We start from the raw sequence: 108598 nt of genomic DNA, 5'->3' as shown, positions 1-108598 counted from the left end.
GATGTATAGCCGAGGAGTCACCGGCGCTACTCAGGTGCAGGAGCGGCTCGGTACTTTCAAACAAATGGCGGCCAAGGTCACAGCCCAGGCCGGCCGGGTGGCGGGGCTGGTCAGCCCGTCACTGTCCAACGTGCTACCGACCGGCGGGCTGCTGGGTTCGGCCACTCCGTTACCTGAGGCGGTCGCGCCTTACCCGCACTTGCTGATCATCCAGCCGCACGATCCGAAGAAACAGCCGTATTACTTCAACCTGGGCACCGCCGCCTTTGATGAGTTGCGGCGTCAGACGTCGTTCCGTTGGGCTGGCCAAGAGCGTCTGCGGCGGAGCGTCGCCCAGCAGGCGGTGGGCTTGGGCGAGGACAAGATAACGCTCAAGGGTGCGATCTTCCCCCACCACAAAAGTGGCATCAAGCAACTGGGCGTGCTGCGTAGCATCGGTCGCAATCTGCAAGCGCTGAAGCTGGTCACGGGGTACGGCGAGGTGCTGGGCGATTGGTGCCTGGTCAATATCGAAGAGGAGCAAAGCCACCTGCTGGCTGGTGGCATCCCCCGTAAACAGGGCTTCAACCTGGAATTTGTGAGCTATGGCAACGACCTGCAGAACGTCTGACGGAGATCTGCTCGATGTGATCTGTCAGCACCATTACGGAAATCTCAATGGCACGGTCGAGGCAGTGCTCGATGCCAACCCTGATTTAGCCAGGGAGGCACAGCCTTACCGCGCCGGTCTGCTGATAATGCTGCCCGATCTGTCGGCACCGGCGGTCGAGCTACTGCAGCTGTTCGACTGATCCCGCGCTATGCGTAACGAAGCCCCGCCCCGTGCGGGGCTTCCTGTTTCTGGAGTAAGCATGAAACCAACGTATCGAATCATCGCGGACCGCAAGGACATCACCGCGCTGATCAATGACCGCTTGCTGTTGCTGCGGATCTCGGACAAGCCTGGCATGGAGTCGGATGAGTTTGAGCTGCGCATTGACGATCGCGACCAGGTAGTTGCGTTGCCTGCCCGGGGTGGTGTGGTGGAGGTTCTACTGGGCTACGAGGGGCAACCGCTAAAGCGCATGGGCGCCTATACGGTCGACGAAGTGCAGTTATCTGGTCCGCCTGATGAGCTGACCATTCGCGGCAAGGCCAGCGACATGCGTGGCAGCGGTAAGACCACCCGTAGCGGCAGCTGGGAGAATGTGCCGCTGTCCGAGATCGTCACCGTAATCGCCAAGCGCAACGGCTGGGAAGTGGTGTGCCCGGTCACGACGAAGGTCGAGCGTATCGATCAGCGTAATGAGTCGGACTTTAACTTTGTCACGCGCTTGGCGCGGCAGTACGACAGCACCGCCAAGGTTGCCCAGGGCAAGCTGTTGGTCATGCCCCGGCAGGGCGGGAAGAGCACTTCGGGCAAGTCACTGCAGGTTGTCACCGTCAACAAGACGGACGTCTCCCGCTACCAGTTCCGGCTAAGCGACCGCAGCACGCAGAAAGCGGTGAAAACCCAGCACCAGGATCAGAAAACCGGCGCTTTGAAAGTGGTCCAGCTGGACAACAACGAATCGCCGGACGGCCTGCCCCCGGTTCACACCGACCGCCATATCTACCCCAACGAGACTGCTGCCACACAGGCCGCCAAGGCGCGGCTGGCCGCGTTCAACCGCAGCACCGCCGGCGTGCGCTTGGAGATGGCCGGCCGGCACGACCTGTTCGCGGAGTGCACGGTGAATGCCCAGGGCTTCAAGGTGGGGCTCGATGGCGAGTACCTGGTGGAAAGCGTGGAGCAAGTGTTCACGGCCAGCGGGTGGACGACGACCGTGGAGTGTAACGGCGGCAAGAAGGGCAAGGCCAAGGCCTCAGGCAAGAAACAGAAAGACGATAAGCCGCTCAAGGTTGAGCAGCTCTAACCCTCATGGCCGTACACGGCCATCACTGGAGAAACCAATGGCTATCTCAGTTCAACAGCTGCAACAGATCCTCCCCATCGCCGGACGCAAAGCCGGCGTTTTTGTTCCCGGCCTCAACGCAACCATGGGCAAGTATTCGATCATCACCCCTCGGCGTATGGCTGCGTTCCTTGCGCAAGTCGGCCATGAGTCGGGCCAGCTGCAGTATGTGCGAGAGCTCGGTAACGATGCCTACCTGGCCAAGTACGACACGGGGCGGCTGGCGGAGCGCCTCGGCAACACCCCGGCGGCTGACGGCGACGGTCAGCGGTACCGTGGCCGCGGGCTTATTCAGATCACCGGCCGCGACAACTACGGGGCCTGCAGTGAAGCACTGTTCGGTGACAGCCGCTTGCTCAACACCCCCGAGCTGCTCGAGCAGCCCGTATACGCCTCGCTTTCGGCCGGCTGGTACTGGCAGCGTGCGGGGCTCAATAGCCTCGCGGACAAGGTGCTGCAGGCCGATGACTCGATGTTCGAGCTGATCACGCGCCGTATCAATGGTGGCCTGAACGGGTTGAAGGATCGCCAGGCGCTCTATAAGCGTGCGCTTGAGGTGCTGCAGTAATGCCGCTGAATTGGCGTATCGCACTCCTAGCCGTGGCGGTCGGGCTCTATACCGGCGGGCGTGGGGCCTGGGTGTGGCAGGCCAGCGAGTACGGAAAGCAGTTGGCTGACCAGGCTGCAGACTATGTCCAGCAGTTGGCAGATAAGGATCGGGCTTACGGTCGTGATCGTGAGGAAGCTGCAGCTGCAGCCCTGGAGCAGTTGGCTGAACAGAAAAGTCAGCGCAAAGACCTGGAGGATCGCCTGCAGGAGCAGGACAAAACACATTGGAAGGAGATGAGCGATGCACAACAGATTCAAGCTCGCCTGCGTGACAGGCTGGCTACTGCTGACTTGCGGCTGTCAGTCCTTGTCGACGCCGGAGCCTTTGCCACCCCGGGTTGTGACGCTGGGATGCGAGAAGCCGCCAGTACCGGAGGCGTGGTTCATGGAGCCGTTCGCGCCCGACTTGACCCAGCGCATGCTCAACGAATTATCAGCATCACCGACACTGGTGATCGAGGACTGATCGCACTGAAGGCCTGCCAGGCCTACGTCCACGAAGTCACTAAATGAAAAGAGGCGAGCCGGGTAGATGCGCCAACATCTAGCCCGGCCCGCCGAACCCGCAGACCCTTCCTGCAAGTCCAGCCGTGGCCTCTGCCTTGTGCACAAAGCGCGGCGAGCCTAACACCTGTTTATCCATACAGTAAAGACTTGCATACCTATGACCTCTCCAATTATTCCCTGGATGGGTGGAAAACGCCGCCTGGCCGACCGCTTGATCCCCCTCTTTCCCCCTCATGAGTGCTACGTTGAAGTCTTCGCCGGCGGTGCCGCGTTGTTCTTCATGCGTCCCCAGCCCGCCCCCGTGGAGGTGCTGAACGATCTCAACGGTGACCTGGTCACCCTCTACCGAGTTGTGCAGAACCACCTGGAGGAGTTCGTGCGCCAATTCAAATGGGCGCTTAGCTCCAGGCAGATCTTTGAATGGCAGAAGATGACGCGCCCTGAAACTCTGACCGATATTCAGCGTGCAGCTCGGTTCTTCTACCTGCAGCAGCACGCCTTCGGAGGTAAAGTCACCGGGCAAACGTTCGGTACCGCTACCACGGGGCCGGCCATCAACCTGCTGCGTATCGAAGAGAACCTATCGGCCGCTTGGCAGCGTCTCGCCGGGACCTACGTCGAGAACCTGTCCTGGCTCGCCTGCGCCGAGCGATACGATCGAGCGCACACGTTCTTCTACATGGACCCGCCATATTGGCAGACCGCCGGCTACGGCGTGGATTTCCCCTTCGAGGAGTACGAGCGAATGGCCGACTTCATGCGCCAGTGCAAGGGCAGAGTGATGGTCAGCATCAATGACCACGCAGACATTCGTCGAGCCTTCGACGGATTCCATTTCGAGTACCTGGATATCCGCTATAGCAACACGAACCAGCGGCAGGGCAAGGCGGAGGTGACCGGCGAACTGGTGATCATGAATTGGCAACCCGCAGGCTTGGGGCAATTATTCTAACTTAAAAAGATCTGTGTCGGCCTGTTTGTATAATTAAATAGCTCAGGCCGACATGTTGTTGTCTTACTTTCCGCGATAGTAATCAATTTCATTTTGAATGTGAGAGTCTAGTTGGAAAACTGCTTCGCGAATTTCCATTCTGATCTGCTCAGTCTGAGTATGGAAGTCACAATATTTTTTCAGCGCGCGGTGCGGATTTTTTTCGTTCCTCAGAGACTGAAGTCGATTTCTCCAACTAGGTATAGGGTCACTTTTGAGAGGCCAGTTGTAGTTTGCTCTAAGGTAGTCGATCTTTTCCCTATCGCTTAGGGTTGTATGGCCAGCTCTTTCAAGAAAGTCATCGGTAGCGGCTGTGTGGAAGGCAGGCCATAACTGAACCTCAATAAGCACTGTCTTACGGTCTTCATTGTGGTGCGTAGAGTTTTCCAGCAGGAAATTGATGTCCTTATCTGTTTTTTCGATCGTGGAGCTCATGTCTGTATGAAGATCGGAAATTAGACTATCCTCCATCGACTCAGCGATTTCCAACATCCTCTTCCATGCTAAGCCGAAACCTTCCTGGCTGGCCATGAATTCAATCTTCCCTAAGTATTTCATCGCTCTCAATGACACTTTGTCAGAATCACCGTATGACCAGACAAATGGGCGAAATTTTTGCAGTACGGTGCAAGCATTTTTGAAATAGAATATCGCGAGGGCGTGCAGAATCCCCTCATGGCGACGGCCGCTGTGATATGCGGTGTTTCTAAAACTATGTAAGTAGTTAATGCTCTCGCAGATCTCTGATTGCACCATTTCGGATGCTTTCGCCAATTTCACCTTTCGGTCAAACTGTTGTCCCAGAGCATCCCGAATGAGCTTTTGGTCGTAGGGGCGTTTATCTGGATTTAGGTAAGAGTAGGAAGTGTATGATAAGTTTTCAGCGTGTGTGTGAAGCGTTAACTCGACGACGTTATCTATTAGCATTATCGCAAATCGGTCTAGATTGCGATCTCGCATCGCAAGCTGATCTATGGCGAGGTCCATTTGATCTATTTGATCTGCTAAGAACTGTATCATTCAATCTGTCCAGGCGAGGTCGTGTTCCACTGGTGGGATGCGTTAAGGTACCAATGAGTTAGAGGTGGCTCTGCGCATCAATGATGTTGTCTTGATCACGCTCATCGCCTATAACTCAAGAGCACTACTATCGGCAACCCTTTGCTCGGTTTGATGCATGCGTGGCCTGGTCAGCTAAGACTGCGCGTCTCCAGTTCGGCTAGTCGTTGGTTTGCCACATTGTCGACAAGGATCTCTATCTGTTCGATATCGGGACTGGCCGTCATCGTTCCCATGCCAGGCCTGAGACAGAACCCTCGTAGGTAGTAGTCACCTAGGCTACGCGGATCTCTTGTAGATCCGCAACAGTTCTCGCCCCTCAGCGGGGGGGCCTGGAAAGAACAATAGATCCTAAGCCTCAAGCGCAAATGCCAGTGCTAGCATGCTGACTGGGTTGAGGTATGCCCCACGTTCAAGCCGCTGGATGGCCTTTGTGGAAACGCCGGATTTTGCACCTAGGTCATCTATGCCCCAGCCCAGCAGCTCTCGAGCTGGGCCGCAATGACTTCCAGTGAAGCTGAGCGGCAAGTGATCCATGAGCGATGCGATTACTTCAATCTGGTCGGCGTCTAGGTTGAGGCGAAGCGGCTGCCGATCAAGAACGTGAGAGGTCATGGCGATTGCACTCGTATCTGTACATATAGCCAGTATATGCGAAGCGATTGCGTTGGCAAAGGCGAGCAGGGTTTAGGGCAGATTTAGGGCAGAATCGGGGCCGTATCAGGCCGCCTTGAGCCTCTATGAGTCGTGTAGAGTTCAATGTTTTCGGGCCTAAAGCGGCCTGCCGCGCAACGCGGGCGGGTTCAAATTCCTATGAATAAAACTAGAAGGAACCTTGCACTATTCTAGAAGAATGTATGCTGTTCCTACACAAGTACTAAATGCAGAAAGACGCCCAAGCACCGATATTGTGGGTTGGGCATCTACCTTGATTTTGTACAGTTCTTAGGGAAAGTGATTGGTGATTTACGCTCGTTCAGGACCCCTGAAACTCAATACATGTTCAAATTCAAATTCTCCGCTTCTGTTGCGAACATGTATGGGGCCGCCGAATTTTTTTGAGAAACACTGAAGCGCGCGCTGAATCTTCGTGGTGGCTCCAGGATGCTGGGTACATAAAACTAAGCCTGCTGTTTTCCCTTGGAGTAGCAGGTTGGATTTAGCGAATTCAGTAGCAGCAATAACTTGAATCATCGCTTTTTCAACATCGCAACCTTTAAGCTCAATTATGATGTCCCCGACATCGGGCTTGGAAATCATCCAGTCTGCAGCTGTCTCATTTTTTACCAGTCCACCGTCGATTTTTCTAACAGTATGAGGTTTGCGCTCCTTGTTGTTAATGACAGCAAAACGTATGCTTCCTTTGTCGGTGACCTTGATTTTTGATACTTTAGTCACTTCTGTGTAGGGGCAGCAAACCTTGGTTTTAGTTTTGCATTCCTTTGCTTTGCCGGTCATAAGTTGCGCTCAAAATTTAGAAGCTCGGAAAATTCATCGATGATATCAGAGGAAACGTTGTCAAGGTAATCGGCAGCAATCAAGCCGTCTGGGTCGGTGATGCACTGAACCTTTCCATCAATAATAGCGTAGGCAAGCGCTGCCCTTGGCGGGATCCAGGCGGACTCAGGAATGATCTGATCCAATGACTTGTGGTCTTTGCTTGTTTTGGAGAGTTGTCCAGCTTTGATAAGGTTATTGAATTTTGATAGGACGTAAGGGCTGTGTGTGGTGATAACTAGATCGCGCACTCTTCGTTTGCTAATCAGAGACGCTAAAATTTCGACCAAGTCACTCTGGGCTTTAGGGAAAAGGTGAGCCTCAGGTTCTTCAATGTAAACGCTTCGTTTTGTTATTCGTTGAGTAAAGGGATTCATCGTGCCGCCGCTTCTGACCGAGAACAGCGTATGAAGTGTCATCGCAAGGGGTATCAGTTCCTGTTGGCCAGAGGACAGCGCGGCAAAAGGTATCAAACGGCCATCCTTCGCTTGGAGATAGTCTTTTCCTCCATCGTTCTTGGGGGTGCCACCAAGAAGATCGGAAAACAAGTTAATGAATATTTGATTTCTAGCTGCTGAGCTGCGTCGAGAATAAAATTCTCGAACCGATGAAAATCTACGACCAAACGAGAGCGTCAGTGGCTCCAGAATGCCACTGTGTTCAAATGCTATAAGCGCTTTTCCAATGCTTGTGAAGAAGGATCGGCCGGCGGGAATAAATAGCTGGTTGAAAATTGCATGTCTTCCGAGCCACTTAGTTACATGCTCCGTGACAAGTTGCTCGGAGCGATATTCAAGCTCAAAAAAATCATCTTCCTCGTCTGCAGTAGTATTGCCTCTTTTGCGTGCGGGTAGTTTTTTCAGTATGTCAATTTGTGACCTGTAGAAGCTGGCGTATTCTTCGGAGAAGTTAACGCGAATTTTATCAGATGTGGAGATTCTGCTGATTTTCAAGCTGTACAGAGGTGTTGTGAATTCAATGTTAAATCTGCGTTCGCCCCATGCTGAAGCTGGAAACCATTCGCAGAATTGAGCGCTTAAAAACTTTGTCAAAGCTTCAAAGTCATACTTTAATTCTACAAGATATCTGGATATCTCAGCACTAGTTGCATTGCAAAAATAAATTAGCTTGCATATCACACTTTTTCCGCTGGCTTGAGGTCCAATGATCAATGTTAATGGTGATATTTCAAGATTGGCGGTTTTTATGCAAGAAAAGTCCTTGACTTTCAGGCTGAACATCTGGCTTCCCTTCTAGAACAGTTTTCTACGCGCGATCTTAGCTTCGGATCGGCTCTCTGCATAGGCGTTAGAGGTAAGATTCTGTCAGCGGTGGGCTTGAAACCGGCGTTAGCTGGGGGGGCTCACTTCCGCAGGCGCTCTACCCCGGATGAGATCGCCTCAGCATGGATATCGAGGGTCGCTAACGCAGCCATAACGTTTTCATGTACGTGGAGTGAACCGCGATGGCTTACCCATAGTGAGAGCTCTTCAAGGGCTGCTCTGATTGCGACCTGGTTCAGATACAACAGCTCAAGGGTGTCGGCTGTGGTCGAGGCTTGATCATCCATGCGCATGCTCCGGGGTACGAGAATTTTTAGGGCAAATTCTAGGGCGCCTTAGGCCTAAACGGGCCAGCAGGTGACGCCAGAGTAGCCGTCTTTTCAGGTCTATGGCGGGCTATTGAGAGAGGCGGGCGGGTTCAAATCCCTATCTATGACTACTAATGTGCCTATAGTAGTAACGGAGGCGATAGATGATGAGAACGCTGGAAACCATGATCATGCTGGGCGATCCGTCTATGTTTGAGGTTGCTGACGCGTTACGTCGGTATCAGGGGACTCAAGCAGCTGGCAGTCCGGCCCAGGAAGTGGAGCGTTGTCGCCTCTTGGGTCGGTGGCGGAAAGTCGCGATCGGCAGCTATCGACCCATTGCTGCCTCTCGCGACGGGTAGCAATAGTGGACTCCTGTCATCTAGCTATGGTCTCGGTCCCGCATGATAAAGTTCTCGTGGAAATTTTTTTTTGGAGTCCAGGAATGCTCAGCGCGTTGCGATGTTCCATAGCCTCTGAGATTGAACGAGCAGAGCGTGCGGTGAGTGACTGGCCTGTGTACGGCTAAGCCTTAGTCTCATTTTCTAGATATTCCGGATGGCAACATTCTGCTAGCGTCCGTCGATGGTAAAAACAAGCCACCCGTGCTAAACAGGCCATCGATAGATGGCTTGTCGCCATCAGGCGCTAGGTGGAGCAGGGATGCAATTTGTAACGAACGGTCCGGATATCCCAGACGAGTTGCTTCAGGCCCATGAAGAGGGAAGGGTAGTTTTCTTTTGCGGAGCAGGTATCTCCTATCCAGCTGGGCTCCTGGATTTCAAAGGATTAGTACAGCTCATTTACAAAGAGGCGCTGACCAATTTCGACAGCGCAGAGCAGAAGGCCTTCGAGAACTATCAGTTCGATGCCACCCTGGATCTTCTTGAGCGGCGCTTGCCGAACGGGCGGGCCGCCGTTCGAGAGGCGTTGGCACGGGCACTAAAGCCCAATCTTCGGCGCAAAGGGGCAACAGACACGCACGCAGCGTTACTGAGTTTGGGGAGATGTCGGACCGGTGCGCTGCGTCTTGTCACAACAAATTTCGATCGAGTCTTCGATGCCGCAGCCCGGCGCACAAAGCAGCCCTTCAGTTCCTACTCTGCGCCGATGCTTCCGCTTCCTAAAAATAGTCGCTGGGATGGGGTGGTTTACCTGCACGGATTGCTGCCGAGTAAACCTAACGTGTACGAACTCAACCGACTCGTTATCACAAGCGGTGACTTCGGGCTTGCGTACCTGACTGAGCGTTGGGCCGCCCGATTCGTAAGTGAGCTATTCCGCAATTACGTGGTTTGCTTCGTCGGATACAGTGTCAGTGATCCCGTTCTGCGCTACATGATGGATGCGTTGGCGGCTGATCGTATGCTTGGCGAAATCACTCCCCAAGCATGGGCATTCGGCTCCTGTAGTCCTGGGGATGAAAGCCAGAAGACTGCCGAGTGGAAGGCCAAAGGGGTAGCTCCCATTCTGTATCACACCCAACCTGGGGCTAACTCACATAGAGGGTTGCATCAGACTCTGAAAGCTTGGGCTGAGACGTACAAGGATGGGACGACTGGAAAGGAGCGGATCGTAACCACCCACGCTCTTTCCAAGCCCTCAGCTAGCACTCGGCAGGATGATTTTGTCGGACGTATGATGTGGGCACTCTCCGATAGGTCAGGGATACCGGCGCGTAGGTTTGCAGATTTCAACCCCGCCCCGTCCTTAGAGTGGCTGTTGGACGCGTTCAGTGATCCACGTTACAGCCACTCAGATCTTGGGCGCTTTGGGATTCCTGCCCACCCGGAGCCTGATACGAAGCTCAACTTCAGTCTGGTTCAAAGGCCAACTCCGTATCATTTGGCAGCGCCGATGACGCTCCTGGGAGGGCGTTCGGGTTACTGGGATGATGTGATGTTCCATATAGCTCGATGGCTTGTGAGGCATCTCGATGATCCGGACCTCTTACTTTGGCTCTCTGCCCGAGGGGGCTGCGTCCATGAGCGTCTTGCATTTCTCATCCAGGATAATTTGGGGCAGCTGGCCAAGCTTGAGAACCAAGGAAACACCTCTGAGTTAAATGCCATCCGGAAAAGCTCCCCGAGGGCGGTGCCAAGACCTCTCATGCGCAAGCTGTGGGGGCTGTTCCTAGCTGAGCGGATCAAATCGCCTTGGAGAGAGCTGGATCTTTACAGCTGGGCCGAGCGATTAAAACGGGATGGATTGACCGCAAGCCTTCGACTACAACTGCGGATGTTGCTTTCACCCGTGGTTGCCATATCCAAGCCATTTCGATTGTCGGACGATGTGGACGTCTCACCAACGAATTTGCGCCACCTAGTGAATTGGGAGTTGGTATTAAGCTCTGATCATGTGAGATCCACGCTCTTCGAGTCTTCTGCTAGAGAGTGGTCGTCGGCCTTGCCATTGCTTCTTGAAGATTTCCAAGTATTGCTTCGTGATGCCTTGGACCTTTTGCAGGAATTAGGGAGTGCTGACTCCTCTGAGGATCGTTCATTCTGGGACCTGCCTTCGGTTAGCCATCATTGGCAGAACCGCGGCTTCCGCGAATGGGTGGTCCTCATTGAGCTGCTCCGGGATTCGTGGTTGGCTAATTTCGGAGAGCATCCTGAATCTGCCGCGAAGACCGCGCGCGGTTGGTTTGAGATTCCGTACCCTACTTTCAAGCGTTTGGCGTTCTTTGCAGCGAGTCAGGATGGCGCTATTCCCTCGGAAGAGTGGGCCGAATGGCTACTGATAGAGAATGGGCGGTGGTTGTGGTCAATCTCCACGAAACGAGAGGTGTATCGCCTGCTTGTGTTGCAAGGACAAAGGCTACCCTTGGCGGCTCAAGAAATGCTGGAGGCGGTGGTTATGCTCGGGCCTCCAAGAGAAAATTTCTTAGAGGACATTACTGATGAGCACTACCAACAGCGTGTAGACCATGCGGTTTGGAGGACCTTGGCGAAGCTCCGATTGGGTGGAGTTATCCTCGGTATTCGTGCTCAGCAACGGTTTGATGAGTTATCTGCGGCTTACCCGCATCTGCGCTTGGCGGAAAACGAGAGTGATGAGTTTTCTCATTGGATGAGCGGCACCGGAGACCCCGATTATGAGGATAAGCGAGTCATCAGGCTTGCGCCTTATAAGCGTGAAGCGCTCGTTCAATGGCTGCGGAATCCCCCAGCCGAAAATGAATTTTTCGACCAGGACACCTGGCGGGAAGTCTGTAAAAAACATCTTCTCAACAGCCTCTATGCTCTGGCGGACCTAGCGAAGGAGGGACAGTGGCTTACGAGGCGTTGGCGGGAGGCTCTCCAGGCATGGAGTGAGTCAGGTGTTGCTCGGAAATCATGGCGTCACGTCGCGCCATGGATTGAAGCCATGCCGGATGAGGTTCTTTCCGAAGCCATCTACGATGTCACACGTTGGCTTGATGAGGTGTCCAAATCCAGTTTTCAAGGCCTCGCAGTATTCTTGAGGATTTGCCGCAGAGTCATGGGGCTGCCTCTTGATGCGGATACGGGCATGACCAGTAATGGTGAACCGATCAATCAGCCGGTTACCGAAGCTATCAACCATCCGATTGGCCACGTAACCGAAGCACTGCTGAATATATGGCAGAAATCTGAGCTTAGCGATGACGATAGACTCCCAGAGGAGATCAGTCTTTTATTCACGGAGCTATGTGACACACGAGTGGAGAGATACCGTCATGGCAGGGTTTTGCTCGCGTCCAGACTCATCTCCCTGTTCAGAGTTGATGAGACCTGGACAAGAGCTAATCTACTTCCACTTTTCAGCTGGGTTAACCATTCAGCCGAAGCTAGAAGGGCGTGGGAGGGGTTCCTTTGGTCGCCGCGTCTATATCGCCCGCTTCTCTTGGCTTTCAAGGATGATTTCCTCGATACCGCTGGCCATTATGAGGATTTAGGGGAGCACGATGAACAGTTCGCTGCGATTTTCACCTATGCAGCCCTAGGCCCCCTTGAAGGATATAGCTCTGAGGAGTTCCGTCTCGCTTTTGCCGCTTTTCCTTTGAAGGCTTTACAAGATTCTGCTCAATCCCTTTCGCAAGCGCTGGAGGGGGCAGGGGAGCAGCGGGAGGAGTACTGGCAGAATCGGATTCTGCCCTTCTGGCAACATGTTTGGCCAAAATCTCAAGAGCTAGTGACACCTATCATCGCTGAGTCATTGATCCGAATGTCCATTGCGGCTGGGAACGAATTCCCTGCCGCTTTGGAAGCCGTCTACGATTGGCTGGTCCCCACAGAGCATATGCATTATGCCGTGCATAGGCTACGCGAGTCGGGACTATGCACAGCGTTCCCGGCGGATGCATTGCGTCTGCTGGCGGCGGTGGTGGACGATCAAGCTTGGCTATCTCCTGATCTTCGCCCATGTTTGGAAGAAATTATTCAGGCGGAGGCGCGCTTAGCTGACAGTGCGGAGTACCGCAGGCTGGCTGAGTATGCGCGTCGTCATGGAATGCTTTGACCGAGGAACGTCTCTGACCGGCGGGCTGTGTGAACTGATAATGTGAGAACGGTGGATTGCCTCGAGCTTGGTGGACAGGCGCCACGACCGCTTGTGGCCGAAAGCTGACTGCCGTCACTGGCTGCAGTGGGTCGATATGTAGTCATTGAAAGACCGTCTATCAGCTCGCTACCAGCTGTTCGCATCCTATACTTGCTTTTTTTCTGCTCTGGACTGGGTTGTGCACAAGCGGACTTTCATTGGGATGGTTGAGGCTGGCGAGCCGCTCATTCAGCAAGCTGTCGACGCCTTGCGCGAGTATCATCAGGCGCAAGATAGAGGCGCGCCGGCCGATGAAGTGGAGCGTCTGCACCTGCTTGCCGAGTCGCTTTTCCAGGCTGTGAGTGATTACCAGCTTCGGGTGATAGCCAAGGTTCGGGGAACCGAATTGCCGAAGCTCCATTAGGTAACTCGCGGCGATGGCTGCTTCTTGGGGGCAGGGAAGTATGCTGGTTCTGTCGAGGGAGGCAGCTCAGTGTTCTGCGCCACAATCGGAGGCTATTCGGCAGGTCGCCAAGGTGGGTATATAGCGGTGTAAAGCTACGATATCTGGTGAAAAATCAGTTCCGCACCTCCCTATAACTCTGTCGATTTCAAGGGGTTGCAGAGCTACTAGAAGTGATTTGTTGCGGAACTAGAGTCGTCCTAACCTATTGAAAATAAAGAAAATATCTTTCGGATTGCAAATCCGTCTACGCCGGTTCGATTCCGACCTCGGCCTCCACCATTCGAAAGCCCCGCAGATTAACGTCTGCGGGGTTTTTCTTTGTGCGCCAGAAAATGCCGAAGTCCCAAAACAAATTGCAACCAGTCCCAAAACTTCCTCATTTTGAAGGCTTGGCAATGGCCCCGACGCGCCGGTAAACGCGCTCGGTGATTCCCTCTTTCGAGTGCCCCAGCAGCACGCTCGCATCGCTCAGGTCGTTGATTTCCGAGGCAGCCTTCGGTCGGATATCGCGGAACTGAAACTGGGCGATTCGGTTGGCGAGGTCTGGCTTTTTCTCGACTTCAGCTTTTACCCTTGCGCTCTCGCGGGCGTCTGCCCACCGGTTGCGTAACATTGGCCAACTCATGCGTTTGCCGTGCTCGTTGAGGATGAAGAACGGCGACAGGTGCTCGCTGGTCCTGCGCATGATTCGCTCGAGCAGCTGGCCCAGACTGTTCTTCACCCCGTCCACTTCCAAGACGATCCTCAATCTCTTGCCGGTCTTGCCTTGGCTGACCATCAGGTAGATCCCCTCCACATCGTCCTTTCGCATGGACAGCACATCTGACGGTCGCTGGCCAGTCAGGTACGCCAGGTCCATCGCATCCTTGAGCTCCGGTGGAGCTTCCTCATATACCGCCTGCCACACCGTCTCGTTGGCATAGAAGTCGCGCGGCTTTTCCTTGTTCTTCCTCACGCCCAGGCACGGGTTGTCCCTGGTAGTGAGGCCCCATTCCCTTGCTGTGTTGAACACATGGGAGAGCAGGGCGATCTCCCTGTTTGCCCTGGTCTTGGCCGACCGCGAATCGCGGTACTGCGCGATCATCGCCGGCGTGATGGCATCGATTGGCGCCGAGTCGAACACGGTTCGCAGCTGCTTGAGCTCGTAGATGTTGTCCTTTTGGGTTCTGGCGGCCTTGCCCGGGATGATCTTCAGCAAGTACTCGTCGAAGATTCCCTTCATTGTGGTCAGCTCTTTCGGTACCGACTTGGCCTCCAGTTCCGCCCACTTCAGTTTGGCCTTCACCAAGTCATTGCCGAGGAAAATGTCCTTGCCTGACTTGTCTCTGTAGTACAGCGCCTCCCACACCTTGCCGTTGGCTTTTTGTCTCTTGCGGCGATACATACCTGGTGGCAGGTCGCGATTCTCGGTCTTCCGTGGGCGCATTTCACTTCACTCGGGAAAAATCAGGGGTCCACGCTGGCGCCGGTGGCGGGGCTGCAGTAACTGGAACGGTGTCGATCACTACGCCGCTGAGCTTCTGGCGGGCGTATTGGCGGCCTACTAGTGGCCTGCCGCCGCGGCTCTCGACAAAACCGTCCTCCTGCTGGTGAAGCTCGAAGCTGCTATCAGCGCTCCGCATGCTGGGCTTGATCTCGCGCCGCGTGACAGTCTTCTGGCCGTTTAGGATGGCGCGGACCATATGCCCGCTGAACAGGATCGGGCGTTCCTTTGCTTGAGACATAGCTTCGCCTTGGCCGCCATATCGCGGCAGTGAATAGAGGGGAGAGGGGTTATAGCTTCTAGATATTCAATGTATGTTGGCGCGAATAATTGAAGGCAAGGCAGGGCGCTGATGAAGGAGTTGTTTTTGTTTCCTAGCACCGAGGAGCTTATGTCCGAATCGGATAGAGGCTCCGTTATAGTTGGTGCAGCAATTTTAGAAAAGGCGCTTACTCGTATTATTGAGTTTGAATTCAAGAAAAACGGACTCTCTAATAGATATATTGTAAAAGCATTTGACGGGAACGGCCCATTATGAACCCTGTCTTCTCGTATCCAAATCGCTAGAGGATTTGGTCTGATTTCTGATGATGCTTTTAGAGATCTGATGATGGTCAGAAAACTTAGGAACGAGTTTGCACACTCGGATAGTCACTGTTCGTTTGGTGACGAACTTGTCAGGAAGCAAATTGATTCTCTGAGCTTTTCGAAGGGGGCTCGCTCTCAGATGATGAACATGCCAGTCTATTCGGCTCTGCTTGCGATGGGGGTGAAAGAGTTGGCCAGGTTCTATAAATATTTGTTCTGTCTGACTGTGAAGGATATCGAAGTGAGCATTGCATCGACCTGGGTCGACCGAAACAGAACCGAACTTACCCGTTGAGATCAGCATTTTTCCACAGAACTGCTGATGGTTATAGTTCCCTGAGGAGGCGTGCCACAGAGCAATTCCTAGCGTCAGGCGGCAGCGGCTTTGTGATTTGAACGTATCCAAGGATCGTTAGCGCGGGCGATGGCGGCCATCGGGGGCGGGCTGACGCTGTTGCCGCACATGTGCACCTGCTCGGTCTTGGTGAACGGCTTGCCGTCGGCTCCCTTGTCGATGATGTAGCTGGCTGGGAAGCCTTGGGCCCGGTAGAGCTCGTGCGGCTGCAGCATGCGCAGGCAGATGTCGACGATGACGTACGGGGTGCCCTTCACGAAGACGGTGACCAGGCCTAGGCGGTCCTTGGTGGTAACCGTCGGCGCTGGGGCGTCGCAGGCGCTGATGTTCTCTGTGCCGTAGTAGCTGATCAGGAATGCCGCGACGCGCAGGGCGCCTTCCTCGTGCTCTGGCGACAGCTTGTACTCGACCAGGGCGTGATGCTCTGCGCCTGCGGTCATTGTCGGCACCAGGTCATCTACGGGACGGCCTACGCAGTTGCGCCGGAGCGTGGCTAGGCTGGCGGTCACGAGGCGCTGCTGGCTGCCGGTGTTGGTGACTGTGGTCAGTGGCTCGTCCGCGCCCTTGGCTGGCGTGGTGTTGAATCCGCCGTTGGCCTGCTCGATGAAGGCTGTGCACACGCCCATGGCATGGGCCGCACCCGCGGGCCTCTTGTAGTTGCCGCCGCTCGTGATGGTCGGCACCGGATCGGTGATGGCTGCACCTTCACTGTTGAACCTGAATTTGACCAGGTGCGCCGATGCCAGCGCCCGGTGGCTTTGGGTCATCAGCGTTCCCATGGGCTGGTCAGCGGCTACTGGCTTACCGGCATACACCGGGCCACCGGCCCCGACCATCACGGGGCTGGCCATCATCAGCTCGCCACGGTTGGCCGCAGTAACTGTTGGTAGTGGATCGCCCGGATCGTTCACTCGGTCGGCGCCCTGGTGTGTTGCTGGAAGAATCACCGGGCTTGCCATGGCAAACGACCCGCCGCGCGGCCAGGAGGTCACCGTGCGAAGTGGCTCATGCGCCGACTGGGCCAGTTCGCCCGACCAGTTGGCTATCGGCACGATGAAAGGCTGCGGGTTGTCCAGCACGAACTTCTTCATGCCCTTGGCCACGCGTCGCAGCGTTGCGGCTGCCAGCTCCTTCTTGCGACCAAAGATGCTCTTGCTCGGCACGCTCCAGTCAATGCAGTCGGCGGCGGTGCGCCACTTGTGCTGGCCCTTGGTTGGATGTTTGGCGTGGGTCGGCTCTGGCCACACGATGGGTTGCCCGTCGCAGCGAGCGATCATGAACAGCCGCTCCCGGCTGGTGGGAGCGCCGAAGTCGCATGCCTTGATGATCCGCCACTCCATCTGGTAGCCCATGCCTTCGAGCAGGTGCACGAAGCGGCGCCAGGTGATGCCGCGGCGCTTCGGGTCTGGCACGAGGAACTGCTGTTGCACCGGCACACGCTCTCCGACAGCAGCGACCGTGCCGTCCAGCTTCATCACCCGCCCGGTGTTCTTGTCGCGCTTGGCCATCAGCGGACCCCACTGAAGGATCTGCTTAACGTTCTCTAGGCTGATCACCCGAGGCTTCTTCTTGCCGGCCCACTTGAGGCCAATCCACGAGAGGTTGCGGATCTCGCGCTTGCGCGGTTGGCCGCCGGCAGCCTGGCTGTGGTGGGTGCAGTCAGGGCTCATGTGGAACCAGCCAACCGGCCGCCCCTGGCATTCCTCATCCGGGTCACCCTCGAAAACGTCGGTGGTGAAGTGGCGCGCTGCAGGGTGGTTGGCGGTGTGCATGCTGATGGCCGCCGGGCTGTGGTTCTTTGCCACCGTCACCGGCCGGCCCAGGCCCATCTCCAGCCCGGTACCGGCGCCGCCGCCACCGCAGAAGAAGTCCACCACGATCTCATCGTCTTGCGGATCGAAGCCAAGGCCGTACTGGGTTTTGAAGTCGAGCGGGTTCTTTTTCTGGAATGCAGACATGGGCGGTCCTCGCCAGGGTGGCGTGATTTGGTGAAGTCGGGTATTAGTGCGCGGCGTAGTGCTGAGCTAAAGAGGCGATGAATGAGCTGTGAAGGGGTTTTGTTTTGGATTGAGCATCATCCGGGTCTTGCATCTTGGGTGCAGGCGGTTGGATCTATTGGTGCGATTGTTGGAGCTTTTGCAATCAGCAGTGGGCAAAACAGGCGTCAGGGTAGGCTTGCAAAACGAACTGCTATAGATCGTTTCGACGCCTACTGTGCTGTCATAAAAAATGCGGTTGAAAGCGCAGAGTCGGTTTCCGGCTTGGCACGCGATAAGGCTGCTTATTTCGAGTTTCGCTCGGTTTGGGAAAAGTATTTGGGTGAATCGTTTAAGACCTCTTTGGAGGCAGCCAAAGCGATATTGGTGCACGATCTCGCCGACTATAAACTTGTTGTCTACTACAGCGGTTTGATGGGATCAATTTATAAAATGCACTATGAAGTTGAGAAGTACATGGCCGCGACCCCGAGTCCGGACGCGACATCCAAGGCTTACGATGATTTGAAGCAACTGTCATCGCTCATCAATTTCGACTGGATTCAATTTCAAGAGCGCGCTGAGCTGAAGCGGATCCGGATGAAAAGGTAGCGTTCCCATTGCAGGCGCCGCCCTCGCCGGGGAGGCGTTATCGATGAATAGGGGAAGGCACTGGCGGGCAGCGCCGAGTGATATGCTTCGCCGCTCACCAAACAAGGATGGTGGTAATGGGGTTGCGAGATCGAGGAAGATCGCCAAGATCAGGAGCTGCCGCGATGAAGACCCGAACGGCATCATTCATAGGGCTCGCGATTTGGATAGCGTTTCTTTGGCTGGGAAAGCCATCTGCGTCGTTGATCAGCTATTCTGTGCCGTTTGGAATTGCTCTGATCGCCACAGGCCCCCTCGAACTGATCCCAGATCGTTGGCACAGGCTTAATTTCCTCGTCAATGCCCTGGCGACTGGATTCTTCTTCGTCAGCATCATGTTTGCGATAGTGGCAATCTCTTTCGCCCTGTCATTGAGCACAAGCGAGCGTTCGATTTTCTGCCTTGCTGGATGGGCAACGCTGTTGATTGTTTACCATTTCGCAATCCCTCGGCTGAAGCGGTCGCCTTTTCACCGACTCAGCGAGGATAGGGGGATGTACAGCCCTCCAACGGATGACGATAAACGGAACTGAGATCAGATAGGCCAATGCCGGAGCAGATTAGTCGCTGGCGGGCAGCGCCGGATGGTCAGGCTCGGCGCACCTTGAAGCCGAACATGCATTCGATATCGTGGTACTCGCACCGCTCGTAGGCTTTGTACTTGGCCTGCGATGGCGTGCAGGCGAACACATCGACGATGGTGCGATTGGTGATGTCCCACCAATCCCAGCCACTGACCAGAACCTGGTAGCGCTTCAGCGGAAGCTTCTCGGCCATCTCGCCGTACTGCATCTCCCAGGTGGGGTGGTAGTTACGGATGCGCTTCTTCGGGTCGCTGTCGAGGATTACGCCGATGTACTGACCGCGGTCGGCCATGATCACGCCAGGCTCGCCGTTGGCGATGACGCGCCGGCCTATCTCAGCTGGTACGCCGTAATGGCGTCGGACGTAGTCGCAGTTGTAGTTGCTCATGGCTTTCTCCATGCATACGCCGCCCTCCGTGGCCGGATGCGGCATGGTGTCAAAATGGGGCGATAGGGTAGGATTGCAGGGTCTTTTCAAGGATGAATCGCAGTGAAGAAGCTCAAAGACCTAGAGGCCGCAGCAACCCGCTACCTGAGCAGATATTCCCGCAAGCAGTTTTTCTCAGTGTTCGTTGTTATCACTGCGGCCAACTACTGGCTTGCCTACAACGTCGACGGGTACAAGTCGATATGGCTGGCAATGATCGGAGGTTGGTTTTTCGGCATGACCTTTGCGCCGTTCCACTCCCAAAACAACTCGCCAAACTGACCCTTTGCCATGGTGGCAATTTGGTTTGGGATGGGGTATTACGGGTGACCGGCATGGGATCGGGATAAGGATCAGTAATGAAGAAATGGCGCGTGTATCTTGATGGGAAAAAGCTCGGGACGGTTTTTGCTGACACTGAATCAGAGGCAAAGATCGCAGCAGAAGATGAATTCGGATTGACCGACGATGAAGGGGATTCGCTCGATGTCGATGAGGATAATTGATATCAGCGAGTGACTGCGATTGGACTGATAACTTCGTCGCCAGGATCCTGCTGAATCATCAGCATGCTCTTCCGGTCGAAGGCCAGGGCCAGGCGCGGCGAGATGCTGATCTCGTGCCGCGGCGAGGTTAGAAACTTCGCCGCGTGCACCCTGCCCAGTGCGTGGATGCCGTGGATCAGCGCCTCAATCATTTGGCTGTATGTGGCGTCAGCCCAGCCGCAGATCGCCCGCAGGTGCTGGCCAGTCCGCTTCCTTGCTGATAGCCGCAGCGGCTCAGTACGCGCCACAAAACGGTGAGCTTCGATTTCGTGGCGCGCAATCCTGAACAAGGCGTGATGCCCGAGCGCCTCGACGTGATGAATCATCAGCGTCATCGCCTCGCCTTGTTCCTCGATCCCGGCCCATTCCATCAGTTCCAGCAGGGCCTGTTTAGTCCCTGGTCGAGCCTTCAAGCGCAGGTCTTCTTCCTGCAGGCGCTCGGCCTTGGCCCTGCGCTTCTCGTCACGCTGCTGCTGCGTCAGAGCCATCATCGCCTCCATTGCGCACGAAGGTGGCGCCCGGCCCGATGTCGAGCAGGTCGCAGACCCGATTGATGATCTTGAGCGCGGCGTCGAACACCTTGGCGTCGTCAGCCTCACGAGCCAGGCGCTTCATGTTCGGCTGGTGCTCCAGGCAGACTTTGTCGACCAGGCGCCGTGCCAGCCTGCGCAGGTGATCGGCGCTGTCGTGCATGCGCAGGCTCAGCGCGAAGGCCAGGGCCACATCATCAGGCCGGTACTGGCCGCCGCTGCGGGTGATGTACAGCTTCTTGATCGGCCGATTCATCCAGGCCGGCAGGGTTACCACTCCAGAGGGTGCTTGCTGCATGTCTGTGCTCCGTGAGGCCGCTGGGCGGCAGGTGGAACTGTTCTTGCCGCCGGCGCTGGCGGACCAGGCTGTTGAGTCTTTTCATTTCCTGATGCGTACCCGCGGGAAGTCGATACTGTTGCGCTCAATGATCTTCACCAGCGTTCCGTAATTCAGGTCGAGCTGCTCGGCCACCTGGGCGCGGTGCAGGCCGGTATCGCGCAGGGCGCATATTTTCTGGACCACTTTCAGCTCCTCGATCCGCTTCAGGTTCCGCTGGATCTGGCGCTGGGCATCCCGCTTGCTGTTGGCTGACTTCTTCCGCTCGGCTCGTCGGAAAACAAAGTTGCCTTCGCGGGCGGCCCGGAATAGGGCCTGTTTGGAAATGCCGGTGGCCTCGTGAACCTGCTGGCAGGTCATGATCTTCGCCATCTCGGCCACCGTTGCAACTCGGGCCTTCACCTTCTCCTTTCGCGGGGCTGGGTTAGGTTTCTTGGGCCTCGCCTTAGCGGCTGGCTTTGGCTGCGTATCGGGATGCTTGCGCGGCGGCAGCGGTCGATGGGTGAAGCCTTCAAGGACAACGAGCTGGCCACCAGAGGCAAAGAAGGCCGCTTTGGCGGCCTCCAGGTCGATTGATGGGTTCATGCTGCCTGGCTCCTCAGCTGCTTTTCGTAGCCGTCCACGAGCAGCTTGAATTCCCACAGGTCCTGCTCAAGCTGTTCGATATAGTCGTCATCGCGCTTGAACTCACGCCACCAGAGCTGGCGGCCTACGGGCTTGAGGAGGGGGCAGTACATCCCGATGTGCCACCATTTCCGGCCAGTGATCCACATGCAGCCTTGCACCTGGTCGATGACGTCGCTGGCATCGTTGTCGATGTGGAACGCGCGGAGCTTGTCCGGGGCCAGGAAGCACTTGTATTCGCTTCCGCCGTCTTCGCCGATGAAGCCGTCCGCGCTGGCGCCGAACGAGCCGTCGTCTGTTTTAACCAGGCCGACCTGCGTGACGATAAGGCCAGTCTGGATTTCATGCTCCATGCGCGCCTCCGGCTCCAGTTCATGGCCGCGGCGCATCTGCCAGGTCTCGAACCCTCCATCGAGCGGGGCGCCGCCTATGCGTTCGACGGCCAGCTCGAAGGCGTAGGTGAGGGCGGCATTCGATGGCTCGCCGACCGTTTCGCCATCTAGGGCGCGCTGCACGACCTCGGCCTTTGGACCGGCCTTGTAGCCTGCCAGCTCCATAGCCTTGGATTCGCCAAGGCCCGCAAGCATGGCGTCAACGTATTTCTTCTGCTGGGCGTTCAGTCCGTTCACCCGTGAGCGTGCGGTGCTAAACATATTGGCGGTGATCACTCCAGCGCGGGCCTGCAGCCACTCTGGCGAGCCCTGAGTACAATTGACGATGATCATTGGCTTGCTCCCACTTGTGGTGCTGCGCTGAGCTGAGAGCCGCGAGCGCTAACCGCTACCTTCAATGCCTCGTAGAGCTCGTCGGCCGTTTTCTTGTCGGTGGCCTTTAGGTCCTGGGCGAACTTGACGCCCGCCTGCCATACCGCTGTGAGCGAGTCTTTGGAGTCAGCGGCGTAGGCCTTCGGGATCCACTCATTCATAAGCTCCCCAAGGCTTTGGGGTTGCTCACCGCCGCCGTTCCCGTCGTTGTCTTCGTTCGTCAGCACGACGTTGAAGATCATCATCGTCAGGTAGCGCCGGGCATAGCTGTAGGTAGAGCCATTGGCGTGCACGCCGGTCTTGTTGACGCTGCCCTTGATGCCGGTCGAGTCGATTGGCAGGTCGACGTAGTAGCGCTTGGTGTGCCCGGCCTCGTGCATGCAGTCGCAGACGGTGCGGATGTGCCCGGCCAGCGGACTGTCATCGGTACCGAACGAGAGGGAAAAACCGTGCAGCGTGTAGGTTGGGGCGATCTTCTTGTCGATCGACTCAAGGGCAGCATAAGAGCTGTTGGTCTGGCTGTTGTACTTGTCGCGGAACACCGGTCCGATCTCGGCCTGAGCGCGCACCATCGCGGCGTTGAATGCGGCGGAGGCAGAGCGATCAGACCTCCGACATGATCTACAACACCATGGAGTCGGTGACCCAAGGGATTGGCGACAACACGGCGGAAGCAATCGTCCAAGGGAAAAGCCTCGAAGACTCCATGGCCAGTCTGGGGCGATCTATTGTCACGGACGTTCTGAGCTCGCTCATCCAGGTGGGTACCCGGTACGGCATAAACACCGCCCTGGAACTGGCCGGGATCGCCACCACCACGAGTGCCAAGGTAGCGTCCGAGGGCGTCAAGACCGCGGCCGAGGTTACCGGGATTGGCGTCGTCACTGGCGCCTCCCTCGCGGCTACCGCAACAACTACTACTGCACAGGTTGCAGCGGCAGGGACCACCTTGTCCGCCTGGCTGCCGGCGGCATTGGTTGCCTCGGTCGGTACGCTTGATGGATGGCATCAACGAGCGCTGGGGGAGGGGGACAGTGCGGGCCGCCAGCGTGCCGGCGATACCGGACTGGGGTATGAGGAGGGAGATGATGAGCCAATCCTATACGACACGGATCGACCAGCTATGGACGGTCAAATGTTAAGCCTGCCGTCCGCCTGGCTGGCCGAGCTGAATGACCAGCCGGCCTTGTTGACCGATCCCGATGGCAGGGCCGCGGTGCTCGTTGAGCTAGCGTTTTCCGCGCACCGACGCAGCGACGTTGACGAAGACCAGCTGGCAGACATGCTGTAGTTCACCTAGGCAGCTAGGCTGTGGGCGCTGATCGAGCATGAGGAGGTCGCTTGAGCCTCCTTGTGTGAACAACGGCTATGGGGAGAAAGCCCAGGGTAGCCAGTGACAGCTATCGACCCATTGCGGCCGTTCGCGAAGGGCGGATATCGGCCAAAATCGGATAGTGATAGAAAAATAAATCTGTCGCCTTTCGATCGTCTTTTTTGGCTGTGGGTTGTCAGCAGTGGCAATTGCGGGCAACGTTGTATCGCTCGGTTATCACGACTTTGAAAATAAGGATGGATAATGAAACTCAAGGAATGGGCTCAACTCGAGGCCCTTTATAAAATCAGTCGCAAACAACCCAATAAACACATATTTAAACTCCACAATGCTCGCAAGTTATGGCCAATGTGGTCAGCGATAGGGTCAACCGCATTGCTTTTTGTGTTCGCAATGTTCGGCATCAAGAACCCTACGCTGATTCCTTACACCTACATGGCACTGGCTCCTTGGGCTCTTCTGCTCTATGTCACGCGCCTTAAAGCATTGCGCATGGTTTACCCGCAGCAGTTTGCAGATCACGCGATTGACCACCAGCCGAGCCTAGAAAGGGAAAACACCCTTTGTTATGCCTTCTTTCTGGAGGGATTGCGCAAGGAAGGCTACACGGTTGAGAAACTACGCGAGTTGTCAGCTTATGCTGGCCTGACCGGAAAACCCGCCAGGCCTGCTTTATCCCAGAACCTGAGTTTCGCCTCTCTGATCGCGCTGATGATCGCGTTGTGCACGGAAATTATTAAAGCCACGCCTTTGTTCACATGGGGCAAGGGCTCGGTGATCGTGGTGCTGGGTATGGGCGCACTGTTCTTGAACTGGCTGGTACTGGACGGTATTCGCAGCGTTTCCTATGAGCGGATGTGCATAAAACGCTATGTCGAAATGGCCGTTTTCGACTTGGATGAACTTCTTGATAAGACCGCCGAGTTACCTGTCGAGCAGCAGCTACCGGCGGTGTTGAGCATCGCAGAACGAGACAGTAGCGTCAGCCCTGTCGCTGATTTGTCCTAGCTTTTTGGCTGCGAGTTAGATGCAGCCCTTTCAAGGTATTTAGGTAGAACAGGCAACAAGTAACCTGTGGCGAGCGGGCTTGTCCCGCGTTGGGTTGCGAAGCAGCCCCAAAACCAGCAGTCGAAGAGTGCCTGACTCACCGCATTCTTTCTTTTGGGTTCGCTTCGCAAAACCAACGAAAAGGGGCCGCGAAAAGGGGAAGATTTATTTACCGCTCCTCAGTCCGCTTGTGGCCGATAGCTGCCCTTCACGAAGGGCAGCTATCGGCCACAAGCGGACCTCAATGCTCGATACTTCAATCAGCCTTCACCCTCACAGCGCTCACTTGCCAACCCGGTAAAGTGCAGCTACTGTCAGCTCTATGAGTCAACTACGAATTGCCTTGACCACGACCGTCACGACCGCCAGAGGCTGGTCGTGAGGGGTTTCGTGAGCCAATAACGCACGAACTTCAAAGGCCCGCCAGTGATGGAAAGGGCCTTTTCTTTTGCCCTTGTGTCGCTGGCCAATATGCAAGGGAAAGCATTATGTATGCACTGTTGATTCTTGATATGCAGGCTGGATTGTTTTATGGCCCGGATAAGCCATGGGCTGGCGAAGCGCTGCTAGACACATTGAATAATTTATTGAGTAAAGCCCGAAGTGCAGGAGCACCCATTTTTCTCGCCCGCCATATTGGTCCACCTGGGTCGCCAATCGAGCCTGGAAGCCCGTTGACGCAACTGGTGCAGGCGCTGGTGTTACAAGGCGACGAAGTGATTTTCGATAAAAGCCGACCTAACGCGTTCTACAAGACCGCCTTGGCCGATCGGTTACGGGATTGTGGAACTCAGGGTGTGGTCATTACCGGAATGAAAACCCAATACTGTGTCGATAGCACCTGCCGCGCCGCACGAGATCTTGGATTCGATGCAGTGCTGATCGCCGATGGCCATACCTGCACCGACACCCCTGCCCTGAAGGCCGAAGAGATTGTCGCTCATCACAATGCGACCCTCGCGGGACCATTCTGTCGTGTCGTACACGCCGAGGACTGGTGTTTCTAACTGCCATCGCCAGACGGTTCGATTCCGACCTCGGCCTCCACCATTCGAACGCCCCGCAGATTAACGTCTGCGGGGTTTTCTGTATGGGTCCAAAAACGCCACGAGTTCGGTAACTTTTGGCATGGAGTTCCGAAATCTCATAGCCAACCTTGAGTCGCGGTACTGCGCGATCAGGGCCGGCGTGCTGGGGGCCATTGATGTCTAGTCAAACACTGAGCGCAGCTGCTTGAGCCCGTAGATGTTGGCGGAAGACCCGGTCCAGCTTGCGCTCGTCGTGCTGTTGTTGGGTCATGTCGTGGTTCTTGCGTGCAGGCGCCGCCCTTGCCGGGGACGCGTTATCGTTGAACTAGAGGTGATATGCTTCGCCGCTTACCAAACAGGGAGGGTGGTAATGAAACTGCGGGAGAGGCACAAGGCGTTTCAGGAATGGTTCACGCCGAGGCGGCGTAGGCGAGCGGGCGGAACCTTACTCGCCATCTGGGCTGTCGGCATCTTCATCTACCCTGGCCAGCACTGGATCTATGTATTGGTGCCAGGAATTATGTGGTTCTTTAGCGCATGGCCCCCGGAGCTTCACGACAAGCGTTGAGTCTTTGGCGGGGCTGCTGAATAGCCGATTGTCCGATTCAGCTCACAGATGAGTCAGACGAATTTGCGTAAAACTGCACGTTCGCTATGGTGGCAATAAACCACCTGACTACAACTAAAGTCGTAGGAGCGTCTCATGAGAATACGCGGTGATGTTTTCTGGGCCTGGGCTGACCCGACGCTTCATCACCGAACTCACGACGAGACACTCGACGATGGGACATACATTGATGTTCAGACGCGGCTGTCGCGGACAGGCAAAACGCAGATGTTCATCGGGGTGTACGCCCCTGGTGGCATGGCTATCCTTGAAGAGGCCTTCGATTCTCGCCCTGGCGAGTCGATGACCAGGGCGCTGGCGTGGGGCGTTGGCCGGGCCCGACGGGTCGCCACTGAAGGTGCACCTGCCGCAGGCTTTATGGCTGCCTCGAAATAGCGGCTAGGCGCGCAGCGCCGGAGGTCAAGCGGCGACCTATTGTCATCAGCGAAGACACCGTGCATGAAACCTCTGCGTCTCCAGACTTCCAGCAATCCGGCAGGGAGGCTTCATCGGCCTGGCCCGTTATCCTCGCTGGCCAGCGCCTTCTCTTTTGGACTTTTTCATCAAGTAGTCGCTGACATAGCGCACCGTGTTTTCCAAGGCCTGCGTCATGTCGGGATGGGTAAACGCGTACTTGCGCTCCAATTGCCTGCTGTTTCCCATGTCGAAGCGCTGCGTCTGAATAAAGTTCAAGGACTCGGCGCTGATCGCCAAGCGGGTCGCCAGTCCCGGAATCGTCAATATCGACCTGAGCAACCCTATAGGTATATGGCGGCGGGGTGCCTTGACCTTTAGCGTGTCTGCGATCTGCACAAGCATTCCCTGCAAGTTCGGTGTTCGCTCATACAGCGCCAGAACTTGCCGGTTGGCCATGGCGGGGTCGAAGGCCACGCAAGTTATCATGTTTACCAGATAATCGACGCTGACCAATGGCAACCAGTGACTGGCGGAACCGGGAACAGCTTTGAACCGGCCTTGTGCCAGATTGCGAATGAGTTCGGCAAGCGGTTGTCCGTCCAGGATATGCCCGTTCTCGCTGTGGCCGCACACCGTAGCAGGGTGAACAATCGTGTAATCCGCATCCGCGTCTTGCATATAGCGGATGACTGCAAAATGGGACTCGAGTTTGCTGCCTTCGTAGCCTCCTACACGGGCGTAGACCGCGGGCCAGTTTGTGTTTTCAGGGCACTGAACATCAATCCCGATACGGGCAAGGTGGTTGAGGTTTTGCAGCATGAAGCCGCCTACCATGAGCAATCGGATGCGCTGGCTGGCCGCAAGCCTGGCCACGCTCAGAGCACCTTGGACATTGACTGTGCGGGCGCGCTCCGGTGTCAGCCCCCAGGAAAATTGCGCCGCGAGATGGAAAAATACAGCGGCCGAAGTGACGCGTTCTTTGTCTGCTTCGCTGAGGCCAAGCCCCTCCTGGCTGATATCGCCTTCAACGGCATGGAGATACTCCGGGTTACCCCCCAGTTGGCCTACCTGCTCCTTGAGGCGTTCGATGTTACCGGGGCTGCGCATCAGCACCCAGGTCTTGTGCCCTTGCGCAGTAAGAGCGGCCAGCAAATGTTGCCCCACAAAGCCGCTGCCGCCGGTGACAAAGCATTCCACACTCATGTTTGAACCCTTGTTTGGATAATGGGCGCAGGCTAAGGTGTAGAGCCTGCTCTACAGTCAAGGATTTTTAACGTGAATATTGGAGAGTTGGAGCGCCGGAGTGGGCTCAGCCGCCATGCATTGCGCTATTACGAACAGCTCGGGCTGATCGAGCCACACCGACAAGCCAACAACTATCGCAGTTACAGTGAACAGACCGTAGCTGACTTGGCCTTCATACAGAGCGCCCAGGGCGGTGGCTTTTCACTTGCTGAGATTAGGGACATTCTTGTGGCCAGGCGGGGTAACACGATCGATTGCGCGCAAGGCGCCGTCTTGGTCGCCGCCAAGATGGCCGAGATTCAAACGAAGATCACCACGCTACAGGCCGCTTATGTTTTTCTGGACGCGGAGCGCGCCAAGCTTGAAGCCAGTGCTATTGCCAACGGGCAGATAATGCCTTGAAGTCCTGTCCATGACCCTTTTCGATCGAGCGTCAGCCTTCAGGTAGGGTGACACCGCAGATAAATTCATGCGTCCCCAAGCGGTGTGAGCCGAATTCCACCACGTAGCCGTCTCCTCTGCGCTGCGCCTCTGCCATGGCCGTTTTCTGGTCGGCATAAACGTCGACAAAATGCCATGGATGTCGGTCTCTCAGGACCCCCCATCCGATGACCCAGCCTTCCCGCGAAGGGTCTGGCGGCAGGTGCTTCGCCAAGCTTCGAATGGACATGCCGATCTCCTCATATGCACAGGCTCGCCATTGCAGGTCGAGCACTTTTCTTGAACCACACCTCGCGGGCGCCGGTCTTCAGCATGAAGGATGAGTGATAATTCCAGGTTTCCTCATCAAATATTGAAATGTTTGCAGTCTAGGGTTGAACTCAAGCCAATTCCACCATCGAGGGAGTCAGGAAATGGATTATTCCAGCATGGTTGAATCGTTGGACAAGATGCTGAAAGCAACGGCTGCAGCCAAGGCCTGCCTCCAGCCGTCAGATACAGAGCGTCAACCATACCTCCGCAGCCATTCGTCCGCGACGTCACCCATGGTTGATGGGGTGCCACTCTTGATCCAAAGCATGAATCCTCGGTCGAACTTGAATGCCGCGCCGCACTCGCTGAGCAGAAACTGACGAACCTTCTGCGTGTTGCGGTAATGCTTGTCCAATGGAGTCGTACGGGTGATCGGCCCGGCGTGCCAGTCTACGGTCATGGTCTGTTCCTTTGACAATTGAGAAAGCAGAAAGCCCGAAGATGTTCATCTACGGGCTTTGCTGTGGTTCCAAATGGCCTGGCTCGGCCTGTCAGCCTTCGAACTGTATCACCATCCGGCCTTTGATCTTGCCCTCCAGCATCTCGTCAAAGATCTGGTTGATATCCTCGATCGGTCGCAGCGTTACCTTGGGCACCACTTTGCCTTCAGCGGCAAACTGGAAGGCTTCCTGCAGGTCCTGGCGTGTACCTACCAGCGAGCCCACCACTTCGATCCCATCAAGCACCAGGCGAGGAATATTCAGGTCCATGGACTCCGACGGAAGCCCGACGGCCACCAGTCGCCCGCCAGCGCGCAAGGCATCGACGGCTGAGTTGAACGCGCCTTTGGCCACAGCAGTAACGACGGCAGCATGTGCACCGCCGGTTTTAGCCTGGATGACCTTCGCGGCATCTTCGTTGAGCGGGTTGACCACCAGGTCCGCGCCCATCTCGCTGGCGAAGCGCAGTTGCTCTTCGTTGACGTCGATGGCGATGACTTTGGCGTTGAACACGTTCTTGGCATATTGCAGGGCCAGGTTGCCCAGGCCGCCGAGCCCGTAGATGGCGATCCATTGGCCGGGGCGGACGTTGGAGATTTTCACTGCCTTGTAGGTCGTGACGCCGGCGCAGGTGATGCTGCTGGCGGCAGCGGAGTCGAGGCCGTCGGGCACTTTAACCGAGTAGTCGGCCTTGACGATGCAGGCCTCGGCCATGCCGCCGTCCACGGTGTAACCGGAATTCTTCACGTCGCGGCACAGGGTCTCGTTGCCGCTGTTGCAGTATTCGCAATGTCCGCAACCCTGGTAGAACCAGGCGACGCTGGCACGGTCGCCTGGCTTGAGCGAGGTGACGCCCGGGCCAACTTCCTGAACCACGCCAATACCTTCGTGGCCCAGTACTACACCGGTCTTGTCACCAAAGTCGCCATTTTTCACGTGCAGGTCGGTGTGGCACACACCGCAGCACTGCATCTTCAGCAGCGCTTCGCCGTATTCGAGAGGGCGCAGGGTTTTCTCTACCACGTCCACGCGACGGCCTGGTGCAACGACAGCAGCTTTCATGAGAGCCTCCGTGTCTATCCGATATGAGCTTGGTTTATCGCTGGGACAGCATAGACCTCGTCTGGGCAGGCAAAACTGCTTCAGGTCATGGTCATGGTGGGCGCTTCCACAAAATACCTGCGTATGCCTGACTGGCCTTTGCGGAAAAAAGAAAAGCCCGCGGCAAGGATGCGGCGGGCTGCAAGAACATACGGAGCAGGGCCAGTGTGCCCATCCGGATGTCGACATTTCGTGAAGGTCAGGTCATGAGGCTGTCATCATCTGCAACGAAGTGCGCAGGGTCATAAAAAAGCCCGCCATGGAAGGCGGGCAAAAGACGTTTGAAGGGAGAGCCTGCAGGTTGCGCCGGTCCGGTTAACCCAGGATTAAGCGACCACGCATTGACCCCGCACCCTGATCAGCCTATACAGGCCTGCCATTATCCCAGGAGCCAGCATGCGCGACGAAGACGACCTGCACGAACCCGAGCACGATCACCTGCTTGACCACGAATTTCTCTACGACGACGTGGAGCACGAGGCAGATGCCCAAGGCGCCGAGGATGAAGTGGAGGAAGACGAGGAAACACTGGATGACCTCGATGACGAAGAGCGCGATCACCCAGCCTGGTTCGACGACTGCGACGACTGACTCAGCGACCATCCACCGAGAACCGCCCGGGCCCGCTTACCGCCAGCAACAGCAGGCCGCCCATGATGCTGAGGTTTTTCAGAAACTGAGTCATGTTGGCGCTGCGCTCGGGGTCGACCATGTTCCAGAACGGGTGGCCCAGCAGCGCCGTGCCCAGTACGAACAGCGCAAAAAGAAAGGCCAATGGCCGCGTGTAGAAACCGAGGATCAACAGGATTGCGACGACGAACTCCATGATGACGGCAATCCCTGCTGCCAGCATCGGGGCAGGGGCGCCGAGCGAGGTCATGTAGCCTACCGTGCCATCGAAGCCGGTCAGCTTGGCCCAGCCAGACAAGACGAAGAGGACCATCAGCAGTACGCGGGCGAACAGGATAATGATGTCGCGTTGACCATCGAACAGGGAGTAGCGCATGGCGGCGTTCCAGTGGACGGGGACAAGCTCCACTTTAGCAGCTACGCCAGACATTGCTGCCAGGCAGCAAAAAGGCGCCGCAGGGGCGCCTTTTCAACGAAGTTTGGTGCGAGTGGCGGGACTCGAACCCGCAAGGCTCACGCCGACAGATTTTAAGTCATTCTGCCCCTCATTCCGCTTAGGAGAGCTGTTGAGAGCTTACGAGAGCTGAGCTTGGCTTACTTGAGCTTAAAAGCTTTGAGATTCAAGGCTTTGAGGTGAGTATTGCACCGCTGCCGAGGGCTTGTGAGAGCTGAGCAGAGCTGTTGAGAGCTGAGTTGAGCTGCTGGCGCAGCTACCAAGCCAGCTACCAAGAGCTACCAAGCTATCGAGTCGGATGCATTGATCGTTATTTAGGCAGCCTCAAGGCATGTGAAGGCCCACATAGCTTAGGCACGAGAGACAGATCAGTGGGAAAGCGGCGCTGACGGCTTGGTATTGCGAGGGAAGGGGTGTTTCGTGGTGCCCCGAGCCGGACTCGAACCGGCACACCTTTCGGCGGCGCATTTTAAGTGCGATGTGTCTACCAATTTCACCATCGGGGCGCGATGTGAAGCAGGCGATTAGACACGAAAATCATGCGGAAATCAACGGTTTAGACGCTGGAAAGGAGTGTGGGCGTGGCATTGAAGATCAATTTTACTAAGGATGCGCTTAGAGACCTGGCTTGCCCGGAGGGTAAGTCTGAGATTTATGTGTATGACACTCATACAAAGGGCCTAGCTGTACGCGTCACTAAAGCCGGTGGGAAAACGTTTTATGTCATCCGAAAGGTTAATGGCAAAGATCAGCGGCGCAAGATTGACGTCTTCGACTACAAGTCTACGAAACTTCCAGTTATCAGGGAGGTTGCGGAAAAGACCTACGCTAACCTCGATGTGATTTTGGTTGAGGAACATAAAAAATGTCTGAGGGAAAGCATTACTGTTAATGAGGCGTTTGAATCGATGATTGCTAATAAGGCTAAGCTTGCTAAAAGCACAATTGGCGATTATACGAAAACCTACGATAACTACATCAGACCCATGTATGGTGATCTAGCGTTGATCGCAGTGACGAATGACGTTGTCCTTGAATTACATGCTAAAACAACTGCCCCGGTTATCAGGGCCAGTGGGAAAATGAGTCCGCCGCGCAACCGTTCGGCTAATAAGGCGGTTTCGTTATTGGGCGCAGTTTTCTCATATGCAATCGTTTTTTATAAGGATGAAGCAGGGGCGCGTATTTACACTTACAATCCAGTGGATATCATGACTGCTCTTGGCAATTGGCATGACAACAAGCGTGACAAGATTCGGGTAAATCCAAACGAGCTTGGAGCTGTTATCTCAAATACAATCGAGATTGGTGATGCTCAGCCACAGCGCGAAGTCCCAACCTCATTTAAAACTGCATCAGCAGCTGTTCTCTTTATGCTTTTTTCGGGTGTTCGCCCTGGTGAAATCGAGAAGATTAGGAAGGACTACGTTTGTCATAAAACCAGGTCTATTGTATTCCCTCCTCGCGACAAAGCTGATGAATCTGATGCGCTAAAAAACTCCGAGGAATTCCACTTGGTACTTAATGACTCTGCATATTGTCAATTGCTATATGCGATGAGGCAAGCTAGCGGTGATTACGTATTTGCTGGAGTCGACCAGCCTAAGATTAGTGAGTCGAATGTCAGGGATTTTTTGTCTAAAGTTTCTAAAAGTCTTATCGATAGGAAGCATCTCCCACGGAAAATTCTTCGTGCCAGTTTCATTTCTATTGCTGAGCGTGCTGAGGTTGGAGCGTTTTACATCAAAGTCCTCTGCAATCATGATGGTAAGGGACAGTCCGTGGACGTTACCGACGGCTATAAAACTGCATATCTCTCAGAGATTCGGCGAGCTACAAGTAGGGTCGAGGATGAGATTTATTCCAACGCCAAAGTTAATAAAGAATACGTTTGTCGTGGCCTTCTGCAAACCTTGAGACCACTCGACACTAAAATACTTGACGCAAAGTCAGTATCGCTCTAGCGCCGGTTCGCACTACCTGTAAGCGAAATCGCAATAGTTGCTTGCGACGCCGCAGTATTGTCTTGTGATTTCGCACTTGGTTGCTGTGATTCCGCTTTGTGCTCTTGCAGTTTTGCACTCTTGCACTGCGATTTCGCATTCACACCTTGCGAAGGTTTGGTTATACATGAAGCTTTCTTGAGTTAATTGTTGAGACACCAAAATCTCCAATTGCACAATAAGTCTAGAGCTTTTTTTAGCCAGTTGTGTCTATGTCAGACAATAGGCGACTGGATACTCACATCCCTCCGGGTGTTGCGTAAAAGGCTTGATAACTAGAATAATAAAGGTGAGTCAAGATGAAGAGCATTGAGAAGCAGAGCAAAGAGACCAGAATCACATTTAGGCTTAATAAGTCTGAGCTCGAAACTCTGAATGCAAAGATGGCTGAAGCTGGCTACAAGTCTGCAAGCGCGTTTATAAGAGACTTCGTTGCCAGTGGCCAGGTTAAGCCAAAAGTCACCCAAGACGTTGTGCAGATCGCCCGCGAGCTGATGAACCTTGCATCCATGATCAACGCCGACCGCCCAAGCTGCGAACTTTTAATGAAGGTGAAGTACATAGCCCAGATAAATCTTGGGGGTATGCAATGATTGGCAAGATATTTCCCAAGTCTGCTGGCTCATTTAAGGGGCGCATAAGGTACATATTCGGATGCACAAAGCACGACCACGAGATCAGCGGCATCCGAACGATCAGCTTTAACACAATGAGCAAAGACCCTCTGCCAGGCGTCCTCCAAGGCAACGAGTCGGAGTTGTCAGAGATGATCAGGGAGTTCGATCAGGTCGAGACCTTGAGGCGCCTCTCGATAGACTCGGGCAAGCTCATTAAACCGGTATTTCACGCGATGCTGTCTCTGCGCCCCGGTGAGTCCCTAACAACCGCTCAGTGGCGCACAGCAGTCCAGACCTACCTGTCAGATCTTGGGTTTGATGAGTGCTGTCAGTACGTCGCAGTAATGCATCAGGACAAGGATCACCAGCATGTCCACATCGTCGCCAACAGGATCAGGCTCAACGATGAGTTCTCCATGGTAAAGGACAGCAATGAGCGCTCAACGAGCCTTGACTCTGTATCTAGGATCGAAGATCGATTCAACCTGCAGAAAGCGCCAAAGCCAAAGGACACATGGGGCGTATCGATTACCCATGCAGAACTGCAGGCATCAATCCGCGACGATGATCTACCGCTGAAGCACAAGATGATCGCCAAGATCGCCGGAGCAATCGAAGCAACCAACGCCCAGGACGGCGACATTTTCCACTTCGTGAGAGCCCTGAGAAAGCAAAAAGTCTACATCCACCTCACGCTCAACGATGAAGGACAGCCCAAAGGCATCTCGTTTGAATTTGATGGCAAACACATTAGTGGCAGGCAGCTCAAGCGCTCAAGACTTACATGGCACAAGCTAACGACACAGGAAGGAATACATTATGACCCAAAAACAATTCGCGAACTTCAGGTTGAAATTGCAAAAAGAGATAGAGAAAAGCAAGAAACAGCTCGATTCTACTACTACGAGTTCTCAAGTAGAGGGAGAGGTAAAAGGCTCTACATTAGATACACCGCTAAGCAGGTCGAAATCTTCAAGCTGATTGAGGATATGCTTCGGCTGCTTAATTTGTTCTTCGGTGAGGATTTTAAGGCGAGGTTGAGACAGCCTGCTAGCTATTTCGTTGAGTATTCCCCTGGGCGTGGCAAGCAATATTATGAAGGGCTAATGTCGAGTTTTTCGTCTCACTTATAAGGTCGAGCTGTATATGAAGATGAACTTAGGTTTTGATGTGGTCAGTTGCATGAGGTTGAATGTATTGCTTTGTTGTGTTGCGTCATTGCTTGCTTGTATCACGGCTGTGTCGGTAAGTATTGGGTTGTATACGTTAGTTGAGAATAAAGGGTTTGCATTGTTGTTTGCGTTCGCTGCTGTGTTGCTTGACTTATTTAAGTGTCTTGCGTGGTCAGTTCTTCCCAGACTTCGCAGCATCTTGACGAAGGGCGGAATCGCGATCTCAGCGGTCATCTTGAGCGTGGTTAGTGGGTGGGCTACATACGACCGTCTGATGTCATCGATTCTGGATAGTCAGAGTCAGGTTAAGGCGTTGTCTATACAACGAGCCAGTTTTTTGGAGGGTAGGGTGGCAAGTGATACAGCACTTATCACTCGCTTAGACTCAGAAGCCGAAAGCGTCCGCAAGCAAGCCGCTGGACTTAGGTCTACAGGGGTTGTCTCCAAAGCGCTGTTTTATGAAGAGTCTTCCCATGCTCGAATTTCCAAGGAGCGAGATAGCGCTATTGAGAGAATGAATCAGGATTCATCAGAAATTGCGCGAATCCAATCTGTTAATGGCAAAGCATCATCTATTAGCCCTGAGTTTTCTACGTTGCTATGCTTGGGTTTCTCCCTGGCATTGGAAATTGTGCCTGCTTTGATTTTGATTTCTCTTCGTGACCTCTCGAAATCCAGAGTTTCTGACAGTTTCCCACCAGCTCAATTTATGCAAAGTTCACAGCCAGAGCAATCTATGGAAACGCCAGCCTTTCCGCAGTCGGACGACCTTCGAGAAACGCAAAAAACTGTAGGAACTGCACCGTTGACCAATGATGATTTTTTGGTTTCTCTGCTTAAGGATTTGAGCGTAATGGAAACTGGCACGCCGGTTCCGTTGAAGGAGTTCGCAAAAAATAACAGGATCGGAAATGTTAGAGCTGGGGCTGTTTTTAAGGCCGCAGTTGCTGAGGGTAGACTGCGAAAAACAACCGTCGGTTATGTTGTATCCTGATTTTAAGTGGGCGGGCGATACTTTATGTTATCGCTCTCAATCTACAGCTTATCAAGCTGAGCGATTTATGGTTCTCCGCTACTTTTTTGGCCGGCTTCCGATGCCCGCTGTGGATCATTGGAAAAATTGCCGCCCGACACTTGGCCACCTTAATGGCCCGCCTCCGAAGCCTTCTCCCGGTCGTTTACGAAATTACCAGGTTTGTTTTGTGCGGTGCCGCTTCGCTGGCCAGCCTTGTCTTGATCGTTTGCCATGATTCCGCACCTCGTCTGTTCACACAGAGAGCCTGTGTTTTTCTTCGGATGCCGGATAAGGACGGGCGCTTTCTTAACTTCGTACTAGCCAACCAGGTGCGCGAAAGATCGTAACGCGCGACCTATCGCGTGATAAAGGTCGTGACAATCTGAATGAATACCGATGATGCAGGGATCTGCACCATTGCAAGCGGAGCGCGCCGGCCTACGGATGGGCCAGAGGCGTGAGGATGGAAGCCGGATAGGGCCGTAACCTTGCGGTTTACGACAGCCGTCCCTAGAGCATAGGTACCTGCCTTTGCCCCAAATGCTATTGGCTGAAACGGCTGTTGGAATTCACCGGAGGCGATGTAGCAGGGCCGGGCAGATGCGCGCAGGTTGGAACGGTGATATGAATCGCTTTGCGGTGCCGCCAGCCATCCGCCTGATCAGTTGCAGGGATTTGAATTTCAGCCTTTTGCAGCATCTACACCCAGGCGCCGATTGCGCTGTTCTACCATCGCCGGGTCAGATTGCCCATCTGCGGTAAAGCCGATCATCAACTTCGGCAGAACTAAAAGTAGCGCTTTGTCTTGATCGGTGTGTCAGGTATGCCAGGTTTTCCCATAGGTATGCGCCAGGCGTTCCATCAGGGCATGCTCAGCAGGTGCAGGAATGCCTAGGGCGATCAACTACCCAGAGGAGACCTCATAGCCATGGCCAATGAAGCTGACAGCCCAACGAACGAGTGGGTCGAGTCGATGAGGATTGCCGGCAAAAGAAAGCCCGCTGCTAGGCGGGCGAGGTCTATCACACGTAGGGATAGCTAAAGTTCCCACACCGCATGTGAAAAGGACGTGAATATGCGGCATCAGGCGACAAGGACAGTGACTAGCCCTGCGCGACGTTTAAGGTTAGTCGTCCAATACATGATGCCACAACCGACGCAACGTCGACTCTGGCATCCCCAGCTGCCTTGCAGCCTCAACCTGAGTGAGTCCTTTTGCTTTTAGCTTTTGGACTGCTTCCAGCTTTTCCCTTGCTCCTGAGATGTTCATGGGAGTCAGCCGTTCTGGCTCGGCAGGGACAGCGACATCAGCTAGATCCAGGCCCTCAACCTCAGCTAGCGATGCAAGAAGAATATCTCTAACCGTGCGACGGTCGTGAGAAGCAATGGTCAGGGCGACAAGGGTCACAGTCTCAATCTCGAGCCCGGCAGCGAGTTTATAGCTGGTTTCCAAGGAAACGGAACTCCTAGCCAGCTCCAACTTACTCACTGTCTGCTGATTCACATGCTTGGTCATGGCAGGCTGAGTTATCCCTTTACGCAGGCGCAACAACTGAAGCACTGCAGCGAAGGAGTACCGGAGCGACATTACGAATCCCCAAAAACCAAGAGGTATGCCCCGATTGCCCGCCGCCAAACAAACGTCTATAGTTGTTCTTTTGGCGATTCGCTGGCCAAGCTGGCAATTTATGGTTGATGAAATGCGGGGACATGCTTGATGGAAGGCCCACTCAGCCACGTGTTATTGGGGGAGGGAGGCGTTGACTTGGTCGGCTCTGACCTGACCCTTGAGGGTGTGCTTCTCGCCGCGCGGGGGCACTACAAGCGGATGCCTCTTTGCGTTGTAGAAGAGTGGGTGGTCATGGATGCCATTCTCACGGAGGATGAACTGGCCAAGGTGGCTGCAGCTGGATGTCAGCCCATGTTCCTGTTTGCCCACAAGGTTGTTCACGACGAGCAGCGGCGCTTCGAGCCAGGCAATTGGGTCAGGTCAACCATTGCTCGAGCATTCAAGGATGGGTACCTCTTCGAGACAAGGAACACGGTCTACGTGTTGAAGGGCCCTGGGTACCGTAAGTCCTCAACCCTGCAAGGCATCTTCTCAATTTTCTAGGTCTCACGGCATCGCTCGTGACGACTCGACTGTTTTAGAGATCAAGATATGTTTCGTTCCCACCAAGCCGACATGGCTGGCATCCCCGGCATGTTTGGCGACGGGCTCATGCATTGGCATGGCGTTTCCCGAGCGCTTGCTACCCACTGGTATCACGTAAGTGTGAAGCGGCGGATAGATGGCCGTTTCGTTTCAAGTCAAGAAATGTTGAATGACGAGCCCAAGTTACATGAGCTTGTCAGTGCCCAAGGCGATGATTTGCAGATTGATGATGTTCAGGTCGTTACGCCTGCGCGGCTGAATGGCACTGCGACGTGGCGTATGGAGCGACTGAAGTCAGTGTCTATGGGGTTTGACAGGAACGACTGCCCGGTGTGCCTGCTCGAGGTCGAGAGTGGTCAGATCTACAACGACTCCCATGAGGGTGGGTTTGATCATGACTCTCTGCGACAGGTGAGAGAGCTGTACCGGGCTCCGGTGTAATTCCATTTCGTGATCAGTATTTGGCTGGGCTCAGCCATCCAAGGAGCTTTACGTGGCAGCATCAAATACCTACTCCATCGATTTGCACAGCAGGCGGTACACGGATTTTGATCTTCTGCGCATTGCGCGCGCCGCAGGCCAAGGTTATGGAGAGCCTGTCACCGCATACCTGGTGAACGCGCAGATCATTGCTGCTAGTGCTGTTGGTGTTGTTTTCGGCCATGTAAATGCTAGCCCGGATGGGCGATTTGCTGACGGGCACTACCTACGCAGCTCTGACATCCAGTCGTTGCGTAAGGAGGGGCGCTTCTGGGTAGCGACTACTCAACATTCCCGTTACGTGATTGCTACTTTCCGGAAGGACGGTGGGCGTGCGGGACTGCGGGAGTTTTTAAAGGGCGGGGCTAAAACCTTTTTCACAATCCCGAACCGGCTCCACTAAGCCCTGGTTTTTAACTAGGTAGCTCTACTTAGAGCTGCCTGCGGTTTCCCTTTGCCTATCGCTAGGTATCGGATATTTTTGACAGGAGTTGTACTGTGGCAGGCACTGATTACATCAAGGTCTCTGGCAAGCTTGAAGATATTCGTGTTTTTGAGCATCGAGAGGGAAGTGTCCAGGTCATCATGAAAATTGATGGTGTGCTGGTTCCAAACACTGTCATTCCCACTCAACTCTATGAAGAGATTGAAGCTGGTAAGCACTACGACTTTTATTGTGTTTACAAGAGGTCGAAAAATAAACTCAAAAATCACGGGGCGGTATATGCGTATAAGGAGGAGGGCGGGCGGATTCGCAGCCTGACCAAGCTTCGGCTGGCTACGCCTGTATACATGATGTTCCATGGAGCGATTTGGTTTGCTGTGGCTTACGTGGCTGTGTTCCTCCTTGCGCTTCTTCCAGTCCTCGCAGACCACCCTACGTCGGGAGCTATACCCGTTCTGCACAGCTATTCGATGATGGGTGGGGCAATTCCTGGAATGTACTTCCTTTGGCGCGCTATTGATTTCTGGCGCAAGTCGGCGGATTTGGAAGCCTGGCCAAGCGTTGCTCCGAGTGTTGTGGTTGAGCGGTTCAGTAAGCTCCACCGGTAAACCATTAGCGGGCCGCTGCGCGGACGGCTGGCGTAAACCAAACCCCGCCCTGTGGCGGGTTTTGGCCCTGCGGGCTTTCATCCTCCCGCCTGCGCGCTCCGCTTGCCTGTGAGCGCGGTACAGGCGCGTTCAGAGCCACGCTTTCTCGGACTGTTAGTCGTCTAGGCCCAGCGCGATATGCCGCATCAAGTCTCGCGGGTTTTTGCTCTCGGCTATGTCTTGCATGAGGCCACGCTTGCTGCGGGGGAGTCGCTTGGCCATATTCTTTGCCGCCCTACGTATGGCCTCTTCTGTGCCGTGAATTTTTTCGGCCAGGAGGACAATGATCGCATCTGTAAGCGTCATGATCTGTTCAAGGTAAACGTTGTCGGATCGAAGTATCGCATGCCTGGCACGTACCTGCTTGACCAGGACGCCGGCTTTGCATCTGACGCAGTGAGCTGGTAGTCGGGGAGCGAAAGCGATAGCTTAGCGGACAAACACAGCCTAGTGTCGTCCTGCCATTATACGGTTCGAGGCGCATAGGGCTTCAGCATTCAAATGGAGCTTTGAAATGCCGTTGACCGCTTTCTCCGTTTCCCGCCAGCAGGAGCTGGATGTAGATCAACTGCTCCAGCTTTTTGCTGACCAACACCAGCGACCTAAGCTGAAGCGCTCTGAGCCCATTCCAGAAATCTGGAAGCAGGTCATTCACGCTGATGTCGAGTGCCCTGCGTGCTTTGCGAAGGGGGCCGAGGTGGTTCGTGCCACCAGTTCCAAGGTCACTGGGGAGGCCATCAAGCAAGCCTACTTCCGGTTTCCAGGTGGTCATCATGACTTCTGCGACTTTGCCGCTCTGCCACCTGGGGAGGCTCCGGAAGGCTTGGTGCAGTTCAGCTCAACTGCTCGTGATGGTTTGTCTCGGGCAGTTCGGGATCTGGTATGCAAAGGTATCCACCTCGGACTTCTCGACCAGGCCAGGATCAGGAGCATGCGTGAATGGTTCCACAATAAGAAAGTCAGCGCCGTATTTCAGGTGACTCTAGATCACCGAGTTTTTCAGTGGGTAGCAGCCGTGCAAGCGGCAGCTTGGCCTGTGAGATATCAGCCGCAGTGGCTGACTATCAACAGGGAGCTTCTGGGAGTACCTGGTTTCCAGATGAAGACGGCGATGGAGGTGATGCTAGCCCGTCGTCACGAATCGCTGCTGACTTTCCTGAGCGACCGGACAGTGATGCTGAGGCCTCTGGTGGGTCGAATTGAAAAGCTCCTGAATGCCAATAGCTCAAGGCTCGTGTTCGACCCAACCATCCTGAAGGTAGAGTACGACGCCACCTTTGAGCTCGCTCGCTTTATGTCCCACCACTATCATCCGGTTCAGAAGGCACTTGGCAGGGGCTACGTCGATGTCAAGGCGAGTAAGCCGCTAATGGCGTTTACCGCGCTTCTCCTTTTCTTGAGCGACTGGGATCTGAATAAAGCGGCTTCGCTTTTTGCTCGAATCGCCAGTTACCGAGGCGATGTCGACCAAAATCTGGGCAATGTCATGGGGCTCAATCCATTCCATGATTACGACGCTTGGGCGGCGCTTAAGGTGCTCCAGGAAATCCCTGTTCGTGAGTATGAGGCCTACGATCTCGAGCACCGCACGAGGGAGTGGATGATTGAGGCGGACGCCGCATTAGCGATGGGTCAGTCGTTCTAAAGAATACAGATTTAGTAAAGTTGCTTGGCGCGGGTCGGGAAATAAACTGTGGAAATGCTGCTGGTAGTTTTCAAAATTGTCGGGATCCTGATGTCTGGGGTTCTCGGCGTCTTGAGTAGTGTTTTGAAAATCAGGGATGCCTCTGGGCAGTTTACGGTTAAAGGTAAGGTCTTTATTGCTGGTAGTGTGGCTGGCTTGTGTATTGCTCTGATTTCGCAAATCCTGGAGACGTATATTCAACGTCAGTCACAGGCAGCCTCGCAGGCGGAAAGTTTGGAGTCGACGCGAAAGCTACAACAGATTATGTTGGATCTAAACAGAACTCTTCAGCCGCTTGGTAAATTTAGTGTTTTTGTATATCGTGCCAATGTTTCTCTAGAAGATCCCCGTTTTGATAGTTATAAGAAGCGTCTAGATAAGCTCGTTTTCACCCATCTCAAGAAGAGCGAGCGGGAGCGAATGATCGATAAAGATATTTCCACGATTACAGGCTATATGAGTGGAGGGGGAATAAAACCGACCGCCCTTCAAATCAGGCCTGACGGGAAATACTATCCTAGCCATAAGGATGATAAAGACATAGGGCTTTTGTCCCCTATTTGCTACAAATTTGTGTTCTTTAGAGAGCCTATTGATCCTTCTAAGTATCAGCCAATGCATCATTACGGTGATGGGTTGGGCGACCTTCGGGCGGACGCGTTCATGCCAAAACCGCTCGCGCTGATTAAGGACTTAAGTGATGGAAGCTTTTCTCTCGGGGGGATGATCGAGTTTCGGGACTGGGAGGACGTAAGTGGGAAAGTCGTGTCCATTCCTGATTTGGTTGGTTCCCAGCTCTTCATTTCTGCATGCAGCAAACCAATGAGGGGTTGGACTTGGGTTGGAAAGAAAAAAATTTATCACGAGCCCATAGATACGAAATTTGAAATGGGGACGATGATGCTGCACTTTGAGAAGCGCAAAATGTGGGTAAAAAAGTCAGAGTTGAATCGGTTTGAGAGGAAAGGGGAGGTGTACTGGGAATATCGTTTTCCTGATACTCAGGAAGCGCTAGGCAGGCGCTTAGCCGGCTCAGATCCGCAATGAGCAACTTTCCCTATTGAGCGACCTTGCTTGACTCTTCTGAGGAGCCACGATGTCACCGACACCACAATCACGTTCACAGCGCGATTCAGAACAAGACTTCGCCACCCTTACTGAGCTGTTCGCAGCGATGATCGAATCACAGCGCGGCCAACCCCTGACGCCAGATGATGCTTGGATCAACCATGCCCAGATCTTGGCGGTGAAGCTGTTCAAGCAGGCGTGTGCTCATTAACACGACTCAACTGAGTTTCCAGGACGGTAAAGAGATCGTCTTCGTGGATCATTCCTCCGCTACGATCCTTGCCCGGGCCTGCCTCGAAACCTTCATCGTGTTCCATTGGATTTTCCGGAGTCAGGATCCTGGCCTGAGAAAATTTAGGCACGGGGTCTGGCGGTTGGGTGGTCTCAGAGATCGGCTCAGGCTGCACCCGTCCACTGAGCAGGCCAGGAAAACGATCGATGCCACACGACTACAGGTTGCACAGCAAGTCGCTGAGATCGAGGGGGCACCTTACCTTGGAGACTACAACGCTGAACAAGCAAAGCGGCTGCTCAAGGGGGAGTGGAGGGTAGGGTGGTCGTGGACGGACGAGGCGGTGAGGGCGGGCTTCAATAAGAAGTATTTCCAGAACGTCTACTCACATTTTTGCGGGTATGCCCATAGCTCCTACATCAGCTCTATGCAGATGGGGGAGGCTCAGTCGATGGAGGATCAGCGCATGCTGGCCCTGGTAGCTTTGCAGACCTCCGTGCACGTCATGGCGAGAACGGTGGCGTTCTATGCGGAGCTGTTCCCAAGAGGCCGGGCTGTCTTGGAATCGGCGCCGGCAGAGGCTCAGAAGGTGGCCTATTTCTGGGGCTTCACGAGTGAAGATATGGATCACCTTTTTGACGAGTGACAGGAGGTGAGGGCATGCCGCTTCGCGGCCAGGCTGTCGTAAACCGAGCCTCTGCGTTCCGCATCGTCTCGGCCCTTTCGGGCTGACATCCTTCATGCCTTCGCCCCTCCTGGCCTGCGCGCTCCGCTTGCCTAAGTAAGCCGTTCAAGGCGTACCGAGTCGCTCTCTTCGAATAGGTCTTGATGCGATTTCTGGGGGCTACTTGGTGCGGTTAATCGCCTAAGCCGAAAGCTTCTATCCCTGAGCGTGTGCGACGGTCTGCGGTTGATCCCAGCCTTTCACGAACCAACTCTCCTCTAAGGGTTCGACCCTAAGCACTTTAACAGTGGCGCATGGGAACGTTACCTCGTTATGGTTGGTCTGGTAATTTCTCAGGCGCTCAAATCGTGCTTCGATGTCACTGATGGTTGCGCAGTCTGCATACGCAGGATTCTCTAAAGGCGATACGATTTGGTACTCGGGATACCCAATGGTATCAGTAGTGCCAAGCAATTTATAATCGACCGAAGTATCGAAGCAGATGTATGTCACGAAATATCTCATGGTGCCCTACGCTTACCCGGAAATTTCGAATATTTTTGGGTTATTTGGATGATTCGTCAAGGCACGATTAGAACAGTCTCCCCAGAGCGTACTTATAAATCAGGCATCTGTCGTATCCATACGTCGCCGCTCAGTGTCTGATTGGCATGCCGCTAGCTGGCGGTAAGATTTGCTATTCATTGAAGGCTGTTAGAGACGAGCAGCAAATAAATCAAAATTGCACTCAAGGTTTCTCGAAAATTATCCGTTTATACAGTTGTGAGAAAATTTCGAGAGTATTATGACTTCCAGCAAGCCTCGCAAATCCAGTTTTTCGTTCAAGGCTGAGAAGTTTTTCACTTTCACTGGCGGGCTTGAAGAATACGAAGCGGCTGTGAAACTGGAAGCCTCAGGCCTCATCAATACATGGTTACATGATTTCAGAGTGGGGTATACACTCCCTCAAGCTGTACAGGTGGCTACAGACTTGAGCTATTCACTGGTTCATCTGGCTGATCAGCGGCATTCTGTCGACGCTGAGCGCAAGCTTTAACATCGAATCGCATGCTGGAATGGTCTTATAGCATTCTACCTGCCAATGCCCAAACCAGGTGTTGATGAAATGTATTCGGACATGTCTGGAGAAAAAATTATCGGGTATGGAACCTTCCATGACCCTGATCCGCTATTCGAATTCGAGGGTGCCAAAGACGCTGTCTTCGATTTGGCAATTATGCTCGAAGACGGAGTGGTTATAATGAAGTTCGGCTGGGTTGCGTGGATGCTTTATCCCTCTGAAGCTGAGTGGCTGGCCGATTAGCTATGGACTGCGGCGTTTTTGGCAGCAAAGCAAGCTGAAGGTGTCAGCTGATTTGGATTATCCATGCGATCCGGAGAAGGGCGATCCGCTCCGGAACGCATTAGGTAGACGGCACGAACCTGTAATTACTGAGCTTTACCAACGTTGCTCACAGCTGGCCCCAGTACGCTGACACGTATGCCATCTCTGCATTGACCATTGAAAGCAGTTTCGGATCTGCGTGGCCCGGGCCCGCGAATAGCTTGCTATTTTTTACGTCCAGTATGGCCATGCAGCAGCCATCTGGAGCGTCTGGTCTCAGAGAGTGCTCCATCAGGGCGAGCACTACATCAATCCTGAGCTTCTGCAGTTTTTCGTCTTTAAGGTACAGCTTGACGAAGTGAGGCACCCCGTCGACCATCAGGCCAAGCTCTGGTTTAACCGAAATGTCGATGTCACCTACCTGGTAGGTCACAGCGTAAGGTGCGTGCCATTCGATCTGCTTTCGCCCCCACCATCTCTCATACCCTTTAATCGCTCGAGGATAATTGCTTAGCTTCTTCTGGTCGCTGATCCGAGTGAGGATCGACTTGAGCTCCCCTTTATCTCCTCCCTTCTCATGGACAGCAACAATGCCCTCTCGAAGAGCCTTGTAGAAATCAGTAACCGGGCTGTAGGGCGGCCTGTTCTTGATCTCTGAAACCTTGTTGGCTTTTGGCGCTCCGGCTCTGGAAACAACCTCAACCACATCACCTAGTGTCAGCCTTGGCATTATCCCCTCCCATGAGAAAACGTCGGCGCAAGAGAGCGCAACGAATGACCTTACAATGCTAAAACGTAGCTCAAAAGGTACTGAGCGTTGCTAGATTCCGAAGGTTAGGGTGGGCCTGCCCCGTGATTCAGCTATCGAGTCTCAATGCCTGAGCTCGTCCAGACATAGGTCTTGGGAATGACCTGGCTCGGGGGAGATGAGGGCACAACCTGATTTACGTTCCGCAACGAGCGGATGATTGTACTGGTGCATCGAAATCGCTATGGTGAAGTGGTGACAACAACCGAGACTCCCTATGGACGATCAATCATCAGTACCTCAAGACGCCGTCGATTTGATGGATGAGCCTATGTCGCTAGATGCGATGACGGCTGAGCTCAAAGCCGAATTTGCCAGGCTGGAGCTAGCAGCGCAGGAGGAAGATAGCGAGGCCGTGCGCCGGGCCAAGTCAGCCTTGGATATGCTGGACGTTTCCCATCTTTCGGGCCGCAGTGCACGCTGCACTCTCACCGGCGCAATTGATCGAGCAATGCTCGCCCTAACCGCTCTCAGTGAGGTAGAGGGGCTTACTTCTGGCAGCTTGTTCAATCGCCACTCCCGCTACTGGTCAGCTGTTCTCGCCTACTGCCTCAGCGCCTTGGCAAAACTCAACTCCCTTCTTGCTCGTTCGCAACGAGCGTTCCTCCGCGCCCCCCTTCTCGCGGACGGCCCTGAGCTCAGCGGGTACAAACACCGCCTTCGTTGATTCCTTTCGAAAAATTTCTCCAATTTCGAACGGGATGACCATCATGAGCACCAACCATCGTTGCATTTGCGCTACCTGCTCCAGGGAAATGAAGCCGGGTCAGGATGTCGCGTCTATCGAGTCATACTACAAGCTGGCGATTGAACGTAATCAATCGCCTGGTAAACCGCCGAATGTTTCTCGCGCCTGGGGTGATCGGTTGCTCGAATGGGCCAAGGTCATAGTGAAGTTCGGCTACTTGCTGCTCGCATTTTTCAAGCTGTAGTCACTCTTCACCGCTCTCAGTCGTGGTCTTGATCCTAAGGGAGAAAAGGGCTGCCTCATCAGGGCCATTGCCAGCAGTACGACAATGGCCCTTTTTTCCTTTTGCCGGTGACTGGAGTGGCGTTGGCTCACCGCAGAAATTGGCCAGGCTGTCGCAAATCGAGCCTTGGCTCCGCCCAGTCTCGCCCCTCCGGGCTTCCATCCTTTTCGCCTGCCGCCCTAAAGGGCCTGCGAGCTCCGCTCGCTTAGGTAGGTGTTAGGAGCTGAGACAGCAAGGCTCAAGTTTGAGGTGTGGGCGTGGCGGAAACTGACACAGACGGCATCCGTTGAACAGGTTCTACAAACCGCGAATGTCCTATAGGAATGATGCGCGGTGAAAGCGTTCTGGCCATGGATTGGGAGCTCACCATTGGTCTGCTCGGGTATTCACGCCAGGCTTGAATTGGTTGACAGAGCGGGCTCAAATCCAAATACTGACCGAGGGGTATGCAAAACAGTCTTTCGGGTATGTTCCGTTTTGGAGCTCCGCGAAGCCGATTGCGGGACATACCAGCACTGGCAACCACGAGGTACGCGCTGTGGATAAGTACGTTGGACTGGATGTGATCATCATCGGAGGGGGAGCCGTTGGGATTTGCTCCGCCTACTTCCTGCAAAAGGCCGGAATGAGGGTCACCCTGATTGAGCAATCGAAGGTAGGCACTAAAGGGCCGCGTACCCCCTTCGTTGATTGCATCGGCAGCGGTGATAAGAGCTCAGAGCTGGCCAAGCGCGGGAAAGAGCTACTGTTCCCCCTCTTCGAGGATCTTGGTTACAACATGCGCCTGGTGAGCCGGTTCTGCTTCACCTCCCAGTCCACGATCACTGCCAACAGTGTGCGTCGAGGAACCTTGGGTGATGAGCTATCCATGCATGAGATGCTTATGGACTTGAGGAGTATCGTGAACGATCGAGGCGGGCGGATTTTTGAAGACCTCGAAGTAACGGAGCTTCTCGTGACTGGCGATAGGGTGGTCGGTGTGTCGACCTCCGCTGGGCAGTTCCTGGCAGATGAGACCGTCGTAGCTGCTGGTGCGCTCAGCTGCAGATTCGAGGGCTGTTTGAACCTTGATTTGGGGCTCAAGGAGGAGCGTGTGGCTGCAGGTGATGATCTGGTTGATGTTCCCGTTACACCTTTTGGTAAACCCTACGTGGGGCGGCCTGAGGGGGTACTCGGCGCAATCGTGGCCGTAGGGCATGACGTGAACGCGATCTGCGCTGTAGGTGTGGGGCAGGTCGTCGCGGAACTGGTATCCACGCCTGGTGCTGGAGTTGGCTACGAGCTGCGGCAAAAGATGCCAGCACAGGAAATACCCTGGGCTGGTGTTTGATTCCCAACAAAAAGGGCGCTGAGCGCCCTTTTTTGTTATGCCGTTTTCATGAGTCCGTTGGATCTTGTCTCAGGTGCCATGAGCACGGTAGCTATCAGGCCGATCAGCGATATTGCCGCAGCGGCATACATCGTTGGAGAAATGCCGAACGACGCTACGGACATTGGCACCAGGTAAATCCCGATAGCGGCACCCAGTTTGGAAAATGAAGTTCCGACGCCCAGGGCAGAGGCCCTGATAGAGGTCGGGAACAATTCCGTCGGGTAAACGAAGAGCAGAACCTGGGTGCCACCAATGCAGATGGCGTACACGCTGAACAGAATCAAAACGGCGACGGGGGAGGCCTCTGGGAAGGCCCCAAGCAGCAGCAGGGGGATTGTCGAGCCTATGAAGCTCTGGGTCAGCAATTGGCGCCTGCCCATCATGTTGAGCATCTTGGATGCCAGCATCGATCCGACAACGAAGAGCAGCATGATCATGATTGAGCCAAGGCTCGCCCAGCGCCCGGAGAGTGCCAGGGCCTGCATGACTTTAGGCGCAAAGATGTTGACCGCGTACAGAGGGATGATCGAGCAAGTCCAGAAGAGCGTCACGAACAGCATGTTGCGGCCATGGCCAGCGCTGAAAAGGGAGCGAAGTGACAGTTTTTTCTCTTCTTCCTCAGGCATGTCGCTGATTGAGTATTGCTGGCCGTAGACGCTTTTAACGATGTGATCTGCTGCCGCCAGGTTTCCGCGATCTGCCATCCAGCGAGGGGATTCTGGACTGCCCAGGCGCATGAAGAAGAACAGGGCGCATGGGATTCCTGCCGCCGCTAGCACTATCCTCCAGCTCTCATCACCCCAGGTGCTCATGATCAGCTCACCGCTGATGTAGGCAGTAGCCGAGCCCGCAAACCACATGATCACGAGCCCGCCGATCATGGGGGCGCGATGTTTCTTGGGCATGAACTCAGAGAGAATTGTGGAGGCCACTGGGTAATCCGCGCCTACTGCTACCCCGATGATGAAACGCAGCAGACACAGCGTCAGCGCTGTCTCGGCGAACATGTGCGCTACCGAGAAGACGAAAATCAGCACCGGATTAAGAAGGTACAGAAACTTTCTGCCGAAATTGTCGGTAATCCATCCCCCGAGCGTGCCGCCAAAGAACACTCCCAGAAGTGCAGCCGCAGCGATCAGGCCTTCCCACATTGTCGAGAGCTGCAGCTCGCCTGTGATCTGAGCAATAACGACACCAATCAAGCTCAGGACGTAGCCGGCAATGAAAGGACTACCTAGGGCTGAAAGGAAAATACGTTTGTGGGTACGCGTGAGCACCGCGTCATCAAGCGAGTGTGAACGAGCCATGAAAATATCCGAATTGTCTCTATGTACTGCTGCAGCGACAGCGGTAGAAATTTTTAGTCTTGTAAGAGAGAGCGTTCCGTTGGCCTGCAACGGATGGAGTCAACTGTGCATCGATTCTGACTGGGAGAGGGGGCGTAATTCATCCGCTGTACCTTTAGATTTATTTGGGCAGATGTATCAAAGGCTCAGGTAGCCAAGCTACGGCACCACCATTTTTTCGATGGTTGCTCGCGGGTTTCGAGCTCGTCCTGAGGAGAGGCACGATACCTGAAAAAACCCATTGGTCAAACATTCTGAATATCGGGTACGTTCATTTTGCTGGCTTCCACTGATCCTCGACGCCCCCCTTCCTGACCCACCTACGGCAGCTTCGCTCCTACTGCATTCACCACCTTTTGGGCACCACCTGGATGGCCTTCCGGATGCGATCAAGACCCATGAATCATTTTTACGTACCCGCTGGACAAAAAAATATACCTGGAATACAGTCGAACCATGCGATCGTCCAAGTGGGCGATGCAGGCACTCTCGATAGGAACCAGCAATGACTACAGAAAAGCGGTATTGGAGCACCTCGGTAAGCGATGTTGAGGAGTCCGCTGTCTACATCCGGGGTTACGACCTGGGCGACTTGATCGGCAAGCTGAGCTTCGCTTCGGCCACCTACTTGGTGATCCGTGGGCGCCTGCCGAATGCCGGCGAGTCCAAGATGATCGACGGCATCCTGTGCTCGGTTTTGGATTACGCGTTGAAGAAGCCAGGCACTGCAGCTGCCCGTTTCTGCGTTTCCAGCAACCCATCCATGGTCGCTGGCCTGGCCACTGCTGTGCTGTCCGCTGGTGAGTATTCGCTGGCCCCTGATCAGACTGGCAACTTCCTGAACGCCACCTTCTCGGCAGACACAAGCGACTTCGAAGCTTCTGCCAACGCCTTGGTGGAAGGGATGCGTGCTCGCAAGGAACGCGTGCCAGGCCTGGGTCACCCAGTCTTCCGTTACACCGACCCGCGTGCTCAGCAACTGAAGGCCCTGGCAGTCGATACGGGCGTATGGGGTGATATCTGTGAGTGGTATGAGGCGGTGCATAAGGCCTTCACCACCCAGGCCAACAAGCCCGAGATCGTGATCAACGAGGTCGGCATGATGGGGGCGATCCTGGCCCAGATGGGCTTTACCCCTGCAGAGATGACTGGCCTGGCTGTCATCTCCACCATGCCAGGTGTGGTCGCACACATTTCTGAGGAGCTGCAGAGCAAGGTGCGCATCCGCGCAATCAGCGACAGTGAGGTCGACTACGCTCGCGACCGTCGTAACTTTGCTGAAGATCTGGCGAAAAGCGGCCTTTAAGCGGTACTGCTGCCGCTCCTTGAGGCGGCAGCATTTTCATTGAAACTCTTTCGTTATGTACAACGGCATCATGTTGTACGAGATTGGTGGTATCAATATGGGAAGTCTTGCCAGTTCGTTTGCCACCAATGCCAATATTGAAAGCGGCTCATGCAAGTCGCTTGTTGTGCGTCGCACTGCGTTGGAATTATTCGTTACCAAGGGGTTTCAGTCAGTCAGCCTTCGGCAATTGGCCGATGCTGTGGGAATTCAGGCTGGCTCTTTGTACAACCACATTGAGAGCAAACAAACGCTTTTGTTTGACTTCATTGAGGAGCTTGACTCGCTGTTATTGCATGCGGTCATGAAGGAACTCAAAGGTCGCAGTAATGCGATTGATGCGCTCGGTGCCTTCGTCAAAACCTACATGAGCATAGCGCTTGAAAACCGCTCGCTTTATGTCCTGTCGCGACGTGAAACCTGCAACCTGATGGTTGATCAGCAGGCGGATATCAACAGAATCCGAGTTCGAGTTGAAGAGGTGTTGTCTGGTGTTATCGCTTCAGGTCGAAAAAAGGGCGTCTTTCATATCCAGGATGACCGTCTGACTGCAGGGACGATTTGCGCCACCTTGGATGGCGCGCTCACCAAGGAGTGGGGAAGCGACCTTTGTGTCGACTCTCTGGTGAGGCAGATCCAGAAATTCGTGCTTCAAGCTGTGACGAGTAAGTAGTAGTTGGCGCGAGCTACGCTTCATTTGCCGAAGCTCGCGTTCCCTCGGTTAATCCAAAAAGCTAGGTGAGACGATGAAAAAAAATAGCATTAAAGGTCTGCTGGGCATGGGCGCTTCGGTTTTGGCTCTGGCCATTTCGGCTTCTGCGGTGGCGGAGGATTGCAAGCCTCTGCACACCTTCAAGACCATCCAACCAGGCGAACTGACTGTTACTTCTGTAGTGTTGCCACCGTTTGCATATGATGACCAGGCTCGTCGCTTCAGCGGCGTGGACGGGGAAATCATTCAGCAGATTGCCAAGGACAACTGCCTGAAGGTCAATCACATCGTCACCGACTCCGCAGCTTCGATTCAGTACGTCGTGGCATCCCGTTCGGACATCTCCGTGGGCGCCTGGTACCGCACCTTCGAGCGCTCGAAGGTTATGGGCATCTCCGATCCTGTCTACCTGGAGCAGACCGCCATCTACTCGCGTGACGGCGCCGACACCTTCGATCAGCTTAAAGATCGCAAGGTCGGTACCGTAACTGGCTACCTCTGGGTACCGGAGCTGAAAAAACTCTACGGTGGCAAGCTGTCGCTGTATCCGAACGCTGTGGCGCTTTCTCAGGATCTGAACAGCGGGCGTATCGACGCTGCGGTCAACACCTATGCAATCGGCGCTGAAAGCCAGAAGAAAGGCGGTATCGGCAACGACATCCAGATCAAGGTCGCCAAGCCGGACGAGAAGGTGAAGTCCTCGGTCTATCCAGCCCAAACGGCGTTTATTTACAGCAAGGGCAACCCCGAGCTGGGCGCGGCCATCAACGCTACCATCAAAGGCATGCGTGAGTCGGGCAAGCTGGGCAGCCTGCTCACCGACCAGGGCCTGCGTGCTGATGGCGCGGACGTCGGCGAGCCTCGTTACGCTGACCAGTAATTGAGCTGAAACAAAAAGCGCCTCCTGTGAGGCGCTTTTTTTATTTCCGGTAACCGCCGGCCATCATGTCCACGTAGGTTTCGGCGATCTGCTCTGCTGTCATCTTGCCGTTCTCGTCGAACCAGGTGTGGAGCCAGTTACACATTCCCATGAAGCCGCTTACCGCGATGTGTGTGGGCACTGGCTTAAAGAAGCCTTCGTCCACGCCACGCTGGTAAACGCCTTCGATCATCTTGTCGTACTCACGCTTACGCTTGCGAATCAGCAGGCGCTGCGCTTCTTCAAGCTCGCTTTCGTCCCGGAAGTAGATCGCCGTCCAGTCCTTGCGCTGCATCACGTTGAGGGCGTGCTGGCACAGGATCTTCTTAAGGGTCTCATCAGTCGGCAGGTCTTCCTGCAGGATCCCTACGATCGTGTCTTCGTAGCACTGGTGCATGCGATTGAAGATTTGCCACAAGATCTCGTTCTTGTTCTTGAAGTAGTAGTAAACGACCGATTTCGTGTAGCCCAGGCTGGCCGCAACATCATTGATGGTGATGGCACGGAACCCTTTGTCAGCGAAAAGGGTAGCGGCGGAAGAGAGGATCTCGTCCTGGACGTAGGCTTGTTTTTTTTGTTTGAGTTGGTCGCGCATATCGACAGTATTCAAGGTAACCACCTGGATTAAGGTTAAAGATCGCTAGGCAGTTGAATTCTGCTCATGGCTGCTTCTTTGATGGCGTTCGGTATGGCCTTGGAAGTCCGCTGCTCGAGATCGAAATAGACAGAGGTCATTTGGATTTCTGCGCAGAGCTCATCGTTGGCGCTGAACATCTGATGGTGAGTGACAATAGAGGCATTACCCACTTTCTTAACCGTGCTCGCCACTTTGAACAGGTCACCGACCTTCAGTTCGGCCCTGTAGTCGATTTCGTAGCGAACATCTGCCCAGCCTTCCTTGCGCTCGAAGCGCCAATCAGCGTTATAGCCCAGCGAGTGGATCAGATGCCAGAAGGCCTGGTCGAAGGCTGCCACATAATACTGCACAGTCATGTGCCCCATTGCATCCGTTTGCGCAGGGTAAACAACACCTCGGTACGTGATTTCCATTCAGTCATCCACTCGATACTGGCATGCAATTGAGAGCGAATGAAGTGGTTCTTCACGCTCCTTGAATGTCCATTGTCAGTTTTATAGACCGATACGTCAATTTTTTTATCTTGTTAGTCTGTCTCGGTTTAGTGGCATTTAGGTGCCTATGAGAGCATGCAGGATCGTATGTAAGTGGCCAGAGAAACCGAGAGAGAGGGAGGAGGTAGAGGTTGAGCGGGGAGGGGGACGGGGGAAGAAAAAGGCCCCCTCTGACGAGCAGAGGGGGAAGCTGACACAACAAGAACTAGATTTCGCTGAGGATGACCTGGGCAGCATTGTGGCCAGGAACACCCGTTACACCACCGCCAGGGTGAGTCGATGCACCGCACTGATACAGACCGGCGATCGGCGACCGATAGTCGGCGTAGTGGGCAATAGGGCGACGGAAGAAGATCTGGTCGATGCTCAGTTCACCGTGGTGAACATGGCCGTCTGGGAGGTCGAACATCGCCTCGAGGTCAGACGGTACCAACACCTGTTTATGCAGTACCAGCTCACGGAAACCAGGTGCGTAGCGCTCGATCTGATTGACCACGATGTTGAAGAGCTCCTCCTTCGTGGTCTCGTCCCATGGCCGGCCATCCCGAAGGGCGTAAGGCACGTGACCGCCCAGCAGGCTCAGCGTGTGTTTGCCTTCAGGGGCTGCAGTCGGATCGAACACGCTTGGGGTCAGAATCCACATATAGGGATGCTTCGCCATCTCACCGTGCTGAGCCGATTCATACGCGGTCTGCAGCTCTTCCAGGTTCTCGGCGATCGTGATCGAGCCAGGAGTCTGATTGTCCGAAGCCTTCAGGCCTTGCCATTTGGGCAGACCGGACAGTGCCATGTTGATCTTGAAGGTGCTCGCCTTGGTGCGAATGCGCTTCACGGCATCAATGACTGCCGGCGGCAGATCCTGAGGTTTAAGCAGTCGCAAGAACAAGGTCTTCGCGTTCGCGTTGCTGACGACAGACTTGGCGTGGATGATCTCACCACTTTCCAGGCGCACCCCAACTGCCCGTTTGTCTTTGACAACGATCTCTTTCACGGGAGCGCTGCAGCGGATGGTGACACCTTGATCCAAGCACGATTGCTTGATGGCGTTCGCCAGGGCGCCCATACCCCCTTTAACCAGGCCTCCTGGGCCGGCTTTAGTGGTGCCGTCTCGCAAGTATGGGCGCGCGAGCACATACGCGGTTCCAGGAACCATAGGGCCAATGTTGCCACCGCTGCCGGAGGTGTAGCAGCCGAACATGGTGAGCACCTGAGGGCTCTCGAACCAGCGGCGCAGGAAGTCGTGGCAGCTCAGCGTCAGCAAATCCCAAATGTCGTAGAACATTGGGCCTGCCGATTTCATGCGCCACAGAAGGGCAGCTGACTTGGTGAGATCTTTCACCTTACCGGTCGAGATGTCGACCGGTACTTCGAACAGCAGCTTGCGAAGGTGGCCCACGAGTTTCTTCATGTGCTCGACATAGCCCGGGTAGGCATCCGCATCTTTCTCGGAGTACCGGCGGATCTCAGCACACATGCGGTCGACGTCCGACCAGTGAGTGACGACCGAGCCATCTTGGAATGGATGGATGCCCGGCGGGGTCGGAATCACTTCGACGCCATATTTGAGCAGGTCAAGGTCAAGCATGATCTTGGGCTGCATCAACGACATCCAATAGGATGCAACCGAAAGGTGGAAACCGGGCCAAAGCTCCTCGGTGAGAGCTGCTCCGCCTACGATGTTACGCCTTTCGACCACGCAGACCTTTTTCCCAGCCTTGGCCAGGTACGCAGCGCATACCAGGCCGTTGTGGCCGGCGCCGACAATTACAGCATCGAATTGAGACATTCTGGCAACTCGCTTATTTACTTCGGTTGACGTGGTACTACTGCGAAGCCATCGATTTCGATCAGTACGGCTGGGTCGTAGAGCATCGGTACGGTGACCAAGGCGCTCGCTGGCGGGCACGCCTCGTTCACATATGAGTTTCGCACCTTCTTGAAGATAGGGAGCATCGACGGCTCGAAGTGCGCGACGTAGGTGGTGAGCTTGGCGACTGCTTCGAAGCCTACCCCGGCCTCGGCCAGAGTGGCCTTCAAATTTTCAAATACTGCTCGAACCTGAGCTTCGAAATCACCCTTGACCACGTCGCCATTGCTATCCGTTGGGCAATGGCCGCTCAAGAAAAGAATCTCGCCTTCCCCCGAAAGGGTGGCAGTGGATACGCCAGGGAAGCCCGCGCCCACGTTTACTGCCTTGATCATCCGTTGCTCCTCACATCGTTTCTTGGAGTTGGAGGTGTGAGTCACCTCTGATTGTTCTCGCCATACTAAAAAACTGACCAGCGGGTATAATCTATACAACAGACCTTCAGCGTGCAAGGGGCGCGTGAGCAGATTCCGTCGCACCTTCATGGAGCGCTATGCCGCTATCTGGTGCGGCCTGGGGCGTACCTCAAAGCGTCTGATTGACGGCGTACCAACACCGCTGCGACCTATTGACACGACGCAAGATTCAATCATACTGACTCAACGGTCTAATTTTTAATACGACCGGTTGGTTTTTCCGAAAGCTCCGTTCGAAGCGGGGCACATAACAATCGCGGAGCTTTTCTCATGGGTGTTCGTGTCAATTTCATCAACCCCTTCGGTACGCCGGCCTACAACGGTTTGATCTCTGAAACCCTGACGCCGTACCTCAACCAGGGGAACGAGCTGGTGGTCACCAATACCGAAAACGTTCCTGAAAACTGCGACTGGTGGTACCCAAAGCACCTGGTCGAAGAGGAGCTTTTCGAGTGCGTGATCCAGGCTGAGAAAGATGGCTTCGATGCCGTGATCATTGGTTGCTGCAATGATCCAGGCGTTCGTGCGGCCCGTGAGTTGGTTGACATTCCAGTCATCGGCCCGCTTGAAGCCGCGATGCAGCACGTCAGCTATTTCGGCTACGACTACCTGCTGGTCACCGACCACCGCAAATCTGCCGCGTACATGAAAGACCTGGTACGTCTGTATGGGGCTGAGCAGCAGTGCCGCGACGTGCGTTACATCGACTGGCACATCACCGACATGATCAAAGACCTGGAAGGCGTCGCACGTGATGCGCTTTCGGCGTCTGAAAAGGCCCGCGAGGTCGGCGGCGTAGAAGCCGTCATTCTGTCCTGCACCATCATTTCTGCAGCAACAGAGAAATGGCTGCTCAGCAACGGCCAGTACCGCGACCCCACTATCCTCAATCCCAACACCTTCGCACTGAAGATGGCGGAGTCGCTGGGTCTTCTGAAGCAGATGGGCGCATACGGCATCAGCCGCATCGGGTACTACGAGCAAATGACCCAGAAACGTCCAGAAGAATTTGCTGAGGTTCGTGAGCGTTTCGGACGTCGTCAGCGCTTCACTAAATAAGTCTGTTTGAGGGGCTGCGTCCTTCGACCCGGCCCCGTGATGTGGAGATAACCATGTTTGACCTCAAAGGCCGCGTAGCGGTCATCACCGGCGGTGAGTCCGGTATCGGCTTAGCGCTTTCCAAGACGTTCGCAGCTGCAGGCGTGAAAACTGTCATTGGCGGGATTCTCGCTGAGCGCGGTGAGGCCGTTGCTCGTGAGCTGGCAGAAACCGGCGCTGAAGTTCGGTTCGTCAAGGTAGATGTACGCAACCAGGCAGAAGTGGAAGCGCTGGTGCAGGGCGCTGTCGACCAATATGGCCGCGTCGACATTCTGGTCAACAATGCCGGCGTCTTCGACGGTATGGCTGATATCGAGGAGACCACCGAGAACCTGTGGGATCACATGGTTGATATCAACCTCAAAGGCACCTTCTTCGGCTGCCAGGCCGCGATCAAGCACATGGTCAAGCAGAACTATGGTCGGATCATCAACACCTCGTCCATTGGTGGCCTGATCGGTGGTGCCGACGGCGCTTCCTACACCGCTTCGAAATTTGGTGTGGTTGGCCTGACCCGTCAAATCAGCAAGACGCATGCGAAGCACAACATCACCGTCAACGCAGTCTGCCCTGGTGCGATCGACACTGATGTTCGCGGCAACTCGGCTGCGATCGTTAGCTCTGCTGCAGAGTTCATGAACCGTGGTGTCGGTGCGAATCCTGAATGGATCACCCGAATCATCCCAGCTCAGCGCAAAGGTACTGCGCAGGAGATCGCGAACCTCATTTATTTCCTGGCCACTGAAGAGGCGAGCTACATCACTGGCCAAGCTATTGCTGCGGACGGAGGGTGGACTGCATGAGCCAATTCAACGACTTCAACGACGTCGAGAAAGAGATTCTCGAAACCGTTCGTAAGTACATCGCCAAAGAAGTGCGGCCCAACGTCCAGCAGCTTGAACTGAGCAAGACGTTCCCGGCAGAGATGCTCGCTGCGATGAAGGAAATGGGCCTGTTCGGTCTGGCCATCCCGGAAGAGTACGGCGGATACCAATTGCGTTTGCCGGTGTTCGCTGCCGTGATGGAAACCATTGCCGCCGGCTGGACAACCTTGGCTGCCTTCATCAACAGCCACTGCACCGTGGCGTATGCGATCAGCAAGCACGGTACCGAAGAGCAAAAGCGTCAATACCTGCCTTTGATGGCGACCGGTGAGCACCGTGGCGCACTCTGCCTGACCGAGCCAGCAGCTGGCTCTGACCTGCAGTCGATCACCACCGTTGCGTCGTCTGACGAATCGGACTTCGTGATCAACGGCACCAAGATCTTCGTAACCAATGGTGAGCGTGCCACGCTGCTGCTGACGTTGGCTCGTACTAGCGTCGATGCCGAAACTGGTCGTCCACGTCTGAGTCTGTTCCTGGTCGAAAAAACTTTCCCAGGCGTCACTGTGGAAAGCGAATTCCACAAGATGGCCTACACCCAAGTCGACACTGTCGAGATCCTGCTTTCCAAGGTCAAAGTGCCTGCGACTGCTGTCGTCGGTGGCAAAACTGGTCTGGGCATGCGCCACCTGCTGGACTCGCTCGAAGTCGGTCGTATCGCTATCGCTGCTAGTGCTGTTGGCTTGGCCGCGAATGCCCTTGCAGAAGCCAAGCGCTATGCAAGCGAGCGTAGCTCCTTCGGCGTGACCATCGACAAGCACCAGGCCGTTCAGCTGCGTATGGCCGACATGGCCACCAAGCTGGTCGCTGCTCGCCTGATGACCGCAGAAGCGGCTCGTGCGAAGGAAGCGGGTCATCGCGCAGACATGCTGTCTGGTATGGCCAAGCTCCTCGCTAGCGAATCGGCCAAGGAAATCTGTGAAGACGCGCTGCGTATCCACGGCGGCTACGGCTACATCAACGAGTTTCCGGTAGAGCGCCTGTACCGCGAAGCGCCTCTCTACATCGTGGGTGAAGGCACCAACGATATTCAGAAGATCGTCATCGCTCGTCGCATCATCGACGGTAGCGAAGTGGACGCCCTGGGGCTGCCAGCATGACCACGACCGTCTGCTTGACTTTCGACTTCGATGGTGTGGCCATCTGGCTCAGCACCTTCAACCAGGTTTCGCCCACTCCGCTTTCGCGGGGTGAGTACGGCGCTAACGTGGGTATGCCGAGGCTCCTGGATGTTCTGAAACGTCGTGGGGTGCCAGCCACCTTCTTCGTGCCAGCGCACACGGCGACCTCCTATCCAGACCTGGTGAAGCAGGTCGTAACGGACGGTCACGAGGTCGCGTGCCACGGATTCTTGCATGAGTCTCCTGTGAACCTGGAACTGGCCGAGGAGCGTGAGCTGCTGGCCAAGAGCATCAAGGTTCTGCAGGACGTCACAGGCGTGCGGCCCCAGGGTTACCGTTCGCCGGCTTGGGACTTGAGCCCGAACACCATCCCTTTGCTGGAAGAGTTCGAGCTTCGCTACGACAGCAGCATGATGTCGAACGACTTTGCACTGTTCTATGCGCGTACTGGTGATGTCCTTACCGAAGAAGGTTTCACAAAAGGCCCCGAAAGTTCGGTGGTCGAGTTCCCTGTTGCTTGGGAGCTTGATGACTATCCGTACTTCCAGTTCATGGTGAAACCGATGAACACCGGCAATCGCCTGCCTTCGGATGTTTACAAGTATTGGGCTGCCGAGTTTGATGCCGCACGCGCTCAAAACGGTGTGTTCACTCTGACTTGCCATCCGGAAATTATTGGACGCGGCCCACGTATCAAGATGTTGGAAGAATTGATCGAGTACATGCAGAGCTTCGATGATGTTGTGTTCTCGACCATGATCAACGCTGTACCCCTGATTAATAAATAAAGGCTGGAGATAATCATGACTGCTGCTGTTAAACAAGAAGCTGGTATCGGCCAAAACGCTCTCTACTTCGATGAGCTGTATGAAGGTCAAGAGTGGAACTCCCCACGTCGCACTATCACCGAAGCAGACATCGTGATGTTTGCAGCACTCACCGGTGACCATAACCCGGTGCACACTGACGAGGAGTTCGCCAAGAACACCGTATTCGGCGGTCGTATCCTCCATGGCCCAGCTGGTTTCGCAATCGCAACCGGTCTGGAAAGCCGCCTGGGCATCAAGGAAGGCACTGCAATTGCATTCCTTGGCATGACTTGGGATCTGCGTGGCCCGATCAAGATCGGCGACACTATCCATGTCAACCAGAAGGTCGGCTCCAAGCGTGAGACCAAGAAGCCAGGCGTGGGTATCGTCAACTTCCAGGTGGCTCTGGTGAACCAGCGCGGCGAGTCGGTTCAAGAAGGCGAGTGGAAGGTCATGATGCACTGCAAGCCTGAGTAATTGATTTGCCCGCCCGCTAACGTACTATTTTTGAGGTTTTGCAAGATGATCGTAGGTTTTGTCGAAGAGCACGCTACTGAGCGAAGCGATAGTGTTGCTTTGCGGTTTGATAACAAAGTGCTCAGTTATAGTGCGTTGGCGCGCGAAATTGATCGAGCTGTTGTCCTGTTGAAAAAAGCAGGCGTCAGCGCAGATACCACCATCGCGGTTTACTGCGAGAACAATATTGAGATCATGGTGTTGTACTACGCCATGTCGAAGATGGGCGGGACATTCGTTCCGATCAATGCGGTGCTCAGTGCAGCTGAAGTCAGCTATATCCTGGGCCACGCAGATGTAAAATTCTTGTTCACCGACAAGAAGCTGCATGAGAACGCCGTTGCGGCGGTCGGTGATACAGCATGCAGCCTGGTTGAAGTCAGTGAATTTTTCAGCAATACCCTGGCCGGCACTGAAGAGGTCGAGCAGGCTGAGGCGATCAAGAACGACTTCTTGATCATCTACACCTCGGGCTCCACTGGAGTACCTAAAGCGGTGCTCTACAGCCAGCCGGCTGAGGTGGCAGGCAACGCTTCCCTCATCGATATGTGGGATGTCACGCCAAGTGACAAGCTCCTGGTCGCGCTGCCGCTGGGCTTCCTCTACGGGCTCTCGACCGCTGCCTCCATGGCACTGCAGGCCGGGTGCGAGACCATCATCCAGCGTCGATTCCACCCGCGTGAGGCCCTGGAGGCCTTTGTTGAACATGGTGTCACCGTATTCCAGGGTGTGCCTACCATGTTCTCCATGATGCTGGAGTACGCAGAGCAGAACGGCTTGGACTTCGACTTGTCCTCCATGCGTGCTGTCATCTCTGCGGGCGCTCCACTGGCAAGCGACCTCCGCACCCGTTTCAAGAGCAAATTCGGCGTCGAGATCCAGGATTATTACGCTCTCACTGAGGTGCGTCCGGTCTTTGGCAAATTTGCCGGGGATAGCACTGCAGTACCTGCAGGTGCGATTGGCAAAGCAAGCCCTTGCGTTGTGATCAAGATTGTCGACGGTGATGGCCATGAGGTTGGGCCAGGCGTGACAGGCGAAATTCTGGTGCGTGCTCCAGCTACCACCTCGGGTTACTACAAAGCGCCTGAGGTTAGCGCTGCAGCCTTTGTCGATGGATTCTTCCGCACCGGCGACCTTGGTCATGTCGATGCTCAAGGTTTCTATTACCTGACTGGTCGGATCAAGGACATCATCATCAAAGGCGGAGCCAACATCGCCCCGGCTGAGGTGGAGGAGGCGCTGCTGTCTCACCCTCAAGTCGTACAGGCTTCTGTCATCGGCGTTCCTGACCAGAAGTTTGGTGAGCTGCCGGTTGCCTACTTTGTGCCGGCGCAAGGTGCTCAACCCAAGCCAGAAGACCTGGCTGACTACTGCCGTCTGATGCTGGCTGAATTCAAAGTACCGAGCGAATTCATCGCGCTTGCAGAAATGCCCCTTGGGAATACCGGGAAAATTGACAAGAAAGTGCTGCTGAAGATGTGGAAGGAGAAAGCAAATGTCTGAGAACTTGAAAGTATCTGTTTCGGTATTCCGCATTCAGCACTACCAGCAGTTTGCTCAATTCGCTGAGCACGTTGAGCGCTTTGTCGTGGACGCCAAGGCGGCAGGCAGCCGCGTGCTGGTGTTGCCTGAGTTCCTGGCAATGGGCTTGCTGTGGACTCATTCCAGCGCTGCTGAGATCGACAATGCGAAGGTGTCGGATTTCTACCGCGAAGTGTTCAGCCCGATGCTTCCGGACTTCCAAAGCCTGTTGGCTGGCCTGGCGAAGAAACACGACATCTATCTGGTAGGCGGTACCTTCTGGCATGAAGAAGACGGTAAGGGCCTCAACAGTGCCTTCGTTTTCAGCCCGGATGGCTCCCAGTTGCGTCAGGACAAAATCCACTTGACCCGTGGTGAGCGGGCCATCAAGAGCTCGGGCGGAGAAACTCTGTCGGCGTTCGAGATCGATGGCGTCAAGTGCGGCCTGTTCGTCTGCTACGACGTCCAGTACCCAGAGCTCACCCAGGCATTGGTGGCCGAAGGAATCGAAGTCCTGTTCGTGCCGACCCTGACGGAAAAGCGCGGAGCATGGCGTAGCTGGTACAGCGCACACGCCAGGGCCCTGGAAAACCAGATTTTCGTTTGCGTGTCGCCACTCGTAGGCAACCTGGGCATTCCAAACGACTACCCGGTTAGCGGTACGGGTGAAGCATTCATCGCGTGTCCGATCGACAACCGAATGAATGTTGTGGATGGCACCTACGCGGTCTCCGATTTCAGCGAGGGTGAGGAGGGGCTGATCCATGCAGACCTCAATCTCGCCACCCTGCGGCTATCCCGGGAGCGTGGAGAGGTTCGACACCTGAAAGACCGCAGGCCTGAATTTTATAAGAAGTTGGCTGCTGAATAACTTTTGGTAGCGCGGAGCAGGTATGCCCCGCATCAAAGATACGATAGTAGCTGCGCTATAATATCGAATAGGGATTTTACTTTTACAGTGCTGCCGTGATGTGTGCTGGCCTAGCGGCCAGGCGTTTAGATTCAGTTAATAAGATAGAGAACAAAATGACTAAAGTCGCGCAGATAAAAGATGTGGGCCGTCGAGAAAACGTCTCGCCAATCCTGACTGTTGAAGGTCTCGGTAAATCCTTTGGTTCCGTTCGTGTATTAAACAATGTCGATTTCTCAATGGCTTCGGGTGAAGTGGTTGCCATCATCGGCCCAAGCGGTTCCGGTAAAAGTACATTCCTGCGATGCATCAATCAGCTTGAGCCTCCAACCGAAGGCACCATCTGCATCGGTGGGCAGACGATCGATGCGAGCAAAGGGGCTACGAAGCAGCAACTGGCATTCCTGAATCGCAAGCTCGGCATGGTCTTCCAGTCTTTCAATCTATTTCCTCACCTCACCGTTCTGGAGAACGTGAGTCTGGCCCAGCGCCGAGTGCTGAAGCGCAGTGCCAAGGAGGCTGACGAGCGCTCCATGCAGCTGCTAACTCGTGTAGGCCTGGCCTCCAAAGCGAATATGTATCCATCGCGGTGCTCCGGTGGCCAACAGCAGCGTATCGCGATCTCGCGTGCCTTGGCCCTGGATCCTGAAGTCATGCTCTTCGACGAGCCTACTTCAGCACTCGACCCGGAAGTAGGCCTGGAGGTGCTTGCGGTAATGCGTGAGCTGGCTAACGAGGGTATGACGATGATCGTCGTGACGCATGAAATGCGTTTTGCCGAGAACGTCTCTGATCGCGTGGTGGTGATGGCTGATGGCGGCATCATCGAGCAGGGGCGTAGCGCCGATGTCATGCGTAATCCTCAGCATCCACGGGTGCAACAGTTCCTGACCGCTGTGAGGGATCGGTGATGGAGACGAGCCAAATTCTGGCGGCGATGCTGGCCGCCTTACCTTGGACGATCGCTCTCACATTCGGGTCGTTCATCGGTGGAGCAATCATCGGGATCCCGATCTGTGCCATGAGGATTTCCAAACACAAGATCCTGCGGAATATCGCGATCGCGCTCATTCTGACCTTGCGCTCGATTCCGCCCATTGTCTGGCTGTTCTTCATCTTCTTCGCGTTCAGCCAGTATGTGATTCAGCTGAGCCCCTTCGTGGCGGCAATCATCGGCCTGGCACTGATCACCTCTGCAAACATGGCCGAGATCTATCGCGGAGCGTTGAGTGCAGTGCCGAAAGGGCAGTACGAAGCGACCAAGGTGCTGGGTTTGAGCACCTGGCAGAAATACGTCCACGTGATTGTTCCACAGGTAGTCAGGATCTCGGTTCCAGCGGCTAGTACCTATTGCATCGGTTTGCTTAAAGACACCGCCATTGCTTCCACGATTGGCGTCTCTGAACTGGCCCAGGTGGCAAACCATATCTCTCAGGAGACGTTCCGAGGCCTGAGTGTGTACGCCATCGCTGGCCTACTGTACTTCGCTGTCAGTGTTGTTATGGCTCTGTTGTCGCGACAGCTTGATATCCACCTTCGTGCAAAGGTTGAACGGTAATGGAGATCATTGACCGCTGGATTGAGTGGTTCCCTCAGCTGATGGATGGCTACTGGCTGAGCCTGCAGGTCACCGCCGTCAGCTTGCTGATCGGGATTCCCCTGGGACTGCTGTTTGCGTTGTGGGTTGGGTCGAAGAAACGCGTGAACCGTGCCCTCGCTCTCATCTTCATCGAGGTGGGGCGAGGTGGGCCGGTGCTGATCCTGCTGCAGTTCTTCTACTTCGGACTGCCAACGACTGGACTCACCTTGTCGTCATTCACCGCCTCGATTCTGGCTTTGGCCTGGAGTACCGGTTCGTACACCAGTGAAATTATTCGCGGGGGACTTGGGGCGGTGCCTCAGGGGCAAAGAGAGGCGGCTCGGACGCTGGGGCTCAGTAGCTGGGACGCATTGCGGATCATCATCCTGCCTCAAGGGTTGAGGATTGCGCTCCCGCCCTTGCTTGGCTTCTCCCTGGTGATCCTGCAAACCACCTCGCTTTGCTTCACCATCGCGCTACCGGAGCTCGTGGGTGTGGCGAATGACATTGGTTCTGCAACCTTTGAATATATGTCCGTGTTGCTGTTGACCGGGATGATGTATGCGGCGGTGTGCATACCGGCAACTATTTTTGTTGGACGTTATGAGAAACATTTGTCTCGGTACGAAAGTGCCTGATAAATAGTGGTTGGCGAGGTTGACTAATAAAAATATTAATTGATATTGTTAGTTTGCGTCACCACTGCGCTGGCGTATTAGTTTGCGGCTTTTCACCTGTCTTATGTACCAGCATACAGACTGGGCTTTTGCTTGTCGCTGCTAGTCTCTATCTTCGTTTTTGGGCTCCTTCGCTAATGTTTGTTAGCGTAGGCAGCCCGTTTTTTTTGAACGGGGTTTCTGATGCATTATCTTCCGAAGGCATACCTTCACTACTTGGTAGATCGCGGTGAACCTGAACGTGAGTCGGACGGCAAGAGTGAGGTATCGCAAGCAGCACTGTCGTTGTTCTTGGAATTCGGATATGCCTCGGTCAGCCTTCGCCAGATTGCAGATCTTGCCAATATCAGGCAGGGATCGATTCATAAGGTTAGCGGGGGAAAAGAGCAGGTTTTTGTCGGCTTGTTCATGGACGCGGCCACAAGCTTGCTCGAAGAGGTCAGCGCTGCGAACCCAAGGAATATGTCCGTGCCAAAGGCCATCTCAAGTTACGTAGAGTCGTATGTGCGGTGTGGGCTGCAGTACAGACTGCACCATATGCTGTTCAGGCGTGAGGGTCATCTCTTGAGCGGTGATGTTCGCTCGACGCTCAATGAGCTCCGGGATCAGAAAGTGACCCGCTTATGGGAAGTCTTGGCGGTAGGCCAAGCCAAGCAAATCTTTGCTGTCCAAGATGCTCGTTTTGCGGCAAAGGCTATCGTGGCAATGCTCGATGAGCTGATAAATAACTCAACCATCAGCGGCGATAAGCTTCAAGACTCGATAGAGGATTTGCAAAGCATGGCGCTTAGGCTGGCAGGCGCAGCGTAAAAAGGAAGATCGATGCGCTCTGATCAGAAGGTTTCAGCACTCATTGCATGCTCGCTGGCCTATGGTCTGGTGCTCATGGATCCAGGGCTCATCAGTGTGTCGTTGGGCGCTATCGAGCGCGACCTTGCTCTAAGGGGTACAGATCTCCGGCACCTGGTCAGCATGTACAACGTAGCGCTGGCCTCGTGCTTGATCTTGGCGGGGGCACTCTGCGATTTCATAGGCTCGAGGGGGGCGCTCGTCCTGGGCGTCGCGGTTTATTCTGCTGGCTCCATCATGTTTTCCCTATCTGACGACCTCACGCTGCTTCTTGCGGCCCGCGCAGGTCAGGGAGTAGGGGCGTCCTTGTTGATTCCTGGATCACTGGCGCTGTTGAGTTACATTTTCGAAAGCCCACGCGAAAAGATGAAGGCAATCGGATGGTGGGGAGGATTCGGCAGTATAGCGATGGCGCTCTCTCCATTGTGCGCCGGGCTCTTGCTGAGCCAATTGGGTTGGGCGAATCTATTCTACTTGAACGTCGTGTTATCCGCCGTCATCTTGATTCTGCTGGCCCCATTACCAGCAGCCAAGCTTTGTAGGGATTTTGCTTGCTTCGATTCTGTAACGCATTCCTTGTGTGTCGCTTTTTCAGCCGGCTTCGTTGTAATGCTGACCGAGCGAGGTTCGCATTCATACTGGTTGTGGGCCGCAGTCTTAATGGCTTTTCTCATAATCGTGATCAGAGAAAGCCGAGGCCCAGTCAAGGTTTTCCATCGTCCACTGGTCTTCAAACCTTCCCTAATGGCCTGCTATTTCGCTGGAGCAGTAATCAACTTCAGCTTCTATGGCGTCCTCTTCTACTTCAGCTTGAGCTTGGCACGTGATGTCAGGGTAACCCCAATCTCCACCGCCCTGGCGTTGTTGCCGGGCACGGGCGTACTTGTCGTGGGCTACATGATTGCAGGCAGGTATGCATCACCGCACAGGTTCAATCTCTTCCTGAGTGCCGGCGGATTGATCACCACCTTGGGGCTGATGATCTTCGCGATGTTCGACCTCGGCAGTGGCTTTGGCTTCCTCATGGCAGGCCTTGCATTAGTGTCGTTTGGATTGGCGCTGATCACTCCTATTGTCACGGGGCTCGTGCTTACTCTGGCGACTTCAAAGGTGGTCGGGATGGCCAACGGGATCTTCAATACGTGTCGGCAGTTCGGCATCTGTCTCGGCATCGCGATTTTCTTCACCGCACACGGCGCAGGGGGCTCAGCGGGGTTGATCCCCTTGCTTTGGCTCACGATCCTGTTGGTGATTACGGCGGTAGGAGTGACATGCTTGGTGAACTCTCTGAGGCGAGAGCAAACAGCATAAAAAGGGCCCGTGAGGGCCCTTGAGGTTTCAGGATTTGAATTGCTCGGCCAGGCTGAACTGAAGATCTGCCTGGGAGCTCAGGTGGTCGCTGATGGCCGCCGTCTCAGTGGCGCTGACACTCAGATCGTCAGTGACCTGCCGGATGTTCGTGATGTTGCGATTCACATCCTCCGCGACAGCGCTTTGTTCCTCAGCGGCAGCGGCAATCTGGAGGTTCATCTCGCTGATGACAGAGACAGCATCGCTAATGGTTCTGAACGAACGGGCTGTGGCTTGGATCGTCTCATGGCTGACCTCGGCCTTGCTGTAGCTGCTCTGCATTGAGTTGACCACGCCCTCGGTACCGGATTGCAGGCGCTCTATCACCTCCCGAATCTGTTCAATTGATTCCTGTGTGCGCATGGCCAGGTTCCGCACCTCATCCGCCACGACGGCGAAACCTCTCCCGCTTTCGCCTGCACGGGCGGCCTCGATCGCGGCATTGAGAGCGAGAAGGTTGGTTTGCTGAGCGATGCTCCGAATCACTTCCAGCACGCTTCCAATTTCTTCGCTGTTGTCTGACAGTGACCGGGCTTCTGACATCGCGGCAGACAGGTTCTCCACCAGCGCGGTGATGTCCTCAGTGCTTCGTGCGATTGCTTGCAAACCATTCTTTGCAGACTCATCGGCACCTTGGGCTGCGTTTGCTGCCCTGGCTGCACTTGCTGCTACCTCATGCGCAGTGGCACTCATTTCGTGTGAGGCTGTAGCGACCTGCTCGATTTCTCGAAGCTGCGACTGCATACCGATGCTGGTTTCTTTGGCTATCTGGTTTGACCGGCTTGCAGTAGAGCGGGTTTCGACTGTTGCTGATCGGATCTTCTGAATGGTGGGCTGCAACTTGTCCAGGAAGAGGTTGAACCAGCGCACCAATTCACCGAGCTCGTTTTTACTGGTGTAATGCAGCCGCTTGGTGAGGTCTCCCTCGCCTTCAGCGATGTCCTTCAGCATGGCCGCCACGCCGCTCATGGGCTTAGTCAGCCCAGCTGCTATGAACCACATGGCCACGGCCCCGATCAGGGCAGCAATCACGGCAATGATGGTCGAAAACACGGTGGAGTCTTGTTGCAGGTCTGACTGGGCTTTCTTCAGGGCTAGTGAGTCAGCGCTGGCTACCTCATTGGGAAGCGCCACACTGATCTTCCAGGGTGCGGAGCTGCTCAACTCCAGATTTTTGATGACCTTAAGTGAGTGGGGCTGTGCAGAGGAGGGGAGGTTGGAAGTCGACTCATCGAGCAACTGAGTTTTCTTGCCAATAGATGCAGCATCGGCGCTGTTGGCAGCAATCAATCCCTGCCCGGTAGTGATGAGCAGGTCACCTTTTCCATCATAGAGCTGGCGTTTCGCGTCTTCGGCGATCGTCTGCAGCGACGAAAGCGAAACATCAATGCCTGCTACACCAATGACCTCTCCGTCGGCCATGATCGGCGTTGAAATACTGGTCATCAAAATATTGGTGCCGGAATCCGAACCATAGAACGGCTCCAAGACACAGGTACTCTTGTTTTTGTGTGGGCAGGACATGTAGTAGTTGGCAGGAAAGCCGGACTCGCCGACAGTTGCGTTCTTCAGGCTTTCTTCTTTAGTGGCTATGTTCACTGATCGGCCATCAGGCCTCACCCAATAGCTAGAAAACCTGCCTGCCTCATTGGAGCCTGCAGCCATGGAATTAATGAAACTGCTGTCGTCTCCCAGCTGGTTCGGGTACATGATGATCCAAAGCCCCAAAATACTGGGGTGGGCTTCGAACAGCTTTTTCAATAAAATGTTCTGTTCCATGCGGATTTTTCTTACATCAGCTCCGATGCTGATGAGGGCGTGCATGGAGGACGTCTGATGAGCCAGAAACTCAACGAGATTGATCTGGCTGTTGAAAGTGCCTCTAATTTTTTCTGTCTGTTCAGCTGATTTCGAATCTAAGACTTGCTGAATATTCTGAGAGATTGTTTGGTTGCTGCTGCGGTAAGTCTGTTCGTTGTTCTCAAAGTTCCTTGATATCCCTATCGATGTGATCAAGATGATTATTGCTAATATGATAGTTAGTGATGCTAGGGTGATCTTTGTTTTGATTGCAAGGTTGTGAAGCATCTGATTCTGGCCCCTGTGTTTGTTGTTCTGGAACGGCAGTGTGATTCTTCTAATGGTTGCAACGATCATGCGTGCTAGGCGAACCTCGCACGCATGGGGCACTTCTAATTTATTTATGTGCTTCGGCCTGTTCGTATACGTTGAACTAACCTGTGGCGCTTAACTCTTCAGCTTGGTCTTGAAGGGTTAACCATTGCTCTTCAAGATTGCTAATGAGCTGGCCAATGCTCTCCAGCTCCAGGGCAATTGTCTGGACTTCTGTATAGGGCAACATGGGGCGCAGCCGACCTTCAGCCAGAGCTTTATCCTTTTGTGCTTGTGTCAGGATCTGCTCTATTTCTTCCAATTCACGTTCGATGCTTTTTAGGCGCTTCGAGCCTACGCCGTGAGGCTGGCTTTTCGGTTGGCCTTGCGTCTCGGCAACGGAGTGCTCAGCCCGTCTAGCCTCAGTGTTCCGTTTGGACTCATCAATGAGGTAGCGTTGATAGTCTTCGAGGTCACCCTCGAAGGGAGTTACATCTCCTTGACCTACTAGCCAGAATTCATCGCAGACCGCGCGAAGCAGAGCCCGATCGTGGCTTACAAGCATCACGCTTCCCTCGAATTGGTTGAGTGCGAGGGAGAGGGCTTCGCGAGTGGCAAGATCCAGGTGATTGGTAGGCTCATCGAGTAACAACAGGTTTGGCTTCTGCCAGACGATCATGCAAAGCACCAGGCGTGCTTTCTCGCCACCACTCAGTGTCCCAACGGTCTGAGTGACCATGTTTCCGTTGATGTTGAATGTGCCAAGGAAATTCCGTAGCTCCTGCTCCCGGACGCTATAGCCGGCTTGTCCTGATTTGCGTGCCAGCTCCAGCATATGGTGGAGAGCGGTCTGCTCAGGATCCAAGACGTCCAATTCCTGTTGGGCAAAATAGCCAACCGTCAGCCCTTTTCCCTCGGTGATAGATCCAGCAAGTGGTTCTAGGTCACGCGCGATGGATTTAATGAAAGTCGACTTGCCTTGGCCATTTGCACCCAACACACCAATCCTCTGTCCAGCCAGTACGGCTTTGCGCACGCGGGTGAGGACTTTATGGCCAGGGCCGCCATTTGCTGTCCGATAACCGAAATCGGCATCGTCGATCGCGATCATGGTGTTTGGGAGATGGTCGGGCTCTTTGAAGGTGAAGGAAAATTCGGCGTCGGCGACTACCGCAGTGATCTTCTCGATGCGATCCAACGCTTTGATACGGCTCTGAGCTTGCCGTGCTTTGGTTGCCTTGTAGCGGAACCGATCAATGTACTTCTGCAGGTGCTGCATCTTCTCCTGCTGCTTTTCGTGGGCGGCTTGCTGCTGTTCAAGCTTCTGAGCACGCAGGAGTTCGAATGCGCTGTAGTTACCGCTATATCGGTTGAGTTGGGCATGCTCAAGGTGAATGGTGACATCGGTGACGGCATCCAGGAATTCACGATCGTGGCTGATGACCAGCAGCGTGCCTTCATACTTCTTCAACCAAGCCTCAAGCCAAACCAGGGCATCAAGATCCAGGTGGTTGGTGGGTTCGTCCAGGAGCAGCAGATCGGATGGACTCATGAGAGCCCGGGCCAGCTGTAGCCTCATCCGCCAGCCACCGGAAAAGCTATTCACTGGTTTTTCGAGGTCGCTTGGTTTGAAGCCAAGACCGAGGATGAGGGATTGAGCTCGGGCTGTTGCATCATGGTCGCCGGCATCAGCCAAGTCACTGTAGGCCTGTGCGATTGCCATTCCATCGTCGCTTGCGGTCGCACGCTCAAGCTCCTCCCTGACGCGCATGAGTACGACATCTCCCTGTAGGACGAAGTCTGTCGCGGCGTCCGCCGTCTCTGGCATGTGCTGGTCAACCTGAGCAATACGCCATTGACGGGGGAGGTCGAGCTCGCCAGCCTCTTCTTGAAGGATGCCGCAGATAAGGGCGAACAGCGTTGATTTGCCCGCTCCGTTCCTCCCGACCAGAGAGGCCTTCTCACCCGCATTGATCGTCGTGGTTGCGTCCTGCAGTAGCACCTTTGTGCCTAATCTCAGTTCAATTTTCTTCAGAGAAATCATTTGAGTGCCTGACTGCGGTGTGAGGTTCGACGGGCGCTACGGTCGAGTTGTTTGCTCGAAAATACCGACGGGTCAGAAAATGATACCATTAGGTTTTAAAATATGCATGATGGGTTCATGACTTGAGCCTGACGTGTGTGGGGCGGACGTCGCTGTGATTGCCACGTGCAGCTCTAAGCCTTGAAAGGAGCTGGGTACATGACAAGGGACAGTGATGCACATAGGCTCATTCGAGCGCTCCATCTCGCTTTTGAAAATGCTGCAGGTGATGACCGTGCTCTGGCGGTGGTGACCCAGGCGTTCACTGGTTACCAAACGAGCCCCTCGAAGGTTCAGCGGCTCAGGCAAACCTTGCCTGCATGCTCCCATCTCGGTGCCGCCCTGACCTCGGCATCGCGGGAACTGGGCCTTTGGGGAATTTCTGAGGCCTGCAAACTCATCGCGAGCGATCTGGACTGGTACCAGACCCACTCACCGTCCCATCCAAAGTCGGCATCAGCGAACTTCTGGATTGGGCACGCAAACGCCACCCTTTATGGCCCTGGCAGCCTGGTGAGCAGTGATAGGTTGAGAATTGGGATGAGCTTGCTCGCCCCAGACGTTCGTCACCCAGACCACAGCCATGCACCTGCCAAAATGTACTTGGTCGTCTCTGAAGGTGAGTTCCGCAAGGATGGAAGCGATTGGGCGGCGCCTGGATACAGAGGTTCGCTTTACACCGAGGCCGAGGTTGTCCATGCCATGCGCTCGGGGCCGAAGCCATTGTTGGCTTTCTGGGCGTTAGGTCACGATTTGTAGAGGTGTGCGAGTGGAGCGTCTTGGCGCGTGTGTAGGGGAGGGCAAAATTGCCCTCCCACTTACCTCAAAACGACTTCTCGACGCCGAAAATAACAGTGCTTGAACAAATGTCGTCGTAACCATTGAAGCTCATGCACTCTTGTCGCGAGAGATTTGTATCGCCATACGCTGCAGACCAAACGAAGCCAAAGAGCGGCTTGCTAACTTTGGCCAGCCATAAATTGTAGCTGTCTCGGGTCTGCCCACTGCCATTGACAAAAACTGGATCTTTGTAATCCACCTTGCCATAAGTGAGGTCTAGCTTAATCTCGTGTGGAAGATTGGCTGTATAGCCCGCAAAGCTGTAGAGATAGCTTTGATCATCAAAGAGATCGTCTGAGTAATATCCACCGATGTTGAAGCCGTATGCGGACAGCTTGGCATAGTATTCAGAGTAGTTGGAAAAAGATTGCTTTGGGTACTCGTATTGGTAGTAGGCGAGGTCAAGAGAGACATCGTCCGAGATCTGCCAGAAATATCCCGCGTAGTAATCTATTTCCTGGCGTGTCTTGCTGCCGTTTCCGAAGTCGACGTTGGACGACCACACGCCGGCGTACAGGCCGCTTGAGTGGATTAGCGTGGCTGACGCTTGTAAAGCAGGGTCTCCCTTGGTTTGCGACATACCTCGTGACCAGTAGTCGCTGAACACTCCAGCCGTCAGTGCAATCGAAAAATCATCGCTAAGTTGGGCGGCACTGGCGAGACTCGATGAAGCACCAATAAGCGAAGCTGCCAAGATGCTGAATCTTTTATTCACGTTTTTTTTCCTATTGTCGTGTATGCAGATTTCGGTGGATTGTTGTTTGCGCAGCTAGGTTGTTAACTGAAAATAAACCACTGGGTATGTTAAGGTCATACTCGGTAGTCAGTATTTTTGGCGAGCAAACATGTGGTGCTCGTTCAGAGAACCTTTAATGGTTTCTTATGGAAATTGAGTTGCCCAGTCTCTGGCTGAAAGCCGGCTATTGATGTGTATCTGAAAGGGCTGAATCAGCCCGTTACTCAAGAAGTATTGCTCTCCAGCCGGTGGATGAAACAGGTTGGCCTGATTCAAGATATGTGTGATTGAGAGAGCCGACTGGAGCACTCGCTGTGTTAGACACAACAACCCGCCCCTCGTGATTGCAGAGTAGGCACTCCCGAGTTATACGTGACAGAGGCGTGGCCACGATTCGCTCAAAGTCACTGAGTCGAATATCTGCGGCACTCACCCCCAAGAATTGCTCTTGGACAATGATAGGTGTTGCTAACGTGATGATGTGTTTGTCGAAGTCAACATAGGGCCCTACAATTGCCGGGCGCCGTTGCGTCTTCGGGATTACCATCCAGTCAGCATTTGGGTACTCATAAAAATTGCCGCGCCATGGGTATCTTATGTTCGAATCATCTTGAATGATTCCGTCTGCATCGATCTCGATCCAGTTGAGCCAGAAGGGGGAGTTTTCAATTACGCCCTCATCCAGCACTATGCCCAAGGCATAAGCGTAGCTTCCCAGGTTTGTCAGGGAGCGAACCAAGTCTGGGCGGATTTTTGACAAACCAGATTCCGAAATGCCTTTCTTGGTTTTCTTTGAATTCGAAACCAGCAACTCAAAGCGATTTGCAAGCTTTTCCAACTCGACGAAAGTCGACTCGAAAACAGCACTGGCTGATTCTACCAACGGCTGCAACATTATGCGGTCTCTAACTTTTCGCCTAAAGTAGACTCTGAGCTCTGAGCAATCAGTTTCAATCTTAAGCGTACAAGATTGTCAAAAGACACACGAGTCCGTGACCGCGCCACATTCCCGGCTTCGATGCCTTCACCTAGAGTGATTTTCTCAAGAATCTCACCGACGGTGGCAGCGCACAGGTCGGTATATTCTTGTTCTTCATGGGCCAGGGCCAATAACCAACCAAAATCTTCGTATACCTGCAGTGCCGCAGCGCTCAGCCGGACTGATTGCGCAACGGACGCTAGCTCGACGTCAAAGCGCGCATGGGCACGACAGGCTGTCAACGCATCCTTGGCCTCAGCAATCCTGATTTTATACAAAACCAGCCGAGCAATATTGGCCGGTGAAGCTCTAGTAGCCGCAAGCTCTGCAGACTCGCCAAGCAACATGGCTTTCCAGTCCGCCAAATCTCTCAGTGTTACTGCCGAGAGCTCCTGTAGCCGACTCATGGCTTTCTCTCTCACGAGCTTTGAGGCGTGGTTTACAAACGTTCCTCCGCCTCGACCAGGCTTTGTATCTACCATGCCCTCCGCTCGGAGTTGAGCTAGTGCCTCCCTTAACGTGAACGCTGTCACGTGAAGCTCTTTGGCAAGCAGCGCTTCTTTGGGCAGCATCTCGCCATGCTGAAGAAACCCAAGATCGATGGCCGTGCGCAATCTTGCTATCACGGAGTCAACGCCAAATGTTTGCTCTGCTCGCAAAGCAAACATGGTCAGGCGCTGGGGATGGTTTACACCACTGATCATTGAGTCCTCATGGGAGTGCATTCGAGCCGGTTTCCTATTCTACCTAACTAAAGCTCCGGGTCGAGGCTAGCGCTTGGAACCCTGGCCGGCCTTGCAGTGAGCGCCGGCTAGGGTTGTGGCGGTTAAGCGCCGTATCCAACGATCGCTTTGATCTCCAGGTATTCAGTGAGGGCGTGTGGCCCACCTTCTCGCCCATTTCCAGAATGCTTATAGCCGCCGAATGGGGCCATCACATCCCAGTGCGGGTAATTGACGAAGACCGATCCGGCGCGGAGCTTCCTGGCAACCGCGTTTGCTTTCGCTTTGTCACCCGACTGAACGTATGCGGCCAGGCCGTAATGGCTGGAGTTTGCATAGTCGATTGCCTGTTCTTCGGTATCGTAAGGGGAGATCACAAGCACAGGGCCGAAGATCTCCTCCTTCACAATGGCCATGTTCTCATGTGCATCAGCGAAGATGGTCGGCTTGGCGTAGAAACCTACAGCCAAGTGATCAGGTCGTCCCAGACCGCCTGCGACCAAGCGAGCGCCGTCCTGAATGCCGGACTCGATGAGGGTTTGCACCTTGTCGAACTGCATCCGGCTGGCGAGTGGGCCATATTCCGTTGAGGCGTTGCTTGGCTTGTCCACCACGGCTTCGTTTGCGATTTTCGCCGCGATTTCCAGTGCTTGCTCGTAGTGCTCTGCTGGAACGAGCATGTGAGTAGGGGCATCACAGGACTGCCCGCTGTTGCTGAGGCATACCGTTACGCCAGTCGCGACTGCTTGCTCCAGATCGGCATCTCGCAAAATGATGTTGGCAGACTTGCCGCCCAGTTCCTGGGTAACGCGTTTGACCGTGTCTGCAGCGGACTTGGCCACCTGAATGCCTGCTCGCGTTGATCCAGTGAAGGAAACCATATGGATGTCGGGGTGCCGCGAGATCGCGTCCCCCACTGTTGGCCCATCACCGTTCACCAGGTTGAACACACCTGCGGGTACGCCAGCCTGCTCAAGAATTTCTGCGAAGATGATGGCGTCGAGTGGGGCAATCTCACTCGGCTTGAGCACGACTGTACAACCAGCGGCAATCGCTGGAATGACTTTGCAGATGACTTGGTTGAGTGGCCAGTTCCAGGGCGTGATCAGGCCCACCACCCCGATAGGCTCTTTGAGGACTTGTGTGGTACCCAGCGACTCTTCGAATTTGTAAGTCCGGAGGATGTCGATCATCGCTTCGACGTGAGCGATACAGGTGAAGGTTTGTGCCTCTCGGGCGAACGTGATCGGTGCGCCCATTTCGCGGCTGATGATCTGAGCAATCTCTTCACGTCGCTCCTCCAGTCCACGTCGAATGGCGTCCAGCAAGAAGATACGATTTTCGACCGTGCTTTTCGAGAAGGTTTCGAACGCTTTCGAGGCTGCTTTGACGGCGAGATCAACGTCTTCTTTTGTACCCATCGCGATTTCGGCAAACGCTTCCTCGGTCGCTGGATCAATCACAGCAAGCAGCGAGGGTGTGGACAATGCAGGTGCTACCCACTGTCCATCGATGAAGAACTTCGAATACTTCTGCATGTCGCTTAACTTCCATTCCTAAGGTGGCGTTGTTGGGCCGCAAGTGATAGCAACCCGTTGTAAGGAGTCAGATCTCTTGACGTCCGATCGCTCTGTAAACCAGAGGCGATGAGCGTTTTAGCCACAGGGCATAGACGCAGCCGAAGAACAGCGAGCCGAAAAGGAATGCGAGCAGGATCATGGCAACACTCTCGCTACCTGTAAGCAGCCCGATGTTCTCGGTTGCCAACCACGCGGTCACGGACAGGCCGATGAGCGCGAGGGCAGGGGCTAGCTTCGTCTTCATGGCACTCACGCTGTTGGGCGTTTTGATGAAGAACACGATGACCGCCACCGTGGTCAGGATCTGGAGGATCAGCAACGTGTAACCGGCGATGCCGATGAGTGAGGCGTATCCCGAGTAGGGCTCCACTGCTGAGTAAATGGCGGCGAGCAGGCTGGCCACAGTAATGACGGCGACCAGTCCAGAGGCGCGGTACGGCGACTCATGAGTGGGATGCACCGTGCTCAGTGCTTTGAACAAGACGCCGTCAACACTCAGTGAGTAGATGTACCGAGCCAGGATGTTATGGATGGCAAGTACACACGCGAAAATGCTGCTGCATACCAGGGTGTGGACGATGCTGACCCCCACATTACCCAGGTAGGCCTCAATGACAGCCATGCCGGCATTCGAAGGGTCGTTGATCGACTTATCTAGAGCTACGTCCGGCCCCCATCCCCAGATAAAGCAAAGCGTGGCCGAGGCGAACATCACCGACATGGCAATAATCGAGATGTAGGTTGCCCGGGGGACAGTGATTTCCGGATCGCGCGCCTCCTCACGGAAGACAGCGGTGGCTTCGAAACCTGCGAAACACGTGACACCGAAAAGAACCGCCAGGCCAATCGAGCCGGAGGTGAGGACTTCAGGGGTCATCCACGACAGTGACAGCCCGTTAGCTCCCCCATCTTGAAACACAGCGGCTTCCCAGACGAAGGTGATGATGACTTCGCACACGAGTGCCAGGGAAAGCAGCTTTGCTGAAAGCGAAATTCGGAAGTGGCCGAGCACTGCGACAATGGCCGCGAATCCTAGCGACCACTGCCACCAGGGCAGCTTCTCCAGACCGAGCCATGACAGCGAAATCGTCGAGAAGGTCACCCCCACGTAGAGATACGCCCCGATCAACATGAACGTGTAGGCCAAGATGGCCATGAATGCACTGCCCAGCCCCAAAGAGCGGCCCAGGCCGGCAGTGATGTACGCGTAGTACGCCCCAGCGTTGGGAACGTGCCGAGCCATCGTGGTAAAGCCGACGGCAAAAAGAAGCATCAATCCGCCTGCCGCCAGATAGGTGAGAGGAGCGCCCAGGCCGTTTCCCATGCCAATGATCACTGGAATCAAACCAATGATGATGGTCAGTGGAGCGTTATAGGCCAGCACAGTGAAAACGATGTCGAAGGTGCCGAGATTGCCACGCAGACGCTGTGATGATTGGTGCTGTTGTCGGGCCGTCATTGTGAGCCCTGCAGGTTCCGAATAACTCATAGATTCTATCCCCGTCTATGCAGAGGTGCCGCCAAGGTGAGTTGGTGCTTGATGCGAATGCAGGCGTCTCAGGACTGGTATTAGCCCGTCCGAGCGTTTGTCTGCGTGGGTGAGATCAGCCGCACGGGCCGCCCTGGCAGTAGGGGAAGAAAATCATTAGAGGAGCGGGACTCTGCCGTCCAGGCCAAGCTGCCGGCGGAACCTGTTTTTATTGTTCGAACACACTGTTGGACATCCCTGACCGACTCTTCGCGCATGCCACAGCTGTTAAGGCCCGGCTCCAATTCGCCCCCTGATGGCGGGGTTAGGAATGCCGTCACTGCGTCACGTCCGATGACGTTGATCGTTGTCATTTTCATGCCTCTTATTTTTGTGAAGCGCAGGAAAACCTGTGCCGGCTTTAAATCTACGTCCACAAATATTTTTAGACAAGTGCTTTTTTGCTTGGTAGCTTGAAGGGGTGGTCAGGCGAATCTTAAGTCAGCTAGGTCTGGCGATATCCTGGCCAAAATTGGGCAATTTCATGCTATTTCGCATCTTTTTGAGGCGAAATTTGCATGGCTCAGTAGGGCCAGGTGCTGTCGTCAACCGAGAGGCCTATGGCTTTTCCAGTTGAAATCGTGCTGAAGCCGGGACTGCTCCAAGGAGCGCATGACTGACGTGAGTTGCCGATCTGGCAGTGAAAAATCGAACAAGAAGGTGAGCGAAATGAGTGCAGTGAAGGGTGGCGGGTACGACTACATCATCGTAGGCGCCGGCTCGGCGGGGTGTGTGATGGCTAACCGTCTAAGTGAGGATCCCAACATCAACGTGCTGGTCATCGAGGCAGGTGGGCCTGATCGGAAATGGGATTTTCGCATCCAGATGCCTGCTGCCCTTACGTACCCTTTGGTCGGAAAAACCTACAATTGGCAGTTCCTGACCGAGCCCGTTCCGGAGTTGCGCAACCGCAGGGTTCCGTACTTCAGAGGAAAGGTATTGGGTGGCTCGTCGACCATTAACGGGATGGTTTACATCCGTGGTAACCCGATGGATTTCGACAACTGGGCGACGGATCCAGAGCTGGCCCATTGGTCTTACGCACACTGCTTACCGTATTTCAAGAAATCGGAAAGCTATGACCAGGGCGAGAACGAGTATCGCGGTGGGGCGGGCCCATTGCATGTGACCAAAGGTTTCGGTGCGAGTCCGCTGTACCAAGTCTTCGTTGAAGCGGCCCAAGAAGCCGGCCACGCGCACGTTTCCGACCAGAACGGCTACCGGCAAGAAGGCTTCGGGCGGATGGATATGACCATTCACAAAGGGGTCAGGGAAAGTGCTGCCCGCGCATACCTTCACCCTGTGATGTCGCGCCCGAATCTCACGGTGATCACCGGGGCTCTGGTTCGTCGTGTCGTTTTCGAGGGCGACAAAGCGGTCGGTATCGCACTGCGCAGCGAGAACCGCGAACAGGTCATCCGCTGTGATGGTGAGGTCATCTTGTCAGCGGGTGCGATCCAGTCGCCTCAGTTGTTGATGTTGTCTGGTGTGGGCCCGGAAAACGAGCTGAAGAAGCATGGGATTCCGGTGGTATGTAACTCCCCAGGCGTGGGCAGGAACCTCGGTGATCACATCGAATATATCGTGGCCTATGACTGTCTCAAGCCGGTTTCGTACTACAAGGAGTTGAAGCTGCATCGCCAGGCTGCGATTGGTGCGGAGTGGTATGCGACCCACACCGGGTTGGGAGCATCCAATTTCTTTGAAGCTGGTGGTTTCCTGCGCTCGTCTCCTGATAAACCCTGGCCAGACGTACAATGCCACTTCGTTGGAGTCGCGGCGGAATACAGCGGGCGAATGGCAGCCGAAGGCCATAGCTATCAGGTTCATCTCGGCCCGCAGCGCCCTCTGAGCCGTGGGTGGATCAACTTGGCGTCCTCTAATCCTGAGGATGCGCCGCTGATTCAGCCCAACTGGCTCACAAAGGAGCAGGATTGGATTGACTCAAGAAATGCCATTCGCTCGACCATCGAGATTATGGAGCAGGATGCCTTCAAACCGTATCGCGGGAAGATGCTCAAGCCGTTGCAAACCGCCATGCACGATGAGGGCCTGAACGACTTTATTCGTGACCATGCTGAAAGTGGCTACCACTTCTGCGGAACCTGCAAAATGGGCAGTGGTGCTGATGCTGTCGTCGATGGCCAGCTGCGGGTCAAAGGGGTGCGTGGCTTACGAGTTGTCGACGCCTCTGTGATGCCTGAGGTGACCAATGGGAACACTAACGCGCCGACGATCATGATCGCTGAGAAGGCAGCGGACATGATTCTCGGTCGCCAGCTACCGCCATCCAGCGCGAAATTCTTCAAGGCGGAACCGGAGTACGCGTAACTGGAGAGGGGGGAGCCGGACGACATCGTGTTTGCCATTCTCTCCCTGGAATCGGAAGATTCAAAGTTCATGATGGGCAGCGAGCTCGTATCGATGGCGGTTACGCCGCCGAGTAACATTGAGGCCACTCGTCCTTGGGTCGGATTGTAGCTCTGACTTACAAGCCACTCGGCAGCCATAAGGCACGAGTGGCTTTTTCTTGCTCCAATGAAGCTGAGCTCGGGCACTCCTTTGCATCGCGCCATTTCCGCCCATCTGGCGGATATGGATATTCGCACCGCCTGGGAGCTGGCCCATGCCGACGCCTGGTCGCTCAGAAAGCAGTTCAGCGTGGTGCTGGAAAAGACAGTCCGCGAGCTTGGTGGTACCACCTGCCTCGAACTCGACGAGCCCGATCCGCCGAAACAGGAGATTTGCTCTAGCCGCATGTTCGGTACCCGGCTGACCGAGCTGGCTCCGATCAAAGAGGCCGTGGCCACCTACACATCGCGTGCCGCTGAAAAGCTCCGCTCCCAGCGGTCGCTTTGCAAGCGCCTACGGGTGAGTATCCGCACGGGGATGTTCAATCCGGATGAGGCCAAGTACGCCAACGGTGTCTTGATCAAATTGCCTTATCCAACGGACGACACGCGTTTGCTGACAAAAGCGGCGCAGGAGGGCGTGGAGCGGGTGTACCGGGAGGGCTTCCGGTACAGCAAGGCAGAGGTGCTGCTGCTCGACCTCAGCCAGCCGAACGAGATCACCGGTGACCTGCTCGCGGCGGCTCAGCCAATAGCGAGTGAAAAGCTGATGGGCGTGCTCGATGCCGTAAATGGTAGATGGGGTAGGGGTACCATGCGGCTGGCCAGCGTGCCTATCGATCCCAGCTGGGGTATGCGCCGGGAGATGATGAGCCAGAGCTACACCACTCGGATGGACGAACTTTGGACGGTGTACTGCAAGTGATCTCAGCAAAAGTCCAGAGCAGACCCGAACCAGTTTAACTGGCAGCGTATGGCTTGGACGGTACCGTGACGACTCTGAGCCACCCATGAAGTGTGGCCAGGTGACAAGGAGGATGTGTTCGCTGGGCGGTCAGGCCGTCTGCGGCAGAAGGGACTCTCGTAAAGTATTCACTGATGCCACCCAGTTTCGGCGGCTGTCGTAGGTCGTGAAGCCCAAGCGCTCCGCAAATGCAGATGCCTTGGCATTAGCACATTCGATGAGCAGGTGCCGGTAGCCAAGGGTAGGTGCCAGTTCTACCAGGCGTCCAACTAAGGCCCGGCCATGTCCAACGCGCTGTTGCTCGAACATCAGCCGAGCGATCACCGGTGATTCCCGTGGGCAGTTAGGGTCTGGCCTTGCGAAAAGGCGAAAGTAGCTTGCTCCGTGCCCGAAGCTGTTGCGAATGATCTCCAGACCTTCTGTTGAACGTATCTAGGCTTGTAAGTGAATCGCTCGAGGATGAACTCCCTCAAGTGGGGCAGGAGATCCTCCGCTCTTGTTTGGGCAAATTCGAACCATTCATCATCACTGGCATCTGCAGCCGGGAGGATCAGCATCGTTGCGCTCCTGTTCTCGGGAGGAAGACCGAAGTGTAGGTGGCAAACACGTGACTCACTCGAGCTCGTGCCAGGATGGGGGCGGGGAGGGAGGTGAAAGCTGAGGGCGCTTCCCAAGCTGACATATCTTTTGCCAAGCCAAGGCTATCGTTTGGCAACAAAGTACGCCTCGATGGTTTACGATGTGATCCTGTTTCTTACAAATCGTATCAAGGATTGCCTATGTCTCGTCTTGCCGAATTCCGTGAACTTGAAAAGCAACTAGCCGCCCAGCTTGCAGAGCTTGAAGCCCTCAAGGGCAGCTCTGAGCTCCAAAAAGAAATTGCGTTTGAAACCAAGCTGCGTGACCTCCTTGCCTCGTATGGCTACAGCCTTCGTGATGTGATTAGCATTCTGGATCCTCAAGCTAACCGACGTGCCTCTGCTCCTGCAGCGGCTGAAAAGGCCCCGCGCCGCGCCCGTCAATTGAAGCAGTACAAGAACCCGCATAACGGTGAAATCATCGAAACCAAAGGCGGCAATCACAAGCTGCTGAAGGAGTGGAAAGCTCAATATGGTGCTGATGAAGTCGAGTCTTGGCTTGCCTAATTGCTAAGCTATCGGCGTGGTACGCAGGTATTGCGACCACGCCATGATGGTTGCCAGTATACATCTGGCAATTGCTAAGGTACTATTGGTTTGGAATGCCTAGGTACATAGCATCCTCTCCATTGCCAAATTTTGGAAGCCATTCTTTGTCAGTTGCTGGGTCGATTTGATATCTATAGCTCGAGGTTGAGAATATAACTTGGGCATTATTTTTCGAGGCGAGCGACTTAAGTTCTTCTATGTAATCAGACAGATGAATGTCGGGAATGTCCTGCTGCTTTGGGGTGTCCAGGATTAATATCCTGAAAGGAGAGTTTTTGTCTTCTAGACATATTTCGAATAGTGCGGCGTGGAATGCAAGAACTGTACGGGTCTTTGAGCTGCCTTTGAATATTTCAAGCTTCTCATCTCCCATCATTGGTTTTAGGTTGGAGTCGATTTTGATTTGATTCGATACATTGCGCGCATGCAAAGTATCCAGCCATTTGGTCATGGCCTGCGACAGCCGTAGACGGAATGTAATTACCTCAGCAGATTGTTCGCTTGGTTTTTGGGCCGCCTCTAAGAGTGACAGCGTCTTGTCGCGACGAGCCAGCAAATTGGCGTGGTTGGTTTTCTGAGCTTCTACCTTTTTTAGCTTGCCCAGCTCAAGTTGAAGCTCGAAGATATCTGATGTCGTGGTGCTAATTGCCTCAATGAATGCATCTATTCCAGCCTCGCGCTCGGCGATTGAACGCTTGTGTATAAAGGATTCGATATGGCGATTGGTTAGCGATTTCGCGATCTCCAATCTTTCTGCGGCTTGAATGTTTGCGGCAGTAGAAATCTCTAAATCCTTTATCTGGTCTCTCAAATAGAGAAGGCTCTTGCCATATGACTCGGCGCTGGCCATGAACATGCCGCAGTTCGGCGTGGTGCATAGCTCGGAGAAAGATATGAAGGCTCTTCGAGCGTCCTCATTCAAGTTTAGTGTTTGAATTTCGCTTTCTATTTCGTCTCGAATTAGCTTGGCACTGGATATCTTTGACTCGAGCTGTATGGATTCATTGCTAAGTTCGCGGTATCGTACTCGTTGCTCTGCTATCAAATCGTCAAGACCAGACAGAGCTTCGCTCTTAACATTTTTAGTGTTTTTCAGCTCTTCCAGTCGTGTTTTGGAACGTTCTAGTTTTTTCTCTAGCGTATCAATTGTGCGGATAGGAGCTGTCAAGTCTTGCTGTAGACGTTCCAAAAGTTTTCGGCTCGAGACGATAGATGTATCGAGATAGTCAGCCTCTTTTTTTAGTTCTATACCAGTGCGTTTCTTGTCATATAAATTGAAAGGTGGGAGGCCTACCAACAATCTAACCATTTCGGAGTATTGGTCTTTGACGAAAGACTGACGTGCTGCGTAAAACTCCAAATATCCATGATCTTGATCTAAGTAAAAAAGCGGTATTAAGCTTGAAAAATATGGGAGGGTAGGTGTGCCGCTAGTGGTGATTAGTTTATTGGTTTTGATATTTATGAGGTTTAAAAAGAATCGCGAAAAATCCTCGTCATTATAAAAGCGATTGATGGTTTTCGAGCTTTCGTGGACAGTTAGGTCAAACTTTTCTCCGATGGAGCGCTCGAGAGTTATCTTTTTATCATTTATCGCGATTTGTAATATTGCTGACTTGCAATTTCTAGTGATGTCTGCACGAAATTTTACATCCATTCCCAAGCAGAATAGGGTGGACATTATGAGCGGTGTTTTTCCGCTTTCATTCTCTGCAAATAGTTGAGTTATATCACTGCCGAACTCAAGCAGGCCTGATCCCCAGCCATTAGGGCCATTGGCGACAATCTCTAAGGATTCGAATCTCATAGTTTTTCCTCTACTGCGCGTTCCTTGCAAATGTTCCTGTATTCCCGTTGGATGGTTAGGAGGAAAACGCAAAGCTCACCTTCCGACTCGATTGCTCCATCGACGATTTTTTTGCCAGTCGAGGTTGCCTCAAGTCTGGAAGTATTTTTATTTATGGTGATTAAATTAGTCGACTCTAAAAAGGTTAGGGCCTTCACCGTTCGGATTCGAAGGTTGGCCGACCAGCCTAGTTCTTGGCTCGAGCCGCTGAATGTTGCGAGACTATGTTCAAAGCATTGGCCTATGAGCTTGCCAATTTCATCGGCTTTAGGTTTCGATCTACCTTTGGCTAGGCTCAATATCGAAAGTGCAATAAGTGGCATATGGAACAAGCTTTCGTTCTGAAGTGCATCCCTTCGAGAGCGCGGAGCGCTTCGAGTAATGATCAAGGGGGCTTCAGTGGAGGCGATTTCTATAGCTTCAACGAGTTTCATGTTGCTTCGCCTCTTACCAGTTCCGAGAGGACTGCGCCAAAGGTCAGTTCAAGGGTTATGTCAGTTCGCATCAATTGGTTGCAAAGCTTGGTTTGTAGTGTAGTTACTTCGGTAGTGATTTCTGCTGTCTTAATGGCACCTAAAGCCAGTTTTCTAGCGCTTTCAACTACGAGCTCAATGGCTATGGTCATCAGGAAGTCTGGTATGTCATGGCGATACTTTCTGTGCCAAGCTTCCCATTGGCACTTATAGCCCGCAAACGCGTCAATGGTGTTGGAAGAGAATCCCGAGCGTTTCAAGGTTCGCTGAAGAATTGATGCCGACTTGATGGCTTTTTCATCACCGCCGTCTCGTAAAATCTCATAAGTTGATGTAGAGATGGAGAGCACATCCAAGACATCTTTCATGCCAATACTGGCCTTTCGATCTAACTCGGCTGCGGAAATATCTTTAATTAAGATTTCGGCGGATTTAGATTCAATTGTTGAAAGAAGTCGGACTATTATTTTTTGAACTTCGTCAGGCTTTAAGTGGACTTCGCTAAATTTATATATTTGATTGGACGCCATTGAGACGAAAAGATCGTCTTGCTCACTCAGAATCTGTTGCCTTGGTTCCAGGCAGAGGTGCGAAAGAAAATGAAGATGCACATCTTCGGATTCAAAGGCTAGGCTAGGTATCAGTTTTTGAGTTTCTGCTATCAATGTCTTTGTGTGCGCACCTACTGGGCGCTTTCCTCTTACTTCCTCGAGGATTTGCTCCACTTCGTCTTCAAAGTTAATGTTGGTTCGGATTTCTACCGAGTGACATGATTTTCCAAAATTCTTGATGTGGGGTAACAGCTTTCCGGCAAAGCTGTCGGGTAAATTGTGCTCCGTGTTACGGCGTTTTTTGATCCCGAAGATATCAAGTATCGTGTACTGGTCGTTAAGCTTCGTCTTGGTTTTAACTTGGACAAAGCGATATCGAGTTTCACCATCAATAACATATTTTACGACGTAGTCTTCATGGTAATCGCAATATATGCGCTCAATTTCGCTTTCTTCTAGGATCGCTAGGCTTTCGATTAGTGCCGCTCGGAACTGAGCACGAAATCGGTTTATCGTATCCCTGCCTGCCTGCTCCCGGAGGTCAACTTCATTTAGTTTCATGTCGTTTCATTGCTCCAGGTGAAACACATACTTGCTGCCAAGTTTGGTCTGAGTCAGAGATAGTTTTTTGCATGAATAGCGAGACATCGCCAGCAAATAAATAAGGCATGAGCCATGCTTTAGCTGCGAGAGTGGTATGTAAAGGCGCGAGTACCCACTATCTCTTTTCTGAGATCCGTGACCCATGCTAGTCGAACTGAAAGGTTGTAGACGAAGATCCATTCATATCTGTCCCTGATCACCCAACTTTTCCTTTGTCCCTGCTGCTGGCTGGCACATAGCCAGCTTAGCTTAACCTTTTCCAACCTAAGGGCGGAAGTCGAAACCTACGCTCTAGGCCTCAGGTTTCAGTGTTAATGATGGTTGATAGCGAGAAACCTTTCCACTCCTGTAAAAAGGTTTGAGGTTTTCGTTAGGCATCGCTATGCTTGGCCAGGAAAGGAGAGAAAAGGAGTAGGCTCATGAAGGTTTTGGTTGAGATTCGCGATGACCTGATGGCTGCTGTCCTGGGTCTCAGCAGTAGCTCGGGAAGCACTGCAGATGAGGTTCTTAACAACCTTCTAGCGGTTGCTTTGGATCAACCTGAGGCAGAGGCTGTTGATTTGGTGCACGCCGTTCAGGTGACCCTGAAAGCGGTGGAGAAGGTGCCTTTTGGAGACACCTTCCTCGTTGAGGATGTGATCCCAAATGACCTTTGGCATTTGATGACCACTGGTGACAGGAAGTCGTTTGGAAAGGCGTTTCGAAAGCAGGTCGACCTAGCTGGTCTAGCAGAATGGGTCTCACGTAACAGCGGCAATAAAGCCGTATACCGTCGTTCTCTCAAGTAAGGAAGTGCACAATGACAGACCTCGCGTTTGCTGATCGATTCCTTGATGCGGTAATTGATGGTCATCTGGGAAGCGGCCTGGTTATCACCCGCCAAGAACTGATTAGCTTTTTCCCTGAAGATCCCGAGACTACCACCGGGTGTTTTCTGTCGAACTCGGAAATCTCCAGTGCTACACATAGTCCGACCTATCGCAAAATGACACTCCGCGTTAGCCCTGGGGTTTACCGTGTTCACCCTGAGGCTCTCCTGGAACGCATGAAACAGCGAGGAATTGCAGCGTAGTGGGCACGGGTCACCTGAGAGCCGAGTGGAGCGGATGACGTGATCAGGGATTACATATCATCGACTGTTCCATGCTTTCAGGGTGCTGGTCAGTGGGCACATCTAGTGGCACAGGTTTGCCATTTAACGAGTGAACATGCCTGCGATGATTCGAGCGTCCAAGAGAGCATGATGCGGCAACGGGGCTCCATCGTTGCAAGCTTCCAGAGTCGTAGCGTCAGTGGGGCTGTTCAGCACGTTGCTCGGCCAGCGTCCGTTGGCATAAGCCAGCTCGCAAAAAAGCTCCCAATCGTACTGTGGTGCGTCGGTCACAATCTCTAGCGTCTCCGCGAAGCCTTCGAGGAAGCTCTGGAGCGCGTCACGTGCAGCCAAAACGGGCATCGCATAGCTCCCATGCCAGAGCTGTGGGAGTACAATCTCGATCACGAAATCGCTGCAGTCTTGAGTGACCCACGTGTCCAACAATTCCACGTAGAATTCCTTACCGTTTCAGCGACCAAGGCAAGCGAGATCAGTTTGGCTGCCGGCGACAGCTGGGTGAATTCGCAATCAAGGTAGAGCTTCAAGATAGTGACTCCTTTCGCATGAGTGGCAACCGCATCGACATTTCACAAGAGGCCCTTCTCTGGAGGGCGGCTCTGGATCATTTCGGGGAATCTGAGCTGTACCAGATCGTCGTCGAACTGTGGCAAGGGGCAGGGCCTCCTGCAAGACCAACTGTCGAATACCTCGACGAAGATGAGGTGGGCCCAGTCGTGATTAATTTGCTGAAAATTGCCCAGGTGGAAGTGGACGGTGTCGTGCCTTTCAGAGAGGACTCATCAAACCGCGTAACGCTGTACAGTCGACACGCCCAGCACCTGGTTGATGGCCTGCTGGAAAGGATGCCTGCCAACATGCTGACGCGGCAAATGCGGACGGCTCGCGTGTCCAATGATCTGGGCGTCTAATGGGCCAAGCGGAGCGGCGATGAACGGTCATTGAAGGGCAAGCGAGATACGGTCAGGATGGCTCATCGCCATCATGAAAGGGATTTTCGTTATGCCGCCGTATCAGCATCAGTTCGTTTGCTTGGCCACATCTAAGAAGCCGGGAGGTCGGTGTATCGCAGGTAAAACATGGGGCGGACAAAACCATGGTAACTGGATCCGACCGGTCAGCAACCGCGACCACGACTCAGTTTCAGATCTGGAGCGCAGGTATGCAAACGGCAATTACGCTTGCCTGTTAGATTTGACCACTTCCACGTTCTCCGGCGCCCAGAATCACCGCTATCAGATTGAGAATCACGTTATCTGCCACCCCCCGCAGTGGTCATCTGCACGGCGCTTGCTCTTGGACGAAATAGCTGAGTTTGAAGATCGACCTGAGCAGCTCTGGGATCTCACTCATCACAGCCGCTGCGGAGTAAATGATCGAGTACCTCCAGACCTACTGAATGCTCAGCGTCAAACGCTTTTCCTGATTCGCCCAGAAAGGATATCTGTTACGGTATCCGCCGAAAGTGCCGATTGGGGCGATCCAAGGCTCAAGGTACGGGCCTCGTTCACCTACGGCGGACAGCCCTATGCTTTCAAGGTCACCGATGACGTGGCCGAAGGGCATTTCTTGCGGCTTGGCTCTGGCACGCATCATCCCCAAGGCATTACCTATTTCACGGTGAGTCTCGGGGATATAGATCCGAATACCGGATATGCATATAAGCTCGTAGCAGGGATTCTCTGAACGGATGACCATGAAAATTCTGACTATTGGCTTCACCGAGAAGAAGGCCGAGCGGTTCTTCTCTCTGATAAAGCTCTCAGGTGCCAAGCGTGTCGTGGACGTTCGCCTGAACAACATCTCGCAGCTTTCCGGCTTCGCCAAGCGAGACGATTTGAAATATTTCCTGGCGGAGATCTGTGACGTCGACTACGTCCATCTACCTGACCTGGCTCCTACCAAGGAAATCCTCTCGCCCTACCAGAAGAAGGACATTACCTGGCAGCAGTACGAGGAAAAGTTCATGAATCTGATGGCGAAGCGCAATATCGAAAAGCATGTGCGCCGGGATCTCATGGAGGGTGGCTGCCTCCTGTGCAGTGAGCACCAACCTCATCAGTGCCATCGCCGGCTTGTGACCGAGTACCTGAAAGAGCATTGGAGCGACGAGTCCATCGACGTCAAGCATCTTGTATGAGTGATACCAAGACCATCCTCATCGCCTATCCGAAGGAATTCCTCTGCTACTCGAAGCTGCAGAGGAAGGTGCAGTTCTACACCAGCCAATCACCCGAGGTTCAACTCGTGGCCATGGTCGATCCCAACGGCTACGTGAGCGCTTACGCGGAAGAGCAGGGCATTCCGTTCGAGCTGGTAGAAGACCAGGCCGGCGCCGTAGAAAAAGCAACGCACGCGATTCTCTTTGAGGATCGCGAGTGTTTTGCTGGATTGAGAAACACTTTGGGCCTAGCTGCCATACCAACCCGGGTAGTCCCGCTGCAGCTCACCTTGGTGGTGAACAAGGATCGAGGAGACCTTTACGACGTCTATATCGGTCGAGGCACTATCTGGGGCAACCCATACCAGATGGGCCAGGACGGTGACCGAGACGAGGTCATCCGCAAGTTCGCTTACGACTTCGGTCGTGGCTTCCTGAAGGCATCTGAAAACTTTGAGCACAACCTGGGCATCATCAGGGGCAAGGTTATTGCGTGCCACTGTAAGCCTGCAGCTTGTCATGGGGACGTCCTAGCAGCTCATCTAAATGCTCAAGATGATGGACTATAAAGATATAAACCTGGCTCAACTTGAGGGGGTTATGAGATTAATTTAAGTTTCTCTGCGGTTCTCGGTGCTTCTGGTATGGAGTTTTATAGTGCTGGGAAGTTAAAATGCTTCGCCGAGAGATCACCTCGGCGCCGCATAATTAGCAAAGTGCTACAGGTCAATCGCCTCGCCCCAGTATTGGGCTTCATATAGGCTTTTCATGTTTCGTGTTTCGACGTGTCTTTGACGAATGGTATGGTCAGGGAGCTCAAAGATTTTTGGGGCTTCAACGACCTCGCATTCACTTTTGAGTTTGTCGATAAGTTCTTGAGTTTTTTTCGGGAGCTCTAAAAGGGAACTACATTCTGGAAGTACGTTCTTGAGAATGTTGCAGTTAATCGGTGTGATGTTGTTTTTGGAAAGCAGCTGCCAGCTGTGCGTTGTTCCGAAGCCAGAGTTTGTGAGTATCCCGCGTAGGTGATTTACTTTGTCCGGGGCTTGAATTTCGGGAAATGCTTTTTTGTAAATTTTGCTTTTGGCGTCTATGCTCAAATTGTCAAAGCGAAGAGTTTGGTCTACGGCCTCTTCAATCCGGCCATCAAGCCTTCTGGCCATTCTGGCAGACTCAGGATAAAGAGTGGCCTTAGCTTGAATAGTGATGATGGTGTGAGAATTTTTGCAATAAACCAAAAGGTCAATCTCACCGCCCTCAAAATTTCTTTCCAGGCATGTGCTAAATCCATTGCTTTTAAAATGTTTTTCGGCTCGCTTTAATAGCTCAGGCTCGAAAAGGTTTGAGATCATGCTGTCATATTTGTATTTCTTGTTTTTGGATTTGTCGTTCTGAATAGCAATTAGGAGATTTCTTGCGCCGAGCAAGGTCGGCACGGCTGCAGGTAAAAAGTATACGTACTCTTCGATTCGCCAAAATGGTGGAAGAAATTTATTTGAAATGTTTGTGTGCTCACCTTGGGAGCAGAAGAAGAACTCTGAAAATTTATCAAAATCTGCATCCGATGCACTTGTCATCTTCTGAATAAACTTTTTAAGTTCAGAATGTTTCATTTTAGCCATGGCTAAGCCTTGCCAAAGCTTTTTGCCAAGAGGTGTGTCGTGCAGGGCATTTGCGGTCAGGTATTTGTCGACAACAACAGATACATCTATGTAGGTCTGGCCGAGACACATATAGGCAGTTCGGATTTTTTTAAACTCTTCCGAGGAAGAGAAGCCAATGTGGTTGTAGAATGAGTCGGGTATTATGTCGGCTTCAACGAAAGCGCTCTGGGAGCTGGAGTACATTTTTGAAATGTAGTCATAATAGGCGGTTGGGTCTATCGATCTTTTGGACTTCAGCCTGTAAACTATTTTATCAAGTAAGGTCTTTGGGCTTCTCTCAAGTCGAGTCACTGCCGGCAGCGAAAGATTAGTGAGTATAATATCAGTCAGTTCGTGATCTTCTGCCGCTTGGTCGAAGTAGTCGATAAATGACTCGTTTTCGCTTTTTCGTGTGAAGCTGTAAATTTTGTTATGAATAAAAGGGAATACAATATTAAGGTTTGCACATGCAAAAAGATTTTTGAAATCTTCTTGTTTAATGTGGTAACCCGATTCGGTACAGGACTCCAAGCTTTGGTTGCTAAAGTCCTTTGCTTTCTCAAAAATGAAGGTGTATGGGATGAGCGTGCTGTAAGGTAATTCCATGTTGTCCAGCATGTCGCGCATCACGATCTGGCAAAAATGATTATAAATGTGAGGAAATGGCAGCTCTAGAATTGGGTTTGTATCAAATAGAGTGTCTACTTGTGGTTCTAAAATTTTCATTAACTGTCCTTTGAGGTGGTACTTTGCATCGAATTCTGAGAATTATTTGCTTCGCTTTAGAGTGTGTCGATATCGCCTTTGCCATTGACGAAAGTATACGTTAGTGCTTGGCGTCAACTCGAGATGCGACCTATTTTATTATAAATCATCCGCTACGGATACTTCGATAACCCTGGCCGACCGTCTAAATCTTCCAGGAGGTCATCGTCATCATTTTCCGCGCCCTGGCTGTTCAATAATGGGCGAGAATCGAGCGCTTAGGCGCCTGGTGAGGATTTATCGTCAGAGGCCTAGCAGCATCAATTCTAAGCTCAATCAATCGCTGGGCGGAACAGGTGGGTGGGCGGATAACCTGTTGGGGGGGGCTGCATGCGCCTCTGGAGTAACGAACTTGTATGCGCATCGCTATCCAGGCGGAAGGCTAACTCATAACGAATTAATATATTTGCATGACCGCGATATCGTCAACGAGGTTGATAAAGAGATCAGCACTCAGGATCTCACCCACCATGCGCCTATTCCTGGTGCTACCGGCGAGCACTGCATCCGATTTTGCGGCAGTCGAATTCTTCGCCTAAGCCAACATCCAAGTTCTGTTCTGGGAGGCTGGCGTTTTCGAGAACAGTGAGGGCGAGAGCCTGGAAGAGCTGGCACCATCTTGTGGAAGCTGGCCAAGCCGCTGCTCAGTTTGTAAATGCCAACTCGGTTTGCAGCGATGTTGGCAATACGGCTCCCCTGGAGGCTCGTGGCCTTCGTTGAGCCGCTGGCGCACGGACTTCTTGTGCAACATTCACCGTAAGTTTCAGGCCTGCTAGACCTCCATCTCGCTGCAGGTCTGCAAGCTCTGCGCTTAGCTTCGAGATCAAGTCGACTGCCGACTCACCGGTATCTTCACTCAATGTGAGAGTCATGATTGTCAATGGACTTAGCCCAAGGCGCTCACTCACCTGCTCAAGCTTGTCCAGGGTGATACTCGATTTACCCAATTCAAGTTTTGAGAGGTAGGTACGGCTCGTCGTGTCGGCGAAATCTCGCTGGGTGATATTGCGCTTGCTACGCAGTGCACGAAGCACGCTGGCGAAAGAGGCTTTGAGCGTCATGCTGCAGTCCCGGGTATAGGCTGTTTCGATAGGAGGCTATCCATTCGTCCATCAGCCTACCACGACTGGCAAAAGAGCACTCCCATGCGTATACCTTGAAGGACGTCACTATCGGCCCCCATGAGGCCGCTACTCGAGGACAAGAATGTGAACGTGGTCGAGCTAATTGAAGAGCTGCGCAAGTACGACCCTGACCTACCTGTTCTCCTGCCGAGATCTGACTGCTCAGCCTTAGAAGACGCCGTTGCGTGTTACCCAGACGTCGTGCGGGAAGGCCAGATCATGGGCTACGAGTCGCTCAGTTGGTTCCCCTGGGAACCCGATGACCCTGCCACTGAAAAGCTTCAAGTCATTGTTATCGACTTCAGCCAGCAATTCCCGATGGCAGCGAAATGACTATGAAGCGTAAGAATCTCAGCGATGTCTTAATGCCGGATGACCAGATGTACGTCGAGGCCGTGAATGCCTTGAGGCGGTATCACGAAGCTGAAGCAGCTGGGATCAAGGGTGCGGAATTGGAGCGCTTGCGGAAGATTGCTGAAAGTCAGTTTCAGGCGGTGACAGATTATCAGCTCGGCGCCCTCGGTGGCTTCACACCTAGTAGGCATTAGCGTCAGCGGCCAGCCTGATCAGCCCGCACGCAGGATCTCACCCATCAGCGCGCCTAGGTTGCGAGCGTCGTCGATCCCTCTGTGGTACCGACCAGACCATTCAAGGCCCCAGTCCTCAACGGCGGGCCGGAGAGCCATTGCAGGGCAGTTCAGGATTTTCCAGTGCCATTTCTTAGCATTGGTGTGGCTGAGGTCGGACAGCATGGGTTCGCAGCGATTCCGCACTGCATCCCTTGCCAACTGCTTGGCATCGTAATCACCCCAGGAGCACCACATCAGCCCTTCGGCCTTGAACGCAGCCAGGTAGTCATCCAGCTTCTGGCGTACCTCGTCATATGTACCGGCGTCGTCGACGTTGACCTGTTCAATGGTGGTCAGCCCCCTACAAAAATTGGTGAGACTTGGATTTAGCACCGGTCGCACGAAGCTGGTGTACTCGCTGACGATCTTGCAATCCTGATGCAGATCCAGAGCCACTGCTCCGACTTCGATGGTTTCCATGTCGTCACGACGCACAGCCAGATCGTGTTCCTGCTTTTGCTCGTCTGTCAGGTCTGCAGGATACTCGTCGCACGTGGCTTCGAGATCTACGCAAAGGAGATATCGAGAGCCTGCCAGTAGCTCGCGGAGCGCCTGGAGGTGCTTTGGTTTTTTGATCTGCATGCTTCTTCCTTCTCGGAGGGCCCTCGTTCGTTACGAAGGGGAGTCGAAGAGCCGAATGAGCAACTCGCCTGTAGGAGTGCCAGCATACCGCCCCTGCAGCTCTTCAAGCTTGGCAGAGCGCCGCTCCCCGGACAGCAGACTCAACCCGTGAAGGGCATTCATCAACTGCTGCATGCCAGCTATATCCTCAGCCAGATTCAGCCAAGTGGAAGTGATCTGCTGAGCACGAGCCTCTGCCTCACGGCTCGCGATCTGGGTTTCAATGAGCTTGTTGGCGTGCGCCAAGGTTTTGAGCGAGGTGAGCGACTGCTCAAGCTCTTCCAACTGCTCGCCGAGGCGCTCTGCCTGGTCGAGCCCCGAGGCTTTACCATCCACGTACACGACGTCGTCATGCAGCGAGTAGATCGCCAATGGGCCATCCCCGCCGCCAGTGGCATCTAAGGCAAGGACATTCCCGAGGCGCAGAGAATGCGGGATCCAGGTGTGCCCGACACAGACACGCCAGGCACCTGGAATACCGCCACGATGATGCTTCTTGATCCTCTCGCGCCCCCACAACGCGACATCCTGAATCTGTGGGTTATCGAGGTTCTGGGTGAAGTCATTCCAGGATAATCCCACGGGCACATCTGCGTGCAATACCCCGACCACGCCCTGAGCCGTCTCCACCTCAATAGCCAGCGGCAAGCTATCCAGCTTGTCGATGACCATGGGCTTGGACTCGTCATCTATCGTGAGCCACCACCGCGCTCCATGGGCTGAATAGGGCAGGTGTGGGTTAGCTCGATAGGCGTCGATTAGCATCTGTTCATGGTTGCCCTTCACCGTGAAGAACCAGGGTTCGCCCAGCAGCTTCAGCCCATCCAGCATCCCTGGGCCACGGTCGATGAGATCTCCCACGGCAATCAGCCTGTCGACAGACTTATCAAAACCGAGAGCTTGCAGGCCCTTATGAAGCTCTCGGGTTTTGAAGTGAATGTCACCCACGACAAAGTCGCGGCCAGCGTGATTATGCGGGAGCTTAAGCAGATGGGGCATGAGCTACGAACGCTCCAAAAATCGGGCTGGAAGACCTCAATATTTTACCTGATGATGATGCGCGTATGGGCTATTGATGTAGGTGTAGATGGGGAGGAAGCGACCTCAAACGAGCTGATGCCCATGACCCGCGAGCGGCAAGCGGAGCGCGCAGACCAGGAGGGTCGGAGGTGCGAGGATGGAAGCCCGAAGAGCCGAGCCACACAGTGGCTTGGTTTACGACAGCCGTCCCCAACGGGGCGCGCCATAGAGCTGCTAGAGTGCTTTTAACATTCGCTCCAGGCTCTGATGCTCCCAGGTCGACAGCAGCGCAATCGGATCTGTACGAGCACCTGGATCAAAGTCCCAGCGCTGGCCATTGGGGCTCACCACTTGCTCGCAGTAGTCGAGCTCATCGCAGTCGTTGTAAATCGTGATACGCCATCCCTCGATGTCTACTACGAAGTGGTACGCATAGACTTCATCCCACGCCTGTACGCCCACCTTTGTCATATGCCGACGCCCAAGGACGACTTCACGGAGCACCTGGCAAACCTCGCGTGCCGTAAGCGCTCCAAGGGGCTCGTTACCGCTTTGGTCTAGTGTCATATGAGGATCCAACTCCCTCGGTCATTCACCCGAGGATACCAGCCTCCATGCACAGGGAAGACGCCATGGCATCAGTTGACGACCGGTTGAATGAGGCTCGCCTTATAGAAAAGGCGCTCACACGCATCAAGGACATCAGCTCCTCGAGAAGCGCGGATGAAGTGACGTATCGATTTGGCCTCGCGACTGGATACATCGCCGCCATCCTCCATGCTGGAGTTATAGATGAAGCCCGAAGGGAGGAGCTCCTCATTCTGGTCGAGCAGACGCAAGAATCCCACCCGCTTTCAAACGGAGCATCGGGCAGGTTTGACCTATAGGTGCCAGCACATCTTCATTAGAGAACCGGCCAGGGAAGGCCACGGTCGTATCTGCATGGGTATACCCGACGAGGCCACCATGCCGAAGCATCCCCAGACCCAGGACGGTCGATATTTCGTCGTCAAAGAGACGCTGTGGCGCTGCGCTAACCCAGGTCTCTCTGAGGCCACCAGACGAGCCCTGGTCGGCGACCTCATGCGAGCTCGTCGCGCCGTTAAGCAAGCCAAAGCAGAAGACGACGCGTCAGCACTGCAACGGGCCAGGGCAAGTGTCCATGCCGCTAAGGTTGCCTTGGGTGAGCGCGGTGAGGTCTGGTGGACTGATGGCAGTCCGGACTACAACCGCCGCAAGGTCACCAACACCCCCTACGCTGAATGGTTCGCCTTGCTGACCACCTCTGGGTAGAGCAAGGCTTAGCGAGCCGCGTCGTATTAAAACGGCGCGAAGCTGAGCTACCGTCTGGGGACATATCGAACAGCCTGGGAGCTTCTGATGACCATCATCCGAGAAGAAAACTGGAGCTATTGCCCCACGCCAGGGAACGCGCAGCGGAGCAGGGTTGGCACCATTTGTGATGCTGGCCCTTTCAAGAAATGCTCTTGGCTGCTGACATCGAAAAGCACCGGGTTGACGTGGACGACCGTTGCGCCATTCCCTAGGGCGCGAAGCGGAAGCTCGGCTGCTGGGTAGACGATCCCTGAAGTCCCCACCGATAGAAAGAAATCGCAATCCTCTACTGCCTCCAGGGCTTCGCTCCAAGCTTGCTCAGGCAACATCTCTCCAAACCAGACGACCCCCGGACGAATACACCCATTGCACCCGCTGCATCGCGGCGGCTCCAGGCGAACCCCACCTTCGGGAAGGGTATCCAAGGGGAGGGCAAGCGTATGCGGTAGCCCACAGTCGATACACCTGGGAGAGTTCAGGCTGCCGTGCAAATGGATCACCTGAAGACTTCCACCACGCTCATGTAAATCATCGACGTTTTGCGTGACGACTGTCAGCTTAGGCACACGCCTGGCGAGCTCAGCTATCGCATGGTGTGCAGCATTTGGCTGCGCTAGAGCTACTTTTCGACGGCGCCACTCGTACCAGCCCCAACAGAGTGAAGGGTCTGCACGATAAGCATCAGGGGTCGCTAACTGAGCAGGATCGAATCGTTCCCAAAGTCCAGTCAAAGCATCCCTGAAGGTCGGGATCCCGCTCTCAGCTGACGCGCCCGCCCCGGTAAACACTACTACGCTTTGCGCGCCTCGAAGGTGGAGTGCAGCAGCGTCCATTGTCATGACATCCCTCCGGGAACGTAGCGTGAGGCAGAAAAAAACCGCCAAACGGCGGTTCAGGGGTGTCGCTCGGGGTCTCTGACTCTTCCTGGCGGGCTTTCGGCGTGCCAGTGAAGAGTTCTTTTCCTCAGGGTGTAGGCGTTGGTGCCAGACACATACGCAGCAACCCTATCGGTAAAACGACTTCGTATCAACCTCGGCTAGGTCGTAGCTACCGAAAGGCCTGGGCGGCCCGTTCTCCGAAGGAGTGCAAATGTACTCCAATGCTTAATCAGGTGGACAAACCTTACATACTGGCTTGCCGAGCCTGGTGATCACGAACGACTCGCCTTGCTGGACGAGCTTCATGATCCTACGCCAGCGGCGCCGAGCTTGGCTCTTGCTCATGACCAGCTCCATTCAATCCCCCAAAGAACAGTCGACTATCAAATTTCTAGTCTGCTTGCCGGCAAGCTTTCTGCAAAGCTCTGCCGCGTTTGAGCAAAGACGCAACGTCTCGCGTAATGTTCCCAAAATAGAGCATTAATGGCGGTTTGATGGGTTAATGTCCCCAAATGGGATCATTATGAATAGCGATGATCTGCCGGTTCTTTGAGAAAGCATCAGCTCACAGCTTGGTAGGTGAGCCTCCGGAAACAACGTAAGGTCATGATCATCCCTCTCGTGAACCTAGCGTATGTAACGCGTTTTTTGGAATGTAACGTCGTCGCTGTTACATTCCCAAAAGTACGTTACAACGACTATTTCTAGGCAATCTGGCGCATGTGGGAGCATACAACCACGAGTACCTCGCCCGGATGTTCTGGCCACCGAGCTATTGTGAGGTGTAAAGGTAGGCTTCAGCAGTTCGAACTGCACACCTTCGGCAAGCGGAGCGCGCAGGCGCGAAGATGGAAGCCCAGCGGGCCATGACGCCACCGTAGGTGAGCGGCTTGGTTCACGACAGCTGTACACGAGAGGGGCGCGCTCAGAGTGCAGAGTGGAAACGAGTCCGAGAATTCATGAGCCGAGATGTCCAAGAAACGCTTCACAGCAGTGCTGCTGATGGCGACCTCCATCTTCTTGAGGTTGCAAGGCGGAAGGCACTCTGGGCACTCGCTCACTTGATACCTGGCGATCCACGGGCTGAGGCTGTAATCCAAGTCCTGGACGACATTGAGCACCAAGAGCAATCCTCGCCCATCTACCGGCAGGCCCTGGACGCTGATGAGGTTTTAAATCTTGTACCCTCGGAGCCGCATCCTATTGGCATAGCCATAGTCCGAGATGAAAACATCCCCCAGCCGTGGCGGGAGCGATTCGAGTGCGCGAGCCGAGGTTCGACCCGAGTAGCTGAAGGCGCTTATCTGAGTGATTGGTTGAAATTTCTTTCAGAATGGCACCAGGAAATGACTCACCTTGAACGCCACAGAGCAGCCTGTGATCGATAGGGCGCCTTACCCCGATTCAATAAGGGGAGGCGGCCCATATTATCCGTATACCCTTACGGGGACAGGTCAGATTAGGCTGGTCTAGGCGTCGGATTTTGGCAAATTTTTGCGATGCAGCGGTGAGACGAAATCTTGATAGGCTTCGCGACTCTGCAGTACCTGATCGCGAATTTCCTCCGGATCGATAGCCATCCCACCTCGGGCCGTAGTGCGGAGCGTCTTGAGTTGATTGACAGCTTGAATGAACTCCCGCTCCTTGGCTTTCTCAGTTTCAGATCTGTTGTCCGGGAAAGCCCAGTTCCAGAGTCGATCAAGAATTTTCAGCATACTCATACCAATCACTTACCAGAAGAGGGCTTATGGCATAAGACCTAGGGTGGCTAAAGCCAGTTTGAGTCAGGGAACCGGGTAGTATCGAAGCGGTTGCAGGTGCACAGCGAGCACATTGATCGGCATACCAATTTGAAAGGCTGATCTGATTTCTGGGTCTCGAGGCTGAGAAGAATTTTTAGATTGCACGGAAGTTACTTTGTCGTTGAGTTAACGATACGTTGATATGGTTTCACGATGGTGTGACTTTAGCACAGTAAATCCGGAAAAACGCGCGTCGATATTGGTTTTTTGGCAAATGAGCCGGATTTCGCGTCGTAAATAAACCATCAGTATAGTTTGGCATCAACCGTTAGTATATTTTTGGACGGTGAATGGATTTGCTTTGATCCGCTCGTTCTGAAGCCCTCATGAAATTTTTTTTCATCCCCCCCCCTTGAAATCATTTTTCAAAAACGGAGCTCTATTATTTTGTTAGCAAAAAAAAGCAGGGATCTCTTATTTTGCAAATTTTTTGATGCCATTTTGAGATCGTGAATTCTGCTGTTTGAGATAGATGCTGATAGCTCAGATCTGAATGCCTCCCTTGCCTCGCCCCTTTGCTCGCTACTTCACCTCACGCGCATGCGCGTGAGCGTGGCTTGCTTTTGAGCGCCGTAGGCGCATCGCTTTTTTCAGCGCCGTAGGCGCTGGCTTGATTTTGACCTCAAAAAAAGGTACTCATTTTTTAAAAAAAAGTACGCGGAAGATATACCGTTAAATTGTTGAGTTTCCAGTGCTTGGCGCATACCCGTACAGGTCGCTAACAACCGAGTGGTAGCTAATGCTGGTAAAGGCGGCGTCGCTGTATTTACTTGAAGCGGATGGTGTGCGGTTGCAATTTTGTAGTCGTAGAGTTGGTGCGGGGTGTTCCATTGCGGTGATGATCAATCCTTGAGCACCCAGCTCGCGCCGGTCTCTTCCACCTTTCGGCAGGTTGTCTATTAGCTGCATTAAGGTATGCGTCTGGCATACCCATCTGTGTTTGCTGGGGTTTCAGGCCTATAAGTGAGTATGCTGCTGAGACACCCTTTGAAAATGTGTCTCTCGTGCCTTGACGTTTAGATGCTCAAACATTTAGCTTTAATTGACACCTAGGGAGGGGTGCTCCAATGGAAGCGAATATTTTGAGAGGTTTTTATGATTGCGGCTGATAAGTTGGCTAAAGAGTTTCTCGACGTGCACGAGACTGCGGACGCCCTTGGTGTGTCAAAGGAAACCTTGAGGTTCTGGCGATATACTAATAAGCACGCGACAGAAATTCCTGCGTTAAAGCATGTGTCTCGTCGTATTTATTATCGTACCCAAGATGTCGTGGCATTTTCCAAAACTATGTATTGTCCTTCCAGTTGCTGACCGCTGCCGAGCTGCGAGCATGATGCTCATAAAGGCCTTGGCACGATGCCCTGGCTAGCAAGAAGCCCAGATCGATCTGGGTTTTTTTGTGCCTGCAAAGCGGGTTTGGTAGCCGATAGGATGATGCAAAATATTTTAAAAAAATATGATGTTTTTCAAAGAGGAGGCGCTTTGGGCTTACGAGAGCTGAGGAAAGCTTGCGAGAGCTGAGCTTAATTTTGAGTACCGGCTACCAAATCGCTACCAAGCTCTCAAAAAGACCAAAGATACTGAAGGATTTAGGGAATAAGGGCAAACGCTAGAAGCTTCGTGGGACGTGGCCTACAGCTGCTTATGAAGGTGTGATGGAATGACAGAAAAGGTGTTGACAGTCAGCAGATTTTAAGTCTGCTGTGTATACCAATTCCACCACACTCGCACGTTTGAAGGGGTCGCAACGACCAGCTCGCTTCTAAGCAGAAGGGCTTCGCAATCAAGCGCGCTTTATAACCCATTGTTATAGTTGAGTCAACTGCAGCACCTATGATCAACAGATAGAAGAGGCGATCGAACGGGCAATTGACACCTTGCTGTCGTTACGCCACTGTTGCCCATGATTGGATCCAAGCGTGTTCCGCAATGACATGGGGCCGAGTTGGCGACGGTGTGGTGCGTCCACGGTTATTCTGGCGGCTGTTGTTCGCGCAGGTGCTCGTGTTGGCCTCTGCCGGCGGTGGTATGATCATGCGGCTCAGCCTGTGATTGCTGAAAGAGGCCATGCCGCGGTGCATCAGCCCGGCGCTGGCCGAGCCGGAACGCTGACAGCCTGTAGTCGTTCAGCTGTCTACTGGCAGACACTCCAGGCTACGTTCATTTTCTCCCTCCTGCTGTGCCAGTGGAGTTTGCATGGTTTCAGCCGACTGCCTCGACGCTTCCCTCATGCCCGCCCATCGTTATGAACAGCTAGTTCAGTCGGTGGTGGATTATGCCATCTACATGCTCGACCCTTCCGGCCATGTGGTGTCTTGGAACGCAGGCGCGCAACGGATCAAGGGTTACCGTAGGGATGAAGTGATCGGCAAGCACTTTTCGTTGTTCTTCACCCCACAGGATTGTGCGCAGGGCCGCCCCGAAGGCCTGCTGCGTCAGGCGCTGGAGCAGGGTGTGGCGCAGGACGAAGGCTGGCGGGTGCGCAAGGACGGCACGCAGTTCTGGGCCTTGGCGGCACTGGATGTGATCCGTGATGAGAATGGCCAGATCATTGGCCTGGCCAAGGTGACACGTGATATCACTGACCGTCGCGAGACGGCGCAGCAGCTCGACGCAGTGCGCGCCCAGCTGTTCCAGGCGCAGAAGCTTGAAGCCCTCGGCCAGTTGACCGGTGGTCTGGCGCACGACTTCAACAACATGTTGACCATTATCATCAGCTCGGCGCGCCTGGCGCTGGCCACCCAGGACCCGGCACGCACCCAGCGCATGTTGCAGCACATCCTCGATGCCAGCCAGCGTGGCACCGAACTGACCCAGCAACTGCTCAGTTTTGCCCGTCACCGCAAGTTCGATGTGGCCAGCGTTGCCCCGGCAGAGCTGGTTAACGCTACGCGTGGCCTGCTTGAACATGCATTGCCAAGCTCAATTGACTTGAAGGTGTTGCTGCAACCGGACCTGCCGCGGATCGAGGTGGATGCCGGGCAACTGCAGATGGTGTTGCTCAACCTGTTGTTCAATGCCCGTGATGCCATCGACGGGCATGGCCGCATCAGCCTGACTGTCGATGTGGTCGAGTTGTTCGGCGAAGTTGAAGGGCTGAAGGGCAGCTTCGTGCGCTTCGAGGTGGAAGACAACGGCGCAGGCATACCCACAGAGGTACTGCCGCGTATCTTCGAGCCGTTTTTCACCACCAAGCCTTTCGGCAAGGGTACCGGCCTGGGGCTTAGCCAGGTCTATGGTTTCGCCCGGCAAAGTGGTGGTGCCATTTGTGTCGACAGCGAGCCTGGCCGGGGAACTTGCATGCGACTGTACTTGCCAATGTATCAGGACCAGACGGATAGCCCACTCGACAGGTAGACAACATGGCACAGGCACTGAAGCGGCTGGTAACGGGGATCGACGGGCTCGACGCGTTGCTCAAGGGTGGTCTGATAGCTGGCGCCTCCTACATTATCCAGGGGCCGCCGGGGGCCGGTAAGACCATCCTCGCCAATCAGCTGGCCTGCGGCCACGTGCGTGGCGGTGGTCGGGTGCTGGTGGCCACCTTGCTGAGCGAGTCGCATGAACGCTTGTTCCAGTACCTGTCCACGCTGGACTTCTTCGACCCGGCGCTGGTCGGTGACAAAATCCAGTTCGTCAGCGCCTTTGATACCCTCGAGCAGGATGGGCTGGATGCGGTGGTGCGCTTGCTGCGCCAGGAAATTGCCCGGCAACAGGCCAGCCTGCTGATCGTCGACGGTGTGCTCAATGCCCGGGTACGTGCGGAAACCGCGCTGGACACCAAGAAGTTCGTCTCTGAGCTGCAGGGGCATGCGGCCTTCGCCGGTTGCACCGTACTGTTGCTGACGAGTGCCCGGCTGGACGAGGGCAGCCCGGAACACACCATGGTCGATGGCGTGATCGAACTGGGCGAGCAACTGGTCGGCAGCCGCGCCGTGCGCCATGTTCAATTGCGCAAGACCCGCGGCAGTGGTGCGTTGTCGGGGCGTCACGAATGCCTTATCGATGAGTCCGGCATGCAGGTCTATCCTCGCCTGGAAGCGTTGTTCAGCCACCCCAGCCAATTGGGCAGCGGCACCTTGGCGCGTATCAGCAGCGGTGTCCCAACCTTCGATGAAATGCTTGGCGGTGGCTTGGCCACCGGGTCAGTCAGCCTGTTGATGGGGCCTTCGGGGATTGGCAAGACATCATTGGGCCTGGCCTTTCTGGGTGCCAGCACCCCGCAGGCGCCGGGGTTGCATTTCGGTTTTTACGAAACGCCCGAACGCCTGCGCAGCAAGGCCGCTTCGCTCGGTTACGATTTTGCCGCGATGGAGCAGGGCGGTAGCTTGCAGCTGTGCTGGCAGCCGACCACCGAAGGCTTGCTGGACCAGGTTGGCGCGCGATTACTGGAGCGTGTAGCGGCGCAGGGCAGCAAGCGCGTGGTGATCGACAGCCTTGGCGCATTCAGCCGCCTGGCTATTGACCCGACGCGGCTGAATGCGTTTTTCCGCGCGCTGGCGGGTGAGTTGCGCGCGCGCGATGTCAGCGTGGTCCTGACCTGGGAGATGCGCGACATTTTCGGCGCGGAAATCAGCGCCCCCGCGCCGGACCTGTCGAGTATCGTCGACAACCTTATGCTGATGCGCTTTGTCGAACTGGACTCGCGACTGCAGCGCATGCTGTCGGTCCTCAAGGTGCGTGACAGCCACCATGATCCGGCCTTGCACGAGCTGCTGATCGGGCCGCAAGGCATCACCTTGCGCAAGGCATTCGAAGGTGCCTGCGGTGTGCTTTCGGGAACGCCGACGCCGCAGGGGAGCGGGTGACGGACGAGCCGATGAACACCATCCTGATTGTCGATGACGAATACCTGATCGCCGATATCCTCGGTTTTGCCTTGGAGGACGAAGGTTTCGTGGTGGAAAAGGCGAGCAATGGCTGCAAAGCACTGGAGGCATTGAAGGAAAAGCGCGTGCAGCTGGTGATTACCGACTACATGATGCCGCTACTCAACGGTGAGGAGTTGGCGCGTGCCATACGCCAGGACCCGGCGTTAAGCGAGTTGCCGGTCATCCTGATGAGCGGCGCACAGGCCAGCCAAGGATGTCCGGCCCTGTTTGCCGCAATATTCGACAAACCGTTCGACATGGATGAGATGATCGCCACGGTGCATCAGTTAATAGGCACCTGAGGCTGGCGGTCGAGCGCATCCATGCCCCTCGGGTGACGCTCAGTGTGAGTCTTCGTGTTTCTCCGGAGCCGGGCTGCCGGCCTGGATACGTTTGAAGATCTCTTCTCGATGGACCTGAACATCTTTCGGTGCATCGATACCGATCCTCACCTGCATCCCTTTGACGCCCAGAATGGTGACTTTGATGTCATCGTTGATGACGATGCTTTCGCCAACCTTACGGGTGAGTATCAGCATGTAGTTCTCCTTGGTGATGTAAAAGTCCGCTGGGCTAGTTGCCGTGGCGGCGGGAGCTTGTCCCTCTTCCTTCTCATTAAAGACGCTTTCGGCGGATAGTAATTCCCCGACAGACAAATTCTGTTGCGTGTCTTCAGTTGCAGGTGCCAAAGCAAACCGTCAACGGTTTGTCGGCCAAGGTGCTCGCTGGCAAGAATAGGGGGGTTGGCGGCTAATGGGAAATTTCTTCGCATCATGGGCTGAATAGACAAGCTCAATGGGCCTCCTGTTCCTCGAGTGCCTGAAGAAACAACAGCAAGGCCACTTCCTCCGGGTCCAGGCCTTTGCGCACTCGGTTTTTCGGTAAATTGGCAAGGCGCCCCAAGGTATAGTGCTCCAGGACTGCCGGGTGGATATAGCAGCGTCGGCACACGGCCGGCGTATTGCCCAGGCGCGTGGCCACCTGGCGGACTATTGCGGCGACCTGACGTTTGGCTTCACTCTCCGGCTCCCAGGCCAAGGGCTTCAGAAGGTTCAATGCCAGGCTGCTGCCGGCCCAGGTGCGATAGTCCTTGGCAGTGAAGTCGGCGCCGGTCAACTGCTGCAAAAACTGATTGACCTCGGTGGAGCCGACACTATGGCGCTGGCCGTCTTCATCCAGGTACTGAAACAGTGCCTGCCCAGGCAGTTCCATGCAGCGTTTGAGCAGGTTGGCCAAGCGCCGGTCGTTGAGGGTGACGTTGTGTTCGACGCCGCGCTTGCCGCGGAATTGAAAGCGAATGCTGCTGCCTTTGATCTGTACATGGCGATTGCGCAGGGTGGTCAATCCGTACGACCGGTTATCGCGCAGGTAGCGCTGGTTGCCAATGCGGATCAGGGTGTGGTCCAGCAGGCTCACCACCAGCGCCATGACCTTTTCCCGGTCCAGCCCTGGCCGCGCCAAGTGGGCTTCCAGCTGTGTGCGCAGCTTTGGCAGGGCTTGGGCGAACGCAAGCATGCGCCCGTATTTGTGCTGGTCGCGCAGTTGGCGCCACTGCGCGTGGTAGCGGTACTGCTTGCGGCCGCGGGCATCGCGGCCGGTGGCTTGCAGGTGGCCTTGCGGGTCGGCGCAGATCCACACATCCGTGTAGGCCGGGGGGATCACCAGTGCGGCGATGCGTGCGAGGGTTTCGCTGTCGCGTACTCGTTGGCCATCGGCATCGAGGTAGATGAAACGGTCGCGCCAGCGCCGACGGGTCAGGCCCGGCTGACTGTCGTCAACGTAGTGCAGGGTGCGCGGCAGGGGGCAGTCGAGCATGGGCAGCAGGCCTCGATCAGGTCACTGATCAATGGACAATACGCGCGCTAAGGATGCTCAACCCAAAAGGGCCACCGACTTGATCTGGGCGAACAGTGTCTGCCCTGTGTGCAAGCCGAGCTGGTCTGCCGAGAAGCGGGTGATGCGTGCAAGCAGGGCATTGCCGCCAGCATCCAGGCTGACCAGCACATGCGCCGGGTTAGCCGCCGGACGGCTCTCGCGCACACGCACCGGCAGGCGGTTGAGGATGCTCGATGCGCTGTCCGCCGCCAGGGCCAGGCTGACATCCCGGGCCTGCACCTTGACGCGCAGGGTGCTGCCCATCACCTGCGCCGCGTGGGTGATGCGCAGCAGCGGCCCATCGCTGCCGGGCAGGCGCAGGTCAAGCAGGCCGTAGTGCGGGTCGTGCCCTACCACCTTACCCTCGAACACGACGCCGGCGTCGTCGCCCTGGGCCAGCGACAGGTCAAGGCGAGCCAGGGTTTCGCCGATCGGGCCGCTGGCGATCGCCCGGCCTTGTTCCAGCAACACCAGGTGGTCGGCCAGCCGCGCGACTTCATCCTGGGCGTGGCTGACATATATCAGAGGGATGTCCAGTTCGTCGTGCAGGCGCTCCAGGAAGGGCAGTATCTCGCGCTTGCGCGGGCCGTCGAGGGCTGCCAGCGGCTCGTCCATCAACAACAGCCGCGGGCTGCTGAGCAGGGCGCGGGCAATACCCACCCGCTGCGCCTCGCCCCCCGACAGCGTTGCCGGGCGGCGCTCCAGCAAGTGGCCGATACCCAGCAGTTGGCACGCCTGGTCGAGGCTGACCTTGCGTTCAGCGGGCGCTACCCGGCGCCAGCCGAACGTCAGGTTGCCGCGCACCGACAGGTGCGGGAACAGGCTGGCTTCCTGGAACACGTAGCCCACCGGGCGCAGGTGCGGTGCCTGGACGTAGCCACGGGTGCTGTCTTCCCAGACTTCGCCGTTGACCTCGATATAGGCGCTGGCGGCCCGTTCCAGCCCGGCCAGGCAGCGCAGGCAGCTGGTCTTGCCGGAGCCAGAGTGGCCGAACAGTGCGCTGATGCCGCGCCCGGGCAGGTGCAGGTTGACGTCCAGGGTAAAGTCGTCGCGTGCCAGTTTCAGGCGCGCCACAATCGATGCGGTCATTTCAGCTCCAGCCAGCTTTGCCGCGGCGTCCAGCGTACAGCAGGAGCAGCACCAGGAATGAGAACACCAGCATGGCACCGGCCAGCCAGTGGGCTTGCGAATACTCCATGGCTTCGACGTGATCGAAAATTTGTACCGAAACCACGCGAGTCTTGTCGGGGATGTTGCCACCGATCATCAGCACGACGCCAAACTCGCCCACCGTGTGGGCAAAGCCGAGGATGCTGGCAGTGACGAAGCCAGGGCGGGCCAGCGGCAGCACCACATGAACGAAAGTGTCCCATGGGCTGGCGCGCAGGGTGGCGGCGACTTCCAGGGGCCGTTGGCCGATCGCGCCAAAGGCATTCTGCAGGGGTTGCACCACGAACGGCATGGAATACACCGTCGAGCCAATCACCAGGCCTGTGAAGCTGAACACCACACTGCCCAGGCCTAGCGCCTGGGTGGCCTGACCAAGCCAGCCGTGCGGGCCAAGGGCGATCAACAGGTAAAAGCCGATCACCGTCGGTGGCAGTACCAGCGGAAGTGCCACCACCGCACCCACCGGTCCGCGCAGCCATGAGCGCGTGCGCGCGAGCCACCAGGCGACCGGGGTGCCGATGACCAGCAGGATCAGGGTGGTCAGGCTGGCCAGTTTTACGGTCAGCCAGATAGCGCCCAGGTCACTGGCATCGAGTGGCATCAGCGTTCATAACCATAGGATTTGATCACCGCTGCGGCTTTCGGGCCTTTGAGGTATTCGACCAGTGCCTTGGCGGCCGCATTGTCCTTGCCTTTGTTGAGGATGACGGCGTCCTGGCGGATCGGGTCGTGCAGGTTGGACGGCACGATCCATGCCGAGCCATGGGTCACCTTGCCGTCCATGTAGATCTGCGACAGGGCGACGAAGCCCAGTTCGGCGTTGCCGGTGGAGACGAACTGGAAGGCCTGGGTGATGTTCTGGCCTTCGACGATCTTGCCTTTGGTGGCTTCGGTTAGCTTCAGCCTGTCCAGTACCTGGGTGGCGGCCAGGCCGTAAGGTGCCGCTTTCGGGTTGGCGATAGACAGGTGTTTGTATTCGTTCTTTTTCAGCACTTCACCCTTGGCATCTACGTAGCCTTCCTTCGCAGACCACAGGGCCAGGGTGCCGATGGCGTAGGTAAAGCGCGAGCCGGGTACGGTTTCCTTTTCTGCTTCCAGCTTCTTGGGGGTGGTGTCGTCAGCGGCGAGGAACACTTCGAACGGTGCACCGTTCTTGATCTGCGCGTAGAACTGCCCGGTGGCGCCATAGGCCGCGACCAGTTTGTGACCGGTGTCTTTTTCGAAGTCCTTGGCGATGGCCTGGATAGGGGCTGTGAAGTTGGCTGCGACCGCGACCTGGACTTCGTCGGCCCAGGCAGTGTTGAAGGCGAACAGGCTGGCCAGGGCAGTGACGGCCAGCTGGGGCGAGCGGATACGCATGAAGACAGCTCCTTGAGGTTATCGTTATAGCCTTAACTATATAGCGATAAGCCATTGGCCGGGAAGAGGCCAGGCCTGCCTGTCAGAATGCCTGGTGACCGATCACTGCCAGTGCCTTACCGGCAATCTCCCGCGTCAACTCACCCGCCGGCATGTGCCGGCCCAGCCGTAACGCCTGCCCCGACCACAGATTGCTGAAATCACTCTTTCCCTGCGGATCGGTGATCGCCCGTAAAGGCATCAATGCCCCGCCCGCCAGCGGGAAGCGCGGTGCTAGCTCGCTCATCGGCCCCAGCTCGCGCATGATGCGATTGTTGATGCCGCGCGCCGGTCGGCCGGTGAACAGGTTGGTCAGCGCGGTGTCGCTGGCAGGCGCGCTGTCCAGCGCCCGGCGATGCGCTGGCGACACCTTGGCCTCGGGGCAGAACAGGTAAGCCGTGCCGATCTGCACTGCCGAGGCACCCAGGGCCAGTGCCGCCAACAGCCCGCGGTGGTCGCCGATACCACCGGCGGCAATCACCGGCACGCCGACGGCATCGGCCACCTGCGGTACGAGCGCGAAGGTGCCTATCTGGCTGGTGATGTCATCGCTGAGGAACATGCCGCGATGGCCACCGGCTTCATAACCCATGGCGATGATCGCATCGCAGCCATTGCGCTCCAGCCAGGCCGCTTCTTCCACAGTCGTGGCGCTGGACAGTACCTTGGCACCGCTGGCCTTTACCCGCTGCAGCAGTTCGGCCTGCGGCAGGCCGAAGTGGAAGCTCACCACCTCCGGTCGCAACGCTTCGACCAGCAGGCAGCTCTGCTCGTCGAAAGGCGCGCGGTTGGACACCGGCGTGGGGGGGGGGGGGGGGGGGGGGGGGGGGGGG

At 54.7% G+C, this 108598-nt stretch carries 118 protein-coding genes, 1 tRNA gene and 5 pseudogenes (1 of these 124 cut by a window edge); 70 read left to right on the top strand and 54 right to left on the bottom strand.

All coding sequences use genetic code 11. The features are described from left to right. The 6 genes from AC3WLP_RS01230 to AC3WLP_RS01205 all read left to right on the top strand — a co-directional run. Positions 1-610, top strand: the 3' portion of a protein-coding gene (locus tag AC3WLP_RS01230; protein ID WP_088512433.1) for a phage tail protein. 236 nt of this gene lie to the left of the window's left edge; the window shows 610 of its 846 coding nt (coding positions 237-846); its start codon lies beyond the left edge, outside the window; the stop codon is at positions 608-610. Beyond that, positions 585-791, top strand: a complete 207-nt coding sequence (locus AC3WLP_RS01225) for a tail protein X (protein WP_064490571.1) — start codon at positions 585-587, stop codon at positions 789-791. Before AC3WLP_RS01230 ends, AC3WLP_RS01225 begins: the two co-directional genes overlap by 26 nt. Before the next feature lie 60 nt (positions 792-851). After that, positions 852-1895 carry a phage late control D family protein gene (locus AC3WLP_RS01220; RefSeq protein ID WP_088512432.1) on the top strand — a complete coding sequence of 348 codons (1044 nt, stop codon included), beginning with the start codon at positions 852-854 and terminating at the stop codon, positions 1893-1895. Positions 1896-1932: 37 nt separating this feature from the next. Beyond that, on the top strand, positions 1933-2502 hold the full coding sequence (locus AC3WLP_RS01215) for a glycoside hydrolase family 19 protein (protein ID WP_088512431.1): 570 nt from the start codon (positions 1933-1935) through the stop codon (positions 2500-2502). Then, a complete protein-coding gene (locus AC3WLP_RS01210) occupies positions 2502-3056 on the top strand; it encodes a lysis system i-spanin subunit Rz (protein WP_088512430.1) in 555 nt (184 codons plus the stop codon). Before AC3WLP_RS01215 ends, AC3WLP_RS01210 begins: the two co-directional genes overlap by 1 nt. 151 nt (positions 3057-3207) lie before the next feature. Then, the gene (locus AC3WLP_RS01205) at positions 3208-4002 is read left to right on the top strand and encodes a DNA adenine methylase (RefSeq protein ID WP_088512429.1); all 795 of its coding nucleotides are present in this window, start codon (positions 3208-3210) and stop codon (positions 4000-4002) included. Between the two features lie 63 nt (positions 4003-4065). On the opposite strand, the gene AC3WLP_RS01200 is transcribed toward AC3WLP_RS01205, so the two are convergent. The 4 genes from AC3WLP_RS01200 to AC3WLP_RS01185 all read right to left on the bottom strand — a co-directional run bounded on the left by AC3WLP_RS01200 (position 4066) and on the right by AC3WLP_RS01185 (position 8167). After that, positions 4066-5061: a hypothetical protein gene (locus tag AC3WLP_RS01200; protein WP_088512428.1), complete on the bottom strand. Its 996-nt coding sequence runs from the start codon at positions 5059-5061 to the stop codon at positions 4066-4068. Positions 5062-6066: 1005 nt separating this feature from the next. Continuing rightward, entirely contained in the window at positions 6067-6558 is a 492-nt protein-coding gene (locus AC3WLP_RS01195; RefSeq protein WP_143516711.1) for a hypothetical protein, read from the bottom strand. Continuing rightward, positions 6555-7838: an AAA family ATPase gene (locus AC3WLP_RS01190; protein ID WP_088512427.1), complete on the bottom strand. Its 1284-nt coding sequence runs from the start codon at positions 7836-7838 to the stop codon at positions 6555-6557. Before AC3WLP_RS01190 ends, AC3WLP_RS01195 begins: the two co-directional genes overlap by 4 nt. A 122-nt stretch (positions 7839-7960) precedes the next feature. Then, positions 7961-8167 (bottom strand): hypothetical protein, encoded by a 207-nt coding sequence (locus AC3WLP_RS01185; protein WP_088512426.1) that lies wholly within the window; start codon positions 8165-8167, stop codon positions 7961-7963. A 684-nt stretch (positions 8168-8851) separates the two neighbouring features. On the opposite strand from AC3WLP_RS01185, the gene dsr1 reads away from it, so the two are divergent. Next, a complete protein-coding gene (dsr1, locus tag AC3WLP_RS01180) occupies positions 8852-12670 on the top strand; it encodes an anti-phage defense-associated sirtuin Dsr1 (RefSeq protein WP_088512424.1) in 3819 nt (1272 codons plus the stop codon). A 220-nt stretch (positions 12671-12890) separates the two neighbouring features. Then, the gene (locus AC3WLP_RS01175) at positions 12891-13115 is read left to right on the top strand and encodes a hypothetical protein (RefSeq protein WP_088512423.1); all 225 of its coding nucleotides are present in this window, start codon (positions 12891-12893) and stop codon (positions 13113-13115) included. A gap of 418 nt (positions 13116-13533) precedes the next feature. Here the strand turns inward: AC3WLP_RS01175 and AC3WLP_RS01170 are convergent, their stop codons facing one another. Both AC3WLP_RS01170 and AC3WLP_RS01165 read right to left on the bottom strand, forming a co-directional pair. Further along, positions 13534-14583 (bottom strand): site-specific integrase, encoded by a 1050-nt coding sequence (locus AC3WLP_RS01170; protein WP_041167305.1) that lies wholly within the window; start codon positions 14581-14583, stop codon positions 13534-13536. Position 14584: 1 nt separating this feature from the next. Beyond that, positions 14585-14881 carry a hypothetical protein gene (locus AC3WLP_RS01165; RefSeq protein WP_014756148.1) on the bottom strand — a complete coding sequence of 99 codons (297 nt, stop codon included), beginning with the start codon at positions 14879-14881 and terminating at the stop codon, positions 14585-14587. A 150-nt stretch (positions 14882-15031) separates the two neighbouring features. On the opposite strand from AC3WLP_RS01165, the gene AC3WLP_RS01160 reads away from it, so the two are divergent. Together AC3WLP_RS01160 and AC3WLP_RS01155 are read left to right on the top strand one after the other, a co-directional pair. Next, positions 15032-15178 carry a hypothetical protein gene (locus AC3WLP_RS01160; protein WP_158249197.1) on the top strand — a complete coding sequence of 49 codons (147 nt, stop codon included), beginning with the start codon at positions 15032-15034 and terminating at the stop codon, positions 15176-15178. A gap of 3 nt (positions 15179-15181) precedes the next feature. Further along, positions 15182-15523: an MltR family transcriptional regulator gene (locus AC3WLP_RS01155; RefSeq protein WP_143516713.1), complete on the top strand. Its 342-nt coding sequence runs from the start codon at positions 15182-15184 to the stop codon at positions 15521-15523. A 74-nt stretch (positions 15524-15597) separates the two neighbouring features. Here the strand turns inward: AC3WLP_RS01155 and AC3WLP_RS01150 are convergent, their stop codons facing one another. Next, a complete protein-coding gene (locus tag AC3WLP_RS01150; protein WP_088512420.1) occupies positions 15598-17541 on the bottom strand; it encodes a DNA cytosine methyltransferase in 1944 nt (647 codons plus the stop codon). An 81-nt stretch (positions 17542-17622) separates the two neighbouring features. On the opposite strand from AC3WLP_RS01150, the gene AC3WLP_RS01145 reads away from it, so the two are divergent. Both AC3WLP_RS01145 and AC3WLP_RS01140 read left to right on the top strand, forming a co-directional pair. Then, a complete protein-coding gene (locus AC3WLP_RS01145; protein ID WP_014756151.1) occupies positions 17623-18171 on the top strand; it encodes a hypothetical protein in 549 nt (182 codons plus the stop codon). Between the two features lie 164 nt (positions 18172-18335). Next, positions 18336-18743: a hypothetical protein gene (locus tag AC3WLP_RS01140; RefSeq protein ID WP_047604708.1), complete on the top strand. Its 408-nt coding sequence runs from the start codon at positions 18336-18338 to the stop codon at positions 18741-18743. A 55-nt stretch (positions 18744-18798) separates the two neighbouring features. Here the strand turns inward: AC3WLP_RS01140 and AC3WLP_RS01135 are convergent, their stop codons facing one another. Beyond that, entirely contained in the window at positions 18799-19182 is a 384-nt protein-coding gene (locus tag AC3WLP_RS01135) for a hypothetical protein (RefSeq protein ID WP_041168400.1), read from the bottom strand. A gap of 102 nt (positions 19183-19284) precedes the next feature. Between AC3WLP_RS01135 and AC3WLP_RS01130 the strand changes: the two genes are divergently transcribed. Both AC3WLP_RS01130 and AC3WLP_RS01125 read left to right on the top strand, forming a co-directional pair. After that, the gene (locus AC3WLP_RS01130; RefSeq protein WP_014756154.1) at positions 19285-19503 is read left to right on the top strand and encodes a hypothetical protein; all 219 of its coding nucleotides are present in this window, start codon (positions 19285-19287) and stop codon (positions 19501-19503) included. A 77-nt stretch (positions 19504-19580) separates the two neighbouring features. Then, on the top strand, positions 19581-19727 hold the full coding sequence (locus AC3WLP_RS01125) for a hypothetical protein (RefSeq protein WP_178085882.1): 147 nt from the start codon (positions 19581-19583) through the stop codon (positions 19725-19727). A 2-nt stretch (positions 19728-19729) separates the two neighbouring features. On the opposite strand, the gene AC3WLP_RS01120 is transcribed toward AC3WLP_RS01125, so the two are convergent. The 5 genes from AC3WLP_RS01120 to AC3WLP_RS01100 form a co-directional block, all read right to left on the bottom strand. Further along, positions 19730-20254 (bottom strand): hypothetical protein, encoded by a 525-nt coding sequence (locus tag AC3WLP_RS01120; RefSeq protein WP_088512419.1) that lies wholly within the window; start codon positions 20252-20254, stop codon positions 19730-19732. Beyond that, positions 20229-20594 (bottom strand): DUF7740 domain-containing protein, encoded by a 366-nt coding sequence (locus tag AC3WLP_RS01115; RefSeq protein WP_012051890.1) that lies wholly within the window; start codon positions 20592-20594, stop codon positions 20229-20231. The genes AC3WLP_RS01120 and AC3WLP_RS01115 overlap by 26 nt, the downstream gene beginning before the upstream one ends. A gap of 81 nt (positions 20595-20675) precedes the next feature. Next, positions 20676-21218, bottom strand: a complete 543-nt coding sequence (locus AC3WLP_RS01110) for a hypothetical protein (protein WP_014756157.1) — start codon at positions 21216-21218, stop codon at positions 20676-20678. After that, positions 21215-21982 (bottom strand): lambda exonuclease family protein, encoded by a 768-nt coding sequence (locus AC3WLP_RS01105; RefSeq protein WP_088512418.1) that lies wholly within the window; start codon positions 21980-21982, stop codon positions 21215-21217. The genes AC3WLP_RS01110 and AC3WLP_RS01105 overlap by 4 nt, the downstream gene beginning before the upstream one ends. Next, positions 21979-22593, bottom strand: coding sequence for an ERF family protein (locus AC3WLP_RS01100; protein ID WP_012051893.1), 615 nt, complete (start codon positions 22591-22593; stop codon positions 21979-21981). Before AC3WLP_RS01100 ends, AC3WLP_RS01105 begins: the two co-directional genes overlap by 4 nt. A gap of 426 nt (positions 22594-23019) precedes the next feature. Between AC3WLP_RS01100 and AC3WLP_RS01095 the strand changes: the two are divergent. From AC3WLP_RS01095 to AC3WLP_RS01075, 5 genes and pseudogenes are all read left to right on the top strand, one after another. After that, a pseudogene (locus tag AC3WLP_RS01095) lies at positions 23020-23163 on the top strand (DUF4113 domain-containing protein); the annotation flags it as partial. Continuing rightward, a complete protein-coding gene (locus tag AC3WLP_RS01090; RefSeq protein ID WP_230623078.1) occupies positions 23157-23312 on the top strand; it encodes a hypothetical protein in 156 nt (51 codons plus the stop codon). The pseudogene AC3WLP_RS01095 and the gene AC3WLP_RS01090, both read left to right, overlap by 7 nt. 285 nt (positions 23313-23597) lie before the next feature. After that, complete coding sequence (locus tag AC3WLP_RS01085) at positions 23598-24362, top strand: hypothetical protein (RefSeq protein ID WP_017148239.1); 765 nt, start codon at positions 23598-23600, stop codon at positions 24360-24362. A gap of 527 nt (positions 24363-24889) precedes the next feature. Next, positions 24890-25408, top strand: a complete 519-nt coding sequence (locus AC3WLP_RS01080) for a cysteine hydrolase family protein (RefSeq protein WP_088512417.1) — start codon at positions 24890-24892, stop codon at positions 25406-25408. Between the two features lie 724 nt (positions 25409-26132). Then, positions 26133-26432, top strand: coding sequence for a hypothetical protein (locus AC3WLP_RS01075; protein WP_003250941.1), 300 nt, complete (start codon positions 26133-26135; stop codon positions 26430-26432). 126 nt (positions 26433-26558) lie between these two features. On the opposite strand, the gene AC3WLP_RS01070 is transcribed toward AC3WLP_RS01075, so the two are convergent. Next, positions 26559-27656: an SDR family oxidoreductase gene (locus AC3WLP_RS01070; protein WP_088512416.1), complete on the bottom strand. Its 1098-nt coding sequence runs from the start codon at positions 27654-27656 to the stop codon at positions 26559-26561. Positions 27657-27728: 72 nt separating this feature from the next. On the opposite strand from AC3WLP_RS01070, the gene AC3WLP_RS01065 reads away from it, so the two are divergent. Continuing rightward, the gene (locus tag AC3WLP_RS01065) at positions 27729-28100 is read left to right on the top strand and encodes a MerR family transcriptional regulator (RefSeq protein ID WP_003250937.1); all 372 of its coding nucleotides are present in this window, start codon (positions 27729-27731) and stop codon (positions 28098-28100) included. A 31-nt stretch (positions 28101-28131) separates the two neighbouring features. Here AC3WLP_RS01065 and AC3WLP_RS01060 read toward each other — a convergent pair whose 3' ends face one another. The 3 genes from AC3WLP_RS01060 to adhP all read right to left on the bottom strand — a co-directional run bounded on the left by AC3WLP_RS01060 (position 28132) and on the right by adhP (position 29953). Then, positions 28132-28368 (bottom strand): hypothetical protein, encoded by a 237-nt coding sequence (locus tag AC3WLP_RS01060; RefSeq protein WP_020191348.1) that lies wholly within the window; start codon positions 28366-28368, stop codon positions 28132-28134. Between the two features lie 276 nt (positions 28369-28644). After that, positions 28645-28851, bottom strand: coding sequence for a DUF6434 domain-containing protein (locus AC3WLP_RS01055; RefSeq protein ID WP_019438758.1), 207 nt, complete (start codon positions 28849-28851; stop codon positions 28645-28647). Positions 28852-28942: 91 nt separating this feature from the next. Next, the gene (gene adhP, locus AC3WLP_RS01050) at positions 28943-29953 is read right to left on the bottom strand and encodes an alcohol dehydrogenase AdhP (protein WP_012051899.1); all 1011 of its coding nucleotides are present in this window, start codon (positions 29951-29953) and stop codon (positions 28943-28945) included. Positions 29954-30388: 435 nt separating this feature from the next. Between adhP and AC3WLP_RS01045 the strand changes: the two genes are divergently transcribed. Further along, positions 30389-30583 (top strand): hypothetical protein, encoded by a 195-nt coding sequence (locus tag AC3WLP_RS01045; RefSeq protein ID WP_014859853.1) that lies wholly within the window; start codon positions 30389-30391, stop codon positions 30581-30583. 1 nt (position 30584) lies between these two features. On the opposite strand, the gene AC3WLP_RS01040 is transcribed toward AC3WLP_RS01045, so the two are convergent. Both AC3WLP_RS01040 and AC3WLP_RS01035 read right to left on the bottom strand, forming a co-directional pair. Next, positions 30585-30998 carry a DoxX family protein gene (locus tag AC3WLP_RS01040; RefSeq protein WP_014859854.1) on the bottom strand — a complete coding sequence of 138 codons (414 nt, stop codon included), beginning with the start codon at positions 30996-30998 and terminating at the stop codon, positions 30585-30587. A 499-nt stretch (positions 30999-31497) separates the two neighbouring features. Next, positions 31498-31582: transfer RNA gene (locus AC3WLP_RS01035), tRNA-Leu, on the bottom strand. 75 nt (positions 31583-31657) lie between these two features. On the opposite strand from AC3WLP_RS01035, the gene AC3WLP_RS01030 reads away from it, so the two are divergent. The 4 genes from AC3WLP_RS01030 (at position 31658) to AC3WLP_RS01015 (ending at position 35862) form a co-directional block, all read left to right on the top strand. Continuing rightward, positions 31658-33040: an integrase family protein gene (locus AC3WLP_RS01030; RefSeq protein WP_178085883.1), complete on the top strand. Its 1383-nt coding sequence runs from the start codon at positions 31658-31660 to the stop codon at positions 33038-33040. Between the two features lie 338 nt (positions 33041-33378). After that, on the top strand, positions 33379-33672 hold the full coding sequence (locus AC3WLP_RS01025; protein WP_088512415.1) for a ribbon-helix-helix domain-containing protein: 294 nt from the start codon (positions 33379-33381) through the stop codon (positions 33670-33672). Next, positions 33669-34829 (top strand): relaxase/mobilization nuclease domain-containing protein, encoded by a 1161-nt coding sequence (locus AC3WLP_RS01020; protein WP_088512414.1) that lies wholly within the window; start codon positions 33669-33671, stop codon positions 34827-34829. The genes AC3WLP_RS01025 and AC3WLP_RS01020 overlap by 4 nt, the downstream gene beginning before the upstream one ends. 13 nt (positions 34830-34842) lie before the next feature. Further along, positions 34843-35862 (top strand): hypothetical protein, encoded by a 1020-nt coding sequence (locus AC3WLP_RS01015; protein ID WP_143516710.1) that lies wholly within the window; start codon positions 34843-34845, stop codon positions 35860-35862. 65 nt (positions 35863-35927) lie between these two features. Here AC3WLP_RS01015 and AC3WLP_RS01010 read toward each other — a convergent pair. The 3 genes and pseudogenes from AC3WLP_RS01010 to AC3WLP_RS01000 form a co-directional block, all read right to left on the bottom strand. Continuing rightward, positions 35928-36116, bottom strand: a pseudogene (locus AC3WLP_RS01010) (con-10 family general stress protein). A 310-nt stretch (positions 36117-36426) separates the two neighbouring features. Continuing rightward, positions 36427-36814: pseudogene (locus AC3WLP_RS01005) on the bottom strand (DUF1264 domain-containing protein); the annotation flags it as partial. Between the two features lie 195 nt (positions 36815-37009). Next, positions 37010-37336: a helix-turn-helix domain-containing protein gene (locus tag AC3WLP_RS01000; RefSeq protein ID WP_256596040.1), complete on the bottom strand. Its 327-nt coding sequence runs from the start codon at positions 37334-37336 to the stop codon at positions 37010-37012. 264 nt (positions 37337-37600) lie between these two features. On the opposite strand from AC3WLP_RS01000, the gene AC3WLP_RS00995 reads away from it, so the two are divergent. The 4 genes from AC3WLP_RS00995 (at position 37601) to AC3WLP_RS00980 (ending at position 39571) form a co-directional block, all read left to right on the top strand. Then, positions 37601-37996, top strand: coding sequence for a DUF6957 family protein (locus AC3WLP_RS00995; RefSeq protein WP_088512412.1), 396 nt, complete (start codon positions 37601-37603; stop codon positions 37994-37996). A 48-nt stretch (positions 37997-38044) separates the two neighbouring features. Beyond that, positions 38045-38479, top strand: a complete 435-nt coding sequence (locus tag AC3WLP_RS00990; RefSeq protein ID WP_088512411.1) for a hypothetical protein — start codon at positions 38045-38047, stop codon at positions 38477-38479. A gap of 52 nt (positions 38480-38531) precedes the next feature. Then, positions 38532-38921: a hypothetical protein gene (locus AC3WLP_RS00985; protein WP_088512410.1), complete on the top strand. Its 390-nt coding sequence runs from the start codon at positions 38532-38534 to the stop codon at positions 38919-38921. 95 nt (positions 38922-39016) lie between these two features. Continuing rightward, complete coding sequence (locus AC3WLP_RS00980) at positions 39017-39571, top strand: hypothetical protein (RefSeq protein ID WP_088512409.1); 555 nt, start codon at positions 39017-39019, stop codon at positions 39569-39571. A 153-nt stretch (positions 39572-39724) separates the two neighbouring features. Here AC3WLP_RS00980 and AC3WLP_RS00975 read toward each other — a convergent pair whose 3' ends face one another. After that, a complete protein-coding gene (locus tag AC3WLP_RS00975; protein WP_088512408.1) occupies positions 39725-39916 on the bottom strand; it encodes a DUF7740 domain-containing protein in 192 nt (63 codons plus the stop codon). Positions 39917-40124: 208 nt separating this feature from the next. Here AC3WLP_RS00975 and AC3WLP_RS00970 point away from each other — a divergent pair, with 208 nt between their 5' ends. The 6 genes from AC3WLP_RS00970 (at position 40125) to AC3WLP_RS00945 (ending at position 44582) form a co-directional block, all read left to right on the top strand. After that, positions 40125-41255: a hypothetical protein gene (locus AC3WLP_RS00970; protein ID WP_088512407.1), complete on the top strand. Its 1131-nt coding sequence runs from the start codon at positions 40125-40127 to the stop codon at positions 41253-41255. 48 nt (positions 41256-41303) lie between these two features. Beyond that, entirely contained in the window at positions 41304-42341 is a 1038-nt protein-coding gene (locus AC3WLP_RS00965; RefSeq protein WP_088512406.1) for a hypothetical protein, read from the top strand. Between the two features lie 49 nt (positions 42342-42390). Continuing rightward, positions 42391-42573 carry a hypothetical protein gene (locus tag AC3WLP_RS00960; protein ID WP_088512405.1) on the top strand — a complete coding sequence of 61 codons (183 nt, stop codon included), beginning with the start codon at positions 42391-42393 and terminating at the stop codon, positions 42571-42573. Between the two features lie 43 nt (positions 42574-42616). Next, positions 42617-43240: a DUF5677 domain-containing protein gene (locus tag AC3WLP_RS00955; protein ID WP_143516709.1), complete on the top strand. Its 624-nt coding sequence runs from the start codon at positions 42617-42619 to the stop codon at positions 43238-43240. A gap of 823 nt (positions 43241-44063) precedes the next feature. Continuing rightward, positions 44064-44315, top strand: a complete 252-nt coding sequence (locus AC3WLP_RS00950) for a hypothetical protein (RefSeq protein WP_110606646.1) — start codon at positions 44064-44066, stop codon at positions 44313-44315. A gap of 69 nt (positions 44316-44384) precedes the next feature. Further along, positions 44385-44582 (top strand): hypothetical protein, encoded by a 198-nt coding sequence (locus tag AC3WLP_RS00945; RefSeq protein WP_088512402.1) that lies wholly within the window; start codon positions 44385-44387, stop codon positions 44580-44582. A gap of 148 nt (positions 44583-44730) precedes the next feature. Here the strand turns inward: AC3WLP_RS00945 and AC3WLP_RS00940 are convergent, their stop codons facing one another. Continuing rightward, positions 44731-45333, bottom strand: coding sequence for a hypothetical protein (locus tag AC3WLP_RS00940; protein WP_088512401.1), 603 nt, complete (start codon positions 45331-45333; stop codon positions 44731-44733). 295 nt (positions 45334-45628) lie between these two features. Here AC3WLP_RS00940 and AC3WLP_RS00935 point away from each other — a divergent pair, with 295 nt between their 5' ends. The 3 genes from AC3WLP_RS00935 to AC3WLP_RS00925 all read left to right on the top strand — a co-directional run bounded on the left by AC3WLP_RS00935 (position 45629) and on the right by AC3WLP_RS00925 (position 47712). Further along, on the top strand, positions 45629-46078 hold the full coding sequence (locus tag AC3WLP_RS00935; RefSeq protein ID WP_143516708.1) for a hypothetical protein: 450 nt from the start codon (positions 45629-45631) through the stop codon (positions 46076-46078). A gap of 43 nt (positions 46079-46121) precedes the next feature. Next, positions 46122-46343 carry a hypothetical protein gene (locus AC3WLP_RS00930; RefSeq protein ID WP_143516707.1) on the top strand — a complete coding sequence of 74 codons (222 nt, stop codon included), beginning with the start codon at positions 46122-46124 and terminating at the stop codon, positions 46341-46343. 577 nt (positions 46344-46920) lie between these two features. After that, positions 46921-47712: an FAD-dependent oxidoreductase gene (locus tag AC3WLP_RS00925; RefSeq protein WP_207238214.1), complete on the top strand. Its 792-nt coding sequence runs from the start codon at positions 46921-46923 to the stop codon at positions 47710-47712. Between the two features lie 35 nt (positions 47713-47747). On the opposite strand, the gene AC3WLP_RS00920 is transcribed toward AC3WLP_RS00925, so the two are convergent. Further along, positions 47748-49061, bottom strand: coding sequence for an MFS transporter (locus AC3WLP_RS00920; RefSeq protein ID WP_178085884.1), 1314 nt, complete (start codon positions 49059-49061; stop codon positions 47748-47750). Positions 49062-49605: 544 nt separating this feature from the next. On the opposite strand from AC3WLP_RS00920, the gene AC3WLP_RS00915 reads away from it, so the two are divergent. From AC3WLP_RS00915 to AC3WLP_RS00905, 3 genes are all read left to right on the top strand, one after another. Further along, the gene (locus tag AC3WLP_RS00915) at positions 49606-50406 is read left to right on the top strand and encodes a citryl-CoA lyase (RefSeq protein WP_088512399.1); all 801 of its coding nucleotides are present in this window, start codon (positions 49606-49608) and stop codon (positions 50404-50406) included. 55 nt (positions 50407-50461) lie between these two features. Continuing rightward, positions 50462-51118: a TetR/AcrR family transcriptional regulator gene (locus AC3WLP_RS00910; RefSeq protein WP_088512398.1), complete on the top strand. Its 657-nt coding sequence runs from the start codon at positions 50462-50464 to the stop codon at positions 51116-51118. Positions 51119-51191: 73 nt separating this feature from the next. Next, a complete protein-coding gene (locus AC3WLP_RS00905; protein WP_088512397.1) occupies positions 51192-52037 on the top strand; it encodes a substrate-binding periplasmic protein in 846 nt (281 codons plus the stop codon). A 40-nt stretch (positions 52038-52077) separates the two neighbouring features. Here the strand turns inward: AC3WLP_RS00905 and AC3WLP_RS00900 are convergent, their stop codons facing one another. The 4 genes from AC3WLP_RS00900 to AC3WLP_RS00885 form a co-directional block, all read right to left on the bottom strand. After that, on the bottom strand, positions 52078-52686 hold the full coding sequence (locus AC3WLP_RS00900) for a TetR/AcrR family transcriptional regulator (protein ID WP_258535892.1): 609 nt from the start codon (positions 52684-52686) through the stop codon (positions 52078-52080). A gap of 20 nt (positions 52687-52706) precedes the next feature. Beyond that, positions 52707-53126 carry an acyl-CoA thioesterase gene (locus tag AC3WLP_RS00895; protein WP_088512395.1) on the bottom strand — a complete coding sequence of 140 codons (420 nt, stop codon included), beginning with the start codon at positions 53124-53126 and terminating at the stop codon, positions 52707-52709. A 286-nt stretch (positions 53127-53412) separates the two neighbouring features. Beyond that, positions 53413-54993: a phytoene desaturase family protein gene (locus tag AC3WLP_RS00890; protein ID WP_088512394.1), complete on the bottom strand. Its 1581-nt coding sequence runs from the start codon at positions 54991-54993 to the stop codon at positions 53413-53415. A gap of 17 nt (positions 54994-55010) precedes the next feature. Then, entirely contained in the window at positions 55011-55409 is a 399-nt protein-coding gene (locus tag AC3WLP_RS00885) for a RidA family protein (protein WP_088512393.1), read from the bottom strand. Positions 55410-55760: 351 nt separating this feature from the next. Here AC3WLP_RS00885 and AC3WLP_RS00880 point away from each other — a divergent pair, with 351 nt between their 5' ends. The 12 genes from AC3WLP_RS00880 to AC3WLP_RS00825 all read left to right on the top strand — a co-directional run bounded on the left by AC3WLP_RS00880 (position 55761) and on the right by AC3WLP_RS00825 (position 66768). Beyond that, a complete protein-coding gene (locus tag AC3WLP_RS00880; protein WP_088512392.1) occupies positions 55761-56549 on the top strand; it encodes an aspartate/glutamate racemase family protein in 789 nt (262 codons plus the stop codon). 53 nt (positions 56550-56602) lie between these two features. Further along, positions 56603-57391 (top strand): SDR family NAD(P)-dependent oxidoreductase, encoded by a 789-nt coding sequence (locus AC3WLP_RS00875; protein WP_088512391.1) that lies wholly within the window; start codon positions 56603-56605, stop codon positions 57389-57391. Beyond that, complete coding sequence (locus tag AC3WLP_RS00870; protein ID WP_088512390.1) at positions 57388-58572, top strand: acyl-CoA dehydrogenase family protein; 1185 nt, start codon at positions 57388-57390, stop codon at positions 58570-58572. Before AC3WLP_RS00875 ends, AC3WLP_RS00870 begins: the two co-directional genes overlap by 4 nt. Then, positions 58569-59381, top strand: a complete 813-nt coding sequence (locus AC3WLP_RS00865; protein ID WP_088512389.1) for a polysaccharide deacetylase family protein — start codon at positions 58569-58571, stop codon at positions 59379-59381. Before AC3WLP_RS00870 ends, AC3WLP_RS00865 begins: the two co-directional genes overlap by 4 nt. Before the next feature lie 15 nt (positions 59382-59396). Further along, positions 59397-59879, top strand: a complete 483-nt coding sequence (locus tag AC3WLP_RS00860; protein WP_042571930.1) for a MaoC/PaaZ C-terminal domain-containing protein — start codon at positions 59397-59399, stop codon at positions 59877-59879. A gap of 45 nt (positions 59880-59924) precedes the next feature. Beyond that, complete coding sequence (locus AC3WLP_RS00855; RefSeq protein WP_088512388.1) at positions 59925-61424, top strand: class I adenylate-forming enzyme family protein; 1500 nt, start codon at positions 59925-59927, stop codon at positions 61422-61424. Then, positions 61417-62313 (top strand): nitrilase-related carbon-nitrogen hydrolase, encoded by an 897-nt coding sequence (locus tag AC3WLP_RS00850; protein ID WP_088512387.1) that lies wholly within the window; start codon positions 61417-61419, stop codon positions 62311-62313. Before AC3WLP_RS00855 ends, AC3WLP_RS00850 begins: the two co-directional genes overlap by 8 nt. Before the next feature lie 155 nt (positions 62314-62468). Next, the gene (locus tag AC3WLP_RS00845; protein ID WP_088512386.1) at positions 62469-63263 is read left to right on the top strand and encodes an amino acid ABC transporter ATP-binding protein; all 795 of its coding nucleotides are present in this window, start codon (positions 62469-62471) and stop codon (positions 63261-63263) included. Next, the gene (locus tag AC3WLP_RS00840) at positions 63263-63910 is read left to right on the top strand and encodes an amino acid ABC transporter permease (protein WP_088512385.1); all 648 of its coding nucleotides are present in this window, start codon (positions 63263-63265) and stop codon (positions 63908-63910) included. The genes AC3WLP_RS00845 and AC3WLP_RS00840 overlap by 1 nt, the downstream gene beginning before the upstream one ends. Next, positions 63910-64569, top strand: coding sequence for an amino acid ABC transporter permease (locus AC3WLP_RS00835; protein ID WP_088512384.1), 660 nt, complete (start codon positions 63910-63912; stop codon positions 64567-64569). The genes AC3WLP_RS00840 and AC3WLP_RS00835 overlap by 1 nt, the downstream gene beginning before the upstream one ends. Positions 64570-64791: 222 nt before the next feature. Then, complete coding sequence (locus AC3WLP_RS00830) at positions 64792-65418, top strand: TetR/AcrR family transcriptional regulator (RefSeq protein WP_088512383.1); 627 nt, start codon at positions 64792-64794, stop codon at positions 65416-65418. Between the two features lie 12 nt (positions 65419-65430). Then, positions 65431-66768 (top strand): MFS transporter, encoded by a 1338-nt coding sequence (locus tag AC3WLP_RS00825; RefSeq protein WP_088512382.1) that lies wholly within the window; start codon positions 65431-65433, stop codon positions 66766-66768. Between the two features lie 27 nt (positions 66769-66795). Here AC3WLP_RS00825 and AC3WLP_RS00820 read toward each other — a convergent pair whose 3' ends face one another. Then, positions 66796-68964, bottom strand: coding sequence for a methyl-accepting chemotaxis protein (locus tag AC3WLP_RS00820; RefSeq protein WP_088512381.1), 2169 nt, complete (start codon positions 68962-68964; stop codon positions 66796-66798). Between the two features lie 76 nt (positions 68965-69040). Next, positions 69041-70963 (bottom strand): ABC-F family ATP-binding cassette domain-containing protein, encoded by a 1923-nt coding sequence (locus AC3WLP_RS00815; protein WP_088512380.1) that lies wholly within the window; start codon positions 70961-70963, stop codon positions 69041-69043. A gap of 198 nt (positions 70964-71161) precedes the next feature. On the opposite strand from AC3WLP_RS00815, the gene AC3WLP_RS00810 reads away from it, so the two are divergent. Beyond that, positions 71162-71761 carry a dimethylsulfonioproprionate lyase family protein gene (locus AC3WLP_RS00810; protein WP_088512379.1) on the top strand — a complete coding sequence of 200 codons (600 nt, stop codon included), beginning with the start codon at positions 71162-71164 and terminating at the stop codon, positions 71759-71761. A 64-nt stretch (positions 71762-71825) separates the two neighbouring features. On the opposite strand, the gene AC3WLP_RS00805 is transcribed toward AC3WLP_RS00810, so the two are convergent. From AC3WLP_RS00805 to AC3WLP_RS00785, 5 genes are all read right to left on the bottom strand, one after another. Beyond that, complete coding sequence (locus tag AC3WLP_RS00805) at positions 71826-72557, bottom strand: TorF family putative porin (RefSeq protein ID WP_088512378.1); 732 nt, start codon at positions 72555-72557, stop codon at positions 71826-71828. A 241-nt stretch (positions 72558-72798) separates the two neighbouring features. Then, positions 72799-73473, bottom strand: coding sequence for a cache domain-containing protein (locus AC3WLP_RS00800; protein ID WP_178085885.1), 675 nt, complete (start codon positions 73471-73473; stop codon positions 72799-72801). Beyond that, entirely contained in the window at positions 73473-74261 is a 789-nt protein-coding gene (locus AC3WLP_RS00795; protein WP_088512376.1) for a FadR/GntR family transcriptional regulator, read from the bottom strand. The genes AC3WLP_RS00800 and AC3WLP_RS00795 overlap by 1 nt, the downstream gene beginning before the upstream one ends. Before the next feature lie 122 nt (positions 74262-74383). Continuing rightward, positions 74384-75817 (bottom strand): aldehyde dehydrogenase family protein, encoded by a 1434-nt coding sequence (locus AC3WLP_RS00790; RefSeq protein WP_088512375.1) that lies wholly within the window; start codon positions 75815-75817, stop codon positions 74384-74386. 67 nt (positions 75818-75884) lie between these two features. Then, positions 75885-77348, bottom strand: coding sequence for an APC family permease (locus AC3WLP_RS00785; RefSeq protein WP_233687878.1), 1464 nt, complete (start codon positions 77346-77348; stop codon positions 75885-75887). Positions 77349-78056: 708 nt separating this feature from the next. Here AC3WLP_RS00785 and AC3WLP_RS00780 point away from each other — a divergent pair. The 3 genes and pseudogenes from AC3WLP_RS00780 (at position 78057) to AC3WLP_RS00770 (ending at position 81847) form a co-directional block, all read left to right on the top strand. Beyond that, positions 78057-79718 carry a choline dehydrogenase gene (locus AC3WLP_RS00780; RefSeq protein WP_088512373.1) on the top strand — a complete coding sequence of 554 codons (1662 nt, stop codon included), beginning with the start codon at positions 78057-78059 and terminating at the stop codon, positions 79716-79718. 243 nt (positions 79719-79961) lie between these two features. Beyond that, positions 79962-80663: pseudogene (locus AC3WLP_RS00775) on the top strand (DUF4113 domain-containing protein); the annotation flags it as partial. Positions 80664-81481: 818 nt separating this feature from the next. Further along, a complete protein-coding gene (locus AC3WLP_RS00770) occupies positions 81482-81847 on the top strand; it encodes a histone-like nucleoid-structuring protein, MvaT/MvaU family (RefSeq protein WP_088512371.1) in 366 nt (121 codons plus the stop codon). An 82-nt stretch (positions 81848-81929) separates the two neighbouring features. Here AC3WLP_RS00770 and AC3WLP_RS00765 read toward each other — a convergent pair whose 3' ends face one another. From AC3WLP_RS00765 to AC3WLP_RS00755, 3 genes are read right to left on the bottom strand one after another with little or no spacing between them, the layout of a single operon-like run. Next, a complete protein-coding gene (locus tag AC3WLP_RS00765) occupies positions 81930-83696 on the bottom strand; it encodes a PH domain-containing protein (protein WP_256596041.1) in 1767 nt (588 codons plus the stop codon). Then, positions 83693-84169 carry a hypothetical protein gene (locus AC3WLP_RS00760; protein WP_088512370.1) on the bottom strand — a complete coding sequence of 159 codons (477 nt, stop codon included), beginning with the start codon at positions 84167-84169 and terminating at the stop codon, positions 83693-83695. The genes AC3WLP_RS00765 and AC3WLP_RS00760 overlap by 4 nt, the downstream gene beginning before the upstream one ends. Beyond that, positions 84166-85320, bottom strand: a complete 1155-nt coding sequence (locus AC3WLP_RS00755) for a dsDNA nuclease domain-containing protein (RefSeq protein WP_088512369.1) — start codon at positions 85318-85320, stop codon at positions 84166-84168. Before AC3WLP_RS00755 ends, AC3WLP_RS00760 begins: the two co-directional genes overlap by 4 nt. A gap of 461 nt (positions 85321-85781) precedes the next feature. On the opposite strand from AC3WLP_RS00755, the gene AC3WLP_RS00750 reads away from it, so the two are divergent. Both AC3WLP_RS00750 and AC3WLP_RS00745 read left to right on the top strand, forming a co-directional pair. Further along, complete coding sequence (locus AC3WLP_RS00750; RefSeq protein WP_088512368.1) at positions 85782-86150, top strand: DUF1413 domain-containing protein; 369 nt, start codon at positions 85782-85784, stop codon at positions 86148-86150. An 11-nt stretch (positions 86151-86161) separates the two neighbouring features. After that, a complete protein-coding gene (locus AC3WLP_RS00745; protein WP_088512367.1) occupies positions 86162-86434 on the top strand; it encodes a hypothetical protein in 273 nt (90 codons plus the stop codon). Between the two features lie 123 nt (positions 86435-86557). On the opposite strand, the pseudogene AC3WLP_RS00740 reads toward AC3WLP_RS00745, so the two are convergent. Then, a pseudogene (locus AC3WLP_RS00740) lies at positions 86558-87000 on the bottom strand (hypothetical protein). 18 nt (positions 87001-87018) lie between these two features. On the opposite strand from AC3WLP_RS00740, the gene AC3WLP_RS00735 reads away from it, so the two are divergent. From AC3WLP_RS00735 to AC3WLP_RS00720, 4 genes are all read left to right on the top strand, one after another. Then, on the top strand, positions 87019-87384 hold the full coding sequence (locus AC3WLP_RS00735; protein WP_088512366.1) for a hypothetical protein: 366 nt from the start codon (positions 87019-87021) through the stop codon (positions 87382-87384). A gap of 73 nt (positions 87385-87457) precedes the next feature. Next, positions 87458-88159: a dual OB domain-containing protein gene (locus AC3WLP_RS00730; RefSeq protein ID WP_143516706.1), complete on the top strand. Its 702-nt coding sequence runs from the start codon at positions 87458-87460 to the stop codon at positions 88157-88159. Positions 88160-88169: 10 nt separating this feature from the next. Further along, the gene (locus tag AC3WLP_RS00725; RefSeq protein ID WP_088512364.1) at positions 88170-88613 is read left to right on the top strand and encodes a DUF488 domain-containing protein; all 444 of its coding nucleotides are present in this window, start codon (positions 88170-88172) and stop codon (positions 88611-88613) included. Continuing rightward, entirely contained in the window at positions 88610-89203 is a 594-nt protein-coding gene (locus AC3WLP_RS00720) for a DUF4326 domain-containing protein (RefSeq protein WP_088512363.1), read from the top strand. Before AC3WLP_RS00725 ends, AC3WLP_RS00720 begins: the two co-directional genes overlap by 4 nt. A 150-nt stretch (positions 89204-89353) precedes the next feature. On the opposite strand, the gene AC3WLP_RS00715 is transcribed toward AC3WLP_RS00720, so the two are convergent. Together AC3WLP_RS00715 and AC3WLP_RS00710 are read right to left on the bottom strand one after the other, a co-directional pair. Further along, positions 89354-91003 (bottom strand): hypothetical protein, encoded by a 1650-nt coding sequence (locus AC3WLP_RS00715; RefSeq protein WP_088512362.1) that lies wholly within the window; start codon positions 91001-91003, stop codon positions 89354-89356. Positions 91004-91686: 683 nt separating this feature from the next. Next, positions 91687-92103, bottom strand: a complete 417-nt coding sequence (locus AC3WLP_RS00710; RefSeq protein ID WP_088512361.1) for a helix-turn-helix domain-containing protein — start codon at positions 92101-92103, stop codon at positions 91687-91689. Between the two features lie 147 nt (positions 92104-92250). On the opposite strand from AC3WLP_RS00710, the gene AC3WLP_RS00705 reads away from it, so the two are divergent. Beyond that, positions 92251-92499 (top strand): hypothetical protein, encoded by a 249-nt coding sequence (locus AC3WLP_RS00705; protein WP_143516705.1) that lies wholly within the window; start codon positions 92251-92253, stop codon positions 92497-92499. Next, a complete protein-coding gene (locus tag AC3WLP_RS00700) occupies positions 92496-92714 on the top strand; it encodes a hypothetical protein (RefSeq protein ID WP_371919675.1) in 219 nt (72 codons plus the stop codon). The genes AC3WLP_RS00705 and AC3WLP_RS00700 overlap by 4 nt, the downstream gene beginning before the upstream one ends. 18 nt (positions 92715-92732) lie before the next feature. Here the strand turns inward: AC3WLP_RS00700 and AC3WLP_RS00695 are convergent, their stop codons facing one another. The 4 genes from AC3WLP_RS00695 to AC3WLP_RS00680 form a co-directional block, all read right to left on the bottom strand. Next, positions 92733-93377, bottom strand: coding sequence for a 3'-5' exonuclease (locus tag AC3WLP_RS00695; protein ID WP_088512359.1), 645 nt, complete (start codon positions 93375-93377; stop codon positions 92733-92735). A 30-nt stretch (positions 93378-93407) separates the two neighbouring features. After that, complete coding sequence (locus AC3WLP_RS00690) at positions 93408-94415, bottom strand: metallophosphoesterase (RefSeq protein ID WP_088512358.1); 1008 nt, start codon at positions 94413-94415, stop codon at positions 93408-93410. Positions 94416-94670: 255 nt separating this feature from the next. Then, positions 94671-95003 carry a DUF7693 family protein gene (locus AC3WLP_RS00685; protein WP_178085886.1) on the bottom strand — a complete coding sequence of 111 codons (333 nt, stop codon included), beginning with the start codon at positions 95001-95003 and terminating at the stop codon, positions 94671-94673. A gap of 71 nt (positions 95004-95074) precedes the next feature. Continuing rightward, positions 95075-95275, bottom strand: a complete 201-nt coding sequence (locus tag AC3WLP_RS00680; RefSeq protein WP_158249198.1) for a hypothetical protein — start codon at positions 95273-95275, stop codon at positions 95075-95077. Between the two features lie 127 nt (positions 95276-95402). Here AC3WLP_RS00680 and AC3WLP_RS00675 point away from each other — a divergent pair, with 127 nt between their 5' ends. After that, entirely contained in the window at positions 95403-95729 is a 327-nt protein-coding gene (locus AC3WLP_RS00675) for a hypothetical protein (RefSeq protein WP_088512544.1), read from the top strand. A gap of 116 nt (positions 95730-95845) precedes the next feature. On the opposite strand, the gene AC3WLP_RS00670 is transcribed toward AC3WLP_RS00675, so the two are convergent. After that, a complete protein-coding gene (locus AC3WLP_RS00670) occupies positions 95846-96604 on the bottom strand; it encodes an SIR2 family NAD-dependent protein deacylase (protein WP_088512543.1) in 759 nt (252 codons plus the stop codon). A 1514-nt stretch (positions 96605-98118) separates the two neighbouring features. Next, positions 98119-98370 (bottom strand): hypothetical protein, encoded by a 252-nt coding sequence (locus AC3WLP_RS00665; protein ID WP_021784261.1) that lies wholly within the window; start codon positions 98368-98370, stop codon positions 98119-98121. A 1176-nt stretch (positions 98371-99546) separates the two neighbouring features. Here AC3WLP_RS00665 and AC3WLP_RS00660 point away from each other — a divergent pair. The 4 genes from AC3WLP_RS00660 (at position 99547) to AC3WLP_RS00645 (ending at position 103624) form a co-directional block, all read left to right on the top strand. Further along, entirely contained in the window at positions 99547-99762 is a 216-nt protein-coding gene (locus tag AC3WLP_RS00660) for a helix-turn-helix domain-containing protein (protein WP_088512355.1), read from the top strand. An 885-nt stretch (positions 99763-100647) separates the two neighbouring features. After that, on the top strand, positions 100648-101808 hold the full coding sequence (locus tag AC3WLP_RS00655) for a two-component system sensor histidine kinase NtrB (RefSeq protein ID WP_088512354.1): 1161 nt from the start codon (positions 100648-100650) through the stop codon (positions 101806-101808). Between the two features lie 5 nt (positions 101809-101813). Next, positions 101814-103259 carry an ATPase domain-containing protein gene (locus tag AC3WLP_RS00650; RefSeq protein WP_012051902.1) on the top strand — a complete coding sequence of 482 codons (1446 nt, stop codon included), beginning with the start codon at positions 101814-101816 and terminating at the stop codon, positions 103257-103259. 11 nt (positions 103260-103270) lie between these two features. Further along, positions 103271-103624: a response regulator gene (locus tag AC3WLP_RS00645; RefSeq protein WP_012051903.1), complete on the top strand. Its 354-nt coding sequence runs from the start codon at positions 103271-103273 to the stop codon at positions 103622-103624. A gap of 39 nt (positions 103625-103663) precedes the next feature. On the opposite strand, the gene csrA is transcribed toward AC3WLP_RS00645, so the two are convergent. The 6 genes from csrA to AC3WLP_RS00615 form a co-directional block, all read right to left on the bottom strand. Continuing rightward, positions 103664-103861, bottom strand: coding sequence for a carbon storage regulator CsrA (gene csrA, locus AC3WLP_RS00640; RefSeq protein ID WP_012051904.1), 198 nt, complete (start codon positions 103859-103861; stop codon positions 103664-103666). A gap of 253 nt (positions 103862-104114) precedes the next feature. Continuing rightward, positions 104115-105137: a DNA topoisomerase IB gene (locus AC3WLP_RS00635; RefSeq protein WP_088512353.1), complete on the bottom strand. Its 1023-nt coding sequence runs from the start codon at positions 105135-105137 to the stop codon at positions 104115-104117. Positions 105138-105194: 57 nt separating this feature from the next. Further along, positions 105195-106286 (bottom strand): molybdenum ABC transporter ATP-binding protein, encoded by a 1092-nt coding sequence (modC, locus tag AC3WLP_RS00630; protein ID WP_088512352.1) that lies wholly within the window; start codon positions 106284-106286, stop codon positions 105195-105197. Between the two features lies 1 nt (position 106287). Beyond that, positions 106288-106968 carry a molybdate ABC transporter permease subunit gene (modB, locus tag AC3WLP_RS00625; RefSeq protein ID WP_003250923.1) on the bottom strand — a complete coding sequence of 227 codons (681 nt, stop codon included), beginning with the start codon at positions 106966-106968 and terminating at the stop codon, positions 106288-106290. After that, entirely contained in the window at positions 106968-107726 is a 759-nt protein-coding gene (modA, locus tag AC3WLP_RS00620) for a molybdate ABC transporter substrate-binding protein (RefSeq protein ID WP_054889279.1), read from the bottom strand. The genes modB and modA overlap by 1 nt, the downstream gene beginning before the upstream one ends. 82 nt (positions 107727-107808) lie before the next feature. Beyond that, the coding region (locus AC3WLP_RS00615) for an NAD(P)H-dependent flavin oxidoreductase (RefSeq protein ID WP_492576045.1) at positions 107809-108598 on the bottom strand (790 nt) is incomplete at its 5' end.

The organism is Pseudomonas sp. FW305-E2 (assembly GCF_058782925.1).
Note: the sequence above shows the minus strand (reverse complement) of the source record. Positions and strands in the feature narration are given on the sequence as shown.

What these genes read in the sequence shown, in the direction of transcription:
- AC3WLP_RS01225 (WP_064490571.1), top strand. Translation starts at nt 585, where the DNA reads ATGGCAACGACCTGCAGAACGTCTGACGGAGATCTGCTCGATGTGATC.
- AC3WLP_RS01220 (WP_088512432.1), top strand. Translation starts at nt 852, where the DNA reads ATGAAACCAACGTATCGAATCATCGCGGACCGCAAGGACATCACCGCG.
- AC3WLP_RS01215 (WP_088512431.1), top strand. Translation starts at nt 1,933, where the DNA reads ATGGCTATCTCAGTTCAACAGCTGCAACAGATCCTCCCCATCGCCGGA.
- AC3WLP_RS01210 (WP_088512430.1), top strand. Translation starts at nt 2,502, where the DNA reads ATGCCGCTGAATTGGCGTATCGCACTCCTAGCCGTGGCGGTCGGGCTC.
- AC3WLP_RS01205 (WP_088512429.1), top strand. Translation starts at nt 3,208, where the DNA reads ATGACCTCTCCAATTATTCCCTGGATGGGTGGAAAACGCCGCCTGGCC.
- AC3WLP_RS01200 (WP_088512428.1), bottom strand. Translation starts at nt 5,061, where the DNA reads ATGATACAGTTCTTAGCAGATCAAATAGATCAAATGGACCTCGCCATA.
- AC3WLP_RS01195 (WP_143516711.1), bottom strand. Translation starts at nt 6,558, where the DNA reads ATGACCGGCAAAGCAAAGGAATGCAAAACTAAAACCAAGGTTTGCTGC.
- AC3WLP_RS01190 (WP_088512427.1), bottom strand. Translation starts at nt 7,838, where the DNA reads ATGTTCAGCCTGAAAGTCAAGGACTTTTCTTGCATAAAAACCGCCAAT.
- AC3WLP_RS01185 (WP_088512426.1), bottom strand. Translation starts at nt 8,167, where the DNA reads ATGGATGATCAAGCCTCGACCACAGCCGACACCCTTGAGCTGTTGTAT.
- dsr1 (WP_088512424.1), top strand. Translation starts at nt 8,852, where the DNA reads ATGCAATTTGTAACGAACGGTCCGGATATCCCAGACGAGTTGCTTCAG.
- AC3WLP_RS01170 (WP_041167305.1), bottom strand. Translation starts at nt 14,583, where the DNA reads ATGCGCCCACGGAAGACCGAGAATCGCGACCTGCCACCAGGTATGTAT.
- AC3WLP_RS01165 (WP_014756148.1), bottom strand. Translation starts at nt 14,881, where the DNA reads ATGTCTCAAGCAAAGGAACGCCCGATCCTGTTCAGCGGGCATATGGTC.
- AC3WLP_RS01160 (WP_158249197.1), top strand. Translation starts at nt 15,032, where the DNA reads ATGTCCGAATCGGATAGAGGCTCCGTTATAGTTGGTGCAGCAATTTTA.
- AC3WLP_RS01150 (WP_088512420.1), bottom strand. Translation starts at nt 17,541, where the DNA reads ATGTCTGCATTCCAGAAAAAGAACCCGCTCGACTTCAAAACCCAGTAC.
- AC3WLP_RS01145 (WP_014756151.1), top strand. Translation starts at nt 17,623, where the DNA reads ATGAGCTGTGAAGGGGTTTTGTTTTGGATTGAGCATCATCCGGGTCTT.
- AC3WLP_RS01140 (WP_047604708.1), top strand. Translation starts at nt 18,336, where the DNA reads ATGAAGACCCGAACGGCATCATTCATAGGGCTCGCGATTTGGATAGCG.
- AC3WLP_RS01135 (WP_041168400.1), bottom strand. Translation starts at nt 19,182, where the DNA reads ATGAGCAACTACAACTGCGACTACGTCCGACGCCATTACGGCGTACCA.
- AC3WLP_RS01125 (WP_178085882.1), top strand. Translation starts at nt 19,581, where the DNA reads ATGAAGAAATGGCGCGTGTATCTTGATGGGAAAAAGCTCGGGACGGTT.
- AC3WLP_RS01120 (WP_088512419.1), bottom strand. Translation starts at nt 20,254, where the DNA reads ATGGCTCTGACGCAGCAGCAGCGTGACGAGAAGCGCAGGGCCAAGGCC.
- AC3WLP_RS01115 (WP_012051890.1), bottom strand. Translation starts at nt 20,594, where the DNA reads ATGCAGCAAGCACCCTCTGGAGTGGTAACCCTGCCGGCCTGGATGAAT.
- AC3WLP_RS01110 (WP_014756157.1), bottom strand. Translation starts at nt 21,218, where the DNA reads ATGAACCCATCAATCGACCTGGAGGCCGCCAAAGCGGCCTTCTTTGCC.
- AC3WLP_RS01105 (WP_088512418.1), bottom strand. Translation starts at nt 21,982, where the DNA reads ATGATCATCGTCAATTGTACTCAGGGCTCGCCAGAGTGGCTGCAGGCC.
- AC3WLP_RS01100 (WP_012051893.1), bottom strand. Translation starts at nt 22,593, where the DNA reads ATGGTGCGCGCTCAGGCCGAGATCGGACCGGTGTTCCGCGACAAGTAC.
- AC3WLP_RS01090 (WP_230623078.1), top strand. Translation starts at nt 23,157, where the DNA reads ATGTTAAGCCTGCCGTCCGCCTGGCTGGCCGAGCTGAATGACCAGCCG.
- AC3WLP_RS01085 (WP_017148239.1), top strand. Translation starts at nt 23,598, where the DNA reads ATGAAACTCAAGGAATGGGCTCAACTCGAGGCCCTTTATAAAATCAGT.
- AC3WLP_RS01080 (WP_088512417.1), top strand. Translation starts at nt 24,890, where the DNA reads ATGTATGCACTGTTGATTCTTGATATGCAGGCTGGATTGTTTTATGGC.
- AC3WLP_RS01075 (WP_003250941.1), top strand. Translation starts at nt 26,133, where the DNA reads ATGAGAATACGCGGTGATGTTTTCTGGGCCTGGGCTGACCCGACGCTT.
- AC3WLP_RS01070 (WP_088512416.1), bottom strand. Translation starts at nt 27,656, where the DNA reads ATGAGTGTGGAATGCTTTGTCACCGGCGGCAGCGGCTTTGTGGGGCAA.
- AC3WLP_RS01060 (WP_020191348.1), bottom strand. Translation starts at nt 28,368, where the DNA reads ATGTCCATTCGAAGCTTGGCGAAGCACCTGCCGCCAGACCCTTCGCGG.
- AC3WLP_RS01055 (WP_019438758.1), bottom strand. Translation starts at nt 28,851, where the DNA reads ATGACCGTAGACTGGCACGCCGGGCCGATCACCCGTACGACTCCATTG.
- adhP (WP_012051899.1), bottom strand. Translation starts at nt 29,953, where the DNA reads ATGAAAGCTGCTGTCGTTGCACCAGGCCGTCGCGTGGACGTGGTAGAG.
- AC3WLP_RS01045 (WP_014859853.1), top strand. Translation starts at nt 30,389, where the DNA reads ATGCGCGACGAAGACGACCTGCACGAACCCGAGCACGATCACCTGCTT.
- AC3WLP_RS01040 (WP_014859854.1), bottom strand. Translation starts at nt 30,998, where the DNA reads ATGCGCTACTCCCTGTTCGATGGTCAACGCGACATCATTATCCTGTTC.
- AC3WLP_RS01025 (WP_088512415.1), top strand. Translation starts at nt 33,379, where the DNA reads ATGAAGAGCATTGAGAAGCAGAGCAAAGAGACCAGAATCACATTTAGG.
- AC3WLP_RS01020 (WP_088512414.1), top strand. Translation starts at nt 33,669, where the DNA reads ATGATTGGCAAGATATTTCCCAAGTCTGCTGGCTCATTTAAGGGGCGC.
- AC3WLP_RS01015 (WP_143516710.1), top strand. Translation starts at nt 34,843, where the DNA reads ATGAAGATGAACTTAGGTTTTGATGTGGTCAGTTGCATGAGGTTGAAT.
- AC3WLP_RS00995 (WP_088512412.1), top strand. Translation starts at nt 37,601, where the DNA reads ATGGAAGGCCCACTCAGCCACGTGTTATTGGGGGAGGGAGGCGTTGAC.
- AC3WLP_RS00990 (WP_088512411.1), top strand. Translation starts at nt 38,045, where the DNA reads ATGTTTCGTTCCCACCAAGCCGACATGGCTGGCATCCCCGGCATGTTT.
- AC3WLP_RS00975 (WP_088512408.1), bottom strand. Translation starts at nt 39,916, where the DNA reads ATGACGCTTACAGATGCGATCATTGTCCTCCTGGCCGAAAAAATTCAC.
- AC3WLP_RS00970 (WP_088512407.1), top strand. Translation starts at nt 40,125, where the DNA reads ATGCCGTTGACCGCTTTCTCCGTTTCCCGCCAGCAGGAGCTGGATGTA.
- AC3WLP_RS00960 (WP_088512405.1), top strand. Translation starts at nt 42,391, where the DNA reads ATGTCACCGACACCACAATCACGTTCACAGCGCGATTCAGAACAAGAC.
- AC3WLP_RS00950 (WP_110606646.1), top strand. Translation starts at nt 44,064, where the DNA reads ATGACTTCCAGCAAGCCTCGCAAATCCAGTTTTTCGTTCAAGGCTGAG.
- AC3WLP_RS00945 (WP_088512402.1), top strand. Translation starts at nt 44,385, where the DNA reads ATGTATTCGGACATGTCTGGAGAAAAAATTATCGGGTATGGAACCTTC.
- AC3WLP_RS00940 (WP_088512401.1), bottom strand. Translation starts at nt 45,333, where the DNA reads ATGCCAAGGCTGACACTAGGTGATGTGGTTGAGGTTGTTTCCAGAGCC.
- AC3WLP_RS00935 (WP_143516708.1), top strand. Translation starts at nt 45,629, where the DNA reads ATGGACGATCAATCATCAGTACCTCAAGACGCCGTCGATTTGATGGAT.
- AC3WLP_RS00930 (WP_143516707.1), top strand. Translation starts at nt 46,122, where the DNA reads ATGAGCACCAACCATCGTTGCATTTGCGCTACCTGCTCCAGGGAAATG.
- AC3WLP_RS00920 (WP_178085884.1), bottom strand. Translation starts at nt 49,061, where the DNA reads ATGGCTCGTTCACACTCGCTTGATGACGCGGTGCTCACGCGTACCCAC.
- AC3WLP_RS00915 (WP_088512399.1), top strand. Translation starts at nt 49,606, where the DNA reads ATGACTACAGAAAAGCGGTATTGGAGCACCTCGGTAAGCGATGTTGAG.
- AC3WLP_RS00910 (WP_088512398.1), top strand. Translation starts at nt 50,462, where the DNA reads ATGTACAACGGCATCATGTTGTACGAGATTGGTGGTATCAATATGGGA.
- AC3WLP_RS00905 (WP_088512397.1), top strand. Translation starts at nt 51,192, where the DNA reads ATGAAAAAAAATAGCATTAAAGGTCTGCTGGGCATGGGCGCTTCGGTT.
- AC3WLP_RS00895 (WP_088512395.1), bottom strand. Translation starts at nt 53,126, where the DNA reads ATGGAAATCACGTACCGAGGTGTTGTTTACCCTGCGCAAACGGATGCA.
- AC3WLP_RS00890 (WP_088512394.1), bottom strand. Translation starts at nt 54,993, where the DNA reads ATGTCTCAATTCGATGCTGTAATTGTCGGCGCCGGCCACAACGGCCTG.
- AC3WLP_RS00885 (WP_088512393.1), bottom strand. Translation starts at nt 55,409, where the DNA reads ATGATCAAGGCAGTAAACGTGGGCGCGGGCTTCCCTGGCGTATCCACT.
- AC3WLP_RS00880 (WP_088512392.1), top strand. Translation starts at nt 55,761, where the DNA reads ATGGGTGTTCGTGTCAATTTCATCAACCCCTTCGGTACGCCGGCCTAC.
- AC3WLP_RS00875 (WP_088512391.1), top strand. Translation starts at nt 56,603, where the DNA reads ATGTTTGACCTCAAAGGCCGCGTAGCGGTCATCACCGGCGGTGAGTCC.
- AC3WLP_RS00870 (WP_088512390.1), top strand. Translation starts at nt 57,388, where the DNA reads ATGAGCCAATTCAACGACTTCAACGACGTCGAGAAAGAGATTCTCGAA.
- AC3WLP_RS00865 (WP_088512389.1), top strand. Translation starts at nt 58,569, where the DNA reads ATGACCACGACCGTCTGCTTGACTTTCGACTTCGATGGTGTGGCCATC.
- AC3WLP_RS00860 (WP_042571930.1), top strand. Translation starts at nt 59,397, where the DNA reads ATGACTGCTGCTGTTAAACAAGAAGCTGGTATCGGCCAAAACGCTCTC.
- AC3WLP_RS00855 (WP_088512388.1), top strand. Translation starts at nt 59,925, where the DNA reads ATGATCGTAGGTTTTGTCGAAGAGCACGCTACTGAGCGAAGCGATAGT.
- AC3WLP_RS00850 (WP_088512387.1), top strand. Translation starts at nt 61,417, where the DNA reads ATGTCTGAGAACTTGAAAGTATCTGTTTCGGTATTCCGCATTCAGCAC.
- AC3WLP_RS00845 (WP_088512386.1), top strand. Translation starts at nt 62,469, where the DNA reads ATGACTAAAGTCGCGCAGATAAAAGATGTGGGCCGTCGAGAAAACGTC.
- AC3WLP_RS00840 (WP_088512385.1), top strand. Translation starts at nt 63,263, where the DNA reads ATGGAGACGAGCCAAATTCTGGCGGCGATGCTGGCCGCCTTACCTTGG.
- AC3WLP_RS00835 (WP_088512384.1), top strand. Translation starts at nt 63,910, where the DNA reads ATGGAGATCATTGACCGCTGGATTGAGTGGTTCCCTCAGCTGATGGAT.
- AC3WLP_RS00830 (WP_088512383.1), top strand. Translation starts at nt 64,792, where the DNA reads ATGCATTATCTTCCGAAGGCATACCTTCACTACTTGGTAGATCGCGGT.
- AC3WLP_RS00825 (WP_088512382.1), top strand. Translation starts at nt 65,431, where the DNA reads ATGCGCTCTGATCAGAAGGTTTCAGCACTCATTGCATGCTCGCTGGCC.
- AC3WLP_RS00820 (WP_088512381.1), bottom strand. Translation starts at nt 68,964, where the DNA reads ATGATCGTTGCAACCATTAGAAGAATCACACTGCCGTTCCAGAACAAC.
- AC3WLP_RS00815 (WP_088512380.1), bottom strand. Translation starts at nt 70,963, where the DNA reads ATGATTTCTCTGAAGAAAATTGAACTGAGATTAGGCACAAAGGTGCTA.
- AC3WLP_RS00810 (WP_088512379.1), top strand. Translation starts at nt 71,162, where the DNA reads ATGACAAGGGACAGTGATGCACATAGGCTCATTCGAGCGCTCCATCTC.
- AC3WLP_RS00800 (WP_178085885.1), bottom strand. Translation starts at nt 73,473, where the DNA reads ATGTTGCAGCCGTTGGTAGAATCAGCCAGTGCTGTTTTCGAGTCGACT.
- AC3WLP_RS00795 (WP_088512376.1), bottom strand. Translation starts at nt 74,261, where the DNA reads ATGATCAGTGGTGTAAACCATCCCCAGCGCCTGACCATGTTTGCTTTG.
- AC3WLP_RS00790 (WP_088512375.1), bottom strand. Translation starts at nt 75,817, where the DNA reads ATGCAGAAGTATTCGAAGTTCTTCATCGATGGACAGTGGGTAGCACCT.
- AC3WLP_RS00785 (WP_233687878.1), bottom strand. Translation starts at nt 77,348, where the DNA reads ATGAGTTATTCGGAACCTGCAGGGCTCACAATGACGGCCCGACAACAG.
- AC3WLP_RS00780 (WP_088512373.1), top strand. Translation starts at nt 78,057, where the DNA reads ATGAGTGCAGTGAAGGGTGGCGGGTACGACTACATCATCGTAGGCGCC.
- AC3WLP_RS00770 (WP_088512371.1), top strand. Translation starts at nt 81,482, where the DNA reads ATGTCTCGTCTTGCCGAATTCCGTGAACTTGAAAAGCAACTAGCCGCC.
- AC3WLP_RS00765 (WP_256596041.1), bottom strand. Translation starts at nt 83,696, where the DNA reads ATGAGATTCGAATCCTTAGAGATTGTCGCCAATGGCCCTAATGGCTGG.
- AC3WLP_RS00760 (WP_088512370.1), bottom strand. Translation starts at nt 84,169, where the DNA reads ATGAAACTCGTTGAAGCTATAGAAATCGCCTCCACTGAAGCCCCCTTG.
- AC3WLP_RS00755 (WP_088512369.1), bottom strand. Translation starts at nt 85,320, where the DNA reads ATGAAACTAAATGAAGTTGACCTCCGGGAGCAGGCAGGCAGGGATACG.
- AC3WLP_RS00750 (WP_088512368.1), top strand. Translation starts at nt 85,782, where the DNA reads ATGAAGGTTTTGGTTGAGATTCGCGATGACCTGATGGCTGCTGTCCTG.
- AC3WLP_RS00745 (WP_088512367.1), top strand. Translation starts at nt 86,162, where the DNA reads ATGACAGACCTCGCGTTTGCTGATCGATTCCTTGATGCGGTAATTGAT.
- AC3WLP_RS00735 (WP_088512366.1), top strand. Translation starts at nt 87,019, where the DNA reads ATGAGTGGCAACCGCATCGACATTTCACAAGAGGCCCTTCTCTGGAGG.
- AC3WLP_RS00730 (WP_143516706.1), top strand. Translation starts at nt 87,458, where the DNA reads ATGAAAGGGATTTTCGTTATGCCGCCGTATCAGCATCAGTTCGTTTGC.
- AC3WLP_RS00725 (WP_088512364.1), top strand. Translation starts at nt 88,170, where the DNA reads ATGAAAATTCTGACTATTGGCTTCACCGAGAAGAAGGCCGAGCGGTTC.
- AC3WLP_RS00720 (WP_088512363.1), top strand. Translation starts at nt 88,610, where the DNA reads ATGAGTGATACCAAGACCATCCTCATCGCCTATCCGAAGGAATTCCTC.
- AC3WLP_RS00715 (WP_088512362.1), bottom strand. Translation starts at nt 91,003, where the DNA reads ATGAAAATTTTAGAACCACAAGTAGACACTCTATTTGATACAAACCCA.
- AC3WLP_RS00710 (WP_088512361.1), bottom strand. Translation starts at nt 92,103, where the DNA reads ATGACGCTCAAAGCCTCTTTCGCCAGCGTGCTTCGTGCACTGCGTAGC.
- AC3WLP_RS00700 (WP_371919675.1), top strand. Translation starts at nt 92,496, where the DNA reads ATGACTATGAAGCGTAAGAATCTCAGCGATGTCTTAATGCCGGATGAC.
- AC3WLP_RS00695 (WP_088512359.1), bottom strand. Translation starts at nt 93,377, where the DNA reads ATGCAGATCAAAAAACCAAAGCACCTCCAGGCGCTCCGCGAGCTACTG.
- AC3WLP_RS00690 (WP_088512358.1), bottom strand. Translation starts at nt 94,415, where the DNA reads ATGCCCCATCTGCTTAAGCTCCCGCATAATCACGCTGGCCGCGACTTT.
- AC3WLP_RS00685 (WP_178085886.1), bottom strand. Translation starts at nt 95,003, where the DNA reads ATGACACTAGACCAAAGCGGTAACGAGCCCCTTGGAGCGCTTACGGCA.
- AC3WLP_RS00675 (WP_088512544.1), top strand. Translation starts at nt 95,403, where the DNA reads ATGCCGAAGCATCCCCAGACCCAGGACGGTCGATATTTCGTCGTCAAA.
- AC3WLP_RS00670 (WP_088512543.1), bottom strand. Translation starts at nt 96,604, where the DNA reads ATGGACGCTGCTGCACTCCACCTTCGAGGCGCGCAAAGCGTAGTAGTG.
- AC3WLP_RS00665 (WP_021784261.1), bottom strand. Translation starts at nt 98,370, where the DNA reads ATGAGTATGCTGAAAATTCTTGATCGACTCTGGAACTGGGCTTTCCCG.
- AC3WLP_RS00660 (WP_088512355.1), top strand. Translation starts at nt 99,547, where the DNA reads ATGATTGCGGCTGATAAGTTGGCTAAAGAGTTTCTCGACGTGCACGAG.
- AC3WLP_RS00655 (WP_088512354.1), top strand. Translation starts at nt 100,648, where the DNA reads ATGGTTTCAGCCGACTGCCTCGACGCTTCCCTCATGCCCGCCCATCGT.
- AC3WLP_RS00650 (WP_012051902.1), top strand. Translation starts at nt 101,814, where the DNA reads ATGGCACAGGCACTGAAGCGGCTGGTAACGGGGATCGACGGGCTCGAC.
- AC3WLP_RS00645 (WP_012051903.1), top strand. Translation starts at nt 103,271, where the DNA reads ATGAACACCATCCTGATTGTCGATGACGAATACCTGATCGCCGATATC.
- csrA (WP_012051904.1), bottom strand. Translation starts at nt 103,861, where the DNA reads ATGCTGATACTCACCCGTAAGGTTGGCGAAAGCATCGTCATCAACGAT.
- AC3WLP_RS00635 (WP_088512353.1), bottom strand. Translation starts at nt 105,137, where the DNA reads ATGCTCGACTGCCCCCTGCCGCGCACCCTGCACTACGTTGACGACAGT.
- modC (WP_088512352.1), bottom strand. Translation starts at nt 106,286, where the DNA reads ATGACCGCATCGATTGTGGCGCGCCTGAAACTGGCACGCGACGACTTT.
- modB (WP_003250923.1), bottom strand. Translation starts at nt 106,968, where the DNA reads ATGCCACTCGATGCCAGTGACCTGGGCGCTATCTGGCTGACCGTAAAA.
- modA (WP_054889279.1), bottom strand. Translation starts at nt 107,726, where the DNA reads ATGCGTATCCGCTCGCCCCAGCTGGCCGTCACTGCCCTGGCCAGCCTG.